Origin of the sequence: Coralloluteibacterium thermophilum (assembly GCF_042654365.1) — a bacterium.
Classification (GTDB): domain Bacteria; phylum Pseudomonadota; class Gammaproteobacteria; order Xanthomonadales; family Xanthomonadaceae; genus Coralloluteibacterium; species Coralloluteibacterium thermophilum.
Genome location: NZ_JBHSGG010000029.1, coordinates 57,672 through 159,985, shown reverse-complemented (window position 1 = coordinate 159,985; position 102,314 = coordinate 57,672). Strand labels below are relative to the sequence as shown.

The 102,314-nt window shown below is 73.3% G+C and carries 89 protein-coding genes and 1 pseudogene (1 of these 90 only partly in view); 51 read left to right on the top strand and 39 right to left on the bottom strand.

Annotated elements, in window-relative coordinates:
- The first annotated feature begins 50 nt into the window (after positions 1 to 50).
- The 5 genes from folK (at position 51) to pgi (ending at position 4,358) form a co-directional block, all read left to right on the top strand.
- Positions 51 to 578, top strand: a complete 528-nt coding sequence (folK, locus tag ACFO3Q_RS10575; RefSeq protein WP_377004665.1) for a 2-amino-4-hydroxy-6-hydroxymethyldihydropteridine diphosphokinase — start codon at positions 51 to 53, stop codon at positions 576 to 578.
- Positions 579 to 603: 25 nt separating this feature from the next.
- Entirely contained in the window at positions 604 to 1,425 is an 822-nt protein-coding gene (gene panB, locus ACFO3Q_RS10570) for a 3-methyl-2-oxobutanoate hydroxymethyltransferase (protein ID WP_377004639.1), read from the top strand.
- Between the two features lie 74 nt (positions 1,426 to 1,499).
- Positions 1,500 to 2,342, top strand: coding sequence for a pantoate--beta-alanine ligase (gene panC / locus ACFO3Q_RS10565; protein WP_377004638.1), 843 nt, complete (start codon positions 1,500 to 1,502; stop codon positions 2,340 to 2,342).
- 127 nt (positions 2,343 to 2,469) lie between these two features.
- A complete protein-coding gene (panD, locus tag ACFO3Q_RS10560; RefSeq protein ID WP_377004637.1) occupies positions 2,470 to 2,850 on the top strand; it encodes an aspartate 1-decarboxylase in 381 nt (126 codons plus the stop codon).
- A complete protein-coding gene (pgi, locus tag ACFO3Q_RS10555; RefSeq protein ID WP_377004636.1) occupies positions 2,850 to 4,358 on the top strand; it encodes a glucose-6-phosphate isomerase in 1,509 nt (502 codons plus the stop codon). Before panD ends, pgi begins: the two co-directional genes overlap by 1 nt.
- 87 nt (positions 4,359 to 4,445) lie before the next feature.
- Here pgi and ligB read toward each other — a convergent pair whose 3' ends face one another.
- Positions 4,446 to 6,164 (bottom strand): NAD-dependent DNA ligase LigB, encoded by a 1,719-nt coding sequence (gene ligB, locus ACFO3Q_RS10550; RefSeq protein WP_377004635.1) that lies wholly within the window; start codon positions 6,162 to 6,164, stop codon positions 4,446 to 4,448.
- A 323-nt stretch (positions 6,165 to 6,487) separates the two neighbouring features.
- Here ligB and ACFO3Q_RS10545 point away from each other — a divergent pair, with 323 nt between their 5' ends.
- From ACFO3Q_RS10545 to ACFO3Q_RS10520, 6 genes are all read left to right on the top strand, one after another.
- The gene (locus tag ACFO3Q_RS10545; protein ID WP_377004634.1) at positions 6,488 to 7,945 is read left to right on the top strand and encodes an NAD(P)H-hydrate dehydratase; all 1,458 of its coding nucleotides are present in this window, start codon (positions 6,488 to 6,490) and stop codon (positions 7,943 to 7,945) included.
- Positions 7,942 to 8,409: a tRNA (adenosine(37)-N6)-threonylcarbamoyltransferase complex ATPase subunit type 1 TsaE gene (tsaE, locus tag ACFO3Q_RS10540; protein ID WP_377004633.1), complete on the top strand. Its 468-nt coding sequence runs from the start codon at positions 7,942 to 7,944 to the stop codon at positions 8,407 to 8,409. The genes ACFO3Q_RS10545 and tsaE overlap by 4 nt, the downstream gene beginning before the upstream one ends.
- Positions 8,410 to 8,516: 107 nt before the next feature.
- Positions 8,517 to 9,977: an N-acetylmuramoyl-L-alanine amidase gene (locus ACFO3Q_RS10535; protein WP_377004632.1), complete on the top strand. Its 1,461-nt coding sequence runs from the start codon at positions 8,517 to 8,519 to the stop codon at positions 9,975 to 9,977.
- A gap of 40 nt (positions 9,978 to 10,017) precedes the next feature.
- Positions 10,018 to 11,841: a DNA mismatch repair endonuclease MutL gene (gene mutL, locus ACFO3Q_RS10530; RefSeq protein ID WP_377004631.1), complete on the top strand. Its 1,824-nt coding sequence runs from the start codon at positions 10,018 to 10,020 to the stop codon at positions 11,839 to 11,841.
- A gap of 69 nt (positions 11,842 to 11,910) precedes the next feature.
- Complete coding sequence (locus ACFO3Q_RS10525) at positions 11,911 to 12,870, top strand: DUF1684 domain-containing protein (protein WP_377004630.1); 960 nt, start codon at positions 11,911 to 11,913, stop codon at positions 12,868 to 12,870.
- Position 12,871: 1 nt separating this feature from the next.
- Positions 12,872 to 13,768: a TraB/GumN family protein gene (locus tag ACFO3Q_RS10520; RefSeq protein ID WP_377004629.1), complete on the top strand. Its 897-nt coding sequence runs from the start codon at positions 12,872 to 12,874 to the stop codon at positions 13,766 to 13,768.
- 459 nt (positions 13,769 to 14,227) lie between these two features.
- On the opposite strand, the gene ACFO3Q_RS10515 is transcribed toward ACFO3Q_RS10520, so the two are convergent.
- From ACFO3Q_RS10515 to ACFO3Q_RS10500, 4 genes are all read right to left on the bottom strand, one after another.
- Positions 14,228 to 15,532, bottom strand: a complete 1,305-nt coding sequence (locus ACFO3Q_RS10515) for an NTP/NDP exchange transporter (protein WP_377004628.1) — start codon at positions 15,530 to 15,532, stop codon at positions 14,228 to 14,230.
- 96 nt (positions 15,533 to 15,628) lie between these two features.
- Complete coding sequence (locus tag ACFO3Q_RS10510; protein ID WP_377004627.1) at positions 15,629 to 16,075, bottom strand: RnfABCDGE type electron transport complex subunit B; 447 nt, start codon at positions 16,073 to 16,075, stop codon at positions 15,629 to 15,631.
- A 55-nt stretch (positions 16,076 to 16,130) separates the two neighbouring features.
- Positions 16,131 to 17,465, bottom strand: coding sequence for an amino acid permease (locus ACFO3Q_RS10505; protein WP_377004626.1), 1,335 nt, complete (start codon positions 17,463 to 17,465; stop codon positions 16,131 to 16,133).
- A gap of 129 nt (positions 17,466 to 17,594) precedes the next feature.
- On the bottom strand, positions 17,595 to 19,310 hold the full coding sequence (locus ACFO3Q_RS10500) for an alkaline phosphatase (RefSeq protein WP_377004625.1): 1,716 nt from the start codon (positions 19,308 to 19,310) through the stop codon (positions 17,595 to 17,597).
- 298 nt (positions 19,311 to 19,608) lie between these two features.
- On the opposite strand from ACFO3Q_RS10500, the gene ACFO3Q_RS10495 reads away from it, so the two are divergent.
- From ACFO3Q_RS10495 to tldD, 4 genes are all read left to right on the top strand, one after another.
- Positions 19,609 to 20,184, top strand: a complete 576-nt coding sequence (locus ACFO3Q_RS10495; RefSeq protein WP_377004624.1) for a Maf family protein — start codon at positions 19,609 to 19,611, stop codon at positions 20,182 to 20,184.
- On the top strand, positions 20,181 to 21,662 hold the full coding sequence (rng, locus tag ACFO3Q_RS10490) for a ribonuclease G (RefSeq protein WP_377004623.1): 1,482 nt from the start codon (positions 20,181 to 20,183) through the stop codon (positions 21,660 to 21,662). The genes ACFO3Q_RS10495 and rng overlap by 4 nt, the downstream gene beginning before the upstream one ends.
- 15 nt (positions 21,663 to 21,677) lie before the next feature.
- Positions 21,678 to 25,679 (top strand): YhdP family protein, encoded by a 4,002-nt coding sequence (locus ACFO3Q_RS10485; RefSeq protein ID WP_377004622.1) that lies wholly within the window; start codon positions 21,678 to 21,680, stop codon positions 25,677 to 25,679.
- Positions 25,680 to 25,949: 270 nt separating this feature from the next.
- Positions 25,950 to 27,392, top strand: a complete 1,443-nt coding sequence (gene tldD, locus ACFO3Q_RS10480) for a metalloprotease TldD (protein WP_377004621.1) — start codon at positions 25,950 to 25,952, stop codon at positions 27,390 to 27,392.
- A gap of 32 nt (positions 27,393 to 27,424) precedes the next feature.
- On the opposite strand, the gene yjgA is transcribed toward tldD, so the two are convergent.
- Positions 27,425 to 27,961, bottom strand: a complete 537-nt coding sequence (gene yjgA, locus ACFO3Q_RS10475; RefSeq protein ID WP_377004620.1) for a ribosome biogenesis factor YjgA — start codon at positions 27,959 to 27,961, stop codon at positions 27,425 to 27,427.
- A 17-nt stretch (positions 27,962 to 27,978) separates the two neighbouring features.
- Here yjgA and pmbA point away from each other — a divergent pair, with 17 nt between their 5' ends.
- The 5 genes from pmbA (at position 27,979) to ACFO3Q_RS10450 (ending at position 32,649) form a co-directional block, all read left to right on the top strand.
- Entirely contained in the window at positions 27,979 to 29,358 is a 1,380-nt protein-coding gene (pmbA, locus tag ACFO3Q_RS10470) for a metalloprotease PmbA (RefSeq protein WP_377004619.1), read from the top strand.
- Positions 29,359 to 29,438: 80 nt separating this feature from the next.
- Positions 29,439 to 30,428 (top strand): zinc-dependent alcohol dehydrogenase, encoded by a 990-nt coding sequence (locus tag ACFO3Q_RS10465; protein ID WP_377004618.1) that lies wholly within the window; start codon positions 29,439 to 29,441, stop codon positions 30,426 to 30,428.
- Positions 30,429 to 30,827 carry a 6-pyruvoyl trahydropterin synthase family protein gene (locus ACFO3Q_RS10460; protein WP_377004617.1) on the top strand — a complete coding sequence of 133 codons (399 nt, stop codon included), beginning with the start codon at positions 30,429 to 30,431 and terminating at the stop codon, positions 30,825 to 30,827. It begins immediately after the preceding gene.
- Entirely contained in the window at positions 30,824 to 31,864 is a 1,041-nt protein-coding gene (locus tag ACFO3Q_RS10455; protein ID WP_377004616.1) for a glycosyltransferase family 4 protein, read from the top strand. Before ACFO3Q_RS10460 ends, ACFO3Q_RS10455 begins: the two co-directional genes overlap by 4 nt.
- Positions 31,861 to 32,649, top strand: a complete 789-nt coding sequence (locus ACFO3Q_RS10450; protein ID WP_377004615.1) for a hypothetical protein — start codon at positions 31,861 to 31,863, stop codon at positions 32,647 to 32,649. The genes ACFO3Q_RS10455 and ACFO3Q_RS10450 overlap by 4 nt, the downstream gene beginning before the upstream one ends.
- On the opposite strand, the gene ACFO3Q_RS10445 is transcribed toward ACFO3Q_RS10450, so the two are convergent.
- Positions 32,650 to 33,438: a RibD family protein gene (locus ACFO3Q_RS10445; protein ID WP_377004614.1), complete on the bottom strand. Its 789-nt coding sequence runs from the start codon at positions 33,436 to 33,438 to the stop codon at positions 32,650 to 32,652. It lies immediately after the preceding gene.
- Between the two features lie 203 nt (positions 33,439 to 33,641).
- On the opposite strand from ACFO3Q_RS10445, the gene ribA reads away from it, so the two are divergent.
- Together ribA and ACFO3Q_RS10435 are read left to right on the top strand one after the other, a co-directional pair.
- Positions 33,642 to 34,769 carry a GTP cyclohydrolase II RibA gene (gene ribA, locus ACFO3Q_RS10440; protein WP_377004613.1) on the top strand — a complete coding sequence of 376 codons (1,128 nt, stop codon included), beginning with the start codon at positions 33,642 to 33,644 and terminating at the stop codon, positions 34,767 to 34,769.
- Between the two features lie 7 nt (positions 34,770 to 34,776).
- Positions 34,777 to 35,601: a CDP-alcohol phosphatidyltransferase family protein gene (locus tag ACFO3Q_RS10435; protein WP_377004612.1), complete on the top strand. Its 825-nt coding sequence runs from the start codon at positions 34,777 to 34,779 to the stop codon at positions 35,599 to 35,601.
- Here the strand turns inward: ACFO3Q_RS10435 and ACFO3Q_RS10430 are convergent.
- Entirely contained in the window at positions 35,549 to 36,496 is a 948-nt protein-coding gene (locus tag ACFO3Q_RS10430; RefSeq protein WP_377004611.1) for a lysylphosphatidylglycerol synthase transmembrane domain-containing protein, read from the bottom strand. The two genes, ACFO3Q_RS10435 and ACFO3Q_RS10430, sit on opposite strands and share 53 nt — an antisense overlap.
- 166 nt (positions 36,497 to 36,662) lie before the next feature.
- Here ACFO3Q_RS10430 and ACFO3Q_RS10425 point away from each other — a divergent pair, with 166 nt between their 5' ends.
- From ACFO3Q_RS10425 to ACFO3Q_RS10390, 8 genes are all read left to right on the top strand, one after another.
- Positions 36,663 to 37,106: a DUF4870 domain-containing protein gene (locus tag ACFO3Q_RS10425; protein WP_377004610.1), complete on the top strand. Its 444-nt coding sequence runs from the start codon at positions 36,663 to 36,665 to the stop codon at positions 37,104 to 37,106.
- Between the two features lie 145 nt (positions 37,107 to 37,251).
- Positions 37,252 to 38,310 (top strand): efflux RND transporter periplasmic adaptor subunit, encoded by a 1,059-nt coding sequence (locus ACFO3Q_RS10420; protein ID WP_377004609.1) that lies wholly within the window; start codon positions 37,252 to 37,254, stop codon positions 38,308 to 38,310.
- Positions 38,311 to 38,316: 6 nt separating this feature from the next.
- Positions 38,317 to 41,409 (top strand): efflux RND transporter permease subunit, encoded by a 3,093-nt coding sequence (locus ACFO3Q_RS10415; protein ID WP_377004608.1) that lies wholly within the window; start codon positions 38,317 to 38,319, stop codon positions 41,407 to 41,409.
- The gene (locus tag ACFO3Q_RS10410) at positions 41,406 to 42,905 is read left to right on the top strand and encodes an efflux transporter outer membrane subunit (protein ID WP_377004607.1); all 1,500 of its coding nucleotides are present in this window, start codon (positions 41,406 to 41,408) and stop codon (positions 42,903 to 42,905) included. Before ACFO3Q_RS10415 ends, ACFO3Q_RS10410 begins: the two co-directional genes overlap by 4 nt.
- 167 nt (positions 42,906 to 43,072) lie before the next feature.
- A complete protein-coding gene (locus ACFO3Q_RS10405; RefSeq protein ID WP_377004606.1) occupies positions 43,073 to 43,723 on the top strand; it encodes a class I SAM-dependent methyltransferase in 651 nt (216 codons plus the stop codon).
- Positions 43,713 to 44,060: a YkgJ family cysteine cluster protein gene (locus ACFO3Q_RS10400; RefSeq protein ID WP_377004605.1), complete on the top strand. Its 348-nt coding sequence runs from the start codon at positions 43,713 to 43,715 to the stop codon at positions 44,058 to 44,060. Before ACFO3Q_RS10405 ends, ACFO3Q_RS10400 begins: the two co-directional genes overlap by 11 nt.
- A gap of 32 nt (positions 44,061 to 44,092) precedes the next feature.
- A complete protein-coding gene (locus ACFO3Q_RS10395) occupies positions 44,093 to 44,365 on the top strand; it encodes a hypothetical protein (RefSeq protein WP_377004604.1) in 273 nt (90 codons plus the stop codon).
- 79 nt (positions 44,366 to 44,444) lie between these two features.
- Complete coding sequence (locus ACFO3Q_RS10390) at positions 44,445 to 44,609, top strand: hypothetical protein (RefSeq protein WP_377004603.1); 165 nt, start codon at positions 44,445 to 44,447, stop codon at positions 44,607 to 44,609.
- A gap of 40 nt (positions 44,610 to 44,649) precedes the next feature.
- Here the strand turns inward: ACFO3Q_RS10390 and ACFO3Q_RS10385 are convergent, their stop codons facing one another.
- The 3 genes from ACFO3Q_RS10385 to ACFO3Q_RS10375 all read right to left on the bottom strand — a co-directional run bounded on the left by ACFO3Q_RS10385 (position 44,650) and on the right by ACFO3Q_RS10375 (position 48,417).
- Positions 44,650 to 45,063: a hypothetical protein gene (locus tag ACFO3Q_RS10385; RefSeq protein ID WP_377004602.1), complete on the bottom strand. Its 414-nt coding sequence runs from the start codon at positions 45,061 to 45,063 to the stop codon at positions 44,650 to 44,652.
- An 85-nt stretch (positions 45,064 to 45,148) separates the two neighbouring features.
- Positions 45,149 to 47,461 (bottom strand): FdhF/YdeP family oxidoreductase, encoded by a 2,313-nt coding sequence (locus ACFO3Q_RS10380; RefSeq protein WP_377004601.1) that lies wholly within the window; start codon positions 47,459 to 47,461, stop codon positions 45,149 to 45,151.
- A 101-nt stretch (positions 47,462 to 47,562) separates the two neighbouring features.
- On the bottom strand, positions 47,563 to 48,417 hold the full coding sequence (locus tag ACFO3Q_RS10375; protein WP_377004600.1) for an MBL fold metallo-hydrolase: 855 nt from the start codon (positions 48,415 to 48,417) through the stop codon (positions 47,563 to 47,565).
- A gap of 150 nt (positions 48,418 to 48,567) precedes the next feature.
- On the opposite strand from ACFO3Q_RS10375, the gene ACFO3Q_RS10370 reads away from it, so the two are divergent.
- The 3 genes from ACFO3Q_RS10370 to ACFO3Q_RS10360 all read left to right on the top strand — a co-directional run bounded on the left by ACFO3Q_RS10370 (position 48,568) and on the right by ACFO3Q_RS10360 (position 51,564).
- A complete protein-coding gene (locus ACFO3Q_RS10370; protein ID WP_377004599.1) occupies positions 48,568 to 49,497 on the top strand; it encodes an ABC transporter ATP-binding protein in 930 nt (309 codons plus the stop codon).
- Positions 49,494 to 50,255, top strand: a complete 762-nt coding sequence (locus ACFO3Q_RS10365; RefSeq protein ID WP_377004598.1) for an ABC transporter permease — start codon at positions 49,494 to 49,496, stop codon at positions 50,253 to 50,255. The genes ACFO3Q_RS10370 and ACFO3Q_RS10365 overlap by 4 nt, the downstream gene beginning before the upstream one ends.
- A gap of 115 nt (positions 50,256 to 50,370) precedes the next feature.
- Positions 50,371 to 51,564, top strand: coding sequence for a PQQ-dependent sugar dehydrogenase (locus ACFO3Q_RS10360; protein ID WP_377004597.1), 1,194 nt, complete (start codon positions 50,371 to 50,373; stop codon positions 51,562 to 51,564).
- Between the two features lie 46 nt (positions 51,565 to 51,610).
- Here the strand turns inward: ACFO3Q_RS10360 and ACFO3Q_RS10355 are convergent, their stop codons facing one another.
- From ACFO3Q_RS10355 to ACFO3Q_RS10345, 3 genes are read right to left on the bottom strand one after another with little or no spacing between them, the layout of a single operon-like run.
- Complete coding sequence (locus ACFO3Q_RS10355; protein ID WP_377004596.1) at positions 51,611 to 52,093, bottom strand: metallophosphoesterase family protein; 483 nt, start codon at positions 52,091 to 52,093, stop codon at positions 51,611 to 51,613.
- The gene (locus tag ACFO3Q_RS10350) at positions 52,090 to 53,346 is read right to left on the bottom strand and encodes an RNA polymerase sigma factor (RefSeq protein WP_377004595.1); all 1,257 of its coding nucleotides are present in this window, start codon (positions 53,344 to 53,346) and stop codon (positions 52,090 to 52,092) included. The genes ACFO3Q_RS10355 and ACFO3Q_RS10350 overlap by 4 nt, the downstream gene beginning before the upstream one ends.
- Positions 53,347 to 53,353: 7 nt before the next feature.
- Positions 53,354 to 53,749 carry a YciI family protein gene (locus ACFO3Q_RS10345; protein WP_377004594.1) on the bottom strand — a complete coding sequence of 132 codons (396 nt, stop codon included), beginning with the start codon at positions 53,747 to 53,749 and terminating at the stop codon, positions 53,354 to 53,356.
- 459 nt (positions 53,750 to 54,208) lie between these two features.
- Between ACFO3Q_RS10345 and ACFO3Q_RS10340 the strand changes: the two genes are divergently transcribed.
- Entirely contained in the window at positions 54,209 to 55,198 is a 990-nt protein-coding gene (locus ACFO3Q_RS10340; protein WP_377004593.1) for an MDR/zinc-dependent alcohol dehydrogenase-like family protein, read from the top strand.
- Positions 55,195 to 56,205 carry a Gfo/Idh/MocA family protein gene (locus tag ACFO3Q_RS10335; protein ID WP_377004592.1) on the top strand — a complete coding sequence of 337 codons (1,011 nt, stop codon included), beginning with the start codon at positions 55,195 to 55,197 and terminating at the stop codon, positions 56,203 to 56,205. The genes ACFO3Q_RS10340 and ACFO3Q_RS10335 overlap by 4 nt, the downstream gene beginning before the upstream one ends.
- A 102-nt stretch (positions 56,206 to 56,307) precedes the next feature.
- On the opposite strand, the gene ACFO3Q_RS10330 is transcribed toward ACFO3Q_RS10335, so the two are convergent.
- Complete coding sequence (locus ACFO3Q_RS10330) at positions 56,308 to 57,318, bottom strand: UDP-glucuronic acid decarboxylase family protein (RefSeq protein WP_377004591.1); 1,011 nt, start codon at positions 57,316 to 57,318, stop codon at positions 56,308 to 56,310.
- A gap of 333 nt (positions 57,319 to 57,651) precedes the next feature.
- On the opposite strand from ACFO3Q_RS10330, the gene ACFO3Q_RS10325 reads away from it, so the two are divergent.
- From ACFO3Q_RS10325 to ACFO3Q_RS10300, 6 genes are all read left to right on the top strand, one after another.
- Positions 57,652 to 58,767, top strand: a complete 1,116-nt coding sequence (locus ACFO3Q_RS10325; protein ID WP_377004590.1) for an NAD-dependent epimerase/dehydratase family protein — start codon at positions 57,652 to 57,654, stop codon at positions 58,765 to 58,767.
- A gap of 74 nt (positions 58,768 to 58,841) precedes the next feature.
- Positions 58,842 to 60,884 carry an SDR family NAD(P)-dependent oxidoreductase gene (locus tag ACFO3Q_RS10320; RefSeq protein WP_377004589.1) on the top strand — a complete coding sequence of 681 codons (2,043 nt, stop codon included), beginning with the start codon at positions 58,842 to 58,844 and terminating at the stop codon, positions 60,882 to 60,884.
- A complete protein-coding gene (locus ACFO3Q_RS10315) occupies positions 60,866 to 61,969 on the top strand; it encodes a glycosyltransferase family 4 protein (protein ID WP_377004588.1) in 1,104 nt (367 codons plus the stop codon). Before ACFO3Q_RS10320 ends, ACFO3Q_RS10315 begins: the two co-directional genes overlap by 19 nt.
- Entirely contained in the window at positions 61,957 to 63,072 is a 1,116-nt protein-coding gene (locus ACFO3Q_RS10310; protein ID WP_377004587.1) for a CgeB family protein, read from the top strand. Before ACFO3Q_RS10315 ends, ACFO3Q_RS10310 begins: the two co-directional genes overlap by 13 nt.
- Positions 63,069 to 64,169, top strand: coding sequence for a CgeB family protein (locus tag ACFO3Q_RS10305; RefSeq protein WP_377004586.1), 1,101 nt, complete (start codon positions 63,069 to 63,071; stop codon positions 64,167 to 64,169). The genes ACFO3Q_RS10310 and ACFO3Q_RS10305 overlap by 4 nt, the downstream gene beginning before the upstream one ends.
- Positions 64,170 to 64,177: 8 nt before the next feature.
- The gene (locus tag ACFO3Q_RS10300) at positions 64,178 to 65,272 is read left to right on the top strand and encodes a CgeB family protein (protein ID WP_377004585.1); all 1,095 of its coding nucleotides are present in this window, start codon (positions 64,178 to 64,180) and stop codon (positions 65,270 to 65,272) included.
- 109 nt (positions 65,273 to 65,381) lie between these two features.
- On the opposite strand, the gene ACFO3Q_RS10295 is transcribed toward ACFO3Q_RS10300, so the two are convergent.
- From ACFO3Q_RS10295 to ACFO3Q_RS10280, 4 genes are all read right to left on the bottom strand, one after another.
- The gene (locus tag ACFO3Q_RS10295; RefSeq protein WP_377004584.1) at positions 65,382 to 66,101 is read right to left on the bottom strand and encodes a ThuA domain-containing protein; all 720 of its coding nucleotides are present in this window, start codon (positions 66,099 to 66,101) and stop codon (positions 65,382 to 65,384) included.
- Positions 66,102 to 66,183: 82 nt separating this feature from the next.
- Positions 66,184 to 66,903: an SIR2 family NAD-dependent protein deacylase gene (locus ACFO3Q_RS10290; RefSeq protein ID WP_377004583.1), complete on the bottom strand. Its 720-nt coding sequence runs from the start codon at positions 66,901 to 66,903 to the stop codon at positions 66,184 to 66,186.
- Between the two features lie 28 nt (positions 66,904 to 66,931).
- Entirely contained in the window at positions 66,932 to 67,219 is a 288-nt protein-coding gene (locus ACFO3Q_RS10285; RefSeq protein WP_377004582.1) for a hypothetical protein, read from the bottom strand.
- 52 nt (positions 67,220 to 67,271) lie between these two features.
- A complete protein-coding gene (locus tag ACFO3Q_RS10280; protein WP_377004581.1) occupies positions 67,272 to 67,766 on the bottom strand; it encodes a peroxiredoxin in 495 nt (164 codons plus the stop codon).
- Between the two features lie 160 nt (positions 67,767 to 67,926).
- Here ACFO3Q_RS10280 and ACFO3Q_RS10275 point away from each other — a divergent pair, with 160 nt between their 5' ends.
- A complete protein-coding gene (locus ACFO3Q_RS10275; protein ID WP_377004580.1) occupies positions 67,927 to 68,370 on the top strand; it encodes an Hsp20/alpha crystallin family protein in 444 nt (147 codons plus the stop codon).
- 477 nt (positions 68,371 to 68,847) lie between these two features.
- Entirely contained in the window at positions 68,848 to 69,735 is an 888-nt protein-coding gene (locus tag ACFO3Q_RS10270; protein ID WP_377004579.1) for a DnaJ C-terminal domain-containing protein, read from the top strand.
- A 23-nt stretch (positions 69,736 to 69,758) separates the two neighbouring features.
- Here ACFO3Q_RS10270 and ACFO3Q_RS10265 read toward each other — a convergent pair whose 3' ends face one another.
- The 11 genes from ACFO3Q_RS10265 to purB form a co-directional block, all read right to left on the bottom strand.
- On the bottom strand, positions 69,759 to 70,346 hold the full coding sequence (locus ACFO3Q_RS10265; RefSeq protein WP_377004578.1) for a DedA family protein: 588 nt from the start codon (positions 70,344 to 70,346) through the stop codon (positions 69,759 to 69,761).
- Between the two features lie 121 nt (positions 70,347 to 70,467).
- A complete protein-coding gene (locus tag ACFO3Q_RS10260; RefSeq protein ID WP_377004577.1) occupies positions 70,468 to 73,053 on the bottom strand; it encodes a M14 family zinc carboxypeptidase in 2,586 nt (861 codons plus the stop codon).
- 85 nt (positions 73,054 to 73,138) lie between these two features.
- Positions 73,139 to 75,796, bottom strand: a complete 2,658-nt coding sequence (locus ACFO3Q_RS10255) for a TonB-dependent receptor plug domain-containing protein (protein WP_377004576.1) — start codon at positions 75,794 to 75,796, stop codon at positions 73,139 to 73,141.
- Positions 75,797 to 76,281: 485 nt separating this feature from the next.
- The gene (gene pilH / locus ACFO3Q_RS10250; RefSeq protein ID WP_377004575.1) at positions 76,282 to 76,671 is read right to left on the bottom strand and encodes a twitching motility response regulator PilH; all 390 of its coding nucleotides are present in this window, start codon (positions 76,669 to 76,671) and stop codon (positions 76,282 to 76,284) included.
- Positions 76,672 to 76,781: 110 nt separating this feature from the next.
- Complete coding sequence (locus ACFO3Q_RS10245; protein WP_377004664.1) at positions 76,782 to 77,372, bottom strand: LOG family protein; 591 nt, start codon at positions 77,370 to 77,372, stop codon at positions 76,782 to 76,784.
- A 110-nt stretch (positions 77,373 to 77,482) separates the two neighbouring features.
- Positions 77,483 to 78,907, bottom strand: coding sequence for a dihydrolipoyl dehydrogenase (gene lpdA / locus ACFO3Q_RS10240; protein ID WP_377004574.1), 1,425 nt, complete (start codon positions 78,905 to 78,907; stop codon positions 77,483 to 77,485).
- 100 nt (positions 78,908 to 79,007) lie between these two features.
- The gene (gene sucB, locus ACFO3Q_RS10235; RefSeq protein ID WP_377004573.1) at positions 79,008 to 80,234 is read right to left on the bottom strand and encodes a dihydrolipoyllysine-residue succinyltransferase; all 1,227 of its coding nucleotides are present in this window, start codon (positions 80,232 to 80,234) and stop codon (positions 79,008 to 79,010) included.
- A gap of 51 nt (positions 80,235 to 80,285) precedes the next feature.
- Positions 80,286 to 83,120 carry a 2-oxoglutarate dehydrogenase E1 component gene (locus ACFO3Q_RS10230; protein WP_377004572.1) on the bottom strand — a complete coding sequence of 945 codons (2,835 nt, stop codon included), beginning with the start codon at positions 83,118 to 83,120 and terminating at the stop codon, positions 80,286 to 80,288.
- Positions 83,121 to 83,370: 250 nt separating this feature from the next.
- Positions 83,371 to 84,303: a GNAT family N-acetyltransferase gene (locus ACFO3Q_RS10225; RefSeq protein WP_377004571.1), complete on the bottom strand. Its 933-nt coding sequence runs from the start codon at positions 84,301 to 84,303 to the stop codon at positions 83,371 to 83,373.
- Between the two features lie 63 nt (positions 84,304 to 84,366).
- A complete protein-coding gene (locus ACFO3Q_RS10220; RefSeq protein ID WP_377004570.1) occupies positions 84,367 to 85,560 on the bottom strand; it encodes a JmjC domain-containing protein in 1,194 nt (397 codons plus the stop codon).
- A 1-nt stretch (position 85,561) separates the two neighbouring features.
- Positions 85,562 to 86,941, bottom strand: coding sequence for an adenylosuccinate lyase (purB, locus tag ACFO3Q_RS10215; protein WP_377004569.1), 1,380 nt, complete (start codon positions 86,939 to 86,941; stop codon positions 85,562 to 85,564).
- A gap of 188 nt (positions 86,942 to 87,129) precedes the next feature.
- Between purB and ACFO3Q_RS10210 the strand changes: the two genes are divergently transcribed.
- Positions 87,130 to 88,539 carry a class II fumarate hydratase gene (locus ACFO3Q_RS10210; RefSeq protein WP_377004568.1) on the top strand — a complete coding sequence of 470 codons (1,410 nt, stop codon included), beginning with the start codon at positions 87,130 to 87,132 and terminating at the stop codon, positions 88,537 to 88,539.
- 19 nt (positions 88,540 to 88,558) lie between these two features.
- Here the strand turns inward: ACFO3Q_RS10210 and ACFO3Q_RS10205 are convergent, their stop codons facing one another.
- From ACFO3Q_RS10205 to ACFO3Q_RS10180, 6 genes are read right to left on the bottom strand one after another with little or no spacing between them, the layout of a single operon-like run.
- On the bottom strand, positions 88,559 to 89,203 hold the full coding sequence (locus tag ACFO3Q_RS10205) for a DUF4097 family beta strand repeat-containing protein (RefSeq protein WP_377004567.1): 645 nt from the start codon (positions 89,201 to 89,203) through the stop codon (positions 88,559 to 88,561).
- On the bottom strand, positions 89,200 to 90,048 hold the full coding sequence (locus tag ACFO3Q_RS10200) for a DUF4097 family beta strand repeat-containing protein (RefSeq protein WP_377004566.1): 849 nt from the start codon (positions 90,046 to 90,048) through the stop codon (positions 89,200 to 89,202). The genes ACFO3Q_RS10205 and ACFO3Q_RS10200 overlap by 4 nt, the downstream gene beginning before the upstream one ends.
- 28 nt (positions 90,049 to 90,076) lie before the next feature.
- Positions 90,077 to 91,039 (bottom strand): hypothetical protein, encoded by a 963-nt coding sequence (locus ACFO3Q_RS10195; protein WP_377004565.1) that lies wholly within the window; start codon positions 91,037 to 91,039, stop codon positions 90,077 to 90,079.
- A complete protein-coding gene (locus ACFO3Q_RS10190; RefSeq protein ID WP_377004564.1) occupies positions 91,036 to 91,941 on the bottom strand; it encodes an ABC transporter ATP-binding protein in 906 nt (301 codons plus the stop codon). Before ACFO3Q_RS10190 ends, ACFO3Q_RS10195 begins: the two co-directional genes overlap by 4 nt.
- Positions 91,938 to 92,309 carry a GntR family transcriptional regulator gene (locus ACFO3Q_RS10185; protein WP_377004563.1) on the bottom strand — a complete coding sequence of 124 codons (372 nt, stop codon included), beginning with the start codon at positions 92,307 to 92,309 and terminating at the stop codon, positions 91,938 to 91,940. Before ACFO3Q_RS10185 ends, ACFO3Q_RS10190 begins: the two co-directional genes overlap by 4 nt.
- 1 nt (position 92,310) lies before the next feature.
- Positions 92,311 to 92,532 carry a hypothetical protein gene (locus tag ACFO3Q_RS10180; protein ID WP_377004562.1) on the bottom strand — a complete coding sequence of 74 codons (222 nt, stop codon included), beginning with the start codon at positions 92,530 to 92,532 and terminating at the stop codon, positions 92,311 to 92,313.
- Between the two features lie 149 nt (positions 92,533 to 92,681).
- On the opposite strand from ACFO3Q_RS10180, the gene ACFO3Q_RS10175 reads away from it, so the two are divergent.
- From ACFO3Q_RS10175 to ACFO3Q_RS10150, 6 genes are all read left to right on the top strand, one after another.
- Positions 92,682 to 93,230 (top strand): glutathione peroxidase, encoded by a 549-nt coding sequence (locus ACFO3Q_RS10175; RefSeq protein WP_377004561.1) that lies wholly within the window; start codon positions 92,682 to 92,684, stop codon positions 93,228 to 93,230.
- A 103-nt stretch (positions 93,231 to 93,333) separates the two neighbouring features.
- On the top strand, positions 93,334 to 94,125 hold the full coding sequence (locus ACFO3Q_RS10170) for an FKBP-type peptidyl-prolyl cis-trans isomerase (protein WP_377004560.1): 792 nt from the start codon (positions 93,334 to 93,336) through the stop codon (positions 94,123 to 94,125).
- Between the two features lie 113 nt (positions 94,126 to 94,238).
- Positions 94,239 to 95,528 (top strand): nucleotide sugar dehydrogenase, encoded by a 1,290-nt coding sequence (locus tag ACFO3Q_RS10165; protein ID WP_377004559.1) that lies wholly within the window; start codon positions 94,239 to 94,241, stop codon positions 95,526 to 95,528.
- A gap of 68 nt (positions 95,529 to 95,596) precedes the next feature.
- A complete protein-coding gene (locus ACFO3Q_RS10160) occupies positions 95,597 to 95,809 on the top strand; it encodes a SlyX family protein (protein ID WP_377004558.1) in 213 nt (70 codons plus the stop codon).
- Between the two features lie 47 nt (positions 95,810 to 95,856).
- Positions 95,857 to 96,456, top strand: a complete 600-nt coding sequence (locus ACFO3Q_RS10155; protein WP_377004557.1) for a DUF2058 domain-containing protein — start codon at positions 95,857 to 95,859, stop codon at positions 96,454 to 96,456.
- Positions 96,457 to 96,532: 76 nt separating this feature from the next.
- Positions 96,533 to 97,009 (top strand): hypothetical protein, encoded by a 477-nt coding sequence (locus ACFO3Q_RS10150; protein ID WP_377004556.1) that lies wholly within the window; start codon positions 96,533 to 96,535, stop codon positions 97,007 to 97,009.
- 19 nt (positions 97,010 to 97,028) lie between these two features.
- Here ACFO3Q_RS10150 and metH read toward each other — a convergent pair whose 3' ends face one another.
- From metH to ACFO3Q_RS10135, 3 genes and pseudogenes are all read right to left on the bottom strand, one after another.
- Complete coding sequence (gene metH, locus ACFO3Q_RS10145; RefSeq protein ID WP_377004555.1) at positions 97,029 to 99,731, bottom strand: methionine synthase; 2,703 nt, start codon at positions 99,729 to 99,731, stop codon at positions 97,029 to 97,031.
- On the bottom strand, positions 99,728 to 100,849 hold the full coding sequence (locus ACFO3Q_RS10140) for a homocysteine S-methyltransferase family protein (protein WP_377004554.1): 1,122 nt from the start codon (positions 100,847 to 100,849) through the stop codon (positions 99,728 to 99,730). Before ACFO3Q_RS10140 ends, metH begins: the two co-directional genes overlap by 4 nt.
- A pseudogene (locus ACFO3Q_RS10135) lies at positions 100,849 to 101,775 on the bottom strand (ArsR/SmtB family transcription factor); the annotation flags it as partial. The gene ACFO3Q_RS10140 and the pseudogene ACFO3Q_RS10135, both read right to left, overlap by 1 nt.
- 122 nt (positions 101,776 to 101,897) lie before the next feature.
- Here ACFO3Q_RS10135 and ACFO3Q_RS10130 point away from each other — a divergent pair.
- Positions 101,898 to 102,314, top strand: the beginning of a protein-coding gene (locus ACFO3Q_RS10130; protein WP_377004663.1) for an acyl-CoA dehydrogenase family protein. 765 nt of this gene lie beyond the right edge of the window; the window shows 417 of its 1,182 coding nt (coding positions 1-417); it begins with the start codon at positions 101,898 to 101,900; the stop codon falls past the right edge of the window.

Below are 102,314 nucleotides of genomic sequence, written 5' to 3'. Positions count from 1 at the left end.
CGCCGGCGGCGCGGCCGCGGCGAGGGCGCACCGGCGCCGGCCCCGTGAGGGTGCGCGCGCACGTCGGCCTCGGCGGCAACCTGGGCGACGTGGCGGCGAGCTTCGACTCCGCGCTGCACATGCTCGACACCCTGGCGGACACGCGGGTGGCGGCGGTATCGCGCCGCTACCGCACGCCGCCCTGGGGCGAGACGGCGCAGCCGCCCTTCCTCAACGCCGTGGCCGCGCTCGACACCGCGCTCGCGCCCGAGGCGCTGCTGGACGCCCTGCTCGACATCGAGCGCGCGCACGGGCGCGACCGAGGCGCGGATGCCCTGCGCTGGGGGCCGCGCACGCTCGATCTCGACCTGCTCACCTACGGCGAGCGCAGCATCGACACGCCGCGCCTGACCCTGCCGCATCCGCGCATCCACCAGCGCGCCTTCGTGCTGGTGCCGCTGGCCGAGGTCGCGCCCGGGCTGCTGCTGCCGGGGCAGGGCAGGGTGGAGGCGCTGCGCGATGCACTCGGGCAGGACGGCATCGTTGCGGTCGAGGCGGGCGCGCCGCTTGCGTCGTCGCCGTCGGCGACCGGACCATAGCCGCCCTCGCCGAGGAGCCCCAGCCATGTACGCAGACACCGCAGCCGCATCCGCGCGCAAGCCCGTGACCGTTCCCCAGCTGCGCGGCTTCAAGGCGGAGGGGCGGCGGATCGCCGCGCTGACCTGCTACGACGCCGGCTTCGCGACCGCGCTGGAGGAGGGCGGCATCGACGTCGTCCTGGTCGGCGACTCGCTGGGCATGGTGGTGCAGGGGCAGTCCAGCACCCTGCCGGTGACGGTGGCCGACGTCGCCTACCACACCGCCTGCGTCGCCCGCGCGCTGCACGCGCCCCTGCTGATGGCGGACCTGCCGTTCCAGGCCGACGCCACGCCCGAGCGTGCGCTCGATGCGGCCACGCGCCTGCTCCAGGCCGGCGCGGCGATGGTGAAGATCGAGGGCGCGGGACCGAAGCTGGAAACGATCCGCTTCCTCGTCGAGCGCGAGATCCCGGTCTGCGCCCACCTGGGCCTGACGCCGCAGTCGGTGCTGCGCCTGGGCGGCTATCGCGTCCAGGGCCGCGAGGCCGAGGCGGCGGCGCGGCTGCGGCAGGATGCGTGCGCCGTGGCGGAGGCCGGTGCCGAGGCGCTGGTGCTCGAATGCGTGCCCTCGGCGCTGGCGGCGGAGATCACCGCGGACGTACCGGTCGCCACCATCGGCATCGGCGCAGGGGCGGCGTGCGACGGCCAGATCCTCGTGCTGCACGACCTGCTCGGCCTGGGCGCGCGGCGCCCGCGCTTCGTCAAGGACTTCCTCGCCGGGGGCGGTTCCATCCGCGGCGCGGTGGAGGCCTATGTCGCCGCCGTGCGCGACGGCAGCTTCCCGGGCCCCGAGCACGCCTACGCCTGAGCCGCCGCCGGGACCGGCGCCGTCCGCCCGCAGCCCACACTCCCGAAGCACGACCCGCTCCCCGAGGATTCCCGATGCTCACCGTCCGCACCGTGTCCGACCTGCGTGCCGCCGTCGGCGGCTGGAAGCGCGCCGGCGAGCGCGTCGCCTTCGTCCCCACGATGGGCAACCTGCACGCCGGGCACTTCTCGCTGGTGGCGCTGGCGCGCCGCCAGGCCGACCGCGTGGTCGCCAGCGTGTTCGTCAATCCCACGCAGTTCGGGCCGAACGAGGACTTCGAGCGCTACCCGCGCACGCCGGACGCCGACGCGGTCGGCCTCGCCGACGCGGGCTGCGACCTGCTGCTGCTGCCGTCTGTCGAGCAGATGTACCCGTTCGGGCCCGAGCGCTGCGTGCGGGTGCGGGTGCCCGGGCTCAGCGACGTGCTCGACGGCGCCCACCGCCCCGGGCACTTCGACGGCGTGGCCACCGTGGTGCTGCGGCTGCTCAACATGGTGCAGCCGGACGTGGCCGTGTTCGGCCGCAAGGATTTCCAGCAGGTGCGGGTCATCGAGTACCTGGTGCGCGACCTCTCGCTGCCGGTTTCCATCCTCGCCGCGGAGACGCAGCGGGAGCCCGACGGGCTGGCGCTGAGCTCGCGCAACCAGTACCTCTCCGCGGAGGAGCGGGCGCGGGCGCCGGAGATCCACCGCACCCTGCAGTTCGTGCGCGAGGCCGCGCAACGCCGCGTTCCGCTGGCAGAGATCGAGGCCGAGGCGCACCGCCGCCTGGCCGCCGCCGGCTTCGAGGTGGACTACGTGGCGCTGCGGCGGGCGGACGACCTGGCGCCGGCCGCGTCGCTCGACGACGGCGGCGTGGTGGCCCTGGTCGCGGCCCGACTGGGGCGCACGCGCCTGATCGACAACCTGCTGCTCTGAGCCGCAGCCTGAACGGGGCCTGGGCCTTGCAAGCCGCCCTTCGCGCTCCCATTTGCGGCGGTGCGGTATGCATTCCTAGACTATGCGGCTACCCCAGCCTGCGTTTCATCGCCATCCGGAGCACGCCATGCAGCTGACCCTGCTCAAGGGCAAGATCCACCGCGCCTCGGTCACCCACGCCGAGCTGCACTACGAGGGCTCCTGCGCGATCGACGCGAACCTGCTGGAGCTCAGCGGCATCCGCGAGTACGAGCGGATCGAGATCTACAACATCAACAACGGCAAGCGGTTCGCCACCTACGCGATCCGCGCCGAGGCCGGCAGCGGCGTCATCTCGGTCAACGGCGCCGCCGCGCACCAGGCCGAGGTGGGCGATCTCGTCATCATCTGCGCCTATGCCGGCATGAGCGAGAGCGAGGCGGCGGAGTTCAAGCCGAAGCTCGTGTACGTGGACGGCGAGAACCGGATGACGCACACCAACGACGTCATCCCGGCGCAGGCCGCCTGATGTCCGCCGCGCTGGCGGCACTGGCACCCCACGCCGCGCGGCTCGCCGCCGCACGGATTCCCGACCTCGTCCAGGCCGAGCCCGGCCGTGCGGCGCGCATGCTGCGCGCCGGCCCGATCGGCATGAGCCTCGCGCGCCAGAAGCTCGACGGCGACGCGCGTGCGGCGCTGCACGCGCTGGCGGACGCCGCGGGCCTGGTACCGGCCTTCCGGCGCCTGTTCGACGGCGAGATGGTGAACGCCTCGGAGCGCCGGCCGGCGCTGCACAGCGCACTGCGTTCGGACCTGGGGACGAGCGATACCGCGCGCGCCGCGCATGCGCAGGCCGTGCAGGCCCGCGAGCGCATGCGTGCGCTGGTCGCGGCGCTCGAGGCCTCCGAGGTCACCGACGTGGTCAACGTCGGCATCGGCGGCTCCGACCTCGGCCCGCGCCTGGTGGTCGACGCCCTGGCGGAGTTCGGCACCGGCCGCTTCCGCCTGCACTTCCTGAGCAACGTCGACGGCAGCGCCGCCCAGCGCCTGCTCGCGGGGCTCGATCCCGAGCGCACCGCGGCGATCCTCGTGTCCAAGAGCTTCGGCACCCAGGAGACCCTGCTCAACGGCGCCGTGCTGCGCGACTGGCTCGGTGGCGCCGGGCGCCTCTACGCGGTCAGCGCCAACGTGCCCAGGGCCGAGGCCTTCGGCGTCGCCGCCGAGCGGGTGCTGCCGATGTGGGACTGGGTCGGCGGGCGCTATTCGCTGTGGTCGGCGGTCGGGTTCTCGATCGCGCTGGCCATCGGCATGGAGGGCTTCGAGGCGCTCCTGGCCGGCGCCGCGGCCATGGACGCGCACGTGCTGGAGGCGCCGGTCGAGGACAACCTGCCGGTCCAGCATGCCCTGCACGGCGTCTGGAACCGCAACGGCCTGGGCTATCCGACCCACGCCGTGCTGCCCTACGACGAGCGCCTGGCCCTGCTGCCGGCCTACCTGCAGCAACTGGTGATGGAGAGCCTGGGCAAGCGCGTCGCCGCCGACGGCAGCGCCATCGACCACGCCACCGTGCCGGTGCTGTGGGGCGGCGCGGGCACCAATTCGCAGCACAGCTTCTTCCAGGCCCTGCACCAGGGGACCGACATCGTCCCTGCCGACTTCATCGGCGTGGCGCGGCCGTCGCATCCCTTCGCCGACAACCACCGCGCGCTGCTCGCCAACCTGCTCGCGCAGACCGAGGCCTTCGCCAACGGTGCCGACGTCGACGACCCGCAGAAGGTGTATCCGGGCGGGCGGCCGTCCACGCTGCTGCTGCTGGATGCGCTGACCCCGGAGAGCCTCGGCGGCCTGATCGCGCTGTACGAGCACAGCGTCTATGCGCAGTCGGTGCTGTGGGGCATCAACGCCTTCGACCAGTGGGGCGTGGAGCTGGGCAAGAAGATCGCGGGCGATCTGCTGCCGGCGCTGGCGGGCGAACTCACCGGCCCGCTCGATCCCGTCACCGCCGCGCTGATCGACGCCATCCGCGCGCGCGGCTGAGCCATCCAGGCGGCGCGCCGATGGCTCGGCGCGCGCATCTTCAGGTCGCGGAAGGGCGACGGGCCGCCGACCTTGCGCCGCCGGTCGCTACCGACCCACGCCCGCTCCGCCCGCAAGGGCGGTCGTGCCGGCGTCCTCGGGCTGCACGGCGGGAGCCGGAAACCCTGCAATCCCGAACCCGCCGAGCGCCGCCGCGGCCGCCTGCAGCTCGGGATGCGCGAAGAAGGCTTCGAGCGCACGCGCACGGCCGGGGCCGATCCCGGGCAGGCGTTCCCAGGCCGCCGCGTCGCGGGTCGCGCGCGACGCGAAATCGCCTGCATCCGCATCGAAGCCGGGTGGTGCTCCGAGGGCGCGCAGCCAGACATCCAGCCCTCGGGTCCGCGCCACGGGTGCCACCGCCGCGAGGCGCGCGCCAGGATTCGGCGGTGCGCTCGTCCCGCTCCATGCCAGCCAGTCGACGAGGTTGCCCAGTGCGCCGCTTCCGACTGCCGCCGCCCAGGTCCCGCGCCCGATCCCGCGCAGGCCGAGCTGCCGTCCGAGCCATTCCGCGCGTGCCAGGAACTGCTCCCCGCAACCCGGGGTCGGCCGAAAGCAGCTGAGCATGTGGTGCGCTGCCGGATCCGGCGCCACGACGGTCCCGCGCAGCGTCGCTCGCCAGGCCACGCGCTCCAGTCGGGGACTGGTGCCGCCGGCGAGCGACACCACCACCGTGTCGCCCGGGAGCACGTCGAGGGCCTGCCAGCGCGCCAGCGAGCCCAGCGACACGCGCCGGATGCTGCGTCCGTCCAGTTCCACCGGCTCGAGCTCGAGCCGTGGTGTGATGCGTCCGGTGCGGCCGATGGGGAAATCCATGGCGCGCACTGTCGCCAGCGCCTGCGTGGCAGGGTGCTTCCAGGCCAGCGCGTCCGCCGGCGGCAGCGGATCGTCCGGGGCGACCGCGGCGCGACGGTCGGAGCGCAGCACCACGCCGTCGGTGGCGAAGGGCAGCGGTCCCTGCAGCCACGCTGCACGCTGCCGCTGCGCCTGGGCGCTATCGCGCACGCGGACGGCATGGGCCGCGGCCTCGGGAAAGCCGAGGTCTGCCAGGGCGTGCAGGCGCGCCTCGACGCCGTGCGGGCCGGCCGGCCAGTCCCAGACGAACAGGCCGATGTGCCCGCGCGCCTCCGCATCGAGTTCCGTGCGCGCGAGGGCGCCGGCGACTCGGCCGCGGTGGCCGGCGCTGCCCAGCTGCGCCTGCACGTGGCCGGGCGCATGCCAATAGAGCTCGCCCTGCACGACCAGCACCGGCGGTGCCCGGTCGAGGCGCCGAGGTATGCGTGCCAGCTCGCGCACGTGCGCGCTCCAGTCGAGCCCCGCGGTTCCGTCGCCGCGGCTGATGGCGCGGGCGAGTTCGCCGTCGCGATAGACGAGGGTGACCGCCACGCCGTCGACCTTGGGCAGCATCCAGACCGCGCCGTGCCGCGCGAGGAAGGCCGCGACCTCACCATCGCCGCCCTTGCGCAGGCCGCGCTGGCGGTAGGGATGGCGCAGCGGTCCCGTGGCCGCGGCCAGCGGCCCGGGTGGCGCATCCAGGTGGAAGCAGGTGCGCCAGGCCGTCTCGCGCTCGCGCGCCTGGTCGTAGGTGGCGTCGTCGACCAAGGCAGTGCCGTCGGCGTGGTAGGCGACATCCCAGGCCTGCAGGCGTTCGACCAGGGCGGCGTGTTCCGCGCGGGCGCGCTCCGGCGTCCAGTCCGGACAGGCGGCATCGGTGTCCTCGATGCCACAGACGATGGCCAGCAGCGCGGCCACCCGCAAGAGCAAGACCATGGCTCCGCGGGAGCGCGTGCGCAGCGTGGACGGAAGACTCGGCATGCCGCCAGCCTGGGCAGGGGCAGCCGTGCTGCCGACCGGCGGCGTCGGCGGTCGGGGGTAGGAAAACCACGTGCCCGCGGGTGAGGCGGCCCCGCATCCGCCACCGGGCGCGCCGTCCGCCCGGGAGCGCGTCGTGTGCTTTCGGCGCGCTGCGAAGCGGCCTCGGATGGTCGAGACAGGCCGCGTCCCGCCCCGAGGCTCGCGCCCGCAATGCCGGCTCCTCATCGCTGACGACCCACGCATCCATCCCAACGGGATACACGCTCTAGAATCCACCGATGTTTCGCGGCCAGCCTCTCTACCGCACAGCCGACCTCCGCGCGCTCGAACGTGCCTCGCGCGACGTGGTCGCCGAACCTGTCCTGATGCAGCGCGCCGCCGCGGCGGCGTGGCGGCACCTGCAGGCGCGCTGGCCGGACGCGGGCCGTCTGCTCGTGGTCTGCGGCGGCGGCAACAACGGTGGCGACGGCCACCTGCTGGCGGCGCTGGCCCATGCCGCGGGACGCGAGGCGACGGTCCTGGTTCCTGCGGGGACGCAGCCGCGCGGCGAGGCCGCCGAAGCGGCCTGGCGCGCCTGGGACGGACCGCGGAGGGCGTTCGACGGTGCGCTTCCGGCGGACGCGGACCTGATCGTGGACGCGCTGTTCGGCATCGGGCTGACGCGGGCACCGCGCGACGAGGCCGCCGCCCTGATCGCGGCGATGAACGCCGCGGGCCGACCGGTGCTGGCCCTCGACGTGCCGTCGGGCCTGGACGCGGACACCGGCGCCGCGCCGGGCGCGGCGGTGCGTGCGGACGCGACGGTCGAATTCCTGCTCCCCAAGCGCGGCCTGCGCACCGGTCGCGGGCCCGCGCTCGCCGGTACCGTGTACTGCGAGCGCCTGGACCTGCCCGACCTGCTCCCGGAGCTGGAGAACGCCGCGCGCTGCATCGCCGCGCCCGAGCTCGGGCACTGGCTGGCGCCGCGGCCGCGCGACGCGCACAAGGGCGACCACGGGCACGTGCTCGCGATCGGCGGCGACCACGGGACCGGCGGCGCGCTGGCGCTGTGCCTGCGGGCGGCGCTGCGCTCGGGGGCGGGCCTCGTCAGCGGCCTGACCCGGCGCGAACACGTCCCGGCCCTGCTCGCGCAGCAGCCGGAGATCATGGCGCACGCGGCGGACGCGCCGGATGCCGCGCCCGACCTCCTGACTCGCGCGGACGTGGTGGCCGTCGGGCCGGGCCTCGGCCGCGGCGCCTGGGGGCGTGCGTGGTTCGCCCGCGCACTCGCGGCGGGCCGTCCCCTGGTGGTGGACGCCGATGCGCTGAACCTGCTCGCGGAGGCGCCGCGGCGTCTCGACGATGCGGTGCTGACCCCGCATCCGGGCGAGGCCGCGCGCCTGCTCGGCATCGGCACCGCCGAGGTGCAGGCCGACCGCTTCGCCGCGGCCGCGGCGCTCGCCGAGCGCTACGGCAGCGTGGTGGTGCTGAAGGGCAGCGGCAGCCTCGTCGCGGCGCCGGGCCGGACGCCGCGGGTGGTGGCGGCGGGCAACCCCGGCATGGGCAGCGGCGGCATGGGCGACGTGCTGACGGGCGTGATCGCCGCCCTGCGCGGACAGGGGCTGGACGCCTTCGAGGCGGCCTCCTGCGGCGCGCTGCTGCATGCGGCGGCGGCGGACCTCGCCGCGGCCGACGGCGAACGCGGCCTCGCCGCGAGCGATCTGCTTCCCACTCTCCGCAGGCTTGCCAACCCATGAACGCGCTCGAACGCTTCCTGCCCGATGCCGAGGCCACCGCGGCGCTCGGCGCGACCCTCGCACGGCACCGTCCCGCACGCGCCGTGGTGCACCTGGAAGGCGACCTCGGTGCCGGGAAGTCCACGCTGGCGCGCGCGCTGCTGCGCGCGCTGGGCGTGACCGGCACCATCCGCAGCCCAACCTACACCCTGGTCGAGCGCTACCCGCTGGAGGGCGGCGACGAGGCCGCGCACCTCGATCTCTACCGGATCGGCGACGCGGGGGAACTCGACTTCCTCGGCCTGGACGAACTCGCGGGGCAGGCGGGCCTGTGGCTGGTGGAGTGGCCCGAGCGCGGCGCCGCGGCGTTGCCCGCGCCGGATCTGGCCGTCGCCCTGCGCCTGCACGGCGACGGCCGCATGGCCCGCCTGGCGGCCCTGTCGCCGGCGGGCGCGGACTGGCTGGCGCGCGTGGAAGGGGCGTGATTTACAGCCTGAATCTTAGCTAAGTATGAGGAAGAACCGGCAGGCTACGGATAAATAAGGCAAATTTCGTATTGCTTTTACAAAATCCGGGTGCTTCAATCGCGCCCATGTCCAGGGGCCTGCCATCGCTGCTGTCCACGACGTTGCTGGCGCTCGCCGGCTGCTTCGCGTGCGCGGCCTCGCTCGCGACGGAGCTGCGCAGCCTGCAGGTGGTGGATGCGGAGTCGCACACCCGCGCCGTGCTCGAGCTCGACGACGTCGGCGAGCACACCCTGTTCACCCTGCAGAACCCGCATCGCCTCGTGGTGGACCTCAAGGGCGCGCGCCTGGCCGGCGGATTCCGTGCGCCGGCGCCCAACGGCGTCGTCGCCGGCGTCCGCACCGGCACGCCCACCGAGGGCGACCTGCGCGTGGTGTTCGACCTCGCTTCCAGCGTGCAGCCGCGCAGCTTCGTGCAGCGCAGCGGCGGCGTCAGCCAGCTCGTCCTGGAGCTCCGGGGCGAACCCGGCCGGGCCGCCGCCGTGGCCTCGGCGACGGCCACTGCCGTGGAGGCCGCCGCGACCGCCGTGGTGCCCGCCGCGGGCGCCGTCGCCGCACCGGCCGCCGCGCGCACCATCGAGGACATGTTCGGCGGCAACCAGCGCGACCTCGTCATCGCCATCGACGCCGGACACGGCGGTCGCGATCCCGGCGCCATCGGCGCGGCCGGCACGCGGGAGAAGGACATCACCCTGGCGGTGGCGCGCGAGCTGGCGCGCATCGTCGATGCGGAGGAGGGCATGCGCGCGGTGCTGACCCGCGACCGCGACGTGTTCATCCCTCTGCAGCGCCGCTACCAGATCGCGCGCGAGGCGCGGGCGGACCTCTTCATCTCGATCCACGCCGACGCCTCGCCGCGCGAGGCGCCCTCGGGCTCGTCGGTGTACGTGCTGTCGCACCGCGGCGCATCGAGCGAGGCCGCGCGCTGGCTCGCCGACAAGGAGAATGCCGCCGACCTCGTGGGCGGCGTGAGCCTTGAGGGCAAGGACGGCGTGCTCGCCTCGGTGCTGCTCGACCTGTCGCAGAGCGCCACGATGAAGGCCTCCGACGATGCGGCGCGCCACGTGCTGCAGGGCCTGCGCCAGCTCGGCAAGACCCACAAGTCGAACGTCGAGTACGCCAACTTCGTGGTGCTGCGCTCGCCGGACGTGCCCTCGATGCTGGTGGAGACCGCCTTCATCAGCAACCGCGAGGACGAGCGCCGCCTCAACGATCCCGCGCACCGCGCGCGGCTCGCCCAGGCGCTGCTCGGCGGCATCCGCGGCTATTTCAATTCGCAGCCGCCGCCGGGCACGCTGTTCGCGGCGCGGGCGGAAGCGCGCGGCTCCGGCATCGAGCGCGAGCACCTCGTCGCGCGCGGCGACACGCTTTCCTCCATCGCCGCGCGCCACGGCATCAGCCTGGCGAGCCTGCGCTCGGCCAACAACCTCACCGGCGACACCGTGCGCGTGGGCCAGCGCCTGCGCATCCCCGCCGGCAGCGGCGTCCCCGCGGGCGGCGCCTTCGCCGGCACCGGCGGTCCGGGCTGACACCCTCTACAATCGACGGCCGTCCGCCTGTGGGACCGCCGTGCCGATCCGACCGCTTCCCGACCTCCTCATCGACCAGATCGCCGCCGGCGAGGTGGTCGAGCGGCCTGCTTCCGTGGTCAAGGAACTGGTCGAGAACGCGGTCGACGCCGGCGCGCGCCGCATCGACGTGGAGCTGGAGGAAGGCGGCATCCGCCTGATCCGCGTGCGCGACGACGGCTGCGGCATCGCCGCCGAGGAGCTGCCGCTGGCGGTCTCGCGCCATGCCACGAGCAAGATCGCGAGCATGGACGACCTGGAGGCGGTCGCCACGCTCGGCTTCCGCGGCGAGGCGCTGCCCTCCATCGCCGCGGTCAGCCGCTTCGCGCTCACCAGCCGGGCCGCGGGTGCCGAACACGGCGCCCGCCTGGAGATCGACGGCGGACGCGCGCAGCCGGTGGTTCCGCATCCGCATCCCTTCGGCACCACCATCGAGGTGCGCGAGCTGTTCTACAACGTGCCGGCGCGGCGCCGCTTCCTGAAGGCCGAGCGCACCGAGCTCGGGCACATCGAGGACTGGCTGAAGTCGCTGGCGCTGGCGCGCCCGGACGTGGAGCTGCGGGTGGCGCACAACGGCCGTCCGACCCGGCATTACCGCGCCGCGCAGGACTCGGCGGCGCGGCTGGCGCGTGCGGCGGAAGCGCTCGGCGGCGAGTTCGGCGCCGCCTGCCTGGCCGTTTCCCAGACCAGCAGCGACGACCTGCGCCTGTCCGGCTGGATCGGGCTGCCGAGGGCCTCGCGCAGCAGCCCCGACCAGCAGTACCTGTTCGTCAACGGCCGTGCGGTCCGCGACCGCACCATCGGCCACGCGGTGCGGCAGGCCTACGCGGACGTGCTGTACCACGGTCGCCATCCCGCCTACGTGCTGTTCCTCGAACTCGACCCGCGCCGCGTCGACGTCAACGTGCATCCCGCCAAGCACGAGGTGCGCTTCCGCGACGGGCGGCGCCTGCACGATTTCGTCTACCGCACCCTGCAGGAAGCGCTCGGCGCCGCGCGCGCCGGCGGCGAGGGCGGTCACGTGCCGCTGCCGGCGTCCGACGGCGCGCGTGCGCCGGACGGCGCCAGGGCGTCCGGCGGCATGGGCTGGGGCCGGGCGGTGCCACAGCAGCCGGGCATCGCGCTGGCCGTGCGCGAGCAGTTGCCCGCCTATGCCGCGCTGTACGGCCCGACGACCGCCGAGCGGGCGCCGCTGCCGGAGGCGTCCAACGTCGCACTGGCACCCGAGGATCCCGCCGCCGCGCCGCCGCTGGGCTTCGCCATCGCCCAGCTGCATGGCGTGTTCGTGCTGGCCGAGAACGCCGAGGGGCTGGTGCTGGTGGACATGCACGCGGCGCACGAGCGCATCACCTACGAGCGGCTGAAGGCCGCCCATGCGGGGGAGGGCATCCGCAGCCAGCCGTTGCTGGTGCCGCTGGCCCTGGCGGTCAGCGAGCGCGAGGCGGATGCCGCCGAGCAGCATGCCGAGGCGCTGGACGCGCTCGGCTTCGAGCTGCGCCGGGCCGGCCCGCAGTCGCTCACGGTGCGCGCGGTTCCGGCCATCCTCGACGGTGCGGATCCACGCCAGCTCGCGCTCGACGTGCTGTCCGACCTGGTCGAGCACGGCAGCACGCGGCGCATCGAGGAAGCGCAGAACGCCCTGCTGAGCACCATGGCCTGCCACGGCTCGGTGCGCGCCAACCGCAGGCTCACCCTGCCGGAAATGAACGCCCTGCTGCGCGACATGGAGGCGACCGAGCGTTCGGGCCAGTGCAACCATGGACGGCCCACCTGGGTGCAGTTGAGCAAGGCCCAGCTCGACGGGCTGTTCATGCGCGGGCGCTAGGGACGCGCGCGGCAGGCGGCGCGCATCCTGCTAGATTCGTCCGCTGCTCGCGGACATCGGGGAGGACGCATGAGGGAAGGGGGAATCGCGCGCGCTGCGGGCGTCGGGCTTGCGCTGGTCGTACTGGCCGTGCTGACGGGATGCGGACGCACGTCGGAGGCGCCCGCGCGGCCGGACGCGGCCGAGACGCGCGAGCGGCAGGCCTACCGCGCGGAGATCGAGCAGTGGCGGCGCGAGCGCCTGCAGGCCCTGCGCCGGCCCGATGGCTGGCTGTCGCTGGTGGGCCTGCACTGGATCGAGCGCGGCCCGCACTACGCCGGTGCGAGCGGCGGCAACGGCATCCGCCTCGCGACCGGGCCCGCGCACCTGGGCATGTTCGACCTGCGCGAGGACGGCAGCGTGCGCTTCACGCCAGACCGGCGCACGCCGGTGACGGTCAACGACGTGCCGCTGCGTGGCCCCGTGGTGCTCGCCGGGGATGGCGGCGGCCAACCGGACGTGCTGGGCTTCGACGACGGTCACATGAGCGCCGTGCTGATCGAGCGCGGCGGGCGCGTGGCCCTGCGCGTGCGCGACGCGCGGGTCGCCGCGGCCTCGCCCCTGCAGGCGGTGCCGGCCTACGGGATCGACCCGGCCTGGCGGATCGTCGCGCGCTTCGAGCCGCATCCCGAGCCGCGCACGCTGGAGATCCCCAGCGTCGTCGGCACGATCGAGCGCATGTCGAGCCCCGGCCAGGTGCATTTCGAGAAGGACGGCGCCGGCTTCACCCTCCAGGCGCTGGAAGGCGAGGACGGCGCGCTGTTCCTGATCCTCGCGGACCGCACCAGCGGGCACGACACCTACGGCGCCGGGCGCTACCTCGACGCACCGCGCCCCGACGCCGCGGGTCGCACCGTGCTCGACTTCAACAAGGCGATGAACCCGCCGTGCGCGTTCACCGCCTACGCCACCTGTCCCCTGCCTCCGCCGGAGAACCGCCTGGAGCTGGCGGTGACCGCCGGCGAGAAGCGCCTGCCACGGGAGTCCTGAGATGCATCGCCTGTTCGGTTTCCTCGTCGCCGCCCTGTCCGCCCTGGGCGTGGCGGCGCCCGCCGCCGTCGAGGCCCGGCCCGTCCCCCTGCTGTGGCAGGTCGAGACGGCCGACGGGCGGACCCACGCCCTGCTGGGCTCCATCCACGTCATGCGCGCCGAGGACTACCCGCTGGCGCCCGCGGTCGAGGAGGCCTTCGCGCGCGCCGGGCACGTGGTGTTCGAGCTGGATCCCACCGAGGCGACCTCGCCGACGACCGCGCTCCGCCTGGCCACCGCCGCGCAGGCGCCGGCAGGCGAGGACCTGGCCAGCCTGCTCGGCAGCGACTATGCGTCGTTCGAGCGCGTGGCCGCGGCGCAGGGCGTGCCCGCGGCCGCCCTGCGCGGCATGCGCCCGTGGTTCGCCAGCCTCACGCTGGCCCTGAGCGCCGCCTCGCGCGCCGGTCTCGAATCCAGTCGCGGCGTGGACATGGTGCTGATGCAGCGGGCGCGCGAGGCGGGCAAGCGGACCTCCGGCCTGGAGCGTGCCGACGACCAGATCCGCGCGCTCTCCGGCGCGCCGCTGCGCGAGCAGCTCGCCGGTCTGCGCCGCGTGGTCGCCGAACCCGCGCGCCTGCACGAGGACGTGCTGCGCCTGCACGCGCTGTGGCGCGCGGGCGATGCCGACGGGCTGGTCGCGGCCGTCGCCGAGGAACTTGCCGAGCAGCCGGAGACCTACCGGCGCATCAACGTCGAGCGCAATCGCGCATGGCTGCCCAGGGTCGAAGCCTTGCTCCGCGGCGACGACGACGTGCTGATCGTGGTCGGCGCACTGCATCTCGTGGGCGACGACGGCCTCGTCGCCGCCCTGCGGGAGCGCGGCTGGTCCGTGACGCGGGTTGTCGAGGCCGAGAAGTGAGTGGAGAGACGTGAGAAACGAGAGGGGCAGTCGCGCTTCTCTTGTTTCGCACTCCTCAGGTCTCGCTCCTCGCAGCAGAAGCGCCCCCTCCCAACCTCCCCCGCTTCGCAGGGGAGGAGCAGGTGGGGCTGAGACATGAGTGGGGAGGAGTGAGAAGCGAGGGCAGGTCGTCGCTTGTTCTCTCGTCTCTCACTTCTCGATCTCTCTCCTGCAAAAGCGCCCCCTCCCCAGCCCTCCCCCGCTATCCGCGGGGGAGGGGGCTGACAGGCCGAGGAGTGAGTGGAGGGAGTGAGGGTGCGCAACCTCGCATCTCCCGGTTTCTCACTTCTCGATCTCTCTCCTGCGCAAAGCGCCCTCTCTCCAGTCCTCCCCGCTGCCCGCGAGGGAGGGGGCTGACAGGCCGAGGTGTGAGTGAGGGGAGTGAGGTGCGCAACCTCGCTTCTCTCGGTTTCTCACTCCTCATGTCTCACTCCTCGGCTGTGCCTCGTTCTCCCCGGCACGCCGCGCCTGGGCGCGGGCGAGGGCGCCGCCGGTGCCCGCCCAGACCAGGGCGAGGCCGGCACCGATGACGGCGGCGACGGCGGGGTTCGAGGCGAGCATGTCCACGGCGGCCTTGACCCAGGCGCTCACTGCATCCGCCCCGCGGTACACCACGGTGTCGATGAAGTTCTTGGCCTTGTACTTGGCCTCGGCCGTCAGCACGGTGAACAGCATTTCCCGGCCGGGACGGACCAGGGCGTACTCGCCCGCGCGCCGCACCACCATGACCACCGCGAACACCGCGAAGACCGGGGCGAAGGCCAGCCAGAGGAAGCCCGCGGCCACCACCAGCGGTACCGCGACGAGCAGCACCCCGACCCCCAGCCGCCGTGCGAGGCGACCCGTGATGAAGAGCTGGGTGAGGATGGCGAGCGTCTGCACGATGGCGTCGAGCGTGCCGAAGACCCGCGTCTGCTCGGTGCGGTCGCTGAAGGTCTCGGCCACCAGGCGCGCCTGCTCGAAGTAGAGGAAGGTGGTGACGCTCGCCAGCAGCAGCACGAAGGCGCCGATGCCCAGCAGGTAGGGCGAGCGCAGGACCGTGGTGGCGCCGGCGAAGGGGCTGCCGCCGAGCGGGCGCGCGCGCGCCAGTTCCTCCTCCGGCCCGAAGGGATGCGCATCGCGCCAGCGCTGCAGCGCGTGGCCGGCCACCGCCGAGCCGAGCAGGAAGACCAGCGACAGCCACATCAGGCCCGAATGGCCGATCGGCCCGACCAGCTGGATGGCGAGGAGCGGCCCGGTCAGGCCGCCGAGGCTGGCGCCGGCCACGGTGAGGGCGAACAGGCGCTTGGCCTGCTCGACCGTGAAGACGTCGGCGAGCACGCTCCAGGCCACCGAGATGGTGAGCATGTTGAAGACCGAGATCCAGATGTAGAACGCCCGCGCGATGCCGACGTTGTCGGGATCCGCCGAGAAGGCGATGGCGAACAGCACCAGGTGGCTGGCGAAGAAGGCGTAGGTCCACGGCAGGATGCGCCGCCGCCGCACCTTGGAGGCGATGCTGCCGAACACCGGCAGCGCGACCAGCATGGCGACGAAGGTGCCGGTGAACAGCCACTGCAGGTTCTCGACGCCGCCGGCCACGCCCATGGTCTCGCGCACCGGCCGCAGCATGAAGTAGCCCGCGAACAGCAGGAAGAACATCGAGAAGCCGGCGAGCACCGCGCCGGTCTCGCCTGCGCGGGCGCCGAACAGGCGCAGCAGCCAGTTGCCGTTCGCGTCGCTCATGCGGAATGCCCCCGGGGCGTGGCGGCCGGGCGGCCGGGAAAGCTGCGGCTGGGCATGTCGGACCTCGCGAGGGGACGGGGATGCGGCGGCCCGAGCTTACCCGGCGAGTGTGTCAGCGCCCCCTGCCGGAAGTGGCTCGAAGCCCGTGCGCGGGCGCGGGTGGATGCAGTCGACCGGACAGGCCGGAATGCACAGGTCGCAGCCGGTGCAGGCGTCCGGAAGGATGGTGTGCATGCGCTTGGGCGCGCCGATGATGGCGTCCACCGGGCAGGCCTGGATGCACTTGGTGCAGCCGATGCAGACCGCCTCGTCGATCACGACGACGTGCGGCGGCCCCTCCTGGCCGCACTCGGGGTCGAGCGGCCTCGCCGCGCGGCCGAGCAGGGCGGCCAGCGCGCGGATGCCGGCGGCGCCGCCCGGCGGGCAGCGGTCGATGTCGGCCGCGCCGTCGGCGATGGCCTCGGCGTAGGGGCGGCAGGCCGGATAGCCGCAGCGCGTGCACTGGGTCTGCGGCAGCAGCGCATCGATGGCGGCGATGCGCATGGCGCGTGTGTCGTCGGTGCCTTGCATCGGCTCGGGCCCGCACGCGGGCGGCGGTCTACTCGGTGGCGGTTGCGGGCGCGCGCGGCGCGAACAGGCGGAAGCCGATCCACGCCACCACCGCGATGGCAAGGGCGCCCAGGGCTTCGGCGCGCGGCGAGCTGAGGATCAGCAGCGCGCAGGCGACGATGGCGCCGCAGCCCAGCACGCGGTCGCCGATGCCCGGCCGGTGGCCGGGCGTGCCCACGATGAGGGTCAGGCCCGCCGCGGCGTAGACCACGGTCACCAGCAGCACCGCCATGTTGATGATGGTGCCGAACTGCTGGCCGATGGTCGGCGCGCTGGTGATCCAGGCGAGCGCGCTCATCGCGATCACGATGATGGTCAGCCCGCTCGCGGCGGCGCCGTTGCGGTTGTAGCGGCCGAACACCGCCGGCAGCAGCCCGCGCTGGGCGGCGCGCGCACCGGATTCGCCGGTCACCAGCATCCAGCCGCCGAGCGTGCCGGTGGCCTTGAGCGCCGCGGCGCCGGCGATCAGCAGGGCCGCCCACGGGCCGAACACGCGCATGGCGACCTCGGCGAAGGGCGCGCTGGAGCTGTGCAGCACCTCGGCCGGGACGATGCCCATGACCAGCACCGAGCTCACCACGTAGACCGTCCCGGCGATCAGGATGCCGCCGAGCGTGGCCAGCGGGACGTTGCGCGACGGGTTGCGCACCACGCCCGCGACCATGGCGCTGGTCTCCAGGCCGATGAAGGCCCAGAAGATCGGCGCCAGCGCGCCGAAGGTCAGGGAGAAGTCCGACTGCGCCTCGGGGTTTTCCTCGTTCCAGTCGGCGCCGGTCGTGTTCCAGGCGGCCTCGAAGGTGTCGGCGTCGAAGCTCGTCCAGCCGCCGCCCAGCACCATCAGCACCGGCAGCAGGCCGAGCACGAGGCAGAAGGACTGGAAGCGCGCGATCGGCTTCGGGCCGAGCAGGTTCAGCGCGAACACCAGCCAGAGCAGGCCGATCTGCCCGTACACCTGCAGCTCGGCACCCTGCCATGCCGCGGGCAGCAGCACCACGAGGTAGCCGATCGCGGCGACGGCGATGGCGTTGTTGCCGATCCACGAGGACAGCCAGTACAGCGTGGCGGAGAGGAAGCCGGCATCGCGGCCGAGCGAGGGCGTGACGTAGTCGGCAGGGCTCTCCAGGTCGGGGCAGGTGCGCGCCAGCCGCGCGAAGGTCATGCCGAGCACCGCCGCCAGCACCGTCGCCAGGATCCAGGACAGCGCGGTGATGCTGCCCATGCCTGCGAGGCTTGCCGGCAGCAGGAAGAAGCCGGAGCCGATCATGTTGTTGGCGACCATGAAGGTCGCGAGCAGCGGGCCGATGCGGCGGGTGGGTTCGGTCATGCGGATCCCCGTTGGTGCCGCCGGCGTCCCCGCGGCGGAAGGGGCGAAGGGTAACCCGTGGCGGAGCGCCAGGGGCGATGGGCGGGAGGGGAGGCGGGCCGGCGCGGGCGTCGCGCCGGCCCGTTCCGGTCAGTCCGCGTCGCGGGCCGCGGCCTTCCTCAGGGCGGCCGCGTGGTCCGGCAGGCGCACCGGCACGCCGTCGGCGTCGCAGGCGCCCAGCTCGCAGAGGGTGCGGCGCAGGGCCGGCTGGCTCTGCACGATGAAGTGGTGGATGACGTTCTGCTCGACCACGCCGCGCACCGCCTCGGCGCCCGGGCCGCTGGCGTACAGGCCGACGTCGTCGCCGCTGTGCGTCTCGCTGCCGAGCGGGAACAGCGCCGGCTGCACGAAGTCGGGGGCCTCGGTGTCCACGCCGGTGAGGTCGGCGCCGGCATCCGCGGGCCGCCATTCGCGCGGTTCGCGGTCGCCGACGTAGCGCTTGGCGCCCTCCGGCTGGAGGTCGTTGGCCCCGGCGTACCCCGGGCCGTTGGCGTAGCTGAGGGTGGTGTAGGGCCGCCCGAGCGCGTCGCGCGCCGGTGCCGGCAGGGCGTCCTCGCCGGCCATGTTGCGGATCACCTTGCCGAGGATGGGGTTGCCGCGCACCGGGTAGCCGCCGAAGGACAGCACGTGCCCGTGGTCGGCGGTCACCAGGATCAGGGTCTCGTCCTCCGAGGTCATCTCGCGTGCGGTGCGCACTGCGTCGGACAGGGCGATGGTCTCGGTCAGCGCGCGGAAGGCGTTGCCCGCGTGGTTGGCGTGGTCGATGCGCCCGCCCTCGACCATCAGGAACCAGCCCTCGGGGTGGCGCGCGTCGAGCGCGGTGATGGCGGCCCGGGTCATCTCGGCGAGCGAGGGCTCGCCGGCGCGGTCGTCCGCGCGTTCGTGCTCGTAGCGCATGTGGTCGGGCTGGAACAGCGCCAGCACCTTGGGCGTGCGCGCGAAGTCGGTGGCGTCGAACTGCGCCCGGTTCCACAGCCATGCCCCGTCCGGATGCCTGGCCTGCCACTCGGCGACGAGGTTGCGGCCGTCGCCGCGCCGGCCGGGGATGCCGTACTCGGGGTCCGCCACCTCCGCCGGCAGCATGGCGAGGCGCCCGCCGCCCATGACCACGTCGATGCCGTCGCCGAACGGGAACTCGACCAGCTGCGCGGCGAGGTCGGTGCAGCCGGCCTCGCGCGCGGCCTGCGGGATCGCCAGGTCGTATTCCCAGTTGCGGTCCGGCGAATGGCCGTAGGTCGCGGCGGGGGTGGCGTGGGTGATGCGGGTGGTGGTGACCACGCCGGTGCCGAGGCCGGCGATCTTGGCCAGCTGCAGCACGCTCAGGCGCGCCGCCGCCCGCGAGGCCTCGCAGGCGGCGCGCGGGCTGGTCTGGTCGATCCCGATCACGCCGGCGCGCGTCTTCACGCCCGCCATCATGGCGGTCATGGTGCCCGCCGAATCCGGCGTCTGCTGGTCGGTGTTGTAGGTCTTGGAGAGGGCGGTGTGGGGGAAGCGCTCGAAGCTGAGGCGGTTCTCCTCGCCGGCCTGCCCGCGGCGCTGCCCCTCGAGGATGCGGGCCGCCGCGACCGTGGTGAGGCTCATGCCGTCGCCCACGAACAGCACGACCTTCTGCGCCGACGCGCGCCCGGCGCCGTTGTTGTGCGCCGTGGCCGCGCCCGACAGGTACCACCATTCCGGCGTCTCGCCGGCGGGATGCTCGATCGGCGGCACGTCGATCTGGCGGGGAGCGAGGGGAGCGGAACGGTGCGGGGCGGCGCAGCCGGCGGCCAGCATGGCCGCCGCCGCCGCAAGGAGCGTGAGGCGCATTGGATCTCGGGGATGGCGGAAACGGGCGGCCGCCGCGGCGGCGCCGGCGATTGTACCGGTGGAGTGTGACCGTCGGCCCTGCCGGGGCGCGTCGTCCGCTTCGGGAGGGGGCGATGCGGTCCGGATGCGCGCCGGACAGGGCGCGGCCGCGCGGGGGCGGGCCGGGGCAACCGGGGCGCGCCGGGTGTACCTGCCGCTCCTGCCGGGACGGCCGTCGGCGGCATGTCGTCCCGTCCCGGGCCCTCGCGGCCTGCGCCGAGGATCGTTGCGTCCATGAGGCCCGGGTATGCTTCCGCCCATGCTGCTTCTCGCCTCGCAATCTCCCCGCCGCCGTGAACTGCTCGCCCAGCTCGGCGCCGTCTTCCAGGTCGTCGACGTCGCGGTGCCGGAGGTCCGCGCCGACGGCGAGGCCGCCGCCGACTACGTGCTGCGGGTCGCCGGCGACAAGGCACGCGCGGGCCTCGCCCACGCCGGGCCCCACGACGTGGTGCTGGGCGCCGACACCGAGGTCGTTCTGGAGGAGCGGGTGTTCGGCAAGCCCGCCGACGCCGCCGAGGCGCGCGCGATGCTCGCCGCGCTGGCGGGCCGCACCCACACCGTGATCAGCGCGGTCTGCCTGGTCTCCCGCGACCGCAGCGCGCACGCCGTCTGCGCCAGCCGGGTGCGCTTCGGCCCGCTGCGGCCGGCCGACATCGACGCCTACGTCGCCACGGGGGAATGGCGAGGCAAGGCGGGGGGCTATGCCATCCAGGGCCGCGGCGGCGCTCTGGTCGCCCACCTGGAGGGCAGCTACAGCGGCGTGATGGGCCTGCCGCTGTACGAGACCGCCGGCCTGCTGCGCGGGTTCGGGCCCTGCGCGGAGCGCGCCGCGTGAGCGAGGAACTGCTGATCAACGTCACCCCGCGCGAGACGCGCGTGGCCCTGGTCGAGAACGGCATGCCGCAGGAGGTGCACATCGAGCGCGCCTCGCGCCGCGGCTACGTCGGCAACATCTACCGCGGCCGCGTGCAGCGGGTGATGCCGGGGATGCAGGCGGCCTTCGTCGAGATCGGCCTGGAGCGTGCCGCCTTCCTCCACGCCTCCGACATCCTGCGTCCGCCGCCGGCGCTGGCCGACGGCAACGGCGATCCGCCGGCGCCGGCGCCGACCCCGTCGATCACCGAACTGGTGCGCGAGGGGCAGGAGATCACCGTTCAGGTCGCCAAGGACCCCATCGGCAGCAAGGGCGCGCGGCTGACCACCCAGCTCAGCATTCCTTCGCGCTACCTGGTGCTGCTGCCGTACTCGCAGGTGATCGGCGTGTCGGCGCGCATCGAGGACGACGCCGAGCGCGCGCGCCTGAAGGGCATCATGGCGGACCTCATGGCGCCCTCCGGCATGGGCTGCATCGTGCGCACGAATGCCGAGGGGCAGGGGGAGCCGGCGCTGGCGGAGGACGTGGACTACCTGCTGCGCGCCTGGGAGCTGGTGCAGGTCGGCAGCCAGCGCGCCCGCGCCGGCCAGCGCATCTACGAGGACCTGCCGCTGCCGCTGCGCGCGCTGCGCGACCTGCTCAACTCCGACATCGAGAAGGTGCGGGTGGACTCGCTCGACACCTTCGAGCGCATGTGCGACTTCGCCAGCCAGTTCACCCCGGATTTGGCCGACAGGCTGGAGCATTACCCGGGCGACGTGCCGATCTTCGACCTCTACGGCGTGGAGGACGAAATCCAGCGCGCGATGCGCCGCGAGGTGCTGCTGAAGTCCGGCGGGCACCTGGTGATCGACCAGACGGAGGCCATGACCACGGTCGACGTCAACACCGGTTCCTTCCTCGGCCAGCGCAACCTCGAGGAGACCGTCTACCGCACCAATCTCGAGGCCGCCCAGGCGGTCGCACGGCAGCTCCGGCTGCGCAACCTCGGCGGCATCGTCATCATCGACTTCATCGACATGGTCGACCCCGAGCACCGGCGGCAGGTGCTGCGCACGCTGGAGAAGGCGCTCTCGCGCGACCACGCGCGCACCAACGTGCACGACTTCTCGCCGCTCGGGCTGGTCGAGATGACCCGCAAGCGCACCACCGAGAGCCTCGAGCGCCAGCTCTGCGAGCCCTGCGCCCACTGCGGCGGGCGCGGCAGCATCAAGACCGCGGAGACCGTCACCTACGAGATCTTCCGCGAGATCACCCGTGCGGTCCGCCAGTTCGAGGCCTCGCAGCTGATGGTGCTGGCCTCGCCCAAGGTGGTGTCGCGGGTGCTGGAGGAGGACTCCGCCGCGGTCGCGGAGCTGGAGGAGTTCCTCGGCAAGTCCATCCGGTTCCAGGCCGACGACCAGTACGCGCAGGAGCAGTACGACGTCGTGCTGCTGTAGCCGCGTCGTACCGTGATGACCGAGGTGTCCGCTCCCGCCCGCCGTCGCCGGACCCGCCGCGTCGGCCGCTGGCTGGCGTTGGGCGCCGCGGTCTGCGTGATCCTCCTCGGCCTGCTGGTCGCGATCGCCAGCCAGGCGCTGCCCCTGCTCGAACGGCATCCCGAGGCGGTCGCGCGCTTCATGAGCGAGCGTGCGCGCCAGCCGGTGGAGTTCGACCGGCTGGAGACCCGCTGGACCCGGCGCGGTCCGCTGATCGCGCTGCACGGCCTGCGGCTGGGGCCGCCGGGCGAGCGCTTCGAGATCGGCCGCGCCGACGTGCTGGTCGCCATCTACGCCGGCCTGCTGCCGGGGCGTCCGCTGACCGAGCTGCGCATCGCCGGCATCGAGATCGTGCTCGAGCGCGAGGCCGACGGCCGCTGGCGCGTGCACAACCTCCAGGGCTCCGGCAGCAGCGACCCCCTCGGCCAGCTCGAACGCCTGGGCGAGATCCAGGTGACCCGCGCGCGTCTGCGGGTGATCACCCAGGTCCCCGCGCAGGAGGCGACGCTGCCGCGCATCGACCTGCGGATGCGGGTGGCCGGCGCACGGCTGCGCGCGGGCGTGCGCGCCTGGGCCGCGGACGCGCAGGCGCCGCTGGAGGCGGTGATCGACGTCCAGCGGCACGCGATGGACGGCACGGTGTGGGTCGGCGGCGACCGGCTGGACCTGCGCCCCTGGGCGGCCCTGGCCGGCGACAGGCTGCCGGTCGAGGTCGAGCGCGCCGAAGGCCGCTTCGGCGGCTGGCTGACCCTGGCCGACCGCCGCGTGGACGACGTCCGCCTGGACCTCGACCTGCGTGCGCTGGAACTGCGCGCGCGCGTTGAGGCCGCGGACCCGGGCGAGACCGGGGCCGATGCGCCGCCGGCGGCCGCGCTGGCCCTGGGGCGCCTGCGCGGCGGCGCCCGCTGGCACCGCGAGGCCGACGGCTGGCGGCTGCAGGTCCCGAGGCTGGAGGCCGAGCAGGCCGGCGCCGTCCATGTCGTCGCCGGGCTCGCGGCGACCGAGGGCGCACGCTACGGCGTGCAGGCGGAGCGCGTCGATCTCGCGCCGCTCGCGGCGGCGGCGGCGCTCGTGCCGGACCTTCCGTCCGCACTGCGCGCCTGGCTGGCCGCGGCGGCGCCCGTGGGGCGCGTCGAGGACCTCGCCCTGGGCGGCCTGCGCGACGGCGGCCTGGCCGGCAGCGCCCGGCTCGGCGGGCTCGGCTGGGCGGCGGTGGGCGACGCGCCGGGCATCGCCGGGCTCGGCGGCAGCCTGCGCCTGGACGACGCCGGCGGCGAATTCGTCTTCGACGCGGCGCCGCTGCGCTTCGACTGGCAGGGCGCCTTCGTCGAACCGCTCGAGGTGGTCGCGGAAGGCCGCGTGGCGGCCTGGCGCGAGCCGGCGGGCTGGCGCCTGGAGACCGCGCGCCTGCGGGTGGAGGGCACCGGCGCCGACGCCGGCCTCTACGCCGCGACCGCGCGCGGCGGGCTGCTGTTCCCCGAGGGTGGCGGCCGCCCGCACCTGATGCTCGCCGCGGCCGTGGATCCGGCCGAGGTCCCGGTCGCCAAGCGCTTCTGGGTCCGCGACCGCATGCCGGTGGAGGCGGTGGAGTGGCTGGACCAGGGGCTGCTCGAGGGCCGGGTGGTCGAGGGCGAGGCGGTCGTCGCGGGCGATCTCGCCCACTGGCCCTTCGAGAACGGCGAAGGGCGCTTCGAGGCGGCCGCCCGGGTCGAGGGTGCGCGGCTCCACTTCCACGAGGGCTGGCCGGAACTGACCGGACTCGACGCCTACGTGCGGTTCGTCGGCATGGGCATGTGGGTGGACGAGGCCCGCGCGGACATCATGGGCGCGCGCATCGAGCGCGGCAGCGCGCAGATCCCCGACTTCCGCGACGCCGTGCTGGGCATCTCCGCCAACGGCGGCGGGCAGGCGGGTGCCCTGCTGGACTTCCTGCGCGCGACCCCGGTCGGCGCCCGCCAGGCCGAGGCGCTCTCGGGCCTGCGCGCCACGGGCGCCGCCGACGTCGCGGTGGAGCTGCGCATCCCGCTCGAGCGGCATCTGGGCCAGCACGAGCTGCGCGGGGCCGTCTCGCTCACCGACGGGCGCCTGACCGACCCGCGCTGGCGGGTCGACTTCACGGACGTGGACGGCAACGCCCGCTTCGGCCTGCACGGGTTCGCGGCGGAGGACGTGAGCGTGCGCGTGGAGGGCCACGAGGCGCGGCTGTCGCTCGCCGCCGGCGAGCCGGCGCAGGCGCCGGGGATCGCGTTCGAGGCGGCGCTGCAGGGGCGGCTCCCGGCCTCGGTGCTGGTCGAGCGCGAACCCGCGCTCGACTGGCTGGCGCCCTGGATCGACGGCACTTCCGACTGGCAGGTGAGCGTGGCGGTGCCGGAGGGCGATCCCGCGGGCACGCGCCTGCGCATCGAGTCGGACCTGGTCGGCACCGACCTGCGCCTGCCCGCACCGCTGCGCAAGAGCGCCTCGGTGCCGCTGGCGCTGCGGGTGGAGGTTCCGCTCCCGGTCGAGGAGGGCGAGATCGAGGTGCGCCTGGGCGCGCTGATGCGCCTGCGCGGGGCCCTGCGCGAGGACGACGGATTCGGGGCCGCGGTGGTGTTCGGCGGGGCGCCGCCGGGGCCGCCGCCGCAGCGCGGCATCGAGGTCGACGGGCAGGTCGCGGTGCTGGACGCCGCCGGCTGGATCGGCCTGGCGGCCGGCGACAGCGCGGAGCAGGTGGCCGCGCTCGCGCAGACGGCGCCCGAGGCGGCGGCCGTGGCCGCGCCCGGCACCGCCTCCGGCACGGCACCGGAAAGCCGGTTCCAGCTCAACCGCGTGGACCTGGTGGCCGGCGAGCTGGACGTGCTCGACCGCGCCTTCAACGAGATCCGCCTGCACCTGGAGCGCGATGCCGAGGCCGCCACCGTGGTGCGCGTGAGGGGACCGGAGGTCCTGGGCAGCGTGCGCGTGCCGGCACGGCCGTCGGAGGGCATCCGCGGCGAGTTCGAGCGCCTGTACTGGCCTGCGGCGCGCCTGCCGGGCGGCGCGGACGCGGCCACCGCGGAGACGCCGCCGGCGGACGACGACGAGCCCGCCAAGGTGCCGCCGCTGCGCTTCGACATCGCGGACCTCCGCTACGGCGACGCGCATCTCGGCCGGGCGGAGCTGGCGACCTGGCCCAAGCCCGAGGGCATGCGCATCCAGCGCTTCACCACCGATTCGCCGTCGTTGCGCATCGACGCCTCCGGCGACTGGACCCGCCTCGGCGGGCGCTCGCGCTCGCACTTCAGCATCGGCTTCGCGTCGAACGAACTGGGCGCCATGCTCGATGCGCTGGGTTTCGCGGGCGTCATCGAGGCCGGGGACACCCGCGCCACCCTGGTTGCGGGCTGGCCCGGGTCGCCCGGCGCCTTCCGCCTTGACGCCCTGGACGGCGAGCTGACGGTGCGCATCGGCGAGGGCCGGCTGCTCGACGTGGAGCCGGGCGGGGCGGGGCGCATCCTCGGCCTGCTGAGCCTGAACGCGCTGCCGCGGCGGCTGTCGCTGGACTTCAGCGACTTCTTCGGGCGCGGTCTCGGCTTCGACGAGATCAGCGGGCGCTTCGGCTTCCGCGACGGCCGCGCCTCCACCGACGACATGGCGATCAACGGCCCGGCGGTGCAGATCCACGTGCGCGGCGAAGCCGACCTGCGCGCGCAGACCTACGACCAGACCATCGAGGTGCTCCCCAAGGCCAGCGGCGTGCTCACCGCGGTCGGCGCGCTTGCGGGCGGGCCGGTCGGCGCCGCCGTGGGCGCGGTCGCGCAGCAGGTGTTCCGCGCGCCGTTCCAGCAGGCCACGCGCACCGTCTACCACGTCACAGGGCCGTGGCGGGAGCCGGAGGTCGCGGTCGTCGACCGCGGTCCGGCGCGGCCGCCGCAGGCGCAGGGCGAGGCCGCCACGCCGCCTGCCGCGCCGCCGCCGGGCCCCGTGCCTGCGCCCGCGCCGGACGATACCGGCGACTGAACGCGGCGTGCGTCCGGCTTGAACGCGCGGCGCGCCGGCCGCATCTGGAGCGGACCGCACCTCCCGGGCGAGCCCGGGCACCCGCGGGCCAGGCATGCCCTGCAGCGAAGGCCTGTGCGGCCCCATCCTCGACGCGCACCGCGCGCGGGGGCGGAGACGCAGGGCGGGGGCGCTACAATCGCCGATTCCCCTCCGCGCCGGGCCGCCGCGTCGCCCCGCCCCCGGCACGATCCGCCGCACCTCGGTGGCCGGCCTCTTCCAGGTTCTTCTATGTCCGACAGTCTCGTCCTCGCCGAAACCCGCCTGCTCACGCCCGCGGGGCTGGCCGTCTCCGATCTCGAGCGCGCCTTCGGGCGCCTGCTGGGCCCGGGGATCGACGCCGGCGACATCTACTTCCAGCACGCGCGCCGCGAGAGCTGGACGGTGGAGGATGGCATCGTCAAGGACGGCGCCCATTCCATCGAGCAGGGCGTGGGCCTGCGCGCCATCGCCGGCGACCGCACCGGCTTCGCCTATTCCGACGACATCCGGGCCGACGCGCTGCTGGAGTCCGCCGCGGCGGCGCGCGCCATCGCCCGCACCGGCGAGGGCACCCGGGTGCGCAGCCTGGCCCGCAGCGGCGGCCATGGCCTCTATGCGCCGGTGGACCCGGTCGAGGGCATGCAGCCCGGCGAGAAGGTCGAGGCGCTGCGCCGCATCGACCGCCTGGTGCGCGCCGCCGACCCGCGCGTGAAGCAGGTGGTCGTGAGCCTCGCGGGCGGCGTCGACACCGTGCTGGTCGCGCGGCACGACGGCGTGCTCGGTGCCGACGTGCGCCCGATGGTGCGCTTCAACGTGCAGGTGATCGTGGAGCAGGGCGGCCGCCGCGAGTCCGGCTACGCCGGCGGCGGCGGACGCTACGACTACGCCGAGCTGTTCGCCGGCGGCAAGCCCGAGCGCTGGGCGCGCGAGGCCCTGCGCCAGGCCCTGGTCAACCTGGAGGCGGTGGACGCGCCGGCCGGGGCGATGCCGGTGGTGCTCGGCCCGGGCTGGCCGGGCGTGCTGCTGCACGAGGCGGTCGGCCACGGCCTGGAGGGCGACTTCCACCGCAAGGGCACCTCGAACTACTCCGGCCGCATCGGCCAGCGCGTGGCGGCGCCGGGGGTCACCATCGTCGACGACGGCACGCTCGCCGGGCGTCGCGGCTCGCTCAACGTGGACGACGAGGGCACGCCGACGAACTGCACCACGCTCATCGAGGACGGCATCCTCGTCGGGCTGATGCAGGACACGCTCAACGCGCGCCTCATGGGCGTCGCGCCCACCGGCAACGGCCGTCGCGAGTCGTTCGCGCACCTGCCGATGCCGCGCATGACCAACACCTACATGATGCCGGGCGAGCACGCGCCGGAAGAGATCCTGAAGTCGGTGAAGAAGGGCCTGTACGCGGTCAACTTCGGCGGCGGCCAGGTCGACATCACCTCGGGCAAGTACGTGTTCTCCGCGACCGAGGCCTACCTGATCGAGGACGGCAGGATCGGTCCCCCGGTGAAGGGCGCGACCCTGATCGGCAACGGCCCGGAGACGATGAACCGCGTGCGCATGGTCGGCAACGACCTCGCGCTGGACGAGGGCGTCGGCGTCTGCGGCAAGGACGGCCAGTCGGTGCCGGTGGGCGTCGGCCAGCCGACGCTGCTGGTGGACACGCTCACGGTCGGTGGCACGCGGGCGTGATCGCCGCTGCGCCCGTTCCCGCGCGCGTGCGGTCAGTCCGCCTCGCGCTCGGCCTCGTCGAGCAGGTCGCGCAGCGCGCGGAACAGTTCGCGGTAGGCGTGCGGCGGCTTGTTCTTGGCGCGCTCGGCCAGCGCGTTGCGCACCAGGGTGCGGAGCTGCTGGCGGTCGGCGGCGGGATGCGCCTCGACCAGCGCGCCGAGCCCGCCGTCGCCCTCGGTCAGCAGCCGTTCCCGCCAGGCCTCGACCCGGTGCAGGAAGGCGGTCTCGCGCGCGGTCTGCGCCTTGTCGTGGTCCAGCGCCGCGCGCAGGGCGTCCAGCGTCTCCTCGTCCTCCCGGCGCAACTGCTTGGCGAGGTACTGCAGTTCGCGCTTGTGCGCGATCGGCGCCTTGATCCGGCGCGTGTGCTGGATCACCCCCAGCAGGTCGGGCGGAACCGGCAACTGCGCGAGCTGGCTGTCGCTCAGCGCCACCAGGCGTTCGCCCAGCTCGAAGACGGCCAGGGCCTCGCGGCGGTTCTGGCTACGGCTCGGGCTGAGGTATTCGCCCGTCTCTTCATCGATTCCACGCATCCACCAAGCATAAGACCTTGAACGAAATCACCGCAAAGACATCGGTTCAGGAAACGCCCGACGCGCAGGCCGAGCGGCTCGCCGGACTGGCCTCCGACGTGCTCGCGCGCGCGCGGCGCCACGGCGCCGGCGAGGCCGAGGTGTCGCTGGAGGAGTCCCACGGCCTCGCCGTCAACGTGCGCATGGGCGAGGTGGAGACGGTCGAGCACACCCGCGACCGCGGCGTCTCGGTCACCGTCTACGTCGGCCGCCGCAAGGGTTCGGCCTCGACCGCCGACCTCTCTCCTTCGAGCCTCGAGGCCACCGTCGCGCAGGCGGTCGCCATCGCCCGCTTCACCGAGGAGGATCCCGCCGCCGGTCTCGCCGACGCCGCCCTGATGGCGCGGCCCGGCCCCGACGGCTTCCCCGACTTCGACCTGTGGCACCCCTGGGACATCGACGCCGACCGCGCGGTGGCCCTTGCGGTGGAGTGCGAGAGCGCGGGGCGCGAGGCCGACGCCCGCATCGCCAACTCCGACGGCGCCGGCCTCAACACCGGCGCGAGCGTCTCGGTCTACGCCAATTCGCACGGCTTCGTGGGCGTGGAGCGCGGCACCTCGCACTCGCTGTCGTGCTCGCTGATCGCCGGCAGCGGCGACGCCATGCAGCGCGACTACTGGTACACCGCCGGGCTGGCGCCGGAGGACCTGGAAGCCGCCGCCGCCGTGGGCCGCCGCGCCGCCGAGCGCACCGTCGCGCGCCTGGCGCCGCGCCGCATCCCCACCGGCCACTACCCGGTGCTGTACACGCCGGAGGCCGCGCGCTCCCTGGTCGGGCACCTGCTCTCCGCCATCGCCGGCAGCGCCCTGTACCGGCAGGCCAGCTTCCTGCTCGACCACGCCGGCCGGCAGATCCTGCCGTCCTGGTTCGAGGTGCTGGAACAGCCGCACCTGCGCCGCGGCTTCCGCTCGGCGGCCTTCGACGCCGACGGCGTCGCCACCCGCACCGCGCCCATCGTCGAGGACGGCGTGCTCAGGCGCTACCTGCTGGGCAGCTACTCCGCGCGCAAGCTGGGGCTGGCGACCACCGCCAACGCCGGCGGCGTGCGCAACGTCGCGGTGCGCGCCAACGCCGGCGCGCTGGCCGACATCGCCCGGGACATGGGGCGCGGCCTGGTGGTCACGGAGATGATGGGCCACGGCATCAATGCCATCACCGGCGACTACTCGCGCGGCGCGGCGGGATTCTGGGTCGAGAACGGCGAGATCGCGCATCCGGTGGACGAGGTGACCATCGCCGGCAATCTCAAGGACATGTTCATGGCGATCGAGGCGGTCGGCAGCGACGTCGACCCGCGCTCCCACGTCCGCACCGGCTCGATCCTGGTCGGCCGCATGATGGTCGCCGCGGGCGACTGAGCCGGACCGGCGCGGGCGGTTTCACCCGGCGCTTGCGCGCTCCGCCCTAGCGTCCGCTCCTTCGCGACACGGGGAGACGGATGGGCGGACAGGCGCAGGCACTGTGGATCGAGGCGCCGGGGCGCGTCGCGCTGCGGGAGGAGGCGCTGCCGCCCGTGGGGCCGGACGCGGTGCGCGTGCGCACGCTGTTCGGCGGCATCAGCCGCGGCACCGAGGCGCTGGTGCTGGCCGGCGCCGTACCGCCGCCGGAGCGCGCACGCATGCGCGCTCCGTTCCAGCAGGGCGACTTCCCCTTTCCGGTGAAGTACGGCTACGCCTGCGTGGGCGAGGTCGAAGCCGGCCCGCCGGATCTGGTCGGGCGCACCGTGTTCTGCCTGCATCCGCACCAGGACCGCTTCGTCGTGCCCGCCGCGGCCGTCGCCGTGCTGCCGGAGACCGTGCCCGCCGCGCGCGCGGTGCTCGCGGCCAACATGGAGACCGCGCTCAACGTGGTCTGGGATGCGCAGGCGGCGCCCGCGCAGCGGGTGGCGGTGATCGGCGCGGGCGTCGTCGGCGGCCTGGTCGCCTGGCTGTGCGCGCGCATGCCCGGCACCGAGGTCACCCTCGTCGACATCGATCCTGGGCGGCACGCGCTCGCTGTGGCGCTGGACATTGCCTTTGCCGCGCCCGAGATGGCGCCCGCCGACTGCGACCTCGTCGTGCATGCCAGCGCCAGCGCCGCCGGCCTCGCCACCGCCCTGGGCTGCGCGGGCATGGAGGCCCGCGTCGTCGAGGCGAGCTGGTACGGCGCGCGCAGTCCCGAGGTGCCGCTCGGCGGGGCGTTCCACAGCCGCAGGCTGACCCTGGTCTCGTCGCAGGTGGGGCAGGTGTCGCCGACGCAGCGCCCGCGCTGGACGCATGCGCGGCGCATGGCCGCGGCGCTGTCGCTGCTCGCCGATGCGCGCCTGGACGCGCTCGTCTCCGGCGAGACTGCCTTCGCCGAGCTGCCCGCGCGCTACGCCGGGGTGCTGGCCGCGCGCGACACCCTCTGCCACCGCATCGTCTATCCGCAACCGCCCGAGGAGGCCTGAATGTTCGCCGTCGAAGTCCGCGACCACGTGATGATCGCCCACAGCCTGCCGGGCGAGGTGTTCGGCCCCGCGCAGGGCCTGCACGGCGCCACCTTCGTGGTGGATGCGGCGTTCTTCGCCGAGGAGCTCGATGCCGACGGCCTGGTGGTCGACATCGGCAAGGCCGGCGCCCTGCTGCGCGAGATCCTGGCGCCGCTGAACTACCGCAACCTCGACGAACTCGCCGAGTTCCGCGGCAAGACCACCACCACCGAGTTCCTCGCCAAGTACGTCTTCGACGCCCTGGCGACCGGCATCCGCGCCAGCCGCCTCGGCCCCGGGGGCGCCCGCCTGCGGCGCCTGCGCGTGCAGCTGCACGAGTCGCACGTGGCGCGCGCGTGGTACGAGGGCGGGCTTTGAGCCTGCGCCTGGTCTTCGCCGTTCCGGGCGACCTCGGGCAGATCACCGGCGGCTACGCCTACGACCGCCGCCTGATCGCGGGCCTGCGTGCGCAGGGCTGGGCGGTGGAGGTGCTCCGGCTGCCCGACGGCTTCCCCGCGCCGTCGCCGGGCGAGCTGGAGGAGACCGCCGCCGCCCTGGACGGCGTGCCCGACGGCAGCCTCGTGCTGGTGGACGGGCTGGCCTTCGGCGCCATGCCCGACATCGCCGCGCGGCACGGTGCGCGTCTGCGGCTGGCGGCCCTGGTGCACCACCCGCTCGGCTACGACGGCGGCCTGGCCGCGGCCGAGCGGCCCCGCCTGATCGCCAGCGAACGCGCCGCCCTGCGCCACGCGCGCGCGGTCGTCGCCACCAGCCGCACCACGGCGGAGACGCTGGAGCGGGCCTTCGGCGTGCCGCGCGCGCGCCTGCACGCGGCCCTGCCCGGGACCGACCCGGCGCCGCGGGCGCCCGCCGACGGCGATCCGCCGAGGATCGTGGCGGTCGGCTCGCTGCTGCGCGGCAAGGGCCACGACGTGCTGGTGGAGGCGCTCGCCCTGCTGCGGGAGCTGCCCTGGCGCTGCCGCATCGTGGGCGGGCCGCGCGACCCGGAGGTCGCCCGGGCGCTGCGCCGGCAGGTGCGCGACGCGGGGCTGGAGGACCGCATCGCCTTCGCCGGCGAGGTGCCGGAGGCCGGAGGCGAGCTCGCCGCGGCCGACCTGTTCGCGCTGGCGACCCGCCACGAGGGGTACGGCATGGCCTTCGCCGAGGCGCTGCGGCGCGGGCTGCCGGTGGTCGGCTGCGCGGTGGGTGCGGTGCCCGAGGTGGTGCCGGCGGAGGCCGGCGAACTGGTGCCCGCCGACGACGCGCCCGCCTTCGCCGACGCGCTGCGGCGCCTGCTCGTCGATCCCGCCCTGCGCCGGCGCCGTGCGGACGCCGCCTGGCGCGCCGGGCAGGCGCTGCCGTCGTGGGACGACACCGCGCGGCGCGTGGCCGCGGCGCTCGCGGGCGCGGCGTGAGCGGCTTCGCCAGCGACTGGCTGGACCTGCGCGAGCCGGCCGACCGGCGTGCGCGGGATGCCGGGCTGTGCGCTGCGGCCGCCGCCTGGCTCGATGCGCGGCCGTGGCGGGTCGTGGTCGATCTCGGCGCCGGCACCGGCGCCACCCGGCGCGCCCTGGCGCCACGCCTGCGTGCCCCGGCGGCGTGGCGGTTGGTGGACGACGACGCGGCCCTGCTCGCGCTGGCGCTGGCGCGCGCGGACGACCCGGCGACGACCGCGCACCGGCTGGACATGCGTGCGCTGGAGGCGCTGCCGCTGGACGATGCGACCCTGGTGACGGCCTCGGCGCTCTTCGATCTCGTCGGCGCCGACTGGCTCGCGGCCCTGGTCGCGCGCACGACCGCGGCAGGTTCGGCGCTGTACGCGGCGCTGAGCTACGACGGGCGCATGCGGTGGAGCGTGCCGCATCCCGACGACGCTGCGGTCCGCGAGGCCTTCGACGCGCACCAGCGGGGCGACAAGGGGTTGGGGCCGGCCCTGGGCCCAACGGCGAGCGATGTGCTGGCGCGGCTGTGCGCCGATGCCGGCCATCGCGTCGCCCGCGCGCGCAGCGACTGGGTGCTGGGGCCGGGCGAGGCGGCGCTGCAGCGCGAACTGGTGGCCGGCATCGCGCAGGCCGCGGCCGAGACCGGCATGCTCGCTCCGGCTCGCATCGACGCCTGGTGCAGCGTCCGGCAGGCGCAGGCGGAACGGGTCGTCTGCACCGTCGGGCACGAGGACCTGCTGGCGCTGCCGCCGGGCTGATCAGGCCCCGCGCAGGTCGCAGTCGAACACGATGTCGCCGCCGAGGTCGTAGACCCGGGTCGGCGGCCGGCGCGCCTCGGCCAGCCGCTCGACCGCCCCGAAGGCGATGCCGCTCGGGCCCGAACCGATGAGCAGCGGCGCGATGGCGACGTGCAGGCGGTCCACGCAGCCCGCCTCGACGAAGGCGCCGATGGTGCAGGCGCCGCCCTCGACCAGGACCCGCCGAAGTCCGTGCGCGCGCAGGACGGCGAGCACCTCGCGCGGCGCGAAGCGGCCGTCCCGGACCGGCAGCACCGCCCGCTCGACGTGCGCCGCGCAGGCCTGCGGGCGGCGTCCCGGGCCGTGCAGGAGCAGGGTGCGGCTGGCGCCGTCGTGCAGCAGACGCGCGTCGGTCGGGACGCGCGCCTGCGGATCGAGCACCACCCGCACCGGGTTGTGGCCGGGCACGAGGCGCACGGTCAGCGCCGGGTCGTCGGCGACCACGGTGCCCACGCCGACCACCACGGCGTCCACCAGCGCGCGGCAGCGGTGGAGGTGGCGCAGTCCCGCCGGCCCGGAGATGTCGCGGGCGTCGCCCGTGCGGGTGGCGACGCGGCCGTCCAGCGACTGCCCGACCTGGGCCACGACCAGCTCGCGCGCCGCGACCAGCGGCGCGTACAGCTCGGCGAGGGACGAGGCCGGTGCGGCGCGCGTGGCGGCGCCGGTGCGTTCCGCCAGCAGGCGGCTCCAGTCCTGCGCGGCCAGCGGGTCGCGGTCGGGGAGGGGACGCAGGGGAGCTGTTGCGCGCATGGAAAATCCTGGAATGGCCGGTTGTATCGCGGAAACGGAGGCCGCATGTCAGCATGCGCGCCCAGCGTGGGCGCCCGCGCGTTGAGGCTGCGTCAGCGGCGGATGATTCGCGGCTCCTTCATGGCGCGCTGCCTAGCGTCCGCCGCGTCCGTCCCCCACCGGTCCGCCCGGCGGACCACGCACCCGGAACCACAGGAACCCTCATGTCGTTGCCGACCTCCGCCCGCCCGAGCGCCGAGCATCCCTTCGGCGATCCGGCCGCCATCCGATGCGAACGTGCCGCGTCCGAGCTCCGCTCCGGGCGACCGATCCTCATCGACGACGGCCACGGGGCGCGCATCGCGGTGCTGGCGCTCGACGGCAGTACGCAGGGCAGCTACGCGGCCTTCGCCGCGGCCACCGGCAACGCCCAGCAGCTGTTCCTGACCCCGCCGCGCGCCAGGGTGCTCGGCATCGACGCCCCGGAGGGGGCGCTGGTGCCGCTCGACGGGCTCTCCTTCGACGAGGTCACCCGCCTCGGCTATCTGCGCGACGCGCCCACGCCGTCGGCATGGACGCCGGGGCGCACGCTGCACGTGGCCGCGGTGCGCGTAGCGCGCCTCGGCCTGCTGCTGCCCGCGATGCTGGTGGCGGACGTCGCCGACGACGCGGCCGCCTTCGAGGGCTGCGGGCGCATCGCGCTCGAGGACCTCGAACGCGGCGACCAGGCCGCAGGCCGCGACTTCGAGCTGGTCACCCGCAGCCCGGTGCCGCTGCGCGACGTGGGCATGACCCAGTTCGTGGTGTTCCGCGGCGGCCTCGCGCAGCGCGACCAGGTCGCCATCATCGTGGGTTCGCCCGACACCGACGGCGTCGTGCCGGTGCGGGTGCATTCCTCCTGCCTGACCGGCGACCTGTTCGGCTCGCTCAAGTGCGACTGCGGCGACCAGCTCCGCCTGGGCCTGCGCGCGCTGAAGGCGATGGGCGGCGGGGTGCTGCTCTACCTCGACCAGGAGGGCCGCGGCACCGGCATCGCCTCCAAGATGCGCGCCTACGGCTACCAGCACGACGGCCTCGACACCATCGACGCCGACGCGCAGCTCGGCTTCGGCGCGGACGAGCGCCGCTACGAGACCGCCGTGGCCATGCTGCGCGGCCTGGGGATCCGCCGGGTGGAACTGCTGACCAACAACCCGGCCAAGGTCATGCACCTGCGCAGCGCCGGCGTGGACGTGGTGCGGCGGACCGAGGTGGCCGGCGAGGTCACCCACGAGAACGAGCACTACCTGCGCACCAAGGCCGCGCGCTCCGGGCACCTGCTCGACGTCGACGCGCTGCTCGCGCGCCGCTGAGGCGCACATGGCCGCGCGTCCGGAGCCCCTCCGATCGCGCTGCCCGACGGATGCGGCACGCCCCGGCCGGCTGCCGCGGGGCACGCTCCCCGCGCTCGCCGGAGGACTGCTGCTGGCCGCCGCGGCCGCCGTCCTGCTGCGGGACCTGTTCGGCCTGGGCGCCGCCGTCGTGGCGGTGGCCGTCGTGGTCCATCTCGCCGGTGCCGCGGCGGTGCTGGTCGGCGCGCGGCGGGCGCATCCCCCTGCGCGCTTCGGCACCGGCAACCACGTCACAACGGTGCGCCTCGCGGTCGCCGCCGCCTTCGCCGGGCTCGCGGTCGATGCGGCCCGGCTGCCGGCGGATGCGCCCGCGCTCTGGCTGCCGGTGGCGCTGGCGCTCGCCGCGCTGGCGCTCGACGGCGTGGACGGTCGCCTCGCGCGGCGCGCCGGGACCGCCTCGGCCTTCGGCGAGCGCTACGACCTGGAGGTCGATGCCTTCCTGATCCTGGTGCTGGCGCTGATCGTCTGGCAGCTCGGCAAGGCCGGGCCGTGGGTCCTGGCGATCGGCGCCATGCGCTACGCCTTCGTGCTCGCCGGACGATGCCTGCCGTGGCTGCGCGCGCCGCTGCCGCCGTCGCGGCGGCGCAAGGCCTGGTGCGTGGTGCAGGTGTCGGTGCTGTGCGCGCTGCTGTCGCCGTGGTTCGTGCCGCCGTGGAGCCCGGCGCTGGCGCTGGTCGCGCTGGCGGGGCTCACCGGTTCGTTCGCCGCGGACCTGCGCTGGCTGTCCCGGCGGCGTCGGCTCACGGCCGGCGCAGCACGCGCAGCAGGCCGGGCAGGGCACCGGCGAGGTTGACCAGGCCATAGAGCACGGAGGCGGCCACGCCGTGCGCGGCAGGCAGGCCGAACAGGGGCCACAGCGCCGCCGCGGTGGCTTCGCGCACGCCCCAGCCGCCGACGGAGACCGGCAGCAGCATGGCCAGGAGGACCAGCGGGACGGCGGTCGCGAGGGCGGCCGGCGGCAGCGGGTCGCCCAGCGCGCGGGCGCACAGCGCGAACACGCCGATGTAGGTGGCCACGACGGCGGTGCTGAGGATCCCCTGCACCAGCCATGCGCTCCGCACGAACCAGGCCCGGCGCAGGTCCGGCCAGAGCCCGTGCAGCGCCCGGCGCGCGGCCGGCGGACCGCGACGCGCCACGAGCGCCGTGAGCAGGGCGCCCAGGAGCAGGACCCCGGCGCCCGCGGCGAGCAGGACGGCGGCGTCGCGCGGCGCGCTGCCGCGGCCGAGCAACGGCCATGCCGCGAGCCCGGTGGCGGCGACGGCGAAGAAGGCCACCTGTCCGCCGAGGCGCTCCAGCACCACGGCGCGCACCGCGGTGTTGAGGCGGCCCGCCGTCGCGCGCGTGCGCCAGGCCCGCGCCGCGTCGCCGCCGACGCCGCCGGGCGTGGTCTGGTTGAGCAGGGTCGCGAGGTAGTACTCCGAGACCGCGCGCCGGCGCGCCATCCGCTGTCCCAGCCGCGCGGCGGTGAAGCGCCAGCGCAGCGCCGAAACCACGATCTGCGCCTGCACCAGGAGCAGTGCCGCGAGCAGCCAGCCGGGGCCGGCGCCCCGGAGCGCGGCGAGCGCGGCCGCGGGTTCGACCGCCGCCAGGACCAGGCCCAGCAGCAGCGGTGCGGCCAGCAGGCGCAGCCATCGCCGGGCGCGGTCGGCAGCGGGGCGGGCGAGGGCATGCGCGGGGCAGTCGGACACGGCGGATCCTGGCGGCACGCCCCGCAGACTGGGGCAGGCCGGTTGAAGGCGGCCTCAAGCCGGCATGCCGGTACCCGTGCCGTCCGGCGTATTGACACCTCCGGAAGGGGCGCCGACGCTCGGGGCACTGCGGCGCTGCCGCCCCGACCACCCCAGGGAGCCTGTCATGTCCGAACACATTCCCGGCGCCACGCCGCCCCCGCAGACGCCGCCGCCCTACGGCAGCACGCCGCCGCCGGTGGCGGGCGTCCCGACGCCCGAGGAACGGCAGTGGGCCATGATCGCCCACATCGTCGCGCTCACCGCGCTGATCTCGGTCATCGGCGCCATCCTGGGCCCGCTGATCGTGTGGCTGGTCAAGAAGGACACCATGCCGTTCGTGGACGACCAGGCCAAGGAGGCGCTCAACTTCAACATCACCGTCGCCATCGCCATCCTCGCGCTGTCGGCGGTCGGCACCGTGCTGCTGATCGTGCTGATCGGCGTCCTGTTCTACCTGGCCGCGTTCGCGGTCGGCGTGGCGTGGCTGGTGCTGACCATCGTCGCCGCCATCAAGGCGAACGAGGGCGTGGCCTACCGCTACCCCTTCACCCTGCGCCTCATCAAGTAAGGCGCGCAGCCGGGACGACGGCCGTCGCGGGCGCGGCGGCGCGTCGCCCTGCCCGTGTCCGCGCGGCGGCCCTCGCGGCGGCCGTTCACCCGCGATTGACTCGCCGGTCGGTAACGATAGTCGCTTTGCACCCACCCGCAGGCCGATGCACCGTCGATCCCTTCTTCTGCCCCTCGCCGCCGCGCTGGGCCTCGCCGCCTGCGGCGGCGAGCCGGGCGCACCGCCGCCGCCGCGGCCGGTGATCGTGCAGCCGGTCGAGGCGGCGGGCAGCGCGCCGCGGGTCCTGACCTACCCGGGTCGGGTCGAGGCCGCCGAAGGCACCGATCTCGCCTTCCAGGCCGGGGGCAGGGTGCAGCGCATCGCGGTCGCGGACGGCGAGCCGGTGCGGCGCGGGCAGGTGCTGGCCGAGCTCGACGACACCGACTACCGCCTGCAACTGCGCGAAGCCGAGGTCGCGCTGAGCACGATCGAGGCCGACGTGGCGCGCCGTCGCACGCTGCGCGACGAGGGCATCCTCGCGCCGGCGGCGGTGGAGCAGGCCGAGGCCCAGCTCGCGGGCGCGCGCGCCAACCGCGATGCCGCCGCGCGCCAGGTGGGCTACGCGCGGCTCACGGCGCCCTACGACGGCGTGGTCGGGCGCCGTCTCGTGGCGGCCGGCGTGGTGGTGCCCGCCGGCGAGCCGGTGCTGCGCATGCAGGATGCCGGCGTGGTCGAAGTGGCGGTGGACGTGCCCGAGGCCGACGCGGCCCGCATGGTCTTCGGCCCGCAGCTCGCCGCGCGCGGCCGCGTGCTCTCGCTGCGCGACGGCCCGGAGCTTGCGCTGCGCTACCACGAACACGCGACCACGCCGGACGGCCAGGCCCGCACCTATCGCCTGGTGCTGCGCGGCGCGCCGCCGGAGGGCATCAATCTGCTGCCGGGCATGGCGGTGCGGGTGACCATCGACGATCCGCGCCCGCCGGCGCTGCCGGCGGGGCAGGCGCGGGTGCCGGTCTCTGCGGTGGTGAGCGACCCGGCCGGCAGCGCCGTGGTCTGGACGGTGGACGACGGCGACACCGCCCGCCCGGTGCCGGTGCGCCTGCTCGCCATCGAGGGCGACCACGCTCTGGTCGAGGGCCCGCTCGACGCGTCGGCGCGGGTCGTGGTGGCGGGAGCGCGCCTGCTCCTGGACGGGCAGGCGGTCGAGCCGCGGATCCGCCAGTAGTCCCGCATGGACGTCGCGCGCTACGCCATCCGCAACCCGGTCAACGTCTGGCTGCTGATCCTGGCCTGCCTCGTCGGGGGCGTGTTCGCCTACTTCAACCTCGAACGCCTGGAAGACCCGGAGTTCACCATCAAGGAGGCCGTGGTCACCACGGTCTACCCCGGCGCCAGCGCGGAGCAGGTCGAGCGCGAGGTGAGCGACGTGCTCGAAAGCGCGGTGCAGCAGCTCGACCAGCTCAAGCGGGTACGCACCAAATCGATCGCGGGCTACTCCGAGCTGCGGCTGGAGATCCGGGAAAGCTACAGCAGCGCGCAGATCCCGCAGATCTGGGACGAGCTGCGGCGCAAGATCGGCGACGCGGCGGGGCAACTGCCGCCGGGCGCGCAGGCGCCGGTGGTCAACGACGACTTCGGCGACGTGTTCGGCATCTACTACGCGATGACCGGCGACGGGCTCACGCGCACCGAGCTGCACGAGGCCGCCAAGGCGCTGCGCCGCGGCCTGCTGACGGTCGAGGGCGTCGGCAAGGTCGAGATCGCCGGCGCGGTCGCGGAGCGCTTCGTCGTCGAGATCCCGCAGGCGCGCCTGGCGGCGCTGCGCATCGCCCCCGAGGAGATCGCCGGGGCCCTGGCCGACGCGGAGACCGAGCTGTATGCCGGCGGGCTGCGCAGCGGCGACCTGTTCCTGCGCATCGGCACCGGCGGCGCCTACGACTCTCTGGAAGCGCTGCGCGCGCTGCCGGTGGGGCGCGGCGAGGCGCGCGTGGTGCTGGGCGACATCGCCGAGATCCGCCGCGAGTTCGAGGAGCGTCCGCGCCAGATCATCCGCCACGACGGCCGCGACGCGCTGACCATCGGCATCGCCGGCCTGCCGTCGGTGAACATCGTCGACGTGGGCCACGCGGTCGAGGCTGCCTTGGCGCAGCTCGAACCGACCCTGCCGCTGGGGGTCGAGCTGCATCCCATCTACCAGCAGGCGCAGGTCGTGGACGAGGCGGTCACCGGCTTCGCGATCAACGTCGCCACCTCGCTGGCGATCGTGATCGGCGTGCTGTGCCTGGTGATGGGCTGGCGCGCCGGCGTGATCATCGGCGCGGTCCTGCTCCTGACGGTCGGCGGCACCCTGCTGGCCATGTACATGCTCGGGCTGCAGCTCGAGCGCGTGTCGCTCGCCGCCCTGGTGATCGCCATGGGCATGCTGGTGGACAACGCCGTGGTCATCTGCGACGGCATGCAGGTGCGCCTGCGCCAGGGCCGCCCGGCGCTGTGCGCGGCGAGCGAGTCGGTGAAGGCGACCCAGTGGTCGCTGCTGGGGGCGACGGTGATCGGCATCCTCGCCTTCGCCGGCATCGGCCTGTCGCAGGACACCACCGGCGAGTTCCTGTTCTCGCTGTTCTCGGTGATCCTGATCTCGCTGCTGCTGAGCTGGGTGCTGGCGATCACCGTGGTGCCGCTGCTGGGCTACTGGTGGCTGGCCTCGCCCGAGGCGCGCGAACGCGAGGAGGACGAGGCCGAGGGCGCCGGCGAGGACGCGGAGAGCCCCTACCAGGGCCGCGTCTACGAACGCTTCCGCCACGTGCTCGACCGCAGGCTGGGGCGGGCAGGCCTCACCGTGGCCCTGGCCGCCGGGCTCACCGTGCTGTGCGTGGTCGGCTTCGCCTTCCTGCCGCAGTCCTTCTTCCCGCCGGCCTCCACACCGATGGCCTTCATCGACATCAACACCCGGCAGGGCAGCGACATCCGCGCCACCGACGCCGCGACCCGCGAGGTCGAGGCTTATCTCGACGAGGCCTTCCCCGAGATCGCCAGCCGCGTCGCCTTCGTCGGCCAGGGCGCCTCGCGCTTCATGCTGACCTACGCCCCGGAGCAGCCCGACACCTCGTTCGCGCAGATCATCGTGCTGGTGGACGATGCGGACGTGCTCGACGACCTCACCGGGCGCTTCAACCGCGAGGCGCCGGCGCGCTTCCCCGAGCTGCAGGTGCATGCCTCGCGACTGATGTTCGGTGCCGCCTCGGAGGCGCGCGTGGAAGTGCGCTTCAGCGGCCCGTCGCCGCAGGTGCTACGCGGGATCGCGCAGGAGGCCGAGGCGATCCTGCGCGACGAGCCCACGCTGGAAGCCGTCCGCAACGACTGGCGCGAACGCGAGACGGTGCTGCGGCCCCGTCTCGACCTGTCGCGCATGGCGGAAGCCGGCCTGGGCCGGCAGGACGTGGCGCAGGCCCTGGCCATGGCCACCGAAGGCGTGCCGCTGGCGGTGGTGCGCGAGGGCGACGAGCAGCGCCAGGTGCTGCTGCGCGCGCCGGAGGCCGAGCGCCCCGCGCCGGAGGCCCTCCTCGAACGCCTGGCCTGGAGCGCCGGGGCCGCGCGCTACGTCCCCATCGGGCAGGTCGCCGACGGCGTCGAGGCGGTGCAGGAGGAGGCGGTGATCCAGCGCCGCGACCGCGTGCGCACCATCTCCGTGCGCGCCGAGCCGGTGGTCGGGGTGCAGGCCAGCGACGCACACGCGCGCATCCGCGATGCGGTCGAGGCCATGCCGCTGCCGCCGGGCTACGCCATGGCCTGGGGCGGCGAGTACGAGGACGCCGGCGATGCGCAGACCGCGCTGATGCAGACCCTGGCGCTGCCCTACCTCGGCATGATGCTGGTCACCGTGCTGCTGTTCGCGCGCGTGCGCCAGCCGGTGGTGATCTGGCTGGTGGTGCCGATGTCGATCTGCGGCGTCGCGATCGGCCTGGCGGTCAGCGGCCAGCCGTTCGGCTTCGTCGCCCTGCTGGGCCTGCTCAGCCTCACCGGCCTGCTGATCAAGAACGCCATCGTGCTGGTGGAGGAGATCGACCGCCAGATCGGCGCCGGCAACCCGCGCCGCGATGCGGTGGTGGAGGCAACCACCAGCCGCCTGGTGCCCGTCACCATGGCCGCCGGCACGACCGTGCTCGGCATGGTGCCGCTGCTGTTCGACGACCTGTTCGCGTCGATGGCGGTGACCATCATGGGCGGCCTCGCCTTCGCCACCGTGCTCACCCTGGTGGTCGTGCCCTGCCTCTACGCGCTGCTGTTCCGGGTGCGCGACGACGAGACCGGGGAGGCGTCCGCATGAGGTTCCGCCGTATCGCCGCCGTCGTGGCCGTCGCCCTGGTCGCGGCCTGCGGCACGCCGCCGGTGCGCCCGCCGGCGCCGCTGCCGGCGACCTACTACACCGATGCCGCGGGCGGCTCGCGCCCCGTGGACGCCGAGACGCTGGCGCGCTGGTGGGAGGCCTTCGACGATCCGCTGCTGGCCGAACTGGCGACCACCGCGCTCGCCCGCAACCTCGACCTGCAGGCCGCGCTGGCCGAGCTGCGGGTCGCGCGCGCGCAGCTGCGGCAGTCGCGCGCGGCGCTGTATCCGCAGCTCGACCTGGCCGGGCAGGGCAGCCGGCAGTGGATCGACACCGGCCAGCTCGCCGACAGCGCGCCGGGCCAGGCGCTGGGGATCGACGACGAGGCGCGCGTGGAGACCTGGCAGCTCGCCCTGCAGGCGCAGTGGGAGATCGACCTGTTCGGCGCCAACCGCCTGCGCAGCGCCGGCGCCGCGCGCCAGGCGCAGGCCGCGGAGGCGCAGCTGGTCGCGGTGCGGCTGGCGGTCGCGTCCAACCTCGCGCAGGGCTACGTGCAGGCGCGGGCCCTGCTGGCGCAGCGCAGCCTGCTCGACGACGCGCTGCGGCTGGCGCGGGAGTTCGAGCGCGTCGCCGAGGGACGCTTCCGTCTCGGCGAGGCGACGCGCCTCGACGTGGAGGCCGCCGCTGCGCAGCGTGTCTCGCTGGAGGCGCAGCGCGGCGACCTGGACGCCGCCCTCGCCGAGGCGACCTTCGCCCTCGACACGCTGCTCGACCTCCCGCCCGGCAGCGTACGCGCGCGCCTCGGCGACGACGGGCGCATTCCGCTCGCCGATGCCGAGATCCCCCAGGGCCAGCCGCTCGACCTGCTGCGCCGTCGCCCGGACGTGATCGCCGCGGCCGCGGCCCTGGAGGGGGCGGAGCTCGCGGCGCTGGCGAGCCGCCGCGACCTGTTCCCGAAGATCGGCGCCAGCGTCGCCGCCGGCCGCAGCGGCTTCGGTCTGGACGACCTCTCCGCGGCCTCGGACCTCCGCCAGCTCGCGGTGCAGGTCGGCTTTCCGTGGCTCGACTTCGGCGCGCGCCGCGCCGCCATCGACCTCGCCGACGCCCAGGCCGACGCCGGTTTCGTGCAGTTGCGCCAGGCGCTCGCCGCCGCGCTGCAGGAGGTCGAGGTGGCCGCGGCCCAGCTCGCGGCGCGGCGGGCGCAGCGCGAGGCGCGGCGCGCGGCCCTCGCCAGCGCCGAACGCACGCACGCCATGGCGCGACGCACCTACGAGGTCGGCCTGGCCAACCTCGGTGACGTCCTCGACGCCGAGAACGGGCTGGTCGAAGCGCGTCGCCAACTGCTCGACACCGAGCGCGCACTGGCCCTGGCGCAGGTCGCGCTGTACACCGCCCTGGGCGGCGGTTGGGACGTGGCGCCGGCGCGCACGGCCGCCGAGGCGGTCGCGCGCGAGGCGGCCGGGGTGCAGGACCGGATCCGCGCGCCGGAGGAATGAACCGCCCCGTACCGGCGGGCGGCCTTCAGGTGGCCGGGCGTCGAAGCGCGTAGACTGGCGGCTTCGCGCCCGGTCCGGGCCGATGTCCCTCCGGCGGCTGTGACCCGCGTCGGCCACCCCGCGCAGTGCAGTCCGGTCTCCCGGCGCCGCGCGCAACCGGAGTCCCCATGCCTGGTTACCTCACGCGCGAGCTGCGCCTGCAGCTCGGCGACCGGCATTACAGCATCCGCGCCCTCGAGGACCGGCAGCAGTTCTCCGACGCCGACGGCGCCGCCGAGCGCATCGGCATCTCCTCGGCCAACTGGAGCCTGTTCGGGCAGGTCTGGCCGGCGGGCGTCGCCCTGGCCGAGGCCATGACCACCTTTGAGGTCGCCGGAAAGCGGGTGCTCGAACTCGGCTGCGGCCTCGGTCTGTCGAGCCTGGTGCTGCAGCAGCGCGAGGCGCAGGTGGTGGCGAGCGACCATCATCCGCTCGCGGAGACCTTCCTCATGCACAACGCCAGCGCCAACGGGCTGCCGCACGTGACCTTCCGGCACCTGTCGTGGGCGCGCACCGACGCCGCGCTCGGCCGCTTCGATCTCATCATCGGCGCCGACATCCTCTACGAGCGCGACCACGTGGACCTGCTGGCCGCGGTGCTGCACCGCCATGGGGAGGCGCACTGCGAGGTGCTCATCGCCGATCCCGGCCGCGGCAATGCCAACCATTTCTCCCGGGCGCTGCAGCACCAGGGCTACACGGCGTCGGAGTCGCGCCGCGCCTTCGACCCCGAGCTCCCGGAGCGGCGCCGCGGACGGATGCTCAGCTATGTCCGCTGACGGTGCGGTGCCGCGCGTCTACGCGGACGACGAGATCGACCCGGGCGTGCAGTGCGTCCGCTGCGACGCGGTGTGCTGCCGCCTGCAGGTGGTGGTGATGCCCGAGGATCCCGTGCCGCGCCACTTCGTCGACAGCCGGCGCCCGGGCCTCAACCTGATGGCCAAGGGCGAGGACGGCTGGTGCGCCGCGCTGGACCCGGTGCACATGCGCTGTTCCATCTACGAGCTGCGGCCCGCGGTATGCCGCAGGTTCGCCATGGGCAGCGCCTACTGCCGCGACGAACGCGACCAGTACAGCCGCGGCATCCGCCGTCCCATTCCGCTCACCCTGCGATGAAGGCCCGCCTCGAGGCGCCAGGAGACCCCGCCATGAACACCCATCCCGCGCTGTTCCGCCTGAAGCTCCCCAACGGGCAGACCGTGGGCCCGCGTACGCTCAAGGCCCTGTGGGGCACCGCCTGCGAGTCCAGCGACGTCAGCGTGGGGCGGCGCATGGAGCACGGGGACGCCAGCCAGGTCGACAGCTACCTGCTGTGCGGCGCGCCCGGCCTGCTGCGCGGCACGGCCGTGGAGGAGCGCCTGCGCACTGCGCTGGAACGCGCCGGCCTGCTCGGCGTGCTGGTGCGCCTCGGCCACGACTAGCCGGCCGCGGCCCGCGCCTTCGCGCGGGCGTCAGCGCGGCGGGGCGAGACTGGCGCGACGGCCCGCACTGTCCTCCCGCATGTCCAAGCGCCCCCATCCCGATCCCCTGCCGCCCCGCGCCCAGGCGCGGGTCGACCGCGAGGGCAGGACCGCCTCCATGGGCAAGCTGGCGGCGCGCCTGCTCGGCTGGATGCTGCTGATCGTGCTCGGGCTGGTCGCGGCGGTGGCGCTGCTGGTGCGCTGACGGTCGTCCGCCCGGCGCACCGGGCGCCGGGCGGGTCGGCTCACTTCTCCGCGTCGTAGTCGTGCAGCGCGCCGCCGCGCATGTCCTGGTGCGGGTCGGCGTGGCGCTCGCGGCGTTCGGCCGCGCTCGGCTCGGCGCCGTGGCGGCCGCCGTCCTGCGGGCCGCCGTAGTTCTGCTTGATGCCGCGGATGGGGCCGTCCTCGTTCTGCCGGCGTTCGCCGTGCGCGTCCATGCCGCTGTGCCGCACCTTCGCGCGGTCGGTTTCGTCGCCGCCAAGACCGCCCTTCGGCGGGTCGCCGAACGCGCGCTGGGCTTCGCGGTCGTCGGCATCGGCGGCGCGTCCGAAGCGGTCGAGGTCGCGGTCGGCGTCCGTGACGTCGGTCTCGTCGCGCTGCCGGAGCGGAGCGGCGTGGGTATCGGTCGGATCGAGCTTGCCGTCGCGTTCGCGGGCCATTGCGGTCTCCTGGAGCGGGGATCACCGAGGGTGCGCGCGGCGCCGTGCAGGCACCGCGAACCGCGGCGAGGCCGTCCGCCCGCGTTCAGGGCGACCAGGGCTGGGCACTCGCGCGGACCCGTACCGGGACCGACTTGGCGGCCGGCACCTGGCTCTCGTCGGCGTGGTGCCACAGGGGAATGAGCGGATTGCACTCGGGGTAGTACGCGGCGCAGGCGCCCTGCGGCACGTCGTACTCGACCACGCGCATGTTCTCCACCCGCCGCACCTCGCCGTCCCGCGCCGCGCCCTCCAGGGTCACCACGTCGCCGTCGGCCAGGCCGAAGCGCTCCAGGTCGCGGGCGTTCATCATCACCACGCGGCGGGTGCCCTGGATGCCGCGGAAGCGGTCGCGGTAGCCGTAGATGGTGGTGTTGAACTGATCGTTGCTGCGCACGGTCATGAGCCGCAGGACGTCGTCGCCGGGCGCGGCCACCTCGGCGAAGCTGTCCATCTTCTCCGGCGTCACGAAGTTGGCCTTGCCGGTCTCGGTCTTCCAGACGCGATGGCGTGCCGGCAGCGGGCGCGGGAAGCCGCCGGGCGTCCACATGCGCGCGTTGAAGTCGGCGAACTGGTCGGGCCAGGTGCGCTCGATGGCGTCGCGGATCTTCGCGTAGTCGGCGACCCACGCGTCCCACGGCACCTTCGGGTTGTGGGGCAGGGCGGCCTTGGCGATCTCGGCCACGATGCGCGGCTCGGACAGCAGGTGCGGGCTGGCCGGCTCGTGCCGGCCCTTCGAGCCATGGATGCAGGCCGAGGTGTCCTCCATGCTCACCGACTGCTCGACGCCGTTCTGCACGTCGCGCTCCAGGCGTCCGAGGCAGGGGAGCAGGTAGGTGACCTCGGCCGGGATCAGGTGGCTGCGGTTGAGCTTGGTGGCGACCTGCACGCTCAGGCGCATGCGGGTCCATGCGCGTTCCATCCTGGCGTGCTCGGGCACCGCGCGCAGGAAGTTGCCGCCCAGGCTCACGAAGGCGCGGATCTTCCCTTCGAGGATGGCCTCGCAGGCGGGGATGGTCGCCAGCCCCTCCTTGCGCGGCGGGTCGAAGCCGTAGAGTTCCGCGAGCTTGTCCAGGGGCACCAGCTCGGGCTTCTCGGCGATGCCCACGGTGCGCTGGCCCTGCACGTTCGAGTGGCCGCGCACCGGCAGGATGCCGGCGCCGGGCTTGCCGATGTTGCCGCGGAGCAGCAGCAGGTTGATCAGCATCCGCGCGTTGGTGACGCCGTCCTTGTGCTGGGTCAGACCCATGCCGTAGATGCCGATCGCGCTCTCGGCGGAGGCATAGACCCGCGCGGCGCCTTCGAGCGCTTCGCGCGAGAGGCCGCTGTCGCGCTCGATGTCGCTCCAGGACGTGGCCCGCACCCAGGCCTCGAATTCCCCCAGTCCGTGGGTGTGCTGTTCGAGGAAATCCACGTCGAGGACGCGCGGCCGGCCTGCGGCCTTCGCTTCGTCGTCCAGCGCGAACAGCGCCTTGCACATGCCGGCGATGGCGGCGATGTCGCCGCCCGGCTTGAGCTGGTGGTACTGGCTGCTGATCGGCGTGTCCTTGCCGCTGAGCATCTCCGGCGGCGACTGTGGGTTGAGGAAGCGCTCCAGCCCGCGCTCGCGCAGGGGATTGAAGGTGATGATGGGCACGCCGCGCTTGCTGCACTCCTGGAGCGGATGGAGCATGCGCGGGCTGTTGACGCCCGGGTTCTGGCCGAAGAACAGCAGACAGCCGGTCTTCTCGAAATCGTCCAGCACCGTGGTTCCCACCGGGACGCCGATGCTCTTGGGCAGGGCCACGGAGGTGGACTCGTGGCACATGTTCGAGCTGTCGGGCAGGTTGTTGTTGCCGTACAGGCGCGCCAGCAGCTGGTACATGTAGCTGGTCTCGAGCGAGGCGCGGCCCGAGGCATAGAAGACCGCCGACTCGGGGTCCTCCTCGCGGATGGCCCTGAGCTCGCGCCCGATCTCGGCGAAGGCTTCGCTCCACTCGACGGGGACGTACTTGTCGCTGGCGGGATCCCAGCGCATCGGGTGGGTGAGCCGCCCCTGGTCCTCGAGGTCGTGGTCGGGCCAGGTGCGGAACTCGGCGAGGGTGTGGCGCGCGAACAGGGCGGGCGTCGCGCGCTTGTCGGTGATCTCCCAGAGCGTCGCCTTGGCGCCGTTCTCGCAGAACTCGAAGGGATGCGGCTCGGCAGGCTTGCTCCACGCGCAGCTCACGCAGGCGAAGCCGTGCGGCTTGTTCTGGTGGATCAGGAGGGGCGGTGCCGCCAGAGGCACCCGTTGCGCCGTGGTGTGGCGCGCCAGCGAGCGCACGGAGCCCCAGCCGCCGGCCGGGCCTTCGTAAGGGGTGAAGCTGATCCTGCGAGCCATCCGCGGCCTCCTGCGTGTGGTGGGCGTGGCCGCCGGTGTCCGGCGAGCGGTCCCGATGGTGGCTGCGCCCGGGTCGACGTGCGGTGGATGCGCGCGCCGCGTCAGGCCACGGGCGTCTGGAGCGGCCGGCCGGCCGCCCGTTCGAACTCGTCCGGATCGTGCGAGCACAGCAGGGCGACCTCGCCGCCGTGCACGTGGGCGAGCTCGCGCAGGCGCGCCTGGTTCCCGAGGCGCAGCCCACGGTCCTTCTCCATCAGCGTCTGGTACATGCGCAGGCCGGGCGTGCACCACGGCGCGTGGTAGTCCATCTCGCGGTGGTGGAAGTAGGCGTCCCCGGCGAGCAGGAGCCAGCCGGCACCGGTGTGCACCGCGACGCCGGCGTGGCCGTGGGTGTGCCCGGGGAGGGGCACCATCAGGATCTCCGGGGGGAGCCCGGACAGCTCGCGCACGCAGGCGAAGCCGTACCACGGCTCGCCCTTGCCGGCCTCGTAGACGTGCCAGCCCTGGCGGCTGGACCACTGCTGCGGGCGGAAGCGCTGGCGGTCCAGCCAGGTCCGCTGGGCGACCGCCTCGTCGCGCTCGCGCCGCATCAGGTGCACGCGCGCATGCGGGAAGTCGTCGAGGCCGCCGGCGTGGTCGAAGTCGAGATGGGTCAGGACGATGTGGCGCACGTCGCGCGGGTCGAAGCCGAGCCGCTCGATCTGGCGGATCGCGGTCATCGACGCGACGAACCGGGGGCTCAGCAGGGTCAGGAAGAAGGCGCTGAGCCGGCTGCGCGGATGGCGCACGTCGGCGAGTCCGAAGCCGGTGTCCACGAGCACCAGGCCCTGCGGGGTCTCCACCAGCAGGCAGTGGCAGGCCAGTTCGCCGCGTTCCAGTGCGGAGGGCGAGCGCCCGTCCATGAGGCGGCCGCCGAGCGGGCAGGAGGAGATGCAGTTGAGGTGATGGATGCGCATGGCGGGCCTCGACGCGACCGGTCCCGGCAGCCTCGCCCGGACGCGATCAGCGGGCGGTGAACCGGGCGGGACCCGCCGGTCGACGCACCCGGCCGCCGCCGCTGGACTACCATCCGCAATCCGCTCCCCGCGCCGTCGCCGAGGCATCCCGTGCAACCGGTCATCTCCGTCCGCGGCCTCACCAAGACCTATGCCTCCGGCCACCAGGCGCTCAAGGGCATCGACCTCGACATCGGCCGCGGCGAGATCCTCGCCCTGCTCGGGCCCAACGGCGCGGGCAAGACCACGCTGATCGGCGCGATCTGCGGCATCGTCCGGCCCACTTCGGGCACGGCGACGGTCGACGGGCACGACATCGTCCGCGACTACCGTGCGGCGCGCTCCAGGATCGGCCTGGTGCCGCAGGAGCTGACCACCGACGCCTTCGAGACGGTGTGGGCGACGGTGAAGTTCAGCCGCGGCCTGTTCGGCAGGCCGCCGGATCCCGCCTACCTGGAGAAGGTGCTGCGCGCCCTCTCGCTGTGGGACAAGCGCGACAGCAGGATCATGGCGCTGTCCGGCGGCATGAAGCGGCGCGTGCTGATCGCCAAGGCGCTGGCGCACGAGCCGGAGATCCTGTTCCTCGACGAACCCACCGCGGGGGTGGACGTCGAGCTGCGGCACGACATGTGGAACATCGTGCGCGGGCTGCGCGAGCGCGGCACCACCATCATCCTCACCACCCACTACATCGAGGAGGCCGAGGAGATGGCCGACCGCATCGGCGTGATCCACCGCGGCGAACTCGTCCTGGTCGAGGAGAAGGCGGCCCTGATGCGCAAGCTCGGCAGCAAGCGGCTGACCCTCCAGCTGCAGGCCCCGCTGGCGGCCATTCCCGAGGCGCTGGCGGGCTATCCGCTGTCGCTGTCGGAGGACGGCGCCGAACTCGTCTACACCTTCGAGACCCAGGGTGCCGAGACCACCGGCATCGCCGACCTGCTGCGGCGCCTCGACGAGGCCGGCATCGACTTCAAGGACCTGCATTCCAGCCAGAGCTCGCTGGAGGAGATCTTCGTCGGCCTGCTGAGGGAGCGCGCATGAACGTCCACGGCATCCGCGCGATCTACGTGTTCGAGATGGCGCGTACCGGGCGCACCCTGCTGCAGAGCGTCGTGCAGCCCGTGCTGATCACCTGCCTGTACTTCCTCGTGTTCGGCTCGGCCATCGGCGGGCGCATGGGCGAGATCGACGGGGTGAGCTACGGCGCCTTCATCGTGCCCGGGCTGGTCATGCTCTCGCTGCTGACCGAGAGCATCTCCAACGCCTCGTTCGGCATCTACATGCCGAAGTGGTCGGGCACCATCTACGAGCTGCTGTCGGCGCCGGTGTCGTGGGTGGAGGCGGTGGTCGGCTACGTGGGCGCGGCGGCGACCAAGTCGATCGTCGTGGGCACCCTGATCATGCTCACCGCGCGGCTGTTCGTGCCCTACGAGATCGCCCACCCGGCGTGGATGCTCCTGTTCCTGGTGCTGACCTCGGTCGCCTTCAGCCTGTTCGGCTTCATCATCGGCGTCTGGGCCGACAGCTTCGAGCGCCTGCAGCTGGTGCCCTTCCTGATCGTGACGCCGCTGACCTTCCTGGGCGGCGCGTTCTACTCAATCGACATGCTGCCGGCGCCCTGGGACCGCATCACCCTCGCCAATCCCGTGGTCTATCTGGTGAGCGGCTTCCGCTGGAGCTTCTACGGGATCTCCGACGTCGCGGTCGGGACGAGCCTGGCGATGACGCTGCTGTTCCTGGTCCTCTGCCTGGTCTGTGTGTGGTGGATATTTCGTACCGGTTACAGGCTCCGGCAGTGAGCCGCGGCGCGCGCCGGACGCAGCATTCCGGCACGGCCGGTGCGTGTCGTGGGAAACTCCGCGACCTGCCGGCGGCAGCAAGGCGCCGGCCCGGACCGTCCCGAAGGAGATTCCAATGAAGAAGAACGCGATCGCCGCAGCCTGCCTCACGGCCCTTCTCGCCGCCTGCAACGCACCGGACGCCTCGAACGGCGCGACCGCCGCGCAGGCCGGCGCGGCCGCCCCCGCCGGACAGACCGCCCCCGCGACCGTCGCCGCCGACGGCCGGCCGTTCCAGGTCGAGGACGTGGCGACCTTCGAGGAGCCCTGGGCCATGACCTTCCTTCCCGACGGGCGCCTGCTGGTGACCGAGAAGAAGGGCGCGCTCAAGGTGTTCGACCCGACCACCGGCGAGCGCGGCGACGTCGCCGGCGTGCCCGACGTCGACTACGGCGGCCAGGGCGGTTTCGGCGACGTGGTCCTGCATCCGCAGTTCGCCGAGAACGGCCTGGTCTACATCAGCTACGCGGAGGCGGGCGAGGGCGACACCCGCGGCGGCGCGGTCGCGCGCGCGCGGCTGGAGCTCGACGGAAACGGCGGCAACCTCGCCGACCTGGAGGTCATCTGGCGCCAGGTGCCCAAGGTCGACGGTCGCGGCCATTACGGCCACCGCATCGCCTTCGACGCCGACGGCTACCTGTGGATCACCTCCAGCGAGCGCCAGAAGTTCACGCCGGCGCAGGACATGGACTCCAACCTCGGCAAGCTGGTGCGCCTGAACGACGACGGCTCGGTCCCGGCCGACAATCCCTTCGTCGACCAGGGCGAGATCGCCTCGCAGGTCTGGTCGCTGGGCCACCGCAACATGCTCGGCATCGACTTCGATCCGGAGGGACGGCTGTGGGTGCACGAGATGGGCCCCGCCGGCGGCGACGAGCTCAACCTGATCGAGCGCGGCGCCAACTACGGCTATCCCGAGGTCTCCAACGGCAACCACTACGACGGCCGCGAGATCCCCAACCACGACACGCGGCCGGAGTTCGCGGCGCCGGCGGTCACCTGGTGGGAGGCGATCTCCCCGGCGGGCTTCGTCATCTACACCGGCGACCAGTTCCCGGCCTGGCAGGGCAGCGGCTTCATCGGCGGCCTGTCCTCGCAGAGCCTGGTGCGCGTGGAGTTCGACGGCACCGCCGCGCGCGAGGCGGAGCGCTTCGACATGGGCCAGCGCATCCGCGAAGTCGAGCAGGGGCCGGACGGCGCGCTCTGGGTGCTGGAGGACATGCGCAGCGGGCAGGGCGGCCGCCTGCTGAAGCTGATCCCCGCCGGCTGACGGCGGAACGCGCTCCGGACGAACGGCGCCTGCGGGCGCCGTTCTTCTAGGCGATGCGCCTGCCGTCGAGAAGGTCGACGATGCCGGCGGCGACGCGCGCGCCGTCGATGCGCAGTTCGCCGATGGCGACCGGCAGCCGGAACCGCCGCGGGCCGGCGCTGCCCGGGTTCAGGTGGAGCACCCCGTCGCGCATCCCGCAGCGCGGGACGTGCGAGTGCCCGGAGACCACGACCCGCACGCCCTCCGCCGCCGGATCGCCCGGCAGCGTCTTGAGGTCGTGCAGCATCAGGACGTCCACGTCCCCGAGCCGGATCCGCACGGTCTCCGGCAGGGCGCTGGCCCAGGCCGCCGTGTCGACGTTGCCGCGGATGGCCGTCACCGGCGCCAGCGTGCGCAGCGCGTCGAGCACCTCCGGCCTGCCGATGTCGCCCGCGTGCAGGATGCGGTCGCAGCCCTCGAGGAAGGCCAGCGCCTCGGGCCGCAGCAGGCCGTGGGTGTCGGCGACGACGCCGATCCGCAGCGCGCTCACGCCCGCTCCAGCGCGCGGATGCGCCCTTCGAGGAAGCGCCGCTCCGGCGCCTGCCGCGCGAGCGCGAGCGCACGCCGGTAGGCCTCCGCCGCCTCGGCGCTGCGTCCGAGCCTGCGGCACAGGTCGGCGCGGGCCGCGTGCGCGAGGTGGTAGTCGCGGAGATCGCCGTCGAGCAGGGCATCGACCAGCGGGAGGCCGTGCTCCGGTCCGTCGCGCATGGCCACCGCCACCGCGCGGTTCAGCGCGACCACGGGAGAGGGATCGCACTGCATCAGCAGGCCGTACAGGCCGACGATGCGGGACCAGTCGGTGGCCTGGGCGTCGGGCGCTTCCGCGTGCACGGCCGCGATGGCCGCCTGCAGCGTGTAGGGCCCGATGCGCCGCGCGCGCAGCGCGGTGCGCACCAGCGCGCAGCCCTCGTCGATCGCCGCGCGGTTCCACAGACCGCGGTCCTGCGCGTCGAGCAGCACCAGGTCGCCGTCGGGCGCGGTGCGCGCGGCGCGCCGCGCGTCGTGCAGCAGCATCAGCGCCAGCAGCCCCAGGGTCTCGGAATCCGGCAGCAGCTCGACCAGGAGGCGGCCGAGGCGGATCGCCTCGCCGGCGAGGTCGGCGCGCACGTGGCTGTCTCCGGCGGTGGCCGAATAGCCCTCGTTGAAGACCAGGTAGACCACGTGCAGCACCGCGTCGAGCCGCTCCGGCAGTTCCGTGCGCGGCGGCACCTCGTAGGGGATGCGGCTGTCGCGGATCTTGGCCTTGGCGCGCACGATGCGCTGCGCGACGGTGGGCGTGGGCACGAGGAAGGCCCGCGCGATCTCCTCGGTGGCGAGCCCGCAGATCTCGCGCAGCGCCAGGGCCACCTGGGCATCGGGCGCGAGCGCGGGATGGCAGCAGGTGAACAGCAGGCGCAGGCGGTCGTCCTCGAGGTGCGGATCCTCGATGTCGGCGGGATCGTCGCTGCCGCCGGCGTGCAGGCGCTCGGCGATGTCGGCGAGGGCGGCGTCGAAGCGCGCGCGGCGGCGCAGCGCGTCGATGGTGCGGAATCGCCCGGCCGAGACCAGCCAGGCGCGCGGGTTGTCCGGCACGCCGTCGCGCGGCCACTGCTCGACGGCCGAGCGGAAGGCCTCGTGCAGCGCCTCCTCGGCGAGATCGAAGTCGCCGAGCAGGCGGATCAGCGTCGCCAGGACCCGGCGCGATTCCTCGCGGTAGATCCGGTCGACGACGGTGGCGATGGCGGCGGCGGCGACGGCCGACACCGTCGGATCAACCCTGGGCCAGGGCGGCGTCCGCGGCGGGGGCGCTGCGCAGCGGCGGCAGTTCGTCGAGCGGGCGGATCTCGACGCTGCCGGTGCGCGTCCACGGGAAGCGCGCGGCGATGCGGATCGCCTCGTTGAGGTCGCGCGCCTCGATCAGGTTGTAGCCGCCGACGAACTCGCGGGTCTCGGCGAACGGCCCGTCGGTGGTGGACAGGCGGCCGTTGCGCATGCGCAGGGTGGTGGCCGTCTCGGCGCCGGCGAGCTTCTGGGAGGCGAGCAGGTGGCCGCTCTCGCGCAGCTCGGCGGCGTGCGCGAGGCATTCCTGCATCATGGCGTCGTACTCGCCCGGCGGCAGCGCGTCGAGCAGGGCGGGGTCGGTGTTGATCAGCAGGAGGTATTTCATCGCGGCGGCTCCGTGGGGTTCGACCCTGGTCGTTCTGCGCGGCCGATGATCGACATCCCGGGCCGGGATTGCACGCCGCGGCGCGGCGACGCGCGCCGGAAGGCGCTGGCGCCCGGCGGATGTCGGAAGAAGAAGGGGACCCCGGCGCCGCTACGTGGAATGGTCGGGGAATGACCGTCGCGGTGCCTCACGGCAGGGCGGAGGGGGAAACCGACGTCCGGGGCCCGCGCATTGTCGCGCGTCCGCGGCCGCCGCGCCGTCGGGTGGCCGCCTTGTCGCGTGTAGGAAAAACCCCTATGGCGCGGTCGTCCTTCCCATGATTGTGCCTCGGCGAGGCCGCGTCGGCGGCTGCAGGACGCGCCCGGGATCTTCTTCTTCATCTTCCTTTCGCCCCGTCTCCGCTTCCATGCGCGGTCGTCACGGCTGCCGCAGCGCCGCCGTCCCAGCGAAGGAGAACCGATGCCGCCGTCCCCCACCGCGCCCATGCGCGCCGCCGTCCTCGTCGAGCCGGGCCGTTTCGATCTGCAGCAGGTCCCCCGCCCGGAACCCGGTCCCGGACAGGTCCGCATCCGCCTGGAGGGCAGCGGCGTGTGCGCGTCGAACATCCCCGCGTTCGAGGGCCGCGAGTGGTTCCAGTATCCCATGCCGCCCGGCGACCTCGGCCATGAGGGCTGGGGCGTGGTGGATGCGGTGGGCGAGGGCGTGGAGGACGTCGTCGTGGGCGACCGGGTCGCGGCGCTGTCGTTCAGGGCCTACGCGGAGTACGACCTCGCCGATGCCGACAAGCTGGCCAGGCTGCCCGCCGCGCTCGACGGCCAGCCCTTCCCGGGCGAGGCGCTGGGCTGCGTCATGAACATCTTCCGCCGCGCGGACATCCGCGCCGGGCAGACGGTGGCCATCGTCGGCGTCGGCTTCCTCGGCGCCGCGCTCACCCAGCTCGCGGCGCAGGCCGGTGCGCGCGTCGTCGGCATCTCGCGCCAGGCCTCCTCGCTCGCGCTCGCGCGCGAATGCGGCGCGGCCGAGACCATCGCGATGAACGACCACTGGGAGATCATCGAGCAGGTCAGGCAGCTCACCGGCGGTAGGTTCTGCGAGCGCGTGATCGAGGCGACCGGCAAGCCGTGGCCCCTGGACCTCGCCGGCGAGCTCACCGGCGAGGGCGGCAGGCTGGTGATCGCCGGCTTCCACCAGGACGGGCTGCGCCAGGTCAACGTACAGCTGTGGAACTGGCGCGGCATCGACGTCGTCAACGCGCACGAGCGCGATCCGCGGGTCGCGCTCGACGGGCTGCGGCGTGCGGTCGAGGCGGTCGCGGACGGTCGCCTGCGCCTCGCTCCCCTGCTGACGCACCGCTTCCCGCTGGCGCGCATCACCGACGCGCTCAACGCGGTGAAGGACAGGCCCGAGGGCTTCACCAAGTGCGTGGTGCTGATGGAGGAGGCGGCATGAGCGCGGTGGCTCCGCTGCGCCTCGGCTTCCTCGGCGTCGGCTGGATCGGGCGCCATCGCATGCAGGCGCTGCTCGACGCGGGCCTGGCCGAAGCGGTGGCGATCGCCGACCCGGACGCCGCCTGCATGGAGGAGGCGCTCAAGGCCGCGCCCGGCGCCATCCGCTGCACCGGGCTGGACGACATGCTCGCGCATCCGCTGGACGGCGTGGTCATCGCCACGCCCAGCGCCGCCCACGCGGTCCAGTCCATCGCCGTGCTGGAGCGCGGCCTGCCGGTGTTCTGCCAGAAGCCGCTGGGACGCGACGGCGCCGAGGTGCGTGCGGTGGTCGAGGCCGCGCGGCGCGCGGACCGGCGCCTCGGCGTGGACCTGAGCTATCGCCACCTTGCCGGCATGGACAGCGTCCACGCACTGCTGCGCGAGGGCGCGCTCGGCGACGTCCACGGCGTGCAGCTGGTCTTCCACAACGCCTACGGGCCGGGCAAGGACTGGTTCTACGACCGCGCGCAGGCCGGCGGCGGCTGTGTCATCGACCTCGGCATCCACCTCATCGACCTCGCCCTGTGGCTGCTCGGCAATCCCACGGTGGAGCACGTCAGCAGCCGCTGCTTCGCGCGGGGCAGGCCGCTGCGGGAGACGCCGGACGCGGTGGAGGACTACGCCAGCGCACGCCTGGACCTCGCTGGCGGCGCCGCCATCGACATGAGCTGCTCGTGGAACCTGCCGATCGGCATCGACTGCGAGATCGGCATGCGCATCTACGGCACCCGCGGCGGCGTCGGCCTGCGCAACGTCGACGGCTCGTTCTACGACTTCGTGATCGAGCGCTTCGACGGACGCCAGCGCCAGCAGCTCGCCGGGCCGCCCGACGCGTGGGGCGGACGCGCGGCCCTGGCCTGGGCCGAGGCGGTGCGGCGCGACCGCGGCTTCGACGCCTCCGCCGACGGTCTGGTCGAGGTCGCCGAGATCCTCGACCGCATCTATGGGAGCGAGCAATCAGAGGTTTGAGGAGTGAGGAGCGAGTGGGAAGAGCGGGCGACGAAAGCGGGGCGACGCCTGCGCCTTCCTCGTTTCTCGTTCCTGGCCACTCACTCCTCGAGCTGTAACGGCCTACTGCTGCGCCATCCGGGCCCCGCGCGGCGCGAGCATGGCGGCGTCGGTGCGGGCGGCGGCGATGGTGCGGGCGAGCCCGTCGCGCGGGTCCACGCGGGGCGACCAGCCCAGCAGCTCCTGCGCCATGGCGATGTCGGGGCGGCGGCGGCGCGGGTCGTTCTCGGGCAGCGGATGGAAGCTGAGCGTCGAACGGCTGCCGGTCAGTTCGAGGACGAGTTCGGCGATCTCGCGCACGGTCATCTCGACCGGGTTGCCGAGGTTGACCGGGCCGGGGTGCTCCACGCGCATGTAGCGCAGGATGGCTTCGACCAGGTCGGAGACGTACTGCAGGCTGCGCGTCTGCGCGCCGTCGCCGAACACCGTGAGCGGCTCGCCGGCCAGCGCCTGCCGCACGAAGTTGGTGACGATGCGTCCGTCGTGCGGGTCCATGCGCGGGCCATAGGTGTTGAAGATGCGGATGATCCGCACCGACAGGCCGTGGGTGCGGTGGTAGGCCATGGTGGCCGCCTCCGCGTAGCGCTTGCCCTCGTCGTACATGCTGCGGGGGCCGTTCGGGTTGACGTTGCCCCAGTGCTCTTCCTTCTGCGGATGGTGCAGCGGGTCGCCGTAGACCTCGCTGGTGCTGGCGAGGAGGAAGCGCGCGCGCTTGGCGCGTGCGAGCTCGAGCAGGTGGTGGGTGCCGACACTGTTGACGGTCAGCGTCTCGATCGGCCAGCGCTGGTACTTGGGCGGCGATGCCGGGCTGGCGAGGTGCATGACCCAGTCGAGGCCTTCCTCGATCTCGAAGGGAAGGCCGACGTCGTGCTGGATGAAGCGGAAGCGTCCATGCCCGCGCAGGTGGTCGAGGTTCTCGCTGCGGCCGGTGATCAGGTTGTCGATCCCGACGACGCGGTGGCCGTCGGCGAGGAGCCGATCGACCAGGTGGCTGCCGATGAAGCCGGCGGCGCCGGCCACCAGCACCGTCATGGGCCGCTCGCCGTGCAGTGGGAAGACGTTGTCTTTGCTCATCAGGCAGCTTCCTTCTCGTTCGGGCGCCTTCGGGGGCGGGCAGCAGCAGCCTGCGATCTTCTTGATCGGTGCAAGGTGAATCACGGCCGCATGATCAGGCTGAACCGGGGTGCCGCTGCGTCCGCCGCGTCGCAGCGCATGCGTCGCGCGTACGGACGTTGCTGCTGCGCCTCATCTTCATCCGGTGATCGCGCCCGGTCTCCGACTCTTTTTTTGCCACGCGCTCACGTGCAGCGCCCGCACGTTCCGATGCTGCGTCATCGGACGTCGCGGAAAGGCGAGCGCCGGCACGGCGCCAGCGTCTTCCATCACCTCGTCAGGAGCAGACACGGCATGAGCAAGACCCTTCTCATCACAGGCGGCGCGGGCTTCATCGGCTCCTACCTGGCCGACCAGCTGCTGGAGGAGGGTCATCGCGTCCGCGTGCTCGACAACCTCAGTCCGCAGGTGCACGGCGGCGACTGCATGCGGCCGGACTACCTCGTCGACGACGTGGAGCTGGTCCGCGGCGACGTGCGCGATCCCGACGCCGTGCAGAAGGCGCTGGACGGCGTCGACGGCGTCTACCACCTGGCCGCGGCGGTCGGCGTCGGACAGAGCATGTACCAGGTCGCCGAGTACACCTCGATCAACAACATGGGCACGGCGGTGCTGCTCGAGGCCCTGATCGAGAAGCCGGTCGAGCGCCTCGTGGTCGCGTCGAGCATGAGCATCTACGGGGAGGGCATGTACCGCACGGCGCTCGGGCAGGCCGTGCCCGGCCAACGCCGCGGGCGCGAGCAGCTCAAGCAGGCGCGCTGGGAGCTGCACGACGCCGAGGGCGCGGCGCTGGAGCCGGTGCCCACCGCCGAGGACAAGCAGCCGGACCTGTCCTCGGTCTACGCGCTGTCGAAGTACGACCAGGAACGCCTGTGCCTGATGATCGGCGAGGCCTACGGCATCCCGACCACGGCGATGCGCTTCTTCAACGTCTACGGGCCGCGGCAGGCGCTCTCGAATCCCTACACCGGCGTGCTCGCGATCTTCGCCTCGCGCTTCCTCAACGGGAAGCCGCCGCTGGTGTTCGAGGACGGCCTGCAGCGCCGCGACTTCGTGAGCGTGCACGACGTGGCGCGCGCCTGCCGGCTCGCCTACGCGACGCCCGACGCGGCGGGCCGGGTGTTCAACGTCGGCAGCGGCAACGCCTACACGGTCCGCGAAATCGCCGAGCGCGTCGGCGCGGCCATCGGCAAGCCGCTCGCGCCGGAGATCACCGGCAAGTACCGGGTGGGCGACATCCGCCACTGCTTCGCCGACGTCACGCTCGCCGGCCAGGTGCTCGGCTACCGCCCGCAGGTGACGCTCGAGGACGGGCTGGCCGAGCTGGTGGAGTGGCTGCCGCGGGCCTCCGCCGTCGACCGCGTCGACCAGGCCGGCCAAGAGCTCGCCCGCCGCGGGCTGACCCTGTGAGCGGTGCCGCGTCCATGCGCACCTCCGAATCCACGCAAGCAGCGTCCGGCCACACCGGGCACGAGGAGAACACGATGAGCGACGCCCCCCGATCCGGCACCCGTCCGGCGCCTCCGCTCGGCGTCCTGGAGTGGTTCTGGATGGGCGACCATGACGTGGTCGAGGCCACCATCGACGACCTGCGCCGCCTCGGCGTGCGCCACCTGCGCTTCGGCGTGTCCTGGGCCGACTACCTCCGCGATGGCGGCCCCGAGTGGTACGACTGGCTGATCCCGCGGCTCGCCGCGCACTTCGAGCTGCTGCCCTGCTTCCTGTACACGCCGCCGTCGATGGGCGAGGTGCCGAGCACCGCCGCGCCGCCGCGCGACCTCAAGGCCTACGCCGACTTCCTCGACGTGTGCATCACCCGCTACGGCGAGCATTTCGAGTACGTCGAGCTGTGGAACGAACCCAACAACGTGCTGGAGTGGGACTTCGGGCTCGACAAGGCCTGGACGAAGTTCTGCGAGATGGTGGGGAAGGCCGCGTACTGGGCGCGGCACCGCGGCAAGAAGACCGTGCTCGGCGGCATCAGCCCGATCGACCCGCACCTCCTCCAGACCCTGTTCGACAACGGGCTCATGCCCCACATCGACGTGGTCGGCGTGCACGCCTTCCCGGGCAGCTACGACACGCCCGGCCAGGCGTGGGTGGAGCGCATCCAGCGCGTGATCGAGGTGCTGCGCGAGAACGGCCATCCCGGCGAGGTCTGGCTGACCGAGACCGGCTACTCCACCTGGCGGCACGACGAGTTCGAGCAGGTGCGGCTGGCGGCGGAGACCCTGGACCTGCCGGTCGAGCGCATCTACTGGCTGTCGCTGCACGACCTGCGCAGCGAACGGCCGTCCATCGCCGGCCTGCGCAACGACCCGCGCGACTACCACTTCGGCCTCAAGTCCGCGGGCGGGCGGCCCAAGCTGCTGTACCGCCTGTGGGCCGAGCACGGGATGGACGGCGTGCGCCGCGCCGCGACCTGGGCCAGCCGCTCCCGCAGCAACGGCCCGGTCACCCTCGTCACCGGCGGCGCCGGTTTCGTCGGCTCCAACCTGGCCTCGCGGCTGGCGCGCGAGGGCCGGCGGGTGCGCGTGCTGGACAACCTCTCGCGGCCCGGCGTCGAGAAGAACCTCCAGTGGCTGCGCAGCATGCACGGCGACGCCATCGAGTTCGTGCCCGCCGACCTGCGCGACCGCGAGGCAGTGGCCGAGGCGGTGGCCGGCGCGACCCAGATCTTCCATCTCGCCGCGCAGGTCGCGGTCACCTCCAGCCTCGAGGACCCGATCACCGACTTCGAGATCAACCTCGGCGGCTCGGTGAACCTGCTGGAGGCCGCGCGGCGCCAGCCGAAGGTGCCGGGCATCGTGTTCGCCTCGACCAACAAGGTCTACGGCGGCCTCGACGACATCGCGCTCGAGGTGGTGGACCGCCGCTACCAGCCGGTGGACCCGGGCCACCTGGCCCATGGCGTCGGCGAGGACCGTCCGCTCGACTTCCACAGCCCCTACGGCTGCTCCAAGGGCGGCGCCGACCAGTACATCGTCGACTACGCGCGCTGCATGGGCGTGCCCTCGGTGGTCTTCCGCATGAGCTGCATCTACGGCCCGCGGCAGTTCGGCACCGAGGACCAGGGCTGGGTGGCGCACTTCCTGATCCGCGCGATGCGCGGCGAGCCGATCACCCTGTACGGCGACGGCATGCAGGTACGCGACATCCTGCACGTCAACGATCTCCTCGACGCCTACCTGCTCGCCGAGAAGAACCTCGCGCGCTTCTCGGGGCAGGTGTTCAACATGGGCGGCGGGCCCGCCAACACCATCAGCCTGCTGCAGTTGCTGGACTGGATCGCCGAGCTCAACGGCCGCCGGCCGGAGGTGACCTTCGGCGACTGGCGGCCGGGCGACCAGCGCTACTATGTCTCCGACACCCGCCGCTTCGCCGCGGCCGCCGGATGGCGCCCGCGCATCGCCGCGCGCGAGGGCGTGGGCGACCTGTTCCGCTGGCTGCGCGACTCCTACGTCGTCCCCCGCACCGCCGGCCGCGAATCCGAACCGAGCACGATGGCATGCGCGTCCAGCGTGTGATGATGAGCGCCGACGCGGTCGGCGGCGTCTGGACCTATGCGCTGGAGCTGGCGCGCGGCCTCGCGGAGGAGGGGGTGGAAACGCTGCTGGCCGTGCTGGGCCCGGCGCCCGGGCCGCAGCAGCGGGCCGAGGCGTCGGCGATTCCCGGCCTGCGCCTGCGACACGGCGACTTCCCGCTGGAGTGGATGCACGACGCCATGCCGGCCCAGGACGCCGCGGGGGCGTGGCTGCTCGCGCTGGCCCGGGACTTCGCGCCGGACGTGGTGCACCTGAACCACTACTGCCACGGCCATCTCGACTGGCCGGCGCCGGCCCTGGTCGTCGCGCATTCCTGCGTCTTCTCGTGGCATGCGCACGTCCGCGGCCGGCCGCCGGGACCCGAATGGCAGGCCTACCGCGACGGCGTGACGCGCGGGCTGCGCGGCGCCGCGCTGGTGGTCGCCCCGACGCGCGCCATGCTCGCCGACGCCGAGCGCCACTACGGGCCGTTCCGCGCCGGCCGCGTCGTCCACAACGGTCGCCGCGCGGAGGACTTCCCGCCGCGCCCCAAGCGCGCGCTCGTGCTGAGCGCGGGCCGGCTCTGGGACGAGGCCAAGAACGTCGGTGCGCTCGCCGTCGCCGGCCACAGCCTGCCGTGGCCGGTACACGTGGCGGGCGAGGCGCGGCATCCGGAAGGCGGCGTGGCCGGGTTCGACGGACTGCATCCGCTCGGACGGCTCGATGCGGCGCGCATGGCGGCCGCCTACGGCGAGGCCGCCATCTATGCGCTTCCGGCGCGCTACGAACCCTTCGGGCTGTCCGCGCTCGAGGCGGCGCTCGCCGGCTGCGCCCTGGTGCTGGGCGACATTCCCTCGCTGCGCGAACTCTGGGACGGGGCGGCGACCTTCGTGCCGCCGGACGATCCCGATGCCATCGCCGCCGCGCTGCACGCACTCGTCGAGGACGCGCCGGAGCGCGAACGCCGGGCCGCGCTGGCGCGGGCGCGGGCCGCGACCTATTCGAGCGCGCGCACGACCGCCGCCTACCTCGACGCCTACAGCCGGCTCATCCACGCCAACCACGAGGCCACCGCATGCACGTCGTGATGTTCTACCACTCGCTGCTTTCCGACTGGAACCACGGCAACGCGCACTTCCTGCGCGGCGTCGCCAGCGAGCTGCAGCGGCGCGGGCATCGCGTCAGCGTGTACGAACCTGCCGGCGCATGGAGCCTGGAGAACCTGCTCGCCGAGCAGGGCATGGCGCCGGTGGAGGCCTTCCATCGCGCCTACCCGGGGCTGACCAGCCACGTCTACCGGCCGGAGGCCCTCGATCTCGATGCGGCGCTCGACGACGCCGACCTGGTGCTCGTGCACGAGTGGAACGAGCATGCCCTGGTGCGCCGCATCGGCGAACACCGGCGCGACAACGGCCATTACCGCCTGCTGTTCCACGACACCCACCACCGCGCGGTCAGCGAGCGCGAGGCCATGGCCCGCTACGACCTCACCCACTACGACGGCGTGCTGGTCTTCGGCGAGGTGATCCGCGCGCTCTACCTGGACAACGGCTGGGCGCAGCGCGCCTGGACCTGGCACGAGGCGGCGGACGCGCACGTCTTCCGGCCCGACGGGCGCGTGCGCCCCGAAGCGGACCTGGTGTGGATCGGCAACTGGGGCGACGACGAGCGCACCCAGGAGCTGCACGCCTTCCTGCTGGACCCGGCACGCGACCTCGGCCTGAGCGGCACCATCCACGGCGTGCGCTATCCGGACGCGGCGAGGGCGGCGGTCGCGGCGGCCGGCCTGGACTACCGCGGCTGGCTCGCCAACTTCGAGGCGCCGCGCGTCTTCGCGCGCCACAGGGTGACCGTGCACGTGCCGCGCCGGCCCTACGTGCGCATGCTTCCCGGCATCCCGACAATCCGCCCGTTCGAGGCGCTGGCCTGCGGTATCCCGCTGGTGAGCGCGCCCTGGCGCGACGCGGAGGGGCTGTTCTCGCCGGGCAGCGACTTCCTGGTGGCCGAGGACGGCGCGGCCATGCGCCGGCACCTGCGCGACCTCGTCAACGACGCGGACATGGCGCGCGAACTCGCCGCGCGCGGCCGCGCGACCGTGCTCGCCCGGCACACCTGCGCACACCGCGTCGACGAACTCCTGGGCATCCACGCCGAACTCGCAGCGGCCCCTCTCGAAAAGGACTACGCATGAAATTCGCCTTCTTCGGATCGAGCCTGGTCTCCGCCTACTGGAACGGAGCGGCCACCTACTACCGCGGCCTGATCCGCAACCTCGCCGCGCGCGGGCACAGCATCACCTTCTACGAGCCCGACGCCTTCGAGCGCCAGGCGCACCGGGACATGCCGGATCCGGACTGGGCGCGCGACGTGGTCTACGGCACCGGGTCGCTGGAACCGATGCGGCGGGCGCTCGCGGACGCCGCGGACGCCGACGTCATCGTCAAGACCTCGGGCGTGGGCATCTTCGACCACGAGCTGGAGGCGGGCGTGCTCGAACTGAAGCGCTCCGGCAACGTGGTGATCTTCTGGGACGTGGACGCGCCTGCCACCCTGGACAGCGTGCACGCCGATCCCGGCAACCCGTTCCGCGCGCTCATCCCGCGCTACGACATGATCTGCACCTACGGCGGCGGCAAGCCCGTGGTCGACGCCTACCTCGCGCTCGGCGCGCGGCACTGCGAGCCGGTCTACAACGCGCTCGACACCGACACCCACCACCCGGTCGAGCGCGACCCGCGCTTCGCGTGCGACCTCGGCTTCCTCGGCAACCGGCTGCCCGACCGCGAGGCGCGGGTGGAGCGCTTCTTCCTCGCCGCGGCCGCGGCGCGTCCGGAGATGCGCTTCCTGCTTGGCGGCAGCGGCTGGGGCGACAAGCCGATGCCGGGCAACGTCGAGTACCTCGGCCACGTCTACACGCGCGACCACAATGCCTTCAACTGCACGCCGCGCGCGGTGCTCAACGTCAGCCGCGAATCCATGGCCCGCTACGGCTTCTCGCCGGCGACGCGGGTGTTCGAGGCCGCCGGTGCCGGCGCCTGCCTGATCACCGACGCCTGGGAAGGGCTGGAGCTGTTCCTCGAACCCGACCGCGAGGTGCTGGTCGCGCGCGACGGCGACGAGGTCGCCGCCCACCTCGACGCGCTCGACCCGGCACGGGCGGCGGCCATCGGCCAGGCCGCCCTGCGCAAGGTCCGCGCGCACCACACCTATGCGCACCGCGCCGAACAGCTCGAGGCCGTGCTGGAAGGCCGGACCGCGGGCCTCGCGGCCACGGCGGCGATCGCGTGAGGCCCGGCATGCACATCGTCATCCTCGGCCTGTCCATCACCTCGTCCTGGGGCAACGGCCACGCGACCACCTTCCGCGGCCTGGTGCGCGAGCTGGCCGCGCAGGGCCACCGGGTCACCTTCCTCGAGCGCGACGTGCCCTGGTACGCGGCGCACCGCGACCTTCCGCAGCCGCCGTACTGCCGCACCGAGCTCTACGCCGACCTGGCCGACCTGCGCGCGCGCTTCGCGGGCGAGGTCGCCTCGGCCGACGCGACGATCGTGGGCTCCTACGTGCCGGAGGGCGTGGCCGTGGGCGAGTGGGTGCAGGAGACCGCCCGCGGGATCGTCGGCTTCTACGACATCGACACGCCGGTGACCCTCGCCAAGCTGGCCGAGGGCGACCACGAGTACCTGCATCCGAGCCTGATCGCCGGCTACGACGTGTACCTGTCGTTCACCGGCGGGCCGACCCTGGAGCGGCTGGAGCGCGAGTTCGGCTCGCCCTGCGCGCGCGCGCTCCACTGCGCCTTCGACCCGGACCTCTACCACCCCGAAGCGGTGGAGGCGGCCTGGGATCTCGGCTACCTCGGCACCTACAGCGACGACCGCCAGCCGCGCGTGGACAGCCTGCTCGTCCAGCCGGCGCGCCGCTGGCCCGAGGGGCGCTTCGTCGTCGGCGGGCCGATGTACCCGGACACCATCGCGTGGCCCGGGAACGTCGAGCGGCGCGACCACGTGCCGCCGGACGCGCATCGCCGCTTCTACAACCAGCAGCGCTTCACCCTCAACGTCACCCGCGACGACATGATCCGCGCGGGCTGGTCGCCGAGCGTGCGCCTGTTCGAGGCGGCCGCCTGCGGGGTCCCCATCATCTCCGACGCCTGGGAGGGCATCGACAGCCTGTTCCGGCCCGGCGACGAGATCCTGCTGGCGGAGCGGCCGGACGAGGTCCTCGCGATCCTCCAGGGCATGGACGATGCGCAGCGTCGCGCGATCGGCCTGCGCGCGCGCGAGCGGGTCATGGCCGAGCACACCGCGGCGCACCGGGCGGCGCAGCTGGTGGCCCTGCTCGAGGCACTCGCGACCGCGCGGCGTCCCTCGGCGGTGGCCGAGGGCGCCTGATCCGGCGCTTCGCCGGGAATCCCCGGTCGTCGCCAGTGTGGGAGCGGCTTCAGCCGCGACTTGCGGGATCGCGGCCGGACGGGTCGCGGCTTCAGCCGCTCCTGCGAGCCTAGCGGCAGTCGGGCTGCAGGCCGGCGCTCCAGCGCAGGCCGGCGCGCAGGTGCTCCAGGAAGCGCGGGTCGCGGTACAGGGCCTCGGTATGGCCGAGGCCGGTGTACCAGGCGCGGCCGCCGTCGTAGTCGTGGCACCACGCGATGGGATGGTCCGCGCCCATGCGGCCCTCGCGGTGGTCGGCGGTGTCCAGCCGCGCGATGACGCGGACGCGCGGGCGGGGATTCTCGCGGAAGTCGTAGAACTCGTCGGTCACCCGCCATGCGGGGGCATCGGGATCGGCCGGCTCGGCGTGCACGCGCGCGGTCTGCAGGCCCGGCGGGTGGCTCAGGAACCAGGCGCCGACGAGGCCGCCGTACCAGGGCCAGTCGTAGCCGGTGTCGGCCGCGGCGTGGATGCCCAGGTACCCCCCGCCGCGGCGCACGAAGCGTTCCAGCGCGCCCTGGTGGGGCGGGGGGACGGCTTCGCCGGTGGTGTTGGCGAAGACGACCACGGCGACGTCGGCGAGCGCGGCGTCGTCGAACACCGCCGGATCCTCGCTGTGCGCGAAGCCGAGCCCCTCCTCGGCGGCGAGGCGGCGCAGCGCCTCGACGGCGGCGGGGATGGAGTCGTGGCGGAAACCCTCGGTGCGCGTGAACACCAGGACGCGCGGGTGGGCGAGCGCCTGTGCGGCGCCGAGGAGCAGGGCGGTCATGAGGACGAGGCGGTGCAGGCGCATGGCCGGTGGCGGGAAGGCTGCGGTCGGGCCCGCAGCGTGCCATGCCCGTCGCGCCGGTGCGAAGCGCCGCCGACGCCCGGCCTCAGGCCAGCTCCCGCAGCAACCGTTCCACGCCTTCGCTCGCGGGCAGGCGCCACACCTCGTCGAACTGCCAGGGCGCCTCGGGTGCCGCCGGGTTGATGGCGATGACCCGGGTCCGCGGCCGCCGCGCCTGCTGCGGCAGCGCCGCGGCCGGGTACACCAGGCCCGAGGTGCCGACGACCACGAGCAGCTCGCAGTCCGCGACCGCTTCGACCGCGGCGCGCCAGGCGTCCTCCGGCAGGGCCTCGCCGAACCACACCACGTCGGGGCGCAGCGGCCCGCCGCAGGCGGCGCAGGCCGGCGGCGCGCAGGGGGCCTGCGCGTGCAGCCCGGCCAGTCCCTCGCGCATCGGGTCCGGCTGCGGACGCAGGCCGCAGGCGAAGCAGCGCGAGGCCAGCAGCCGGCCGTGGAGGTGGACCACGCCGGTGGAGCCCGCGCGCTCGTGCAGGTCGTCCACGTTCTGCGTCACCACGCGCACGCGGTGCCCCGCGCGGGCCAGCGCGGCGATGCCGAGGTGACCCGCGTTCGGCTGCGCGCGCGCCACCGCGGCCGCACGCCAGCGGTACCAGCCCCAGACCAGGGCGGGATCGGCCTCGAAGGCCTCGGGCGTCGCCAGCCGGGCGGGGTCGTAGTCGGCCCACAGGCCGGTGAGGGCGTCGCGGAAGGTCGGGATGCCGCTCTCGGCGGACATGCCCGCCCCGCTCAGGACGGTGATCCGCAACCCGCGCCTCCGTGGCCGTGCGGCGGCGTCAGACGTCGTTCCCCTCGATGCGCGCCTGCTGCTCGGCGAAGGCGAACATCACGTCGGCGTGGAAGTCCTTGAAGCGGACGTGGCGGTTGTAGGTGCCGATGACGACGGCACGCGCGCCGGTGGTCAGCGTGCTCCGCACGATGCGCCGCGCCGGGCTCAGCGACAGCGTGCGCTCGATGCCTTCGCCCATCTCCCGCAGGTCCGCCCATGCCTCCGCGATCTCGGTGTCGAGGTCGTTCACCATGTTCATCGCCCCCTGGCGCTCGAACGCCAGGGACGATAGCAAGCCCGCGCGTGACGACACCGTCGCAGGGCGACGCCATGCGCGGCACGGCGTCTCAGGCGTCCTGCGCGGGAAGCTGCGCCAGCACGTGCTCGGCCGCGGACACGCGGAACTCGCCCGGCTCCTCGACGTTGACGAAACGCACCACGCCGTCCTCGGCGTACAGGGCGAAGCGGCGGCAGCGCTCGCCCATGCCGAAGCCGCTCGCGTCCATCTCCAGGCCGAGCGCGTGGGTCAGCGCGGCGTTGCCGTCGGCGATCATGCGCAGCGCGGGCGGGACGCCGGCGCTGGCCGCCCAGGCGCGCATCACGAAGGCGTCGTTGACCGCCATGCAGGCGACCTCGACCCCGCGGGCGCGGAAGCGCTCCAGGTGCTCGACGAAGCCCGGCAGGTGGCGCGCGGAGCAGGTGGGGGTGAAGGCGCCCGGCACGCCGAACAGCAGCACGCGGCGGCCGTCGAAGACGTCGGCGGTTCCGACGCTGCGGACCTCCTCGCCGTCGATGAGCTGGAAGGTCGCTGCGGGAAGGGTGTCGCCAGCCTGGATCGGCATCGGGGTCTCCATCGGAAAGGGGGCGGTATACGCGGGCTGAACCGTCGCGGCGGACGCCGGGAAGGCGCCTGCCGGGGGACTTGAAGGGCGCGTCCCGCGCCGCATTTTGCGCGCAGTGGCGGCGCTCGTGTGCGCCGCGTTCGAAAGCGAGGAGCAAGACATGAGCCTGACCCAGTACAACCCGAAGGCCCTGCGCAACCCGCTGCAGGACGAATTCAACAAGGTGCTCGAGCGCTTCCTGGGCGACAACGACCAGTCCAGCGTGGTGACGGCGCAGTGGGCGCCGCGCGTGGACATCAAGGAGGAGTCCGAGCGCTTCGTGATCTTCGCCGACATTCCCGGCGTCGACCCCAAGGACATCGAGGTGCACATGGAGGACGGCGTGCTCACCATCAAGGGCGAGCGCAAGGCCGAGAGCGCCGAGGAGAACGGCAACGGGCGCTACTCGCGCATGGAGCGCTCGCACGGGCTGTTCTACCGTCGCTTCGCGCTGCCCGACAGCGCCGATCCCGACGGCATCACCGCCAGCGGCCGCAACGGCGTGCTGCAGGTCGTGATCCCGAAGCGGCCCGAGACCAAGCCGCGCCGCATCGAAGTGCAGTGAGTTCGGGGAACGCCCGGCGCCGGGTCGTCGCTCCGCCAGCCATCGTCCCCTGCGTCGGGAACGGTGCGCGCCGGGGGCGGCGACCGCCTGGAGCGTGTTGCGCCCTTTGAGATGAGATGCGTGGGCCGTCAGCGGTGCGGAGCGGGTGTTGCAGGGCGCAGCCTTGGCTGGCTGCCAAGGCAAGCCCTGCGGCACCGGCTCCGTGCCGCTGGCGGCCCACCCGGAGGGAAGCGGCCTGGGGCACGCCGATACGGCGTTGCGCGCCTTGCCCAGGCGGCCAGCCTGCGCTGCGGCGCGCGCCTTGTCTCGGCGCACCCCAGGCCGCTTCGCACTCACCTCAAAGGGCACAACACGCTCTAGACTCACCGGCCCGCGGCAGCGCCCGCGGGCCGCGTCGTATCCGCCGCCCGGCGCCGCACGGCCCGCCTTCGCTCCGCGCGAAAGGCGCACCGGCGCGCCGCGATTTTCGGACAAGCCATGCAGTTCAAGGACTACTACGAGACCCTCGGGGTCGAACCCACCGCCGGCGAGGCGGAGATCAAGACCGCCTACCGGCGGCTCGCGCGCAAGTACCACCCCGACGTCAGCAAGGAGGCCGGCGCCGAGGAGCGCTTCAAGGCGGTCAACGAGGCGTACGAGGTGCTGCGCGACGCCGAGAAGCGCGCGGCCTACGACCAGTTGCGCGCCCGCGGCTACCGGCCGGGCGAGGAGTTCCAGCCGCCGCCGAACTTCGGCCAGGGCGGGCCGGGTGGCTTCAACTTCGAGGAGGTGTTCGGTGGCGCGGGCGCCGGCGGCCCCGGCTTCAGCGACTTCTTCGAGTCGCTGTTCGGGCAGCGTCGCGGCGCCGGCCCGCGGGCGGGCCGCGCCGCCGGGGGCGACACCCGCGCCAGGCTCGCCATTCCGCTGGAGCTGGCCTACACCGGCGGCCAGCAGCGCCTGGAGGTCGGCGGGCGCACGCTGGACGTGCGGATCCCGCAGGGCATCCGCCCCGGGCAGGTGATCCGTCTCGCCGGCCAGGGCAGCGGCGGCGGCAACCTGCTGCTGGAGATCGACTACCGCGCGCACCCGCAGTTCGAGGTGGACGGGCGCAACATCCTGCACGTGCTGCAGGTCGCGCCCTGGGAGGCCGCGCTGGGCGCCACCGTGCAGGTGCCGACGCTCGGCGGCAGCGTGGAGCTCAAGATCCCGCCGGACTCGGATGCCGGCCGCAAGCTGCGCCTGCGCGGGCGCGGCCTGCCCGGCACGCCGCCGGGCGACCAGATCGTCGAGCTGGAGATCCGTGCGCCGCGCGCGACCACCGAGGCGCAGCGCGCGCTGTACCGGCAGATGGCGCAGGCCTTCGAGGGCGAGCGCGAGACGCGCTGACGGGACGGAGCGGAGCGGCGGCCTCAGTCGGCCGCCGTCAGCGCGTCGCGGCCGCGCCTGCGCAGCCGGCGCCAGCGCAGCAGTGCGTACGCGCTGGTCGCCGCCACCAGCAGCGCGGCGAGCACCGCCACCCAGTGGTGGACGAGATCGTCCACGTAGGCTTCGAGCGCATTGGCGAGCCCGTAGCCGACGGCGGTGAACACCGCCGCCCAGACCGCCCCTGAGAGCATGTCGAGCGCGAGGAAGCGCCGGCGCGACACCCTGCTCATCCCGATGGCGAAGGGCAGCGCGGTGCGCAGGCCCCACAGGAAGCGCATGCCGAGGATCACCAGGGTCGGGCGCCGCCCCAGCATCTCCAGCGCGCGCCCGACCGGTGCCTGCAGTCGCGGCAGGCGGCCGAGCATGCGCCCGCCGTAGCGGCGGCCCAGGGTGAAGTAGAGGTTGTCCGAGACCAGTGCGGCGGCATAGCCGCAGGCGAACACGGCGAAGGGATCGAGCCGCCCGGCCTGGGCGAGGTAGCCGCCGGCGACGAGGGCGGCCTCGCCCTCGACGAGGCCGGCGAGGAAGAGCGCGGGATAGCCGAAGAGGGCGACGAGGGCGGCGGGGTCCAAGGAATGGGCTCGTTGGGGGGCGGAACGCGGGCGGCCGGAGCGGCGCCCGCGCATGATGGGGCAGGAGAGGCCCTGCCGTCCCTTACCGCGTGCGCCCGTCCCGCGTCCGCGGCGCCTGTCCTCAGCGGCGCCCCGGGCTCGTCGCGAGGTGGTCCGCGAAGTACAGCGCGTTGACCAGCAGCCGCTCGGTGCCGTGCCAGTACTTGCGGTGCGCGGGATCGTCGGAGAACAGCACCACGCGGCCGCGCCCGGCATCCACCACCTGCAGGTAGGCGCCGCCGCCCAGCCGTGCGCGCTGGCGCTCTGACAGGTAGCCGTTGACCAGGGGCGCGTCGTCGATACGTACCGCGGTCGCGTAGGGGTTGGCGACCGGCAGCGGCACCACGTCGCTGTCCTTGTTGACGAAGATCCGCCGCTGCGGCACGCCGAAGGCGAGCGGATGGCTGGGGTCGGCATCGGCGGAGAGGAGGTTCCCGGCGATGCGTTCGGCGGCGTGGGCGTCGCGCTGTTCTCCGAAGTCGCGGCGCGCGGACGGGAGCGCCTCCGGTTCGCGCAGGAGTACGCCCTCGGCGAGACCCTGCTCGACCGCCCACCTCGATCCGCTGCCGTAGGTCACCAGGGTGCCGCCGGCGGCGACCCAGCGCTTCACCGCGTCCACCGTGGCGGCGCTCCAGTCGCCGTAGTCGCCGCTGGCGAGCACCAGGTGGGTGTAGCGCTGCAGCGGGACCCGCGCGAGCTGCGCGGGGTCGAGGCGGGTCGCTGGCATGCCGAGGCGCCGTTCCAGCAGGAACCAGGTCGAGCCGATCTCGGTCGCGTTGACGCCGCGGCCCATCACCAGCGCCACCGACGGCGCCCGCAGCGGGCGGATGCGGTCGCTGCCGAGGTCCACGCCCTCCGGATTGAGGCCGGTGGCCAGCGCGTGGAAGGTGACGCCGGCCTCGGCGCCGGCCTCTTCCAGCGCCCGCAGCAGGGCCGCGCCGTCGAGGTCCTGGCCTGCGACGGGCACCACCAGCGAGCCGTGGCCGAAGCGGCGCTCGCCCGCGGCGGTGCGTGCGGCGAACGGCGCGAACGCGGCGCGCACGCGCACGCCGCGTTCCAGAAGGATGCGGAGCGCGCGGGGGGCGGCCGTGTCGCGCCATTCGAGCGCGTAGGCGTAGCGCGCCGGACCGCCGGCGACGCCGCCCGGGGCGGCCGGCGGCAGCGCCGTCACCCGGGTTCCGGCCGCGACCGCGCGCCGCGCGCGTGCGAAGGGCAGGCCATAGGCGTGGGCAATGGCGTAGGAGGTGCTTCCGTAGACCGCGCCCTGCACCTCCGGGGTCTCCTCGAAGATGGCGTGCACCAGGCGGAACTGCGGCTGTTCCGCCGGCACCACGTAGGCGCTGCCCGCGGCGAAGCGGATGCCGTCCAGAGAGACGTCGGCATCCAGTGCGTGCACGCGGATGCGGTGGCGCAGCAGCAGTTCGAGCAGGCGCCGGGTCAGGGTGGGGTCGTCCGCGTCGCCGAACACGAAGGCGCGTGCCGGATGCGCGCGCGCCTGCCGCAGGGCGGAACGGTAGAAGTCGCGCTGCAGCGCGAACAGGCCCTCGCGTTCGGCCACCGCACCGCGCACCGAGGCCAGCCCGATCCGCACCTGGTTGCGAATGGTGAACGGGAAGGTCAGCACGCCGGAGTCGGTCTCCTGCGCGAGTCCGCGCGAGCTGGCCTGCTCGACGGTGACGCCGACGCCGCCGTGGAAGTCCGGGTAGGTCGAGCCGTAGACGGGCGAGAAGTTGTCGAAGTTCTCGCCCGTGTAGTACAGCGAGCCGATCGCGTCGAGCGCCTCGGCGTGGTAGCGGGCGAGGGTGGCGTTGAAGTCGTAGGAGGCCTGTGGGATCAGCGGGCTGTGCATGCTCGCGGGCGAGGGCTCGAAGTAGTAGGTGCTGCCGGATCCCATCTCGTGGAAGTCGATGTGGACGTGCGGGTACCAGCGGTGGAAGACCTCGATGCGCGGCGGCGTCTCCTGCTGCGCGATGGCGAGCCAGTCGCGGTTGAGGTCGGTGAAGTAGTGGTTGGTGCGGCCGCCGGGAAAGGCCTGCTGGTGGTCGATGTCGTTCGGGTCGGCGACCGCCGGCACGCCGCCGTAGGCGTTGTGCCAGGAGGCGCTGCGGTCGCGGCCGTCCGGGTTCTGGGCTGGGTCGATGATCACCACGGCCTGCTCCAGCCAGCGTCGGGTCTCGGCGTTGCGGCTGGCGGCGAGGGTGTAGGCGGTCAGCAGTGCCGCCTCCGCGCCCGAGGTCTCGTTGCCGTGCACGCTGTAGCCGAGCAGGACTACCACCGGCGCGTCGGCGGCGGGTGCGGGGGCGTCGGGATCGAGCACCGTCGCGCGCTGCGCCCGGATCGCGTCGAGGCGGGCATGGTTGCGCGGCGAGGTGATGGTCACCGCGATCAGCGGCCGCCGCTCGTAGCTCTCGCCGACCCGCTCCACCGCGACCGCCTCCGACGCCTCCGCCAGCGCCTCGAAGTAGGCGACCAGGCGGTCGTGGCGGGTGTAGTGCGTGCCGATCGGGTAGCCGAGAAAGGCCTCGGGGCTGGGGATGGCGGGATCGAGGTCGGCCGCGTCGGTCTCCGGGAGGTAGTAGTCCAGCGGCGCCGCCGTCGCGTTGGCGGCGAGCAGGAGCAGGAGGGCGAGGACGGCGAGGACGGGCGCGCAGCGGCCGCGGTGGGGCATGGAGGTTCCTTGCTGGGGCGTGGCGGGAGCATGGCGGGCGGGCCGCGTCGTCGGCCCGCCGGGCGGGGCACTCCGGAGCGTGCGCTCAGAAGCGGTAGTCGAAGCCGAGCGTGAAGTAGCGCCCGCGCAGGTCGTACTGGCTCAGGTTGTAGGGGATGCGCAGCCCGCTGAAGCCCGAGGGGTCGTAGGGCGGTGCACGGTCGGTGACGTTCTGGACCTTGGCGTAGAGGTCGAGGTTCGCGATCCCGGACCAGCCGACGTACAGGTCGAACTGGTCGTGCGAGGGCACCCGCGCCGGTACCTCGGCGCCGCTGACCGCGTACTGGTCGTAGCCCGCGGTGTGGTACCAGGTCAGGGCGGTGTCGAGGTCGCCGAGGCGCCAGCCGAGCGTGGTGGTGGCCTTGTTCCGCGGCAGCGCCGGCCCGCGGTTGTTGCCGGCGTAGTCCACCAGCGGCCCGCCCACGGTCGCCGGCCGGCGGTAGTCGCGGACGTGGGTGAACACGCTGGAGACGCGGAATTCGCCTGCGCCCGCGGTCGCCACGCGATGGCTCAGCTCGGCGTCGAAGCCGGAGGTGCGCAGTTCGGTGAGGTTCTGGTAGCTGTTGCGGATCGCCACCAGGCGACCGTCGGCGTCGCGGATCACCACGTCGGGATCGTTCTCGCGCACCAGGGTCGTGGTGTTGGAGGTGCCGATGAGGTTGTCCAGTTCCAGCCTGTAGTAGTCGAGGCTGATGCTGGTGGCCTCGGTCGGCGAGAACACGATGCCGGCGTTGATGCTGCGGGTGCGTTCGGGATCGAGCGCGGCGTTGCCCACCGTGAAGAAGGTCGGACGCTGCACCGAGTCCGGGAGGTCCGGGTCGTAGGGATCGACCACCGAGCCGTAGGAGATGTTGGTGCTGGCCGAGTTCTCCGACAGCGAGGGCGCGCGGAACCCGCGCGACCAGGCGGCGCGGACGAGGAGGCTGTCGAGCGGCTGCCAGCGCAGGCCGAGCTTGGGCGAGAAGGCGCTGCCGAAGTCGTCGTAGTGGTCGCCGCGCCCGGCGACCTGCAGTTCCAGCGCGGACGCGAGCGGGATCGCGGCCTCGGCGTAGGCGGCGGCGACCGTGCGTTCGCCGTCGACCTCGGCGATCGCGGGACGCACCTGCAGGCCGGCGTCGATCTGCCACGGATTGCGCGACTCCAGGGTCTCCCGGCGCAGCTCGGCGCCCGCTGCGAAGCCCACCGTGCCTGCGGGCAGGCTGCCCAGGTCGCCGTCGATCCTGACGTCGATGCCGGTCAGGCTGGACTCGGCCGGGCGCAGGGTCGAGAGGTTGATCGCGTCGATCACCGCCTGCGGCGTCGCGCCGGGGTCGAGCAGGTCGTAGCCGCCGTCGGCGAGCGCGTCGTACAGCGCCCAGCGGTTGGCGAAGCCGGCGCGCACGACCTCCTTCTCGACGCTGCGCGAGGTGAAGACCGCGCTCTCCCAGTTCCAGCGCTCGCCGTAGCCGCGCAGCCCGCCGACGAAGCGGTAGAGCCGCGAGTCGTTGACCTTCAGCGACTGCCCGAGGTCGAAGAAGGTGTACTCGATGGGCATGTCCACGCCGTAGGGGTTGTACGGGTTGCCGGCCGGCAGGATGGCCGGCACCGGCTCGGCGAGCCCGGTCTCCGCGTCGAGCGCGAAGCGCCCCGCTTCCAGCGTGAAGTAGGGGCTGGAACCGAAGATCGAGTCGCCGCGCAGCTCGCTGTAGAGCGCCTGGAAGAAGCCCTCGACGCTGTCGCCGAGCGTGGCCGTGCCGCTGAAGAAGCCCTGGTAGCGCTCGGTGCCCGGGTACAGCGTGGTGTAGGGCGCGAGGTTGAAGCCGCAGGTGTCGCCGGCACGCCCGTCGATGGGCGCGCTGGGCACGAGGGTCGTGCCGGCGGGGCAGTTGCCGGCGGCGTCCAGCAGCGGGATCGACTCGCCGTTCGCACCGAGCAGGCGCGCCCCCTTGGCCGACCACCCGTTCCAGCCGCCGCCGGGGAAGTCGTCGTAGATGCCGCTGCGGGTCAGCGCTCGCTCGTGCTGGTCGAGCCGTTCGCGCTGGTAGCCCTCCAGGCTGTAGACGACGCTGTAGCCGTCGCCGGCCAGGTCGCCGCGGCCGCCGACCAGCTTGAAGCGGCGCTCGTCGAGCCCGCCCTCGTGCGAGGTGCCCAGGCTGCCGCCGATCTCGATCCCGTCCACGTCGCGGCGGGTGATGATGTTGATGACTCCGGCCACCGCGTCCGAGCCGTACACCGCGGACGCGCCGTCCTTGAGCACCTCGATGCGCTCGACCGCGACCAGGGGCAGGGCGTTGAGGTTGACGAAGGTGTCCGAGAGGCCGCCGGTGGGGAAGCCGTAGTTGGCGACGCGGCGGCCGTCGAGCAGGACCAGGGTGTTCTTCTGCGACAGGCCGCGCAGGCCGATGCCGGCGGCACCCGACGACCAGCCGCTGTTGTTGGTCTCGTTGAACGCGTTGCCGGTGTTGGCCGAGATCGAGCGGACCAGGTCGGCGACGGTCTGCTTGCCGGAGCGCTCGATCTCCGCGCGTTCCAGCACCTGCACGGGATTGGCGTCCTCGGCGTCGGCGCGGCGGATGTTCGAGCCGGTCACGGTGACCGCGCGCAGGCGCACGGCGCCGTCCGGGTCGGGCGCCTGGCGGGCGTGCGCCTGCGTGGCGAGGGCCGCGACGACGGCGGCGAACAGGAGGGCGGGCGAGGGGCGGCGGGCGGAGCGGGATGGGGACATGGAGGAGCGTCTCGGAGAGGGAGGGCCGGCGCAGGCGTGCGGCACGGCGGCCCGCGCCGCGTCGGCGGCGGGGAACGGGAGCGTCGGAAGGGGGAGGGGAGCCGGGCGGCGGCGGAGCGCCGCGGACCGGCCGCGCAGGGCTCAGCCTGCGCGCCGACTACAGAGCGTGTCGGTGTAGTGCGCGGCGCGGGCGGCGTGGGCACAGCGCGGCGCGTGCGGCCTGCGTCGCGCCGGCAGGGCGCGCGCCGCGTCGCGGCGACGGCGGGATGTGCGCAATGACGGCCGGAGAGTGCTCACGCGATCGGAACGACGCAGGTGAAGAGGTCGTTATTGATCCCACGCGTGTTGCGATGCGTCAAAGGGTCGCCCGCAATGCAGTGTTGCGGACCGAGGTGCGGAACGAGAAGCGAGGAGGAGTGGGACGAGCGCGGGGGCTGTTTCCCCTCGTTTCCCCACTCCCCTTCGTTCGCTCCTCGCCCAGGGGCTCAGCCGGCCGCGGGCGGCGCGTCGGCCTGCGGCAGCAGCGAGGCGATGACCTCGGTCAGCTGCGCCTCGTTGAAGGGCTTGGTGATGTAGGCCTTGGCGCCCTGGCGCATGCCCCAGACCTTGTCGGTCTCCTGGTCCTTGGTCGTCACCAGCACCACCGGGATGTGCGCGGTGGCCGGATCCTTGGCGACCGAGCGGGTCGCCTGGAAGCCGTTGAGGTTAGGCATCACCACGTCCATGAGGATGAGGTCGGGCAGCTCGCGCTTGGCCACCTCGACGCCCGCGGCCCCGTCCTCGGCCGACAGCGCTTCGTGCCCGAGCTTCTCGACGATGCGCTTCATGCCCGCAAGCTGGGATGGAGAGTCGTCGACGATGAGGATGCGTGCCATTGAGAGGATCCTTGGGCGCCCGTGGGGGTGGGGGATGGCGCACCGGGCGCCGCGGTGCGCGATTGTACCGATGCCGCGCAGCGCGGCGAAACGGCGGCGGACGGTGCGGCTCAGGCCTCCGCGGCCGTGGGCGGCACGATCCACTTCGATATCGGCTCGACGCGGTAGTCCTGCATCCAGGCGAGCAGCGCCTCGATGTCGTCGCCGAACCACACGTTGGCGCGCTGCTCGGCCTTGAGGAAGCCCTCGGCGACCATGTGGTCGAGCATGGCCCGCAGGTGGTCGTAGAAGCCGCCGACGTTGAGGAAGGCGCAGGGCCGCGCGTGCATGCCGAGCTGGGTCCAGGTCAGCACCTCGAAGATCTCCTCCATGGTGCCGAAGCCGCCGGGCAGGGCGACGAAGCCCTGCGCGCGCTCGAACATCTTCGTCTTGCGCTCGTGCATGGTGCCGACCACGTGCAGCTCGGTGAGCCCGGTGTGCGCGACCTCGGCCTCGACCAGCTGGCGCGGGATCACGCCGTAGGCGCGGCCGCCGGCGCGCAGCACGGCGTCGGCGACCGTGCCCATGAGGCCCACGCGGCCGCCGCCGAAGACCAGTTCCAGCCCGCGCGCCGCGAGCGCTTCGCCGAAGCGCGTCGCCGCCTCGGCATGGATCGGCGCGCGTCCCGGGTTCGAGCCGCAGTAGACGCAGACGCTGCGCATCGGTTCGCTCATGTTCTTCCTCCTTGCACCGGCCGTGGCCGGAAAACCGGAAAGCCCCGGCAGGGCCGGGGCTTCCTCGAAGGGCGGTCCGGCGCGTGGCGCCGCCGCCCTCAGTTCGCCTTGTGGATGGCGCGCTTGTCGACCGCGAGGGCGGCTTCGTGCACGGCTTCCGACAGGGTCGGGTGCGCGTGGACGATGCGGGCGAGATCCTCGGCCGAGCCGTGGAACTCCATCGTCACCACCGCCTCGCTGATCAGCTCGGACACGACCGGGCCGACCATGTGCACGCCCAGCAGGCGGTCGGTCTCGGCGTGCGCCAGCACCTTCACCTGGCCGTAGGTCTCGTTCATCGCCACCGCGCGGCCGATGGCGGCGAAGGGGAAGCTGCCCGCCTTGTACGGGATGCCTTCCTCCTTGAGCTGCTTCTCGGTCTTGCCGACCCAGGCGATCTCCGGCTCGGTGTAGATGACCCACGGCACGGTGTCGAGGTTGACGTGGCCGGGCAGGCCGGCGATCAGCTCGGCCACGGCGATGCCTTCCTCGGAGCCCTTGTGCGCGAGCATCGGGCCGCGCACGCAGTCGCCGATGGCCCAGACGCCCTCGACCGCGGTGCGGCAGTGCGCATCGACCTCGATGCGGCCGCGCTCGTCGAGCTTCACGCCGGAGTCCTCGGCCAGCAGGCCCTCGGTGGCGGCGCGACGGCCGACCGCGACGAGCAGCCTGTCGACCACCAGGCTGTGGTCTTCCTTGCCGTCGTTGTAGGTCAGGTGGACCTCCTCGCCCTTGACCTCGGCCTTGGAGACCTTGGCGCCCAGCCTGATGTCGAGCCCCTGCTTCTTGAATTCCTTGGCGGCGACCTTGGCGATGTCGGCGTCGGCGGCGGCCAGGAAGTCCGGCAGCGCCTCCAGCACCGTGACCTCGGCGCCCAGGCGCTTCCACACGCTGCCGAGCTCCAGGCCGATGACGCCGGCACCGATCACGCCCAGGCGCCCGGGCACGGACTCGAAGTCCAGCGCGCCGGCGTTGTCGACGATGGTCTTGCCGTCGAACTTCGCGAACGGCAGCTCGATCGGCACCGAGCCGGCGGCGAGGATCACGTGCTTCGCGCTCAGCTCGCTCTCGCTGCCGTCGTGGCCCTTGACCTTGACCACCCGATTGGCGTGCAGGGTGGCGAAGCCGTGCACCGGCGTGACCTTGTTCGCCTTGAACAGCATGGTGATGCCGCCGGTGAACTGCTTCACGATCTTGTCCTTGCGGCCGACCATGGTCCCGACGTCGATCGCCGCGTTGTCGGCGCTGATGCCGTGGATCGCGAAGTTGTGCTGCAGGTTGTGGAACTGCTTGGAGGAGTCCAGCAGCGCCTTGGACGGGATGCAGCCGACGTTGAGGCAGGTGCCGCCCAGGGCCGGCTTGCCGTCCTTGCCGACGAAGGCGTCGACGCAGGCGGTCTTGAGGCCCAGCTGCGCGGCGCGGATGGCCGCGACATAGCCGGCGGGGCCGGCACCGATGACGACGACGTCGTATTGCTCGCTCATTGCGGTTCCTTGGCGAAAGGCCCGGGACGCGCCCGGGCGGAGTTCTTCAAACGCTCATGCCCGCGGATGCGGGCATGGGCGCGACGATGCAGGTCCGGGCTCAGAGGCCCACGAGCATGCGGTGCGGGTTCTCGAGCTGGTTCTTGATGTCGACCAGGAACTGCACCGCGTCCTTGCCGTCGATGATGCGGTGGTCGTAGGAGAGCGCGATGTACATCATCGGCGCGATCACGATCTGGCCGTTCTCGGCGATCGGGCGCTCCTTGATCGCGTGCATGCCCAGGATCGCCGACTGCGGCGGGTTCACGATCGGCGTGGACATCAGCGAGCCGAAGGTGCCGCCGTTGGTGATGGTGAAGGTGCCGCCCTGCAGGTCCTCGAGGCCGAGCTTGCCGTCGCGCGCCTTCTTGGCGTAGGCGGCGATGTTCTTCTCGATCTCGGCGAAGCTCTGCGACTCGACGTTGCGCAGCACCGGCGTCACCAGGCCCTTGTCGGTCGAGACCGCGATCGAGATGTCGGCGTAGCCGTGGTAGATGATGTCCTTGCCGTCGACCGAGGCGTTGACGATCGGGAAGCGCTGCAGCGCGTTCGCGGCCGCCTTGGCGAAGAAGCTCATGAAGCCCAGCTTGATGCCGTGGGTCTTCTCGAACTGCTCGTTGAGCTGCTTGCGCATCGCCATGACCTGCGACAGGTTGACCTCGTTGAACGAGGTCAGCATCGCGATCGACTCCTTCGACTGCATCAGGCGCTCGGCGATGCGCTGGCGGATGCGCGTCATCGGCACGCGCTGCTCCGGCCGCGCGCCGCCCGGCGTGGACAGGCCGCCGTCCTTGATGAAGTTGATGAGGTCCTCCTTGGTCACCTGGCCGCGACGGCCGGTGCCGGAGACGTCCTTCGGGTCGATGCCCTCCTGCTCGGCCACGCGGCGGCCGGCGGGGGAGAGCCCGGAGGTGTCGCCCTTGGCGGCCGGCTGCTGCGCGCGCGCGTCGGACTCCTGCTTCGCGGGCGCGGCCTCGTCGGCCGCCTGGGCCGGCGCCTGGCCCTTGTCCTGGCTCTCGCTCGCCGCCGCGGGCGCGGCCTCGGCGGCGGCGCCTTCCTCGATCACGGCGATGACCTGCTGGCCGGTGACGGTGTCGCCCTCGGCCACCTTGAGCTCGCGCAGCACGCCGTCGACCGGCGACGGCACTTCCAGCACCACCTTGTCGGTCTCCAGGTCCACCAGGTTCTCGTCGCGCTTGACCGCGTCGCCCACCTTCTTGTGCCAGCCGGCGATGGTGGCGTCGGAGACCGACTCGGGCAGGACGGGAACTTTGACTTCGATGCTCATGGACGGGCTTCCTGGATCAGCGTGATGGGGTGGCGGAGCGGCGGTGGTGCGTCAGTCGGTGCTGGGATCGCCGTTGAGCGTCCCGGTGAGGGCGTCGGCGACCAGCTTCTTCTGTTCTTCGATGTGCGTGCTGGCGTGGCCGGCGGCCGGCGCCGCCGAGCGCGCGCGCCCGGCGTAGTGCAGCGCCTGCTTCGCGCCGACGCAGGCGGTCAGGTGGTGGCGGATCTGGTACCAGGCGCCCTGGTTCAGGGGCTCCTCCTGGCACCACACCACGTCCTTGGCCGCGCCCAGGCGCTTGAGCTCGGCGGCGACCTCGTCGCGCGGGAACGGATACAGCTGTTCGACGCGGACCAGGGCGACGTTCTCCAGGCCCTGCTTCTCGGCCTCCTCGACCAGGTCGTAGTAGACGCGGCCGGAGCAGAGGACGACGCGCTCGACCTTCTTCGCGTTCTTGACCCGGACGTCGGGAATCATGCGCTGGAAGCTGCCGGTGGCGAGCTCGTCCAGCGTCGATACCGCCAGCTTGTGGCGGAGCAGGGACTTCGGCGTCATCACCACCAGCGGCTTGCGGGTGGCGCGCTTCATCTGCCGGCGGATCATGTGGAAGGCCTGGGCGGGCGTCGTCGGCACGCAGACCTGCATGTTGTTCAGCGCGCACAGCTGCAGGAAGCGCTCCAGCCGCGCCGAGCTGTGCTCGGGGCCCTGGCCCTCGTAGCCGTGCGGCAGGAACAGCGCCAGGCCGCACAGGCGGCCCCACTTGGCCTCGCCCGAGCTGATGAACTGGTCGATGACCACCTGCGCGCCGTTGGCGAAGTCGCCGAACTGGGCCTCCCAGATGCACAGGGTGCGCGGGTCTGCGGTGGCGAAGCCGTACTCGAAGCCCATCACCGCCTCCTCGCTGAGCAGCGAGTCGATGATCTCGACGTGGTGCGGGGCCTTGGCGATCTCGCGCAGCGGCAGCGCGGTGTCGCCGGAGTTCTGGTCGTGCACCACCGCGTGGCGGTGGAAGAAGGTGCCGCGGCCGGCGTCCTGGCCGACCAGGCGCAGCTTGGTGCCCTCGTCGATCAGGGTGGCGTAGGCCAGGTTCTCCGCGAAGCCCCAGTCGACCGGCAGCTCGCCCGCGGCCATCTTGCGGCGGTCCTCGTAGATCTTGCCGACGCGCGCGTGCGGCTTGAGGCCCTCCGGCAGCGTGTTGATGCGCTGGGCGAGGCGGTCGAGGTCGGCGCGGGGCACGGTGGTGTCCACCGCGTCGGAGAGGCTGCCCTTGAGGAAGGGCGACCAGTCGGTGCTGCTGTAGGAGGTGTCGGGGCTGGCCAGCTCGGTGGTGATCGTGCCCTCGTCGAGCCCCTTGCGGTAGGCCTCCACCAGCTCCTTGCCGCGCTCGGCGGCGATGGTGCCGTCGGCGGCCAGGCGCTCCGCGTAGAGCTCGCGGGTGGTCTTGCGGGCGCGGATGGTCTTGTACATCAGCGGCTGGGTCGCCGCCGGCTCGTCCGCCTCGTTGTGGCCGTGGCGGCGGTAGCAGACCAGGTCGATCACCACGTCGCGCTTGAACGTCTGGCGATAGTCGAGCGCCAGGCGCGCGCAGAAGGCGACCGCGTCGGGGTCGTCGCCGTTCACGTGCAGCACGGGGGCGTTGACCATCTTGGCCACGTCCGTGGCGTACAGGGTCGAGCGGGCGTCGTCCGGGCGGCTGGTGGTGAAGCCGACCTGGTTGTTGACGACGATGTGCACCGTGCCGCCGACCGCGAAGCCGCGGGCCTGCGACATCTGGAACAGCTCCATGACCACGCCCTGGCCCGCGAACGCGGCGTCGCCGTGGATCAGCAGCGGCATGACCTGGCCGCGCTCGGTGTCCTGGCGGTGGGTCTGGCGGGCGCGCACCGAGCCGGCGACCACGGGGTCGACGATCTCCAGGTGCGACGGGTTGAAGGCGAGCGCGAGGTGCACGCCGTTGCCGTCGGGCGCCACGTCGGCCGAGAAGCCCATGTGGTACTTCACGTCGCCGGAGTGGGCGGGGTCGTCCGGGTGGTCGAAGCGGCCCTCGAACTCGGCGAACAGCTGCTGCGGCGGCTTGCCCAGCACGTTCACCAGCACGTTGAGGCGGCCGCGGTGGGCCATGCCGATCACGATCTCCTTGACGCCGCTGGCCGCGGCGTCGCGGATCAGGGTGTCCATCATCGGGATCAGGCTCTCGCCGCCTTCCAGCGAGAAGCGCTTCTGGCCCACGTACTTGGTGTGCAGGTAGCGTTCCAGGCCCTCGGCGGCGGTGAGGCGCTCGAGGATGCGGGTGCGCTCGGCGGCGCTGAAGCCGAAGCGGCCGGCCGCCTTCTCGAGCCGGCCCCATACCCAGCGACGCTGCTCGGTATCGCTGATGTGCATGAACTCGGCGCCGATGCTCGACGAGTAGGTCGCCTTGAGCGTGGCGAGGAGGTCGCGCAGGCGCATGCGCTCCGGGCCGCCGAACTGGCCGGTCGGGAACTCGGTGTCGAGGTCGGCCTGGGAGAGCCCGTGGAACTCGATCTCGAGGTCGGGGGCGTTCGGCTTCTCGCGCATGCCCAGCGGATCGAGATCGGCCGCCAGGTGGCCGCGGCTGCGGTAGGCGGTGATCAGCTTCTGGATGGCGCCCTGCCGCAGGGCCATGCTCTCGTCGCCGCCGGCGGAGGGGGCGGCGCGTCCGGCGTGCCGCGCGGCCTCCGCGATCTGGGCGATGACCGCCGAGTGCGGGACGTCGCGCGTCGCGCCCTTGAATTCCTCGAAGTAGCGTTTCCACTCGGCCCCGACGCTGTCGGGCGAGACCAGGTACTGCTCGTACAGGTCTTCGATGAAGGCGGCGTTGCCGCCGTTGAGCTGCGACGTGCGGGAGAACTGCTTGAGGAGATTGTCCACGGCGTTTGGATGGACCTGCGTTCGGAGGAGGGCGGCGTGCGGTACCGGCGAGTAGGCCATCGCCGATAGGACGACGGCGCGAAAATGACCGAATTATAGACCTTGACCGCAGTCCCCGGAACCGTTCAAGCCCCGATTTCGCCAGAGGATGCTGCGACGCGCCAGGGCGTGTCGCGCCCCCTTGAGACGCCCGCGCGGAAGCGGCCGGGAACAGCCCGGTCCGCGACCGCCCCGAAGGGCATGGCCGGGTCTAGATGCCGAGGGCGCGCAGTTCCGTTGCCGGCCTTGCCCGCTCGAAGAGCGCGTCGAAACGCTGCGCCAGTTGCCGGGCCCGGGCCGGGTGGCCCATCAGGGCCTCGCCCTCCTGGCGCGCCGCGACGGCACGGAACCAGCTGTCGCCGCGGTCGTTGACCAGGATGGCCGCGCTGTCCTCCCGGTCCACCGGCTCCTCGACCACCCGCGGCTCGAACACGCTCGGCAGTCTCTGGAGCAGTCCGAGCAGGGGATGCGACTGGCGAGAGAGCGCGGTGGCGTCGTGGACCAGCAGCAGGATGCGGCCGCCGCGCCCGGCGATGGCGAAGCGCTTCATCGCCTCGACCAGGGCAGGACGGCCGAACACGGCCGGGTCGAGGTCGGGGCTGAGCAGCCGCAGCTCGCGCCGCGCCAGCGCCACGATCCGCTCCGCGACCTCGGCGGTGTGCTCGGCGCCGCGCACGGCCACGTGCTCGCGCAGCGGCTCGGGTCCCGACAGCGTCCGCCGCATGCGCCGGTGGGCGATGCCGGCCTCCATGAACTCCTCGCCGTAGGCCTCGAAGCCCGCGCGTGCGTAGAACGGCATGGCCTGGACCTGCGCGTGCAGGCTCACCGCCTCCCAGCCGCGGCGACGGGCCTCGGCCACCAGGGCCTCCAGCAGGGCGGTCGCCACGCCACGTCCGCGCCAGGGCGCCAGCACCGCCATGCGGCCGATCTTGCGCTCCGGCGTCAGCCGTCCGGTCCCGATGGGCGTACCCGCGGCGTCGCGCGCCAGCACGTGGAAGCAGGCCGGGTCGAGCGCATCCCACTCCTCCTCGATCGGCACCTGCTGCTCGACCACGAACACCGGCTCGCGCACTGCGCGCAGCGCCTCGAAGTCGCGCGCGTAGTCCGCGGTCTCGATACGGAAGGCGGGGGCGGGTCCGGTCATGGGGAGCGCGATGCTGCGGGACGGGGCCGCGATGATGCCACCGCGGCCGCCGCCGGCGCGGGCTCAGCCGCGCCGGCGCCCGGCGCCGCGCAGCGCGTAGTGTCCGCGGCCGGTCAGGGTTTCCAGGGCGGCACGGCCGCGGGCGTCCAGGCCGGCGACGGCGTCCGCGTCCAGCTCCTCGTTGGCGCAGAGGAGCCGCGCGGAACGGGTGGCCATGGCGAAGCGTTCCCCGTGCGCGTACAGGACCGCGCCCCGCCCCGCACGCGCCCAGGCGTAGCGGGCGTGCGGGTGGCGCACGAGGCTGCCGCCCCGTTCAAGCCCGCGCGCGATGGCCGCGGCGGTGGGCGCGCGCGGCGGCGGCGCGATGTCGCCGGCGCTGCGGTAGGTGGTCATGAAGCCGCCGAACCAGTCGCGGACCTCGGCCTGCGGCAGCTCGCGCAGCGCTGCGAGCGCGCGCTCGACCCGCGCCAGCGCGGCATCGTCGATCTCGAAGGGGTCCGCGGGCGGGGCGAGGTCCGGGTCGGCGTAGCGCCGCTCCTCCGGGATCGTCTCGGCCAGCCGTTCGACCAGGTCGACCATCAGCTCCGCCACCGCCGGCGCCCGCATGCCGACCGAGAAGGTCAGGCAGGCGTCCTCGGCGACGCCGTGGTGGGGCACCCCCGGCGGGAGATAGAGCATGTCGCCCGGCGCCAGCACCCATTCGTGGCTGGGGTCGAAGCTGCGCAGCAGCTTGATCTCGACGTCGTCGCGGAAGTCGGTCGGCGGGTCGCGGCGGGCGTCGATCTGCCAGCGGCGATGGCCGTGGGCCTGCAGGAGGAAGACGTCGTACTGGTCGATGTGCGCGCCGACCGAGCCGCCGGGCGCGGCGAAGCTCACCATGATGTCGTCGAGCCGCCAGCGCGGCAGGAAGGCGAAGGCGTCGAGGAGGGCGCGGACGTCCGCGTCCCACTTGTCGACGTCCTGCACCAGCAGGGTCCAGTCCCGGTGCGGCATGCCGGGGAACTCGGCCTCGTCGAAGGGCCCGGTGCGCAGCGCGTAGTGGTCGCGCCGGCGGTCGTGGCTGACGAGCCGCGCCAGCACGCCGTCCTCGCAGGCCAGCCCGGCGAGGTCCTCCGGCGCGATCGGCGAGACGAAGCCGGGGAAGGCGTTGCGGATCAGCAGTGGCCGCTTCTGCCAGTAGTCGCGCAGGAAGCGCTCCGGCGCCATGCCCAGCGGCGGCAGGTCGCGCGCGTCGATCTCGATGGGAAGCCGGGCCATGTCAGACGTCCGCCGCCAGTTTCGCCGCCAGCCCGGTGTAGCTCGCAGGCGTCATCGCCAGCAGGGCGTCCTTCTCGGCCTGCGGCAGGTCGAGGCCCTGCACGAAGCTGCGGATGCTCTCGCGGGTCATGCCCTGGCCGCGGGTCAGGGCCTTGAGCTGCTCGTAGGGCTCGGGCAGGCCGTGGCGGCGCATGACCGTCTGGATCGGTTCGGCCAGCACTTCCCAGGCCGCGTCGAGGTCGGCGGCGAGGCGCTCCTCGTTGACGCTGAGCTTGCCCAGGCCGCGTTCCAGGGCCTCCACGGCGATCAGGGTGTGCGCGAAGGCGGTGCCGAGGGCGCGCAGCACGGTGGAGTCGGTGAGGTCGCGCTGCCAGCGGCTGATCGGCAGCTTCGCCGCGAAGTGCTCGAACAGCGCGTTGGCGATGCCGAGGTTGCCCTCGGCGTTCTCGAAGTCGATCGGGTTGACCTTGTGCGGCATGGTCGAGGAGCCGACCTCGCCGGCCTTGAGCGCCTGCTTGAAGTAGCCCTGGGAGATGTAGCCCCAGATGTCGCGGGCGAGGTCGATCAGGATGGTGTTGATGCGCTTGTGCGCGTCCGACAGCTCGGCGATCCCGTCGTGCGGCTCGATCTGGGTGGTGTAGGGCATCCACGCCAGGCCCAGCGACTCGACGAAGCGCCGCGACAGTGCCGGCCAGTCCACTTCGGGATAGGCGGCGACGTGGGCGTTGTAGTTGCCGACAGCGCCGTTGATCTTGCCGGCGAAGGCGATGCGGCCGAGGTTCTCGAGCTGGCGCTCCAGGCGGTGCACGACGTTCGCGAGTTCCTTGCCGACCGTGGTCGGCGAGGCCGTCTGCCCGTGCGTGCGCGAGAGCATCGGCAGCCCGGCGTGGGCGTGCGCCATGCCGCGCAGGCGCTCCGCCAGCGCGGCGAGGCGGGGCTGCAGCACGCCGCCGGCGCCCTCGCGCAGCATCAGCGCGTAGGACAGGTTGTTGATGTCCTCGGAGGTGCAGGCGAAATGCACGAACTCCAGCGCGGGGCCGAGCTCGGCATCGTCCTTCAGCCGCTCCTTGATGAAGTACTCGACGGCCTTGACGTCGTGGTTGGTGGTGCGCTCGATGGCCTTGACCCGCGCCGCATCCTCCACCGAGAAGTCCTCGGCCAGTGCGCGCAGGCGCGCGGCGGCGGCCTCGCCGAAGGGCTTGAGTTCGCCGATGGCGGGTTCGGCGGCGAGCGCGAGCAGCCACTCGACCTCCACCCGCACCCGCGCGCGGATCAGCCCGTACTCGGAGAACACCGGGCGCAGCGCGTCGACCTTGCCGGCGTAGCGGCCATCGACGGGGGAAAGGGCGAGGAGGGGGGCGGACTCGGTGCTGGAGGACATCGCGCGCTCGTGTCGGCGGCGCGCCGGCAGGTCGCGCCGCGGAAGTGGGAAGTGCCGTCGCGGCACGCGTCGCAGGGCCTGCACCCGGGGCGATCGCGGGCGGCGATTGTACATCCGCGGCCGCGCGGGACCGTCACGTCCTCTCTCTATACTCGACGCGCTTCCTTCCGAATCCATTGGAGTTGCGCATGAGCAAGCAGCCGACACGCATCGAACACGACAGCATGGGCGAGCTCCGCGTTCCCGCGGACGCGCTGTACGGTGCGCAGACCCAGCGGGCGGTGCAGAACTTCCCGATCTCGGGCCTGCGCATGCCGCGCCAGTTCATCCGCGCGCTGGGCCTGGTCAAGTCGGCCTGCGCCGGCGCCAACCTGGAGCTGGGCCACCTCGGCAAGGCCGAGGCCAAGGCCATCCGCAAGGCCGCCGGCAAGGTCGCCGACGGGGAGGTGGACGCGCACTTCCCGGTCGACGTGTTCCAGACCGGTTCCGGCACCTCGTCGAACATGAACGCCAACGAGGTGATCGCCAACCTCGCCGGGGCCGCGGGCAAGGTCCGCATCCACCCGAACGACCACGTCAACATGGGGCAGAGCTCCAACGACGTGATCCCGACCGCCATCCAGGTCGCGGGCACGCTCGCGGTGCACGAGCACCTGCTGCCGGCGCTCAAGCACCTGCGCAAGACCATCCAGGGCCGGGCGAAGGCGCTGGCGAAGGTCGTCAAGACCGGCCGCACCCACCTGATGGACGCAATGCCGGTGACCTTCGGGCAGGAGCTCGGCGGCTGGGCGGCGCAGATCGCCTCGGCGATGGAGCGCATCGAGGACAGCGCCCGGCGCCTGCGCCGGCTGCCCCAGGGCGGCACGGCGGTCGGCACCGGCATCAATGCCGATCCGAAGTTCGGCAAGTACGTGGCCGCGGGCCTCACCGACCTCACCGGGGTCAAGTTCGAGCCGGCGGCCAACCTGTTCGAGGGCATCTCGGCGCAGGACGCGGCGGTGGAGATGTCCGGCCAGCTCAACACCCTGGCCTGCGCGCTGATGAAGATCGCCAACGACCTGCGCTGGATGAACTCGGGTCCGCTCGCCGGCCTCGGCGAGATCGAGCTGCCGGCGCTGCAGCCCGGCTCCTCGATCATGCCGGGCAAGGTCAACCCGGTGATTCCCGAGGCGACCGCCATGGTCTGCGCCCAGGTCATGGGCAACCACACGACGATCACCGTCGCCGGCGCGAGCGGGAACTTCCAGCTCAACGTCATGCTGCCGGTGATCGCCCTCAACCTGCTGCAGTCGATCGAGATCCTCGGCAACGCCGCGCGCCAGCTCGCCGACGCCGCCATCGCCGGCTTCACCGTGCGCGAGGACAACATCCGCGGCGCGCTGGAGCGCAACCCGATCCTGGTCACCGCGCTCAATCCGGTGATCGGCTACGAGAAGGGGGCGGCCACCGCCAAGCAGGCCTACAAGGAAGGCCGCCCGATCCTCGAGGTCGCGATGGAGACCACCGGCATGTCCGAGGACGCGCTGCGGCCGCTGCTCGACCCGGCGGTGCTGGCCAAGGGCGGCATCCACGGCGCGCCCGGCGGCGGGGGCGGCTGAGGCCGTCCCGCCGTTCCGCTCAGGGCGCGTCGCCGGCGAAGCGTTGCGCCTCCGCCCCGAGGATCGGCCCGGTGACGGCGCGCTCGCTGACGTAGAGCCGGGCCGGGCGCTCGATCTCGACCGGCCCGGTCGTGGCGCCCGGGCCGATCACGATGCGCGGCATGCGGTCGGGGACGGTCATGTTGCGCCGAGGCGCGCGGACCCGCACGGCACCGGCCACGCGCGCGCCGGGGCCGATCTCGATGTCCCCGACGACCGTCTCGACGTCGCCGCCGATCTCGGCCGCGCCGACGTGGATGCCGCCGATCACGTTGCCGACCTTGCCGCCGACGCTGGCGCCGTCCTCGATGCGGATGCCGCCGGACACGGTGCCGACGTCGCGCTCCACGCGCGCCCCGGTGGCGACGACGACGCGCCCCTCGACCACGTTGGCGCTGCGCGCCTCCGCGCCCTCGGCAAGCCGGATCGCGCCGTCCACCGTGCGCAGGGCGCCGGCGCGGGCGTCGCGGCCGAGCGCGATGTCGCCCTCGACCGTGCGCACGGCGCCGATGCGCCCGCCGTCAGGCACCCGGGTGTCGGCGGCCACGTGGTAACGGCCGCAGGCGGTGGCGAGGAGGGCTGTCCCCGCCAGCAGCAGGCCCCGTGCGCGCGATGCGCGCCTCATCGCCGGCGCGGGATGTCGACGGTCCCGGCCACGCCGCGGTGCTCGATGTCGCCGCTGCCCACGTTGCGGACGCGCAGGTCGCCGCGCACCCCGTCCACGTCGAGGTCGCCCGACCCGATGTTGTCGACCGTCACGCTCCCGCCGACATTGCGCAGGGCGACGTCGCCCGAGCCGATGGTGCCGACCGAGACGTCGCCATCCACCTCGCGGAGCGCGACGTCGCCGGAGCCCACGCTTCCGATCCGCGCGGTCCCGCGGACGCCGTCCGCCTCCACGTCCCCGGAGCCGACGGCGCCGATGTCCAGGCTGCCGATGTCGCGGATCTCCAGGTCGCCGGAGCCCACCGTGGCGGCGAAGGCACCGGCGATCCGCTCCGCGCGGGCGTCGCCCGACCCCACGGTGGTGCGGCCCGCGGCGACGCCCGCGAGCAGGCCGTCTCCGGAACCGACCCGCATGTCCACCTCCATCCCGGCAGGCACCCGGACGCGCGCCTCGAGAAGGGCGTAGCTGGAGCCGAACAGGCGGATCACGGTGCGGCCCTCGTCGCGGACGGCGCGCAGGACCAGCCGGTCGCCTTCGCGTTCCTGGAGCAGGCGCAGGCCGTCGAGGTCGGCCTCGCGCGCCGCGCAGGCGCGGCCCTCCACCGCGCCGTCGCCGCCGCCCTCGACGTGCACCGTGTGCGGCCCCACGTCCACGACGAGGGTGCGGATGCCGTCCAGGTCGAGCTGGAGGTCGCGCCGCGCCTCGTGCGCGCAGCTGCGGGTGAAGACCGAGGCGACGTCCGCCTGGGCGATGGCCGGCGCGAGCAGGGCGGCGGCGAGGGGAACGAGTACGGCGGCACGCATGGGGAATCTCCTTGGGTGGAAGGGGCGTTCAGCCTTCGTCGCGGCGGCGGCGCATCCAGACCGCACCGGCGATCATGGCGATGCCGGCGGCGGCACCGATCCAGGTGTCGGGCATCGACAGGGCGCCGAAGGTGGTCTCGAGCGACAGCAGGCCCAGCACGCTGGTGCTGCCTTCCGCCGCGAGGGCATCGAGATCGCCGCGGTAGAACAGGTCCAGGCCCGGGAAGGTGCCCAGCGTCAGCCGCGCGACGACGTGCTTCCAGAACCAGCCGGAACTCTCGATCACGCCCATCAGCGACAGCCAGCCGACCAGCACGCCCGAGAAGACGGGCAGCAGCACCGCCCAGAGGAAGGGCTTGCTGCGCGCCCAGGCGGAGACCAGCAGCAGCCAGCCGACCGTCGGCAGCGCCCACAGCAGGTAGACCGGCAGCGAGGCCAGCAGCAGGCCGCCGATGCGGAACGGGCTGCCGAGGCCCCAGACCAGGGTGAAGGGGTTGCCGCCGTGCACCGCCACGGCCGCGCTGACCAGCACGAGCAGCCCGAAGCCGGTCAGGACGGCGATGCCGGTGGCGATCAGCGGCACCACGACCAGGGCGCTGGTCGCCTTGGACAGCACGGTGAGCGTGTCGGACACCGGCAGCGACTTCCAGAACAGCACGCTGCGGTCGCGGCGGTCGTCGTAGAGTGCGCCGAGCGCGTAGAAGAAGACCACGAAGGCCATGACCATCAGCGCCCAGCCGCCGATGAGCAGGGTCGCGGCGTCCAGCGCCTGCGCCGCTTCCGCGCGTTCCTGCGCGTTCATCGTCGCGCTGAGCGCGCCGAGTTCGAGCCCGGCGATCTCGACCTGGCCGCCGCGCGCGGCGACCTCGAGCACCAGCCACGCCATCAGGGTCAGCAGGAGCACCACGGCGCCCGCGATGGCCGGCGCCCAGAGGAAGCCGCCGCGGTGCTCCCAGTACTCGCGCCGGAGCAGGACGGGGAAGACGTTCATGCGTAGGTCCCTTTCATGGTGGCGACGAACAGGTCGGCGATGCCGGGCGTGCGCGACTCGCCGAGCGCGGCCACGGCGGCCGCGTCGGTCGAGGGCTGGGCGAGGTCGAACAGGAAGATGCTCTTGCCGAACACCTGCCGCTCGTCGAGCGGCGCCTGCGCCCGCGCGGCGCCGGCCGCTTCCGGGGCGACCATGACCTCGACGAAGCGCTGGCCGACCGCGTCCATGTCGGTCGCGAGCGCGATCCGGCCGTCGCGGATGAACACGAGGTCGGTGAGGATGTGCTGGATCTCCTCGACCTGGTGGGTGGTCACGATGATGGTGCGGTCGTGGTCGAAGTACTGCTCCAGCAGGTCCTGGTAGAACTGCTTGCGGTAGAGGATGTCCAGGCCGAGCGTCGGCTCGTCGAGCACCAGCAGCCTGGCGTCGATCGCCATGACCAGCGCCAGGTGCAGTTGCACGATCATGCCCTTGGACATCTCGCGCACGCGCATCTTCGGGGTCAGCCTGGTCTTGGCGAGGAAGGCCTCGCACTTGGTGCGGTCGAAGCCCGGGTGCACGCCCTCGACGTAGTCGATCGCCTCGCGCACGCGGATCCAGCGCGGCAGCACCGCGACGTCGGCGATGAAGCAGACCTGGCGCATCAGCGCGTCGCGGTCCCTGCACGGGTCCAGCCCGAGCACGCGCAGCTCGCCCTCGAAGGGGATCAGGCCCAGCAGCGCCTTGAGCGCCGTGGTCTTGCCCGCGCCGTTCGGACCGATCAGGCCGACGATGCGGCCGCTCGGGATGTCGAGGTCGACCCCGTCGAGCGCGGTGCGGCCGCGGTAGGTCTTGCGCAGGCCGCGGGCTTCCACGACCGGGCGGACGACGGGCTGGAGGGGCAGGGCATCCACGGCGTTCATCGGGTTTCCTCGGACTTGATGGAGGCGAGCAGGCGTTCGGGATCGAGGCCCAGGCGCTGGATGCGCTCGGCCACGGCCGGCCATTCCTCCTTGAGGAAGCGCTCCCGCTCCGAGGCGAGCAGCTGCTCGCGGGCACCGGCGTTGACGAACATGCCCAGGCCGCGCCGCTTCTCCACCAGTTGCTCGTCGGCGAGCTCCTGGTAGGCCCGGGAAACCGTGATGGGGTTGAGCTGGTACTCGGCCGCCACCTGCCGCACCGAGGGCAGGGGGTCGCCGGGCTTCAGCACGCCGTCGAGCATCATCGCCACCACTCTCTCCTTGAGCTGTCGGTAGATCGGACTGCTGTCGTTCCAGGTCACGCCGGTCATGTCAGGACTCCGAAACGGGCAGCATCTTCGCGAACGAGAAGAAGGGCATGCCGACCTGCACGCGGGCCCGGATGGCGGCGGCCGGAAGGGCCGTCCGTTCGTTCTCGACCGCCTCGGTCGACGGCTCCGAGGCGGCGGTGGGCTCGGCAATCAACAGACCGGCCAGGAACAGCGCGAGGGCGGCGGCGAGGGCGATGAGGGTGATCCCGGTCTTGCTCTGCATGGCACGGCTCCGTGCGACGGGGAGTGGTCGGTTGCTGCGGTGTTGTAGGTAACTATAACACTACATTCTCCGCCGTCAACCGCCACCGCTGGACCGTTCACCGGGGCGAAGGCATAGACTCGGCGCCTTCACCTCGCGGAGACAACCCCATGCGTCGCCTCGTCCTGGTGCTCGTCCTCTTCGTCGCGGCGGTCGCGCCGTCGTCCGCGGCGAAGCTGCTCGACGTCTCGCTGCGGCCGCTCGCGCAGCGCGACGCGGTGAACCTGCAGGAGCGGTTCGCCGGGCAGGTGCTGCTGATCGTCAACACGGCCAGCAAGTGCGGATTCACGCCGCAGTACGAGGGTCTGGAGGCCCTGCACCAGCGCCATGCGGAACGCGGCTTCGCGGTCCTCGGGTTTCCGTCCAACGACTTCCTGGGGCAGGAGCCCGGGACCGAGGAGGAGATCCAGGCCTTCTGCACCCTGACCTACGGCGTCGGCTTCCCCATGTTCGAGAAGGTCCAGGTCAAGGGCGAGGACGCGCATCCGCTGTACCGCGAACTCGCGCGCCAGGGCGGCGAGGCGCCGGGCTGGAACTTCCACAAGTATCTCGTCGGCCGCGACGGACGGGTGCGGGCGAGCTTCGGCAGCCGCGTCCGCCCGGACGACCGCTCGCTGGCGGAGGCCATCGAGGCCGCGCTCGCCGAGCCCGTCCGCTGAACCTCTGCGCCCCGCCGGGGTCGCATTTGCCCGTGCCCGCGGGCCGACGCAACAATAGCCGCGCGCCCGCACCCGCACCCACCGATCAACCCAGGAGTCGAGAATGAAGTCTTTTCCGCGTACCGCCCTCGTATTGGCCACCGCCCTCGCGCTGGCGGCCTGCAACCGGGCGGACGACGCCGGACGGCCGGCCGGCTCGGAGGCCGGGCAGGACGCCGGCGCGGCGACCGAGGGCATGCCCGAGGTGCGGGGGCTGCCGAGCGAACGCGAGCGCGTGAGCTACATGATCGGCATCGACATCGCCCGCAACCTGGAGCCGATCAAGGACGAGGTCGATCCGGCGGTGGTGGCGCGTGCGATGGACGCGATCTTCAAGGGCGAGACCCCGCTCATGACCGACGAGCAGGCGCAGCAGACGGCGCAGGCCTTCCAGCGCAAGATGCAGGAGCGCCAGGCGGCCGAGGCCCGCGCGCTGGCGGAGGAGAACAAGGCCGAGGCGGACGCCTTCCTCGCCGAGAACGGCCAGAAGGAGGGCGTGCAGACCACCGCGTCCGGGCTGCAGTACCAGGTGGTGACCGAGGGCAGCGGCGCCACGCCGGGCGAGACCGACACCGTGCGCGTGCACTACGTCGGCACGCTGCTGGACGGGACCACCTTCGACAGCTCGCGCGACCGCGGCGAGCCCGCCGAGTTCCAGCTCAACCAGGTTGTCCCGGGCTGGAGCGAGGGCGTGGCGCTGATGCCCGTCGGCAGCACCTACAGGTTCTGGATCCCGGCCGAGCTCGGCTACGGCGAGCGCGGCGTCCCGGGCGCCATCCCGCCGAACGCGCTGCTCGTGTTCGAGGTGGAGCTGCTGGACATCGTCGAGTCGCAGCCCGCTCCCGCGGCGGAGTGATCCCGCGGCCCGCCGGCGCCGAGCGCCCCGGCGGGCCATCCCGGACGCGGTCGCTGGACCGCGTCGAGGAGCGCGACCACAATCGCGCGCCCCGTCCGCGCCCACAGGTCCGCATGCCGCCCTTGCCTCCGCAGGATTCCATCCGCCTGGCCGTCGTCGGGCTGGGCTATGTCGGCCTTCCGCTCGCCGCCGCGTTCGCGCAGGCCGGGGTGGAGACCCTGGGCTTCGACATCGATGCGCGCCGCATCGACGAGCTCCGTGCAGGCCACGACCGCACCGGCGAGGTCGACGCGGACCAGCTGCGGGCCGCCGCCGCGCACCTGCGCCTCGATGCCGATCCGCAGGCGCTGGCCGCCTGCAACGTCTTCGTCGTCGCGGTGCCGACGCCGGTGGACCGGCGCAAGCTCCCGGACATGGGGCCGCTGCTGTCGGCCAGCGCGACGATCGCGCCGCACCTGCGGCCCGGCAGCATCGTGGTGTACGAATCGACGGTCTACCCCGGCGCGACCGAGGACGTCTGCGTGCCGGCGCTGGAGACGGTGTCGCGGCTGGCCTGCGGGCGCGACTTCAGCGTGGGCTACAGCCCGGAGCGCATCAATCCCGGCGACCGGACGCGCCGCCTGGGCGACATCGTCAAGGTGGTGTCGGCATCGAGCCCGGAGGCGGCGGTCTTCCTCGCCGCGCTCTACGGCCGCGTGGTGCCGGCCGGCATCCACGTCGCGCCGGACATCCGGACCGCCGAGGCCGCCAAGGCCATCGAGAACACCCAGCGCGACGTGAACATCGCCCTGGTCAACGAGCTGGCGATGGTGTTCGCGCGGCTCGGGATGGACACCGAGGCGGTGCTCGCCGCGGCGCGCACGAAGTGGAACTTCCTGCCGTTCTCGCCCGGGCTGGTCGGCGGCCACTGCATCGGCGTCGATCCCTACTACCTGATCCACAAGGCCACCGAGGCGGGGCACGCGCCCGAGCTGATCACCGCCGCGCGGCGCATCAACGAGGGCATGGCGCCCTACGTCGCGGCGCAGACCCTCCGCCTGATGGCCCGGGCCGGGCGCCCTGTCGCCGGCGGCCGCGTGCTGGTGCTCGGCGCCGCGTTCAAGGAGGACTGCCCCGACCTGCGCAACTCCCAGGTGCGGGTCATCGTCGAGGAGCTGCGCGACTGCAGGATCGAGGTGGACCTGCACGACCCCTGGGTCGACGCCGGGGAATGCCTCGCCGAGTTCGGCATCGCGCCGCTCGCGGAGCCGCCGGAGGGAGGCTACGACGCGGTGCTGCTCGCGGTGGCGCATTCGACCTTCCGGGCACAGGGTGCGACGCTGCGGCGCTTCCTCGCCGACGGCGGCGTCTTCTACGACGTCAAGCGCGTACTGCCGCGCGAGGCCGTGGACGCGAGGCTCTAGGCGCGCCGCCGGCGTCCGGGGGCCCGCGTCCGCCGCTCGCGGGCCGCGCGCTCCAGTAGAATCCGCCCATGGACGATCTGATCGAACGCCTCGTCGAACTCGAGATGCGCGTGAGCTTCCAGGAGCAGGCGCTGACCGAACTCAGCGATGCCCTGGCCGCCTCCCGCGCGGAGGTCGCGCGCAACACGCTGCAGCTGGAGCGGGTGCTCGCCGACCTCGGGCAGATGCGCGGCCTGCTCTCGGCGGACCCCGGCGAAGAGCCGCCTCCGCCGCACTACTGACGCGCCGGGCGCGTCGTTCCTTCCGTTTCCATCACCGCGTCGCCGTCATGAGCAACAGCCTCCGAGACCAGCTCACCCAGCTCGGCTTCACGCCACCCCCCAAGCCGGAGCGCGAGGCGCGCCCGCGCAAGCAGGGCGGCGGCAAGCCGCGGCCGCCGCATGCCGGGAAGGGCGGCGGTGCCGCCAAGCCCCGCCCCGAGCGCGCCCAGCCGCGCCAGCGCGGAGAGATGGATCTCGCCAAGGCCTACGCCATCCGCGCGCAGGCCGAGAAGAACGAGCGCATCGCCGCCGAGAAGCAGAAGCAGGAGGAGGCGCGCCAGCGCCGGGAGGCCAAGGCGCGCCTGGCCGAGCTGGTCAAGGACAGGGCGCTCAACGTCGACGACGCCGAGATCGCGCGCCACTTCGAGTACGGCGGCAAGATCAAGCGCATCTACGTGACGCCGGAGCAGCTCCGGGCGCTCAACGCCGGCGAGCTCGGCGTGGTGCAGATCGACGGCCGCTACAAGCTGGTGACCGCTGCCGTGCTCGCCGAGGCCGAGGCGATCTTCGCGCCGGCCGTGGCGCTCAAGGTCGATCCCTCGGCGCCCGCCGGCGACGATCCCTACGCCGATCCGAAGTACCAGGTCCCCGACGACCTGGTGTGGTGATCGCCGGCGCGCTCCTCACGCGCCGGCTGCCTTGTTTTTCCGACGATCCGTTTCCCACCCAGAAAGGGCCTTCGCCATGAACGACGCCAGCTCCCGCGCCCGCCGCGCGCCCGTGTTCCCGATCATCCTCGCGGTCGCGGCCATCCTGTTGTTCGCGCTCGGCTTCTGGGCCGGCCGTGCGGGCCCGAAGGCCGAGGTGGCCGAGCTCACCACGCAGCTCGAAGGCGCCCGTGAGGAGGCCGCGCAGGCCACCCGCTCCCGCGACGAGGCGGTGGCGCGGCTGGCCGTGCGCGACGCGCAGGCGGCGGTCGTCCAGGCCGGCGTGGAACTCGAGCGCCGCAACTTCGGCCTGGTCGAGACGCACCTGCAGCGCGCCGCCGCCCGCCTCGGCGAGGTGGACGGCGCCGCCGTCGGCCTCGATCCGCAGCGCCTCGCCGGCCTGCGCGACCGCATCGGCGGCACCCGCATCGCCGTCACCAACGATCTCGCCACCCAGCGGCAGACCCTGCAGGCCTTGACCGAGGAGGTCGACGCGCTGCTGCCGACGCGCTGAGCGCCGGCGGCGCCTGCCGCTACTCCGGGTCGTAGTCGAGGTTCGACGCCAGCCAGCGCTCGACCTCGGCCACGCCCACGCCCTTGCGCCGGGCATAGTCCTCGACCTGGTCGCGGCCGACCCGGCCGACGACGAAGTACTGGCTGTCGGGATGCGCGAAGTAGAGCCCGCTGACCGAGGCCGTCGGCAGCATGGCGAAGCTCTCGGTCAGCGACATCCCTGCGTTGGCTCCGGCGTCGAGCAGGCGGAAGAGCGTGGTCTTCTCGCTGTGTTCCGGGCAGGCGGGATAGCCCGGCGCGGGGCGGATGCCCCGGTAGCCCTCGCGGATCAGCGCTTCGTTGTCGAGCGCCTCGTCCTCCGCATAGCCCCACAGCTCGCGCCGCACGCGCAGGTGCATGAACTCGGCGAGCGCTTCGGCGAGCCGGTCGGCCAGGGCCTTCAGCATGATCGCCCCGTAGTCGTCGTTGGCGGCCTCGAAGCGCGCGACGTGGGCGTCGATGCCGAGCCCGGCGGTGACGGCGAATGCGCCGATCCAGTCCTGCAGCCCGCTTTCGGCAGGGGCGACGAAGTCGGCGAGGCAGAAGTCCGGCCGCTCCGGCGGCTTGTCCACCTGCTGGCGCAGGCAGTGCAGGGTCGCGATGCGCGCGCCGGTGCCGTCGGCCGCGAACACCGCGATGTCGTCGCCCACGGCCTGCGCCGGCCACAGCCCGACCACCGCGCGGGCCCGCAGCCACGCCTCGTCCACGATCCGCGCGAGCATCGCCTGGGCGTCCGCGAACAGCTCGGTGGCCTGGCGACCGACCACCTCGTCCTCGAGGATCTGCGGGTAGCGCCCGGCGAGCTCCCAGGCGTTGAAGAAGGGCGACCAGTCGATGTAGGGCACGAGGTCGCGCAGCGGGACCTCGAACACGTGCACGCCCGGCTGCCGCGCCGCCGGCGGCACGTAGTCGGTCCAGCGGCCGTCGAAGCGCTGCGCGCGCGCCTTCTCCAGCGGGACCAGCCGCTTGGCGTCGCCGCGGTTGCCGTGACGCTTGCGGATCTCCGCGTACTCGGCCTCGTTGGCTGCGACGAAGCCCGGGCGCAGTTCGCGGCTGATCAGCGACTGCGCCACGCCGACCGCCCGCGAGGCGTCCTTCACCCAGACCACCGGATGCGGGTAGTGCGGCGCGATGCGCAGCGCGGTGTGGGCGCGGGAGGTGGTCGCGCCGCCGATCAGCAGCGGCGTGTCGAAGCCCTGCCGCGCCAGCTCCCTGGCGACGTGGCTCATCTCCTCCAGCGAGGGCGTGATGAGGCCCGACAGGCCGATGAGGTCGGCCTTCACCTCGCGCGCGCGGTCCAGGATGGTCTGCGCCGGCACCATCACGCCGAGGTCGACCACCTCGAAGTTGTTGCAGGCGAGCACGACGCCGACGATGTTCTTGCCGATGTCGTGCACGTCGCCCTTGACCGTCGCCATGAGGATGGTGCCGTTGTTCCGGGCGGCGTCGCCGGTGCGCTGCTTCTCGGCCTCGATGAAGGGCAGCAGGTAGGCGACCGCCTTCTTCATCACGCGCGCGGACTTCACCACCTGGGGCAGGAACATCCTGCCGGCGCCGAAGCGGTCGCCGACCACGTTCATGCCGTCCATCAGCGGCCCCTCGATCACGTCCAGCGGCCGCGCCGCCCGGGCACGGGCCTCCTCGGTGTCGGCCTCGATGTACTGGTCGATGCCGTGCACCAGGGCATGCGTGAGGCGGGCGCGCACGTCCTGCTGGCGCCAGGCGAGGTCCTCGACCTTCGCGACGCCCTTCTTCGTCCGGTAGCGCTCGGCGATCTCGAGCAGGCGCTCGGTGCCGTCGGGGCGGCGGTTGAGGACCACGTCCTCGACCCGTTCGCGCAGCTCGGGGTCGAGGTCGTCGTACAGCGGCAGCGCGCCCGCGTTGACGATGCCGAAGTCCATGCCGGCGGCGATCGCGTGGTAGAGGAACACCGCGTGGATGGCCTGCCGCACCGTCTCGTTGCCGCGGAACGAGAACGAGACGTTCGAGACGCCGCCCGAGACGTGGCAGTGGGGCAGGGTGTCGCGGATGATCCGCGTCGCCTCGATGAAGTCGACCGCGTAGTTGTCGTGCTCGGGGATGCCGGTCGCGATGGCGAAGATGTTGGGGTCGAAGACGATGTCCTCGGGCGGGAAGCCGAGTTCGTCCACGAGGATGCGGTAGGCGCGGGTGCAGATCTCGACCTTGCGGGCGCAGGTGTCGGCCTGGCCGGTCTCGTCGAAGGCCATGACCACCACGGCCGCGCCGTAACGCCGCACCCTGAGCGCCTGTTCGCGGAACGCCGCCTCGCCCTCCTTGAGCGAGATCGAGTTGACGATGCCCTTGCCCTGCAGGCACTTGAGCCCCGCCTCGATCACGCTCCACTTCGAGCTGTCGACCATCACCGGCACCCGCGCGATGTCGGGTTCGGCCGCGATCAGGTTGAGGTAGGTCGTCATCGCCCGCTCGGAATCGAGCAGGCCCTCGTCCATGTTGACGTCGATGATCTGCGCGCCGCCCTCGACCTGCTGGCGCGCCACCTCGACCGCCTCGGCGTAGCGGCCTTCCTTGATCAGCTTGCGGAACTGCGCGGAGCCGGTGACGTTGGTGCGTTCGCCGACGTTGACGAAATTGCTGTCCGCGGTCACCACCAGCGCCTCCAGCCCGGACAGGTACATCGGGCGACGCCCGGCCTCGGCGCTCATGCCGCGACGCCGTGGATGCCGTGGATGCCGTGGATGCCGGGGACGCGCCGGGGCGGGGCGTCCGCGACCGCCTCCGCGATCGCCGCGATGTGCTCCGGCGTGGTGCCGCAGCAGCCGCCGACGACGTTCAGCAGGCCGGCTCGCGCGAATTCGCCGAGGGTCGCCGCCATCTGCCCGGGGCTCTCGTCGTACTCGCCGAAGGCGTTCGGCAGGCCGGCGTTGGGGTGGCAGGACACGCAGGCGTCCGCCACCCGGGCGAGCACGTCGACATGGGGGCGCAGGTCCTTGGCGCCGAGCGCGCAGTTCAGCCCCACGGCGAGCGGCCGGGCGTGGCTGATCGAGATCCAGAAGGCGTCCGCTGTCTGTCCGGACAGGGTGCGCCCGGAGCGGTCGGTGATGGTGCCGGACACCATCACCGGCAGGCGCCCGCCGCGCGCCTCGAAGACCTCGGCGATGGCGAACAGCGCGGCCTTGGCGTTGAGGGTGTCGAACACGGTCTCGACCATCAGGATGTCGGCGCCGCCTTCGACCAGGGCGTCCGCGGCCTCGCGGTAGAGCGCGACGAGTCCGTCGAAGTCGATGGCGCGGTAGCCGGGATCGTTGACGTCGGGGCTGATCGAGGCGGTGCGGCTGGTGGGGCCGACGACGCCGGCGACGAAGCGCGGCCGTTCCGGGGTCGCGGCCTCGGCGGCGTCGCAGGCCGCGCGCGCCAGCCGTGCGCCTTCGAGGTTGAGTTCGCGGACCAGGTGCTCGAGGCGGTAGTCGGCCTGGGACACCGAGGTCGCGTTGAAGGTGTTGGTCTCGACCAGGTCGGCGCCCGCGGCGAGATAGGCGGCGTGGATGTCGCGGATCAGGTCCGGGCGGGTCAGCGTCAGCAGGTCGTTGTTGCCCTTGAGGTCGTGGCCGGCGCACCCACAGTCGGCGCCGTGGACGTGGTCGGGAGGCGCGACCAGGGCGTCGTAGCCGTGGGCGAAGCGCTCGCCGCGGTAGTCGGCCTCCTCGAGCCGGTGGCGCTGGATCATGGTGCCCATGGCGCCGTCGAGGACCAGGATGCGGCACGCGAGCGCGTCGAGCAGCGCCTGCGCGCGCGCCGGGTCCAGCCAGGGCAGGACGCTCACGGCTTGCGCGCCGTCATCGACAGGACCTCGAAGTGCGGAGGGCGCTTCTCGCGGGTGACCGTCTCGCACACCTGGACCTGCAGCCCCGCCTTCTCCGCCAGCCGACGCAGCTCGCGCGCGCTGAAGCCGAGGTTGGCGTGCCCGTAGGGCTGCACCACTGCCGCGTGCTCGTGCTTCGCGAGGTTCACCGCCACCAGGCGGCCGCCCGGACGAAGCGCGCGCGCGGCCTCGCGCACGGCCTGCGCCGGCTTGTCGGCGTAGGTCAGCGCATGCATCAGCAGCACCAGGTCGAAGCTCTCGTCCTCCACCGGCAGGGCGTGCATGTCGCCCTGTTCGACGCTCACGTGGCGGTGCCGCGCCAGCCGCTCGCGCGCGGCGGCGACCACCCGCGCGCTGGAGTCGATGCACACGTAGCGGTGCGAATGCGGCGCCAGCAGCTCGCCGAGGACGCCGTCGCCGGAGGCGATGTCGAGCACGTCGCCGGTTTCCAGCAGGGGCAGGGTCGCCCGCGCCAGCGCTTCCCAGGTGCGGCCCGGCGAGTAGTGGCGCTCCATGTCGCCGGCCACGGAGTCGGCCCAGTTGCGGTCGGCCGCGCGCGCCGCGAGCACGCCGGGAAGGCGCTCCGCGTCCTGGCGCAGCAGGGCGTCGTCGGCATTGGTCGAGAGCGTCGTCCAGAGGGCGCCCGCGGCGCCGTCGAGGCCCTCGGCATCGAAGCGGTAGTAGGCGGAGACGCCGGCGCGGCGGTCGCGCACCAGGCGCGCTTCCTTGAGCTTGGCGAGGTGCGTCGACACCCGGGGCTGCGCGAGCTGGGTGATCGAGGCGAGTTCGGCGACGGTGAGCTCCTCGCGCTCGAGCAGGGCGAGCAGCCGCACGCGGGTGGCGTCCGCCAGTACCCGCAGGCAGGCCGACCAGGCGTCGAGGTCCATCGCTATCCCTTCATGCGGATTCAAGGATGAAAGGCTAGGTGGCGGGTCCGGGAGCGTCAAGGCGCGGACGGCGGCACGCGCCTCCCGTACGGGTGCGTACGTGGCTAGAATCGGCGCTCAGCATTCCCCAGGAGCAGGCCGTGGATTTCGCGTTCACCGAAGAGCAGTTGATGATCCAGGACATCGCGCGGCGCATCGCGCGCGAACGGATCGCCCCGACCGCGGCGGAGTTCGACCGCACGGGCGAGTTCCCGGCCGAGAACGTCCGTCTGCTCGGCGAGAACGGCCTGATGGGCATCGAGGTGCCGGTCGAGTACGGCGGTGCCGGCCTGGACGCCATCGGCTACGCGCTGGCGATGATCGAGATCGCCGCGGCCGACTGCGCGCACTCGACCATCATGTCGGTCAACAACTCGCTGTACTGCGCTGGCCTGCTGAAGAACGGCACCGAGGAGCAGAAGCGGCGCTTCGTGACGCCGGTGGCCTCGGGCGAGGCGGTCGGCGCCTACGCCCTGACCGAGCCGCAGTCGGGGTCCGAC

What these genes read in the sequence shown, in the direction of transcription:
- panB (WP_377004639.1), top strand. Translation starts at nt 604, where the DNA reads ATGTACGCAGACACCGCAGCCGCATCCGCGCGCAAGCCCGTGACCGTT.
- panC (WP_377004638.1), top strand. Translation starts at nt 1,500, where the DNA reads ATGCTCACCGTCCGCACCGTGTCCGACCTGCGTGCCGCCGTCGGCGGC.
- panD (WP_377004637.1), top strand. Translation starts at nt 2,470, where the DNA reads ATGCAGCTGACCCTGCTCAAGGGCAAGATCCACCGCGCCTCGGTCACC.
- pgi (WP_377004636.1), top strand. Translation starts at nt 2,850, where the DNA reads ATGTCCGCCGCGCTGGCGGCACTGGCACCCCACGCCGCGCGGCTCGCC.
- ligB (WP_377004635.1), bottom strand. Translation starts at nt 6,164, where the DNA reads ATGGTCTTGCTCTTGCGGGTGGCCGCGCTGCTGGCCATCGTCTGTGGC.
- ACFO3Q_RS10545 (WP_377004634.1), top strand. Translation starts at nt 6,488, where the DNA reads ATGTTTCGCGGCCAGCCTCTCTACCGCACAGCCGACCTCCGCGCGCTC.
- tsaE (WP_377004633.1), top strand. Translation starts at nt 7,942, where the DNA reads ATGAACGCGCTCGAACGCTTCCTGCCCGATGCCGAGGCCACCGCGGCG.
- ACFO3Q_RS10535 (WP_377004632.1), top strand. Translation starts at nt 8,517, where the DNA reads ATGTCCAGGGGCCTGCCATCGCTGCTGTCCACGACGTTGCTGGCGCTC.
- ACFO3Q_RS10525 (WP_377004630.1), top strand. Translation starts at nt 11,911, where the DNA reads ATGAGGGAAGGGGGAATCGCGCGCGCTGCGGGCGTCGGGCTTGCGCTG.
- ACFO3Q_RS10520 (WP_377004629.1), top strand. Translation starts at nt 12,872, where the DNA reads ATGCATCGCCTGTTCGGTTTCCTCGTCGCCGCCCTGTCCGCCCTGGGC.
- ACFO3Q_RS10515 (WP_377004628.1), bottom strand. Translation starts at nt 15,532, where the DNA reads ATGAGCGACGCGAACGGCAACTGGCTGCTGCGCCTGTTCGGCGCCCGC.
- ACFO3Q_RS10510 (WP_377004627.1), bottom strand. Translation starts at nt 16,075, where the DNA reads ATGCGCATCGCCGCCATCGATGCGCTGCTGCCGCAGACCCAGTGCACG.
- ACFO3Q_RS10505 (WP_377004626.1), bottom strand. Translation starts at nt 17,465, where the DNA reads ATGACCGAACCCACCCGCCGCATCGGCCCGCTGCTCGCGACCTTCATG.
- ACFO3Q_RS10500 (WP_377004625.1), bottom strand. Translation starts at nt 19,310, where the DNA reads ATGCGCCTCACGCTCCTTGCGGCGGCGGCGGCCATGCTGGCCGCCGGC.
- ACFO3Q_RS10495 (WP_377004624.1), top strand. Translation starts at nt 19,609, where the DNA reads ATGCTGCTTCTCGCCTCGCAATCTCCCCGCCGCCGTGAACTGCTCGCC.
- ACFO3Q_RS10485 (WP_377004622.1), top strand. Translation starts at nt 21,678, where the DNA reads ATGACCGAGGTGTCCGCTCCCGCCCGCCGTCGCCGGACCCGCCGCGTC.
- tldD (WP_377004621.1), top strand. Translation starts at nt 25,950, where the DNA reads ATGTCCGACAGTCTCGTCCTCGCCGAAACCCGCCTGCTCACGCCCGCG.
- yjgA (WP_377004620.1), bottom strand. Translation starts at nt 27,961, where the DNA reads ATGCGTGGAATCGATGAAGAGACGGGCGAATACCTCAGCCCGAGCCGT.
- ACFO3Q_RS10465 (WP_377004618.1), top strand. Translation starts at nt 29,439, where the DNA reads ATGGGCGGACAGGCGCAGGCACTGTGGATCGAGGCGCCGGGGCGCGTC.
- ACFO3Q_RS10460 (WP_377004617.1), top strand. Translation starts at nt 30,429, where the DNA reads ATGTTCGCCGTCGAAGTCCGCGACCACGTGATGATCGCCCACAGCCTG.
- ACFO3Q_RS10445 (WP_377004614.1), bottom strand. Translation starts at nt 33,438, where the DNA reads ATGCGCGCAACAGCTCCCCTGCGTCCCCTCCCCGACCGCGACCCGCTG.
- ribA (WP_377004613.1), top strand. Translation starts at nt 33,642, where the DNA reads ATGTCGTTGCCGACCTCCGCCCGCCCGAGCGCCGAGCATCCCTTCGGC.
- ACFO3Q_RS10435 (WP_377004612.1), top strand. Translation starts at nt 34,777, where the DNA reads ATGGCCGCGCGTCCGGAGCCCCTCCGATCGCGCTGCCCGACGGATGCG.
- ACFO3Q_RS10425 (WP_377004610.1), top strand. Translation starts at nt 36,663, where the DNA reads ATGTCCGAACACATTCCCGGCGCCACGCCGCCCCCGCAGACGCCGCCG.
- ACFO3Q_RS10420 (WP_377004609.1), top strand. Translation starts at nt 37,252, where the DNA reads ATGCACCGTCGATCCCTTCTTCTGCCCCTCGCCGCCGCGCTGGGCCTC.
- ACFO3Q_RS10415 (WP_377004608.1), top strand. Translation starts at nt 38,317, where the DNA reads ATGGACGTCGCGCGCTACGCCATCCGCAACCCGGTCAACGTCTGGCTG.
- ACFO3Q_RS10410 (WP_377004607.1), top strand. Translation starts at nt 41,406, where the DNA reads ATGAGGTTCCGCCGTATCGCCGCCGTCGTGGCCGTCGCCCTGGTCGCG.
- ACFO3Q_RS10405 (WP_377004606.1), top strand. Translation starts at nt 43,073, where the DNA reads ATGCCTGGTTACCTCACGCGCGAGCTGCGCCTGCAGCTCGGCGACCGG.
- ACFO3Q_RS10400 (WP_377004605.1), top strand. Translation starts at nt 43,713, where the DNA reads ATGTCCGCTGACGGTGCGGTGCCGCGCGTCTACGCGGACGACGAGATC.
- ACFO3Q_RS10395 (WP_377004604.1), top strand. Translation starts at nt 44,093, where the DNA reads ATGAACACCCATCCCGCGCTGTTCCGCCTGAAGCTCCCCAACGGGCAG.
- ACFO3Q_RS10390 (WP_377004603.1), top strand. Translation starts at nt 44,445, where the DNA reads ATGTCCAAGCGCCCCCATCCCGATCCCCTGCCGCCCCGCGCCCAGGCG.
- ACFO3Q_RS10385 (WP_377004602.1), bottom strand. Translation starts at nt 45,063, where the DNA reads ATGGCCCGCGAACGCGACGGCAAGCTCGATCCGACCGATACCCACGCC.
- ACFO3Q_RS10380 (WP_377004601.1), bottom strand. Translation starts at nt 47,461, where the DNA reads ATGGCTCGCAGGATCAGCTTCACCCCTTACGAAGGCCCGGCCGGCGGC.
- ACFO3Q_RS10375 (WP_377004600.1), bottom strand. Translation starts at nt 48,417, where the DNA reads ATGCGCATCCATCACCTCAACTGCATCTCCTCCTGCCCGCTCGGCGGC.
- ACFO3Q_RS10365 (WP_377004598.1), top strand. Translation starts at nt 49,494, where the DNA reads ATGAACGTCCACGGCATCCGCGCGATCTACGTGTTCGAGATGGCGCGT.
- ACFO3Q_RS10360 (WP_377004597.1), top strand. Translation starts at nt 50,371, where the DNA reads ATGAAGAAGAACGCGATCGCCGCAGCCTGCCTCACGGCCCTTCTCGCC.
- ACFO3Q_RS10345 (WP_377004594.1), bottom strand. Translation starts at nt 53,749, where the DNA reads ATGAAATACCTCCTGCTGATCAACACCGACCCCGCCCTGCTCGACGCG.
- ACFO3Q_RS10340 (WP_377004593.1), top strand. Translation starts at nt 54,209, where the DNA reads ATGCCGCCGTCCCCCACCGCGCCCATGCGCGCCGCCGTCCTCGTCGAG.
- ACFO3Q_RS10335 (WP_377004592.1), top strand. Translation starts at nt 55,195, where the DNA reads ATGAGCGCGGTGGCTCCGCTGCGCCTCGGCTTCCTCGGCGTCGGCTGG.
- ACFO3Q_RS10330 (WP_377004591.1), bottom strand. Translation starts at nt 57,318, where the DNA reads ATGAGCAAAGACAACGTCTTCCCACTGCACGGCGAGCGGCCCATGACG.
- ACFO3Q_RS10325 (WP_377004590.1), top strand. Translation starts at nt 57,652, where the DNA reads ATGAGCAAGACCCTTCTCATCACAGGCGGCGCGGGCTTCATCGGCTCC.
- ACFO3Q_RS10320 (WP_377004589.1), top strand. Translation starts at nt 58,842, where the DNA reads ATGAGCGACGCCCCCCGATCCGGCACCCGTCCGGCGCCTCCGCTCGGC.
- ACFO3Q_RS10315 (WP_377004588.1), top strand. Translation starts at nt 60,866, where the DNA reads ATGCGCGTCCAGCGTGTGATGATGAGCGCCGACGCGGTCGGCGGCGTC.
- ACFO3Q_RS10310 (WP_377004587.1), top strand. Translation starts at nt 61,957, where the DNA reads ATGCACGTCGTGATGTTCTACCACTCGCTGCTTTCCGACTGGAACCAC.
- ACFO3Q_RS10305 (WP_377004586.1), top strand. Translation starts at nt 63,069, where the DNA reads ATGAAATTCGCCTTCTTCGGATCGAGCCTGGTCTCCGCCTACTGGAAC.
- ACFO3Q_RS10300 (WP_377004585.1), top strand. Translation starts at nt 64,178, where the DNA reads ATGCACATCGTCATCCTCGGCCTGTCCATCACCTCGTCCTGGGGCAAC.
- ACFO3Q_RS10295 (WP_377004584.1), bottom strand. Translation starts at nt 66,101, where the DNA reads ATGCGCCTGCACCGCCTCGTCCTCATGACCGCCCTGCTCCTCGGCGCC.
- ACFO3Q_RS10280 (WP_377004581.1), bottom strand. Translation starts at nt 67,766, where the DNA reads ATGCCGATCCAGGCTGGCGACACCCTTCCCGCAGCGACCTTCCAGCTC.
- ACFO3Q_RS10275 (WP_377004580.1), top strand. Translation starts at nt 67,927, where the DNA reads ATGAGCCTGACCCAGTACAACCCGAAGGCCCTGCGCAACCCGCTGCAG.
- ACFO3Q_RS10270 (WP_377004579.1), top strand. Translation starts at nt 68,848, where the DNA reads ATGCAGTTCAAGGACTACTACGAGACCCTCGGGGTCGAACCCACCGCC.
- ACFO3Q_RS10260 (WP_377004577.1), bottom strand. Translation starts at nt 73,053, where the DNA reads ATGCCCCACCGCGGCCGCTGCGCGCCCGTCCTCGCCGTCCTCGCCCTC.
- ACFO3Q_RS10255 (WP_377004576.1), bottom strand. Translation starts at nt 75,796, where the DNA reads ATGTCCCCATCCCGCTCCGCCCGCCGCCCCTCGCCCGCCCTCCTGTTC.
- pilH (WP_377004575.1), bottom strand. Translation starts at nt 76,671, where the DNA reads ATGGCACGCATCCTCATCGTCGACGACTCTCCATCCCAGCTTGCGGGC.
- ACFO3Q_RS10245 (WP_377004664.1), bottom strand. Translation starts at nt 77,372, where the DNA reads ATGCGCAGCGTCTGCGTCTACTGCGGCTCGAACCCGGGACGCGCGCCG.
- lpdA (WP_377004574.1), bottom strand. Translation starts at nt 78,907, where the DNA reads ATGAGCGAGCAATACGACGTCGTCGTCATCGGTGCCGGCCCCGCCGGC.
- sucB (WP_377004573.1), bottom strand. Translation starts at nt 80,234, where the DNA reads ATGAGCATCGAAGTCAAAGTTCCCGTCCTGCCCGAGTCGGTCTCCGAC.
- ACFO3Q_RS10225 (WP_377004571.1), bottom strand. Translation starts at nt 84,303, where the DNA reads ATGACCGGACCCGCCCCCGCCTTCCGTATCGAGACCGCGGACTACGCG.
- ACFO3Q_RS10220 (WP_377004570.1), bottom strand. Translation starts at nt 85,560, where the DNA reads ATGGCCCGGCTTCCCATCGAGATCGACGCGCGCGACCTGCCGCCGCTG.
- purB (WP_377004569.1), bottom strand. Translation starts at nt 86,941, where the DNA reads ATGTCCTCCAGCACCGAGTCCGCCCCCCTCCTCGCCCTTTCCCCCGTC.
- ACFO3Q_RS10210 (WP_377004568.1), top strand. Translation starts at nt 87,130, where the DNA reads ATGAGCAAGCAGCCGACACGCATCGAACACGACAGCATGGGCGAGCTC.
- ACFO3Q_RS10205 (WP_377004567.1), bottom strand. Translation starts at nt 89,203, where the DNA reads ATGAGGCGCGCATCGCGCGCACGGGGCCTGCTGCTGGCGGGGACAGCC.
- ACFO3Q_RS10200 (WP_377004566.1), bottom strand. Translation starts at nt 90,048, where the DNA reads ATGCGTGCCGCCGTACTCGTTCCCCTCGCCGCCGCCCTGCTCGCGCCG.
- ACFO3Q_RS10195 (WP_377004565.1), bottom strand. Translation starts at nt 91,039, where the DNA reads ATGAACGTCTTCCCCGTCCTGCTCCGGCGCGAGTACTGGGAGCACCGC.
- ACFO3Q_RS10190 (WP_377004564.1), bottom strand. Translation starts at nt 91,941, where the DNA reads ATGAACGCCGTGGATGCCCTGCCCCTCCAGCCCGTCGTCCGCCCGGTC.
- ACFO3Q_RS10185 (WP_377004563.1), bottom strand. Translation starts at nt 92,309, where the DNA reads ATGACCGGCGTGACCTGGAACGACAGCAGTCCGATCTACCGACAGCTC.
- ACFO3Q_RS10180 (WP_377004562.1), bottom strand. Translation starts at nt 92,532, where the DNA reads ATGCAGAGCAAGACCGGGATCACCCTCATCGCCCTCGCCGCCGCCCTC.
- ACFO3Q_RS10175 (WP_377004561.1), top strand. Translation starts at nt 92,682, where the DNA reads ATGCGTCGCCTCGTCCTGGTGCTCGTCCTCTTCGTCGCGGCGGTCGCG.
- ACFO3Q_RS10170 (WP_377004560.1), top strand. Translation starts at nt 93,334, where the DNA reads ATGAAGTCTTTTCCGCGTACCGCCCTCGTATTGGCCACCGCCCTCGCG.
- ACFO3Q_RS10165 (WP_377004559.1), top strand. Translation starts at nt 94,239, where the DNA reads ATGCCGCCCTTGCCTCCGCAGGATTCCATCCGCCTGGCCGTCGTCGGG.
- ACFO3Q_RS10160 (WP_377004558.1), top strand. Translation starts at nt 95,597, where the DNA reads ATGGACGATCTGATCGAACGCCTCGTCGAACTCGAGATGCGCGTGAGC.
- ACFO3Q_RS10155 (WP_377004557.1), top strand. Translation starts at nt 95,857, where the DNA reads ATGAGCAACAGCCTCCGAGACCAGCTCACCCAGCTCGGCTTCACGCCA.
- ACFO3Q_RS10150 (WP_377004556.1), top strand. Translation starts at nt 96,533, where the DNA reads ATGAACGACGCCAGCTCCCGCGCCCGCCGCGCGCCCGTGTTCCCGATC.
- metH (WP_377004555.1), bottom strand. Translation starts at nt 99,731, where the DNA reads ATGAGCGCCGAGGCCGGGCGTCGCCCGATGTACCTGTCCGGGCTGGAG.